Source organism: Bradyrhizobium icense, assembly GCF_001693385.1.
Taxonomy (GTDB): Bacteria; Pseudomonadota; Alphaproteobacteria; order Rhizobiales; family Xanthobacteraceae; genus Bradyrhizobium; species Bradyrhizobium icense.
In genome coordinates, this window is record NZ_CP016428.1 from 392,970 (window position 1) to 503,057 (window position 110,088).

Annotated in this window: 108 protein-coding genes, 1 tRNA gene and 3 pseudogenes (1 of these 112 cut by a window edge); 50 read left to right on the forward strand and 62 right to left on the reverse strand. The window is 63.4% G+C overall.

Annotation, left to right across the window (positions count from 1 at the left end):
* On the reverse strand, positions 1-780 hold the 5' portion of the coding sequence (locus LMTR13_RS01885; RefSeq protein WP_065732337.1) for an acyl-CoA dehydrogenase family protein. The gene continues 288 nt to the left of window position 1, outside the view; only the first 780 of its 1,068 coding nucleotides appear in the window; its start codon is at positions 778-780; the stop codon falls past the left edge of the window.
* A 276-nt stretch (positions 781-1,056) separates the two neighbouring features.
* Between LMTR13_RS01885 and LMTR13_RS01890 the strand changes: the two genes are divergently transcribed.
* A complete protein-coding gene (locus tag LMTR13_RS01890) occupies positions 1,057-1,839 on the forward strand; it encodes an SDR family NAD(P)-dependent oxidoreductase (RefSeq protein WP_065726442.1) in 783 nt (260 codons plus the stop codon).
* 85 nt (positions 1,840-1,924) lie between these two features.
* On the opposite strand, the gene LMTR13_RS01895 is transcribed toward LMTR13_RS01890, so the two are convergent.
* Entirely contained in the window at positions 1,925-2,203 is a 279-nt protein-coding gene (locus LMTR13_RS01895; RefSeq protein WP_065726443.1) for a GlsB/YeaQ/YmgE family stress response membrane protein, read from the reverse strand.
* A gap of 131 nt (positions 2,204-2,334) precedes the next feature.
* Positions 2,335-2,910, reverse strand: coding sequence for a YidB family protein (locus LMTR13_RS01900; protein WP_065726444.1), 576 nt, complete (start codon positions 2,908-2,910; stop codon positions 2,335-2,337).
* Between the two features lie 136 nt (positions 2,911-3,046).
* Here LMTR13_RS01900 and LMTR13_RS01905 point away from each other — a divergent pair, with 136 nt between their 5' ends.
* Complete coding sequence (locus LMTR13_RS01905) at positions 3,047-4,054, forward strand: 2-dehydropantoate 2-reductase (RefSeq protein ID WP_065726445.1); 1,008 nt, start codon at positions 3,047-3,049, stop codon at positions 4,052-4,054.
* 59 nt (positions 4,055-4,113) lie between these two features.
* Positions 4,114-4,314 (forward strand): hypothetical protein, encoded by a 201-nt coding sequence (locus LMTR13_RS01910; RefSeq protein WP_065726446.1) that lies wholly within the window; start codon positions 4,114-4,116, stop codon positions 4,312-4,314.
* 165 nt (positions 4,315-4,479) lie between these two features.
* Here LMTR13_RS01910 and LMTR13_RS01915 read toward each other — a convergent pair whose 3' ends face one another.
* Both LMTR13_RS01915 and LMTR13_RS01920 read right to left on the reverse strand, forming a co-directional pair.
* Positions 4,480-5,124, reverse strand: coding sequence for a hypothetical protein (locus tag LMTR13_RS01915; RefSeq protein ID WP_065726447.1), 645 nt, complete (start codon positions 5,122-5,124; stop codon positions 4,480-4,482).
* 267 nt (positions 5,125-5,391) lie between these two features.
* Positions 5,392-6,348 carry a helix-turn-helix domain-containing protein gene (locus LMTR13_RS01920; protein ID WP_065726448.1) on the reverse strand — a complete coding sequence of 319 codons (957 nt, stop codon included), beginning with the start codon at positions 6,346-6,348 and terminating at the stop codon, positions 5,392-5,394.
* A 278-nt stretch (positions 6,349-6,626) separates the two neighbouring features.
* Here LMTR13_RS01920 and LMTR13_RS01925 point away from each other — a divergent pair, with 278 nt between their 5' ends.
* The 3 genes from LMTR13_RS01925 to LMTR13_RS01935 are packed head-to-tail and all read left to right on the forward strand — an operon-like array spanning position 6,627 to position 8,682.
* Positions 6,627-7,265, forward strand: coding sequence for an RraA family protein (locus LMTR13_RS01925; RefSeq protein WP_065726449.1), 639 nt, complete (start codon positions 6,627-6,629; stop codon positions 7,263-7,265).
* A gap of 30 nt (positions 7,266-7,295) precedes the next feature.
* Positions 7,296-7,664, forward strand: a complete 369-nt coding sequence (locus tag LMTR13_RS01930) for a dimethylsulfonioproprionate lyase family protein (RefSeq protein ID WP_065726450.1) — start codon at positions 7,296-7,298, stop codon at positions 7,662-7,664.
* Between the two features lie 58 nt (positions 7,665-7,722).
* Positions 7,723-8,682: a Bug family tripartite tricarboxylate transporter substrate binding protein gene (locus LMTR13_RS01935; protein ID WP_065726451.1), complete on the forward strand. Its 960-nt coding sequence runs from the start codon at positions 7,723-7,725 to the stop codon at positions 8,680-8,682.
* A 100-nt stretch (positions 8,683-8,782) separates the two neighbouring features.
* On the opposite strand, the gene LMTR13_RS01940 is transcribed toward LMTR13_RS01935, so the two are convergent.
* A complete protein-coding gene (locus LMTR13_RS01940) occupies positions 8,783-9,328 on the reverse strand; it encodes a PRC-barrel domain-containing protein (protein WP_065726452.1) in 546 nt (181 codons plus the stop codon).
* A gap of 458 nt (positions 9,329-9,786) precedes the next feature.
* Between LMTR13_RS01940 and LMTR13_RS01945 the strand changes: the two genes are divergently transcribed.
* Positions 9,787-9,863 (forward strand) — tRNA-Arg (locus tag LMTR13_RS01945).
* Positions 9,864-9,865: 2 nt separating this feature from the next.
* Positions 9,866-10,813: a 1-phosphofructokinase family hexose kinase gene (locus LMTR13_RS01950; RefSeq protein ID WP_065726453.1), complete on the forward strand. Its 948-nt coding sequence runs from the start codon at positions 9,866-9,868 to the stop codon at positions 10,811-10,813.
* A 15-nt stretch (positions 10,814-10,828) separates the two neighbouring features.
* Here LMTR13_RS01950 and LMTR13_RS01955 read toward each other — a convergent pair whose 3' ends face one another.
* Complete coding sequence (locus LMTR13_RS01955) at positions 10,829-11,791, reverse strand: alpha/beta hydrolase (RefSeq protein ID WP_065726454.1); 963 nt, start codon at positions 11,789-11,791, stop codon at positions 10,829-10,831.
* A 238-nt stretch (positions 11,792-12,029) separates the two neighbouring features.
* On the opposite strand from LMTR13_RS01955, the gene LMTR13_RS01960 reads away from it, so the two are divergent.
* On the forward strand, positions 12,030-12,272 hold the full coding sequence (locus LMTR13_RS01960; protein ID WP_065726455.1) for a hypothetical protein: 243 nt from the start codon (positions 12,030-12,032) through the stop codon (positions 12,270-12,272).
* A gap of 75 nt (positions 12,273-12,347) precedes the next feature.
* Here the strand turns inward: LMTR13_RS01960 and LMTR13_RS01965 are convergent, their stop codons facing one another.
* Positions 12,348-14,195, reverse strand: coding sequence for a di-heme-cytochrome C peroxidase (locus LMTR13_RS01965; protein ID WP_065726456.1), 1,848 nt, complete (start codon positions 14,193-14,195; stop codon positions 12,348-12,350).
* 243 nt (positions 14,196-14,438) lie between these two features.
* Here LMTR13_RS01965 and LMTR13_RS01970 point away from each other — a divergent pair, with 243 nt between their 5' ends.
* Together LMTR13_RS01970 and LMTR13_RS01975 are read left to right on the forward strand one after the other, a co-directional pair.
* On the forward strand, positions 14,439-15,122 hold the full coding sequence (locus tag LMTR13_RS01970; RefSeq protein ID WP_065726457.1) for an alpha/beta hydrolase family protein: 684 nt from the start codon (positions 14,439-14,441) through the stop codon (positions 15,120-15,122).
* Between the two features lie 171 nt (positions 15,123-15,293).
* Positions 15,294-16,028: an aspartate/glutamate racemase family protein gene (locus LMTR13_RS01975; protein ID WP_065726458.1), complete on the forward strand. Its 735-nt coding sequence runs from the start codon at positions 15,294-15,296 to the stop codon at positions 16,026-16,028.
* On the opposite strand, the gene LMTR13_RS01980 is transcribed toward LMTR13_RS01975, so the two are convergent.
* Positions 16,020-16,802, reverse strand: coding sequence for an SDR family oxidoreductase (locus tag LMTR13_RS01980; RefSeq protein WP_065726459.1), 783 nt, complete (start codon positions 16,800-16,802; stop codon positions 16,020-16,022). The two genes, LMTR13_RS01975 and LMTR13_RS01980, sit on opposite strands and share 9 nt — an antisense overlap.
* Before the next feature lie 23 nt (positions 16,803-16,825).
* On the reverse strand, positions 16,826-17,800 hold the full coding sequence (locus LMTR13_RS01985) for a ketopantoate reductase family protein (protein ID WP_065726460.1): 975 nt from the start codon (positions 17,798-17,800) through the stop codon (positions 16,826-16,828).
* Positions 17,801-17,967: 167 nt separating this feature from the next.
* Between LMTR13_RS01985 and LMTR13_RS01990 the strand changes: the two genes are divergently transcribed.
* From LMTR13_RS01990 to LMTR13_RS02015, 6 genes are all read left to right on the forward strand, one after another.
* Positions 17,968-18,765, forward strand: coding sequence for an enoyl-CoA hydratase-related protein (locus tag LMTR13_RS01990; RefSeq protein WP_065726461.1), 798 nt, complete (start codon positions 17,968-17,970; stop codon positions 18,763-18,765).
* On the forward strand, positions 18,766-19,572 hold the full coding sequence (locus LMTR13_RS01995; protein WP_065726462.1) for an aspartate dehydrogenase: 807 nt from the start codon (positions 18,766-18,768) through the stop codon (positions 19,570-19,572). It begins immediately after the preceding gene.
* 76 nt (positions 19,573-19,648) lie between these two features.
* Positions 19,649-21,013: an FAD-dependent oxidoreductase gene (locus LMTR13_RS02000; protein WP_065726463.1), complete on the forward strand. Its 1,365-nt coding sequence runs from the start codon at positions 19,649-19,651 to the stop codon at positions 21,011-21,013.
* Between the two features lie 191 nt (positions 21,014-21,204).
* Positions 21,205-22,209: an ABC transporter substrate-binding protein gene (locus LMTR13_RS02005; protein ID WP_065726464.1), complete on the forward strand. Its 1,005-nt coding sequence runs from the start codon at positions 21,205-21,207 to the stop codon at positions 22,207-22,209.
* A gap of 130 nt (positions 22,210-22,339) precedes the next feature.
* Positions 22,340-23,113, forward strand: coding sequence for an ABC transporter ATP-binding protein (locus LMTR13_RS02010; RefSeq protein ID WP_065726465.1), 774 nt, complete (start codon positions 22,340-22,342; stop codon positions 23,111-23,113).
* The gene (locus tag LMTR13_RS02015) at positions 23,106-23,930 is read left to right on the forward strand and encodes an ABC transporter permease (protein WP_065726466.1); all 825 of its coding nucleotides are present in this window, start codon (positions 23,106-23,108) and stop codon (positions 23,928-23,930) included. Before LMTR13_RS02010 ends, LMTR13_RS02015 begins: the two co-directional genes overlap by 8 nt.
* Before the next feature lie 132 nt (positions 23,931-24,062).
* Here LMTR13_RS02015 and gtdA read toward each other — a convergent pair whose 3' ends face one another.
* The gene (gtdA, locus tag LMTR13_RS02020) at positions 24,063-25,103 is read right to left on the reverse strand and encodes a gentisate 1,2-dioxygenase (RefSeq protein WP_065726467.1); all 1,041 of its coding nucleotides are present in this window, start codon (positions 25,101-25,103) and stop codon (positions 24,063-24,065) included.
* Positions 25,104-25,210: 107 nt separating this feature from the next.
* On the opposite strand from gtdA, the gene maiA reads away from it, so the two are divergent.
* Positions 25,211-25,843: a maleylacetoacetate isomerase gene (maiA, locus tag LMTR13_RS02025; RefSeq protein ID WP_065726468.1), complete on the forward strand. Its 633-nt coding sequence runs from the start codon at positions 25,211-25,213 to the stop codon at positions 25,841-25,843.
* On the forward strand, positions 25,833-26,342 hold the full coding sequence (locus LMTR13_RS02030; RefSeq protein WP_065726469.1) for a MarR family winged helix-turn-helix transcriptional regulator: 510 nt from the start codon (positions 25,833-25,835) through the stop codon (positions 26,340-26,342). The genes maiA and LMTR13_RS02030 overlap by 11 nt, the downstream gene beginning before the upstream one ends.
* A gap of 178 nt (positions 26,343-26,520) precedes the next feature.
* Here LMTR13_RS02030 and LMTR13_RS02035 read toward each other — a convergent pair whose 3' ends face one another.
* The 3 genes and pseudogenes from LMTR13_RS02035 to LMTR13_RS02045 form a co-directional block, all read right to left on the reverse strand.
* Complete coding sequence (locus tag LMTR13_RS02035; protein WP_065726470.1) at positions 26,521-28,131, reverse strand: benzoate-CoA ligase family protein; 1,611 nt, start codon at positions 28,129-28,131, stop codon at positions 26,521-26,523.
* Complete coding sequence (locus tag LMTR13_RS02040) at positions 28,128-29,267, reverse strand: FAD-dependent monooxygenase (protein ID WP_065726471.1); 1,140 nt, start codon at positions 29,265-29,267, stop codon at positions 28,128-28,130. The genes LMTR13_RS02035 and LMTR13_RS02040 overlap by 4 nt, the downstream gene beginning before the upstream one ends.
* Before the next feature lie 216 nt (positions 29,268-29,483).
* A pseudogene (locus tag LMTR13_RS02045) lies at positions 29,484-29,692 on the reverse strand (hypothetical protein).
* 235 nt (positions 29,693-29,927) lie between these two features.
* Between LMTR13_RS02045 and LMTR13_RS02050 the strand changes: the two are divergent.
* On the forward strand, positions 29,928-30,287 hold the full coding sequence (locus LMTR13_RS02050) for a hypothetical protein (protein ID WP_065732338.1): 360 nt from the start codon (positions 29,928-29,930) through the stop codon (positions 30,285-30,287).
* A gap of 40 nt (positions 30,288-30,327) precedes the next feature.
* On the opposite strand, the gene LMTR13_RS02055 is transcribed toward LMTR13_RS02050, so the two are convergent.
* Complete coding sequence (locus LMTR13_RS02055) at positions 30,328-30,861, reverse strand: hypothetical protein (protein ID WP_065732339.1); 534 nt, start codon at positions 30,859-30,861, stop codon at positions 30,328-30,330.
* A 299-nt stretch (positions 30,862-31,160) separates the two neighbouring features.
* Here LMTR13_RS02055 and LMTR13_RS02060 point away from each other — a divergent pair, with 299 nt between their 5' ends.
* Together LMTR13_RS02060 and LMTR13_RS02065 are read left to right on the forward strand one after the other, a co-directional pair.
* On the forward strand, positions 31,161-32,267 hold the full coding sequence (locus LMTR13_RS02060; RefSeq protein WP_236843261.1) for an efflux RND transporter periplasmic adaptor subunit: 1,107 nt from the start codon (positions 31,161-31,163) through the stop codon (positions 32,265-32,267).
* A 9-nt stretch (positions 32,268-32,276) separates the two neighbouring features.
* Entirely contained in the window at positions 32,277-35,450 is a 3,174-nt protein-coding gene (locus LMTR13_RS02065) for an efflux RND transporter permease subunit (protein WP_065726473.1), read from the forward strand.
* Positions 35,451-35,616: 166 nt separating this feature from the next.
* On the opposite strand, the gene LMTR13_RS02070 is transcribed toward LMTR13_RS02065, so the two are convergent.
* From LMTR13_RS02070 to LMTR13_RS02080, 3 genes are all read right to left on the reverse strand, one after another.
* The gene (locus LMTR13_RS02070) at positions 35,617-36,618 is read right to left on the reverse strand and encodes an NADP-dependent oxidoreductase (protein WP_065726474.1); all 1,002 of its coding nucleotides are present in this window, start codon (positions 36,616-36,618) and stop codon (positions 35,617-35,619) included.
* A gap of 91 nt (positions 36,619-36,709) precedes the next feature.
* Positions 36,710-38,026, reverse strand: a complete 1,317-nt coding sequence (locus LMTR13_RS02075) for a bifunctional folylpolyglutamate synthase/dihydrofolate synthase (RefSeq protein WP_065726475.1) — start codon at positions 38,024-38,026, stop codon at positions 36,710-36,712.
* Positions 38,026-39,024 (reverse strand): hypothetical protein, encoded by a 999-nt coding sequence (locus LMTR13_RS02080; protein ID WP_065726476.1) that lies wholly within the window; start codon positions 39,022-39,024, stop codon positions 38,026-38,028. The genes LMTR13_RS02075 and LMTR13_RS02080 overlap by 1 nt, the downstream gene beginning before the upstream one ends.
* 289 nt (positions 39,025-39,313) lie before the next feature.
* Here LMTR13_RS02080 and LMTR13_RS02085 point away from each other — a divergent pair, with 289 nt between their 5' ends.
* The 3 genes from LMTR13_RS02085 to LMTR13_RS02095 all read left to right on the forward strand — a co-directional run bounded on the left by LMTR13_RS02085 (position 39,314) and on the right by LMTR13_RS02095 (position 43,007).
* Positions 39,314-40,087 (forward strand): ferredoxin--NADP reductase, encoded by a 774-nt coding sequence (locus LMTR13_RS02085; protein WP_065726477.1) that lies wholly within the window; start codon positions 39,314-39,316, stop codon positions 40,085-40,087.
* Positions 40,088-40,329: 242 nt separating this feature from the next.
* Positions 40,330-41,202: a patatin-like phospholipase family protein gene (locus LMTR13_RS02090; protein ID WP_236843262.1), complete on the forward strand. Its 873-nt coding sequence runs from the start codon at positions 40,330-40,332 to the stop codon at positions 41,200-41,202.
* 173 nt (positions 41,203-41,375) lie between these two features.
* Positions 41,376-43,007, forward strand: a complete 1,632-nt coding sequence (locus LMTR13_RS02095) for an FMN-binding glutamate synthase family protein (protein ID WP_065726478.1) — start codon at positions 41,376-41,378, stop codon at positions 43,005-43,007.
* Positions 43,008-43,130: 123 nt separating this feature from the next.
* On the opposite strand, the gene LMTR13_RS02100 is transcribed toward LMTR13_RS02095, so the two are convergent.
* Both LMTR13_RS02100 and LMTR13_RS02105 read right to left on the reverse strand, forming a co-directional pair.
* Positions 43,131-43,481 (reverse strand): DUF3147 family protein, encoded by a 351-nt coding sequence (locus LMTR13_RS02100; RefSeq protein ID WP_065726479.1) that lies wholly within the window; start codon positions 43,479-43,481, stop codon positions 43,131-43,133.
* 18 nt (positions 43,482-43,499) lie between these two features.
* On the reverse strand, positions 43,500-45,413 hold the full coding sequence (locus LMTR13_RS02105; protein ID WP_065732341.1) for a carbohydrate porin: 1,914 nt from the start codon (positions 45,411-45,413) through the stop codon (positions 43,500-43,502).
* Between the two features lie 103 nt (positions 45,414-45,516).
* On the opposite strand from LMTR13_RS02105, the gene LMTR13_RS40185 reads away from it, so the two are divergent.
* Positions 45,517-45,687 carry a hypothetical protein gene (locus LMTR13_RS40185; RefSeq protein WP_156795390.1) on the forward strand — a complete coding sequence of 57 codons (171 nt, stop codon included), beginning with the start codon at positions 45,517-45,519 and terminating at the stop codon, positions 45,685-45,687.
* A gap of 308 nt (positions 45,688-45,995) precedes the next feature.
* Here the strand turns inward: LMTR13_RS40185 and LMTR13_RS02110 are convergent, their stop codons facing one another.
* A complete protein-coding gene (locus LMTR13_RS02110) occupies positions 45,996-46,250 on the reverse strand; it encodes a hypothetical protein (protein WP_065732342.1) in 255 nt (84 codons plus the stop codon).
* A gap of 152 nt (positions 46,251-46,402) precedes the next feature.
* Positions 46,403-47,212, reverse strand: a complete 810-nt coding sequence (locus tag LMTR13_RS02115) for a creatininase family protein (protein ID WP_065726480.1) — start codon at positions 47,210-47,212, stop codon at positions 46,403-46,405.
* A 147-nt stretch (positions 47,213-47,359) separates the two neighbouring features.
* Here LMTR13_RS02115 and LMTR13_RS02120 point away from each other — a divergent pair.
* From LMTR13_RS02120 to LMTR13_RS02150, 7 genes and pseudogenes are all read left to right on the forward strand, one after another.
* A pseudogene (locus LMTR13_RS02120) lies at positions 47,360-48,378 on the forward strand (ABC transporter substrate-binding protein).
* 6 nt (positions 48,379-48,384) lie between these two features.
* Positions 48,385-49,197 (forward strand): ABC transporter ATP-binding protein, encoded by an 813-nt coding sequence (locus tag LMTR13_RS02125; protein WP_065726481.1) that lies wholly within the window; start codon positions 48,385-48,387, stop codon positions 49,195-49,197.
* A complete protein-coding gene (locus tag LMTR13_RS02130; RefSeq protein WP_065726482.1) occupies positions 49,194-49,982 on the forward strand; it encodes an ABC transporter permease in 789 nt (262 codons plus the stop codon). The genes LMTR13_RS02125 and LMTR13_RS02130 overlap by 4 nt, the downstream gene beginning before the upstream one ends.
* Complete coding sequence (locus LMTR13_RS02135; protein WP_065726483.1) at positions 49,982-50,971, forward strand: 2-hydroxyacid dehydrogenase; 990 nt, start codon at positions 49,982-49,984, stop codon at positions 50,969-50,971. Before LMTR13_RS02130 ends, LMTR13_RS02135 begins: the two co-directional genes overlap by 1 nt.
* Complete coding sequence (locus tag LMTR13_RS02140) at positions 50,971-51,672, forward strand: AprI/Inh family metalloprotease inhibitor (protein ID WP_065726484.1); 702 nt, start codon at positions 50,971-50,973, stop codon at positions 51,670-51,672. Before LMTR13_RS02135 ends, LMTR13_RS02140 begins: the two co-directional genes overlap by 1 nt.
* 126 nt (positions 51,673-51,798) lie before the next feature.
* Entirely contained in the window at positions 51,799-52,197 is a 399-nt protein-coding gene (locus tag LMTR13_RS02145; protein ID WP_065732343.1) for a YciI family protein, read from the forward strand.
* A gap of 31 nt (positions 52,198-52,228) precedes the next feature.
* Complete coding sequence (locus LMTR13_RS02150) at positions 52,229-53,506, forward strand: RNA polymerase sigma factor (protein ID WP_065726485.1); 1,278 nt, start codon at positions 52,229-52,231, stop codon at positions 53,504-53,506.
* Positions 53,507-53,508: 2 nt separating this feature from the next.
* Here LMTR13_RS02150 and LMTR13_RS02155 read toward each other — a convergent pair whose 3' ends face one another.
* Positions 53,509-53,820, reverse strand: coding sequence for a putative quinol monooxygenase (locus LMTR13_RS02155; RefSeq protein WP_083219402.1), 312 nt, complete (start codon positions 53,818-53,820; stop codon positions 53,509-53,511).
* A gap of 176 nt (positions 53,821-53,996) precedes the next feature.
* On the opposite strand from LMTR13_RS02155, the gene LMTR13_RS02160 reads away from it, so the two are divergent.
* Entirely contained in the window at positions 53,997-54,374 is a 378-nt protein-coding gene (locus LMTR13_RS02160; RefSeq protein ID WP_065726486.1) for a hypothetical protein, read from the forward strand.
* 12 nt (positions 54,375-54,386) lie between these two features.
* Here the strand turns inward: LMTR13_RS02160 and LMTR13_RS02165 are convergent, their stop codons facing one another.
* The gene (locus tag LMTR13_RS02165) at positions 54,387-54,995 is read right to left on the reverse strand and encodes a TetR/AcrR family transcriptional regulator (RefSeq protein WP_065726487.1); all 609 of its coding nucleotides are present in this window, start codon (positions 54,993-54,995) and stop codon (positions 54,387-54,389) included.
* Between the two features lie 119 nt (positions 54,996-55,114).
* On the opposite strand from LMTR13_RS02165, the gene LMTR13_RS02170 reads away from it, so the two are divergent.
* On the forward strand, positions 55,115-55,585 hold the full coding sequence (locus tag LMTR13_RS02170; RefSeq protein WP_065726488.1) for an ester cyclase: 471 nt from the start codon (positions 55,115-55,117) through the stop codon (positions 55,583-55,585).
* A gap of 29 nt (positions 55,586-55,614) precedes the next feature.
* Positions 55,615-56,109, forward strand: coding sequence for a DUF3237 domain-containing protein (locus LMTR13_RS02175; protein WP_065732345.1), 495 nt, complete (start codon positions 55,615-55,617; stop codon positions 56,107-56,109).
* 11 nt (positions 56,110-56,120) lie between these two features.
* On the opposite strand, the gene LMTR13_RS02180 is transcribed toward LMTR13_RS02175, so the two are convergent.
* The 15 genes from LMTR13_RS02180 to LMTR13_RS02245 all read right to left on the reverse strand — a co-directional run bounded on the left by LMTR13_RS02180 (position 56,121) and on the right by LMTR13_RS02245 (position 71,381).
* Positions 56,121-56,804, reverse strand: coding sequence for a DUF6064 family protein (locus tag LMTR13_RS02180; RefSeq protein WP_065726489.1), 684 nt, complete (start codon positions 56,802-56,804; stop codon positions 56,121-56,123).
* Positions 56,804-57,721: an aldo/keto reductase gene (locus tag LMTR13_RS02185; RefSeq protein ID WP_065732346.1), complete on the reverse strand. Its 918-nt coding sequence runs from the start codon at positions 57,719-57,721 to the stop codon at positions 56,804-56,806. The genes LMTR13_RS02180 and LMTR13_RS02185 overlap by 1 nt, the downstream gene beginning before the upstream one ends.
* Positions 57,722-58,035: 314 nt before the next feature.
* Entirely contained in the window at positions 58,036-58,938 is a 903-nt protein-coding gene (locus LMTR13_RS02190; protein ID WP_065726490.1) for an ABC transporter permease, read from the reverse strand.
* Between the two features lie 22 nt (positions 58,939-58,960).
* Positions 58,961-59,932 carry an ABC transporter permease gene (locus LMTR13_RS02195; protein ID WP_065726491.1) on the reverse strand — a complete coding sequence of 324 codons (972 nt, stop codon included), beginning with the start codon at positions 59,930-59,932 and terminating at the stop codon, positions 58,961-58,963.
* Between the two features lie 110 nt (positions 59,933-60,042).
* Entirely contained in the window at positions 60,043-61,656 is a 1,614-nt protein-coding gene (locus LMTR13_RS02200) for an ABC transporter substrate-binding protein (protein WP_083218615.1), read from the reverse strand.
* 90 nt (positions 61,657-61,746) lie between these two features.
* Complete coding sequence (locus LMTR13_RS02205; RefSeq protein WP_236843532.1) at positions 61,747-62,688, reverse strand: ABC transporter ATP-binding protein; 942 nt, start codon at positions 62,686-62,688, stop codon at positions 61,747-61,749.
* 152 nt (positions 62,689-62,840) lie between these two features.
* Positions 62,841-63,908 (reverse strand): ABC transporter ATP-binding protein, encoded by a 1,068-nt coding sequence (locus LMTR13_RS02210; protein WP_156795391.1) that lies wholly within the window; start codon positions 63,906-63,908, stop codon positions 62,841-62,843.
* Between the two features lie 250 nt (positions 63,909-64,158).
* Positions 64,159-65,613 (reverse strand): GntP family permease, encoded by a 1,455-nt coding sequence (locus LMTR13_RS02215; protein WP_065732350.1) that lies wholly within the window; start codon positions 65,611-65,613, stop codon positions 64,159-64,161.
* 14 nt (positions 65,614-65,627) lie between these two features.
* Positions 65,628-66,656 carry a patatin-like phospholipase family protein gene (locus LMTR13_RS02220; protein ID WP_065726492.1) on the reverse strand — a complete coding sequence of 343 codons (1,029 nt, stop codon included), beginning with the start codon at positions 66,654-66,656 and terminating at the stop codon, positions 65,628-65,630.
* A gap of 39 nt (positions 66,657-66,695) precedes the next feature.
* Positions 66,696-66,926 carry a LapA family protein gene (locus LMTR13_RS02225; RefSeq protein WP_065732351.1) on the reverse strand — a complete coding sequence of 77 codons (231 nt, stop codon included), beginning with the start codon at positions 66,924-66,926 and terminating at the stop codon, positions 66,696-66,698.
* Positions 66,927-66,984: 58 nt separating this feature from the next.
* A complete protein-coding gene (locus LMTR13_RS02230; protein WP_065726493.1) occupies positions 66,985-67,560 on the reverse strand; it encodes an HdeD family acid-resistance protein in 576 nt (191 codons plus the stop codon).
* Positions 67,561-68,053: 493 nt separating this feature from the next.
* A complete protein-coding gene (locus LMTR13_RS41485; protein WP_197520984.1) occupies positions 68,054-68,221 on the reverse strand; it encodes a hypothetical protein in 168 nt (55 codons plus the stop codon).
* A 115-nt stretch (positions 68,222-68,336) separates the two neighbouring features.
* Complete coding sequence (gene radC, locus LMTR13_RS02235) at positions 68,337-69,050, reverse strand: RadC family protein (RefSeq protein WP_065726494.1); 714 nt, start codon at positions 69,048-69,050, stop codon at positions 68,337-68,339.
* 79 nt (positions 69,051-69,129) lie between these two features.
* Entirely contained in the window at positions 69,130-69,954 is an 825-nt protein-coding gene (map, locus tag LMTR13_RS02240) for a type I methionyl aminopeptidase (protein WP_065726495.1), read from the reverse strand.
* A 116-nt stretch (positions 69,955-70,070) separates the two neighbouring features.
* Positions 70,071-71,381 carry a mechanosensitive ion channel family protein gene (locus LMTR13_RS02245; RefSeq protein WP_065726496.1) on the reverse strand — a complete coding sequence of 437 codons (1,311 nt, stop codon included), beginning with the start codon at positions 71,379-71,381 and terminating at the stop codon, positions 70,071-70,073.
* A 226-nt stretch (positions 71,382-71,607) separates the two neighbouring features.
* Here LMTR13_RS02245 and LMTR13_RS02250 point away from each other — a divergent pair, with 226 nt between their 5' ends.
* Positions 71,608-73,401, forward strand: coding sequence for a potassium/proton antiporter (locus LMTR13_RS02250; protein WP_065726497.1), 1,794 nt, complete (start codon positions 71,608-71,610; stop codon positions 73,399-73,401).
* 58 nt (positions 73,402-73,459) lie between these two features.
* On the opposite strand, the gene LMTR13_RS02255 is transcribed toward LMTR13_RS02250, so the two are convergent.
* Positions 73,460-73,687, reverse strand: a complete 228-nt coding sequence (locus LMTR13_RS02255; RefSeq protein WP_065726498.1) for a dodecin — start codon at positions 73,685-73,687, stop codon at positions 73,460-73,462.
* Between the two features lie 188 nt (positions 73,688-73,875).
* A complete protein-coding gene (locus tag LMTR13_RS38610) occupies positions 73,876-74,166 on the reverse strand; it encodes a hypothetical protein (RefSeq protein WP_083218619.1) in 291 nt (96 codons plus the stop codon).
* 275 nt (positions 74,167-74,441) lie between these two features.
* Here LMTR13_RS38610 and LMTR13_RS02265 point away from each other — a divergent pair, with 275 nt between their 5' ends.
* The 3 genes from LMTR13_RS02265 to ilvD all read left to right on the forward strand — a co-directional run bounded on the left by LMTR13_RS02265 (position 74,442) and on the right by ilvD (position 78,776).
* Entirely contained in the window at positions 74,442-75,371 is a 930-nt protein-coding gene (locus tag LMTR13_RS02265; RefSeq protein WP_065726500.1) for a glycine reductase, read from the forward strand.
* A 232-nt stretch (positions 75,372-75,603) separates the two neighbouring features.
* The gene (locus LMTR13_RS02270; protein WP_065726501.1) at positions 75,604-76,797 is read left to right on the forward strand and encodes a CaiB/BaiF CoA transferase family protein; all 1,194 of its coding nucleotides are present in this window, start codon (positions 75,604-75,606) and stop codon (positions 76,795-76,797) included.
* A 134-nt stretch (positions 76,798-76,931) separates the two neighbouring features.
* The gene (gene ilvD / locus LMTR13_RS02275) at positions 76,932-78,776 is read left to right on the forward strand and encodes a dihydroxy-acid dehydratase (protein ID WP_065726502.1); all 1,845 of its coding nucleotides are present in this window, start codon (positions 76,932-76,934) and stop codon (positions 78,774-78,776) included.
* A 3-nt stretch (positions 78,777-78,779) separates the two neighbouring features.
* Here the strand turns inward: ilvD and modC are convergent, their stop codons facing one another.
* The 5 genes from modC to mepA form a co-directional block, all read right to left on the reverse strand.
* Positions 78,780-79,439, reverse strand: a complete 660-nt coding sequence (modC, locus tag LMTR13_RS02280) for a molybdenum ABC transporter ATP-binding protein (protein ID WP_065732352.1) — start codon at positions 79,437-79,439, stop codon at positions 78,780-78,782.
* Positions 79,440-79,441: 2 nt separating this feature from the next.
* On the reverse strand, positions 79,442-80,137 hold the full coding sequence (gene modB, locus LMTR13_RS02285; RefSeq protein ID WP_065726503.1) for a molybdate ABC transporter permease subunit: 696 nt from the start codon (positions 80,135-80,137) through the stop codon (positions 79,442-79,444).
* Positions 80,137-80,919 carry a molybdate ABC transporter substrate-binding protein gene (modA, locus tag LMTR13_RS02290; protein ID WP_065732353.1) on the reverse strand — a complete coding sequence of 261 codons (783 nt, stop codon included), beginning with the start codon at positions 80,917-80,919 and terminating at the stop codon, positions 80,137-80,139. The genes modB and modA overlap by 1 nt, the downstream gene beginning before the upstream one ends.
* Before the next feature lie 213 nt (positions 80,920-81,132).
* A complete protein-coding gene (locus tag LMTR13_RS02295) occupies positions 81,133-81,657 on the reverse strand; it encodes a Spy/CpxP family protein refolding chaperone (protein ID WP_065726504.1) in 525 nt (174 codons plus the stop codon).
* Positions 81,654-82,634: a penicillin-insensitive murein endopeptidase gene (mepA, locus tag LMTR13_RS02300; RefSeq protein WP_065726505.1), complete on the reverse strand. Its 981-nt coding sequence runs from the start codon at positions 82,632-82,634 to the stop codon at positions 81,654-81,656. The genes LMTR13_RS02295 and mepA overlap by 4 nt, the downstream gene beginning before the upstream one ends.
* Positions 82,635-83,099: 465 nt before the next feature.
* Here mepA and LMTR13_RS02305 point away from each other — a divergent pair, with 465 nt between their 5' ends.
* Positions 83,100-85,307 carry a putative bifunctional diguanylate cyclase/phosphodiesterase gene (locus tag LMTR13_RS02305; protein ID WP_083218621.1) on the forward strand — a complete coding sequence of 736 codons (2,208 nt, stop codon included), beginning with the start codon at positions 83,100-83,102 and terminating at the stop codon, positions 85,305-85,307.
* A 168-nt stretch (positions 85,308-85,475) separates the two neighbouring features.
* Here the strand turns inward: LMTR13_RS02305 and LMTR13_RS02310 are convergent, their stop codons facing one another.
* The 4 genes from LMTR13_RS02310 to lepA all read right to left on the reverse strand — a co-directional run bounded on the left by LMTR13_RS02310 (position 85,476) and on the right by lepA (position 90,876).
* The gene (locus LMTR13_RS02310; protein WP_083218623.1) at positions 85,476-85,952 is read right to left on the reverse strand and encodes a DUF1801 domain-containing protein; all 477 of its coding nucleotides are present in this window, start codon (positions 85,950-85,952) and stop codon (positions 85,476-85,478) included.
* Between the two features lie 156 nt (positions 85,953-86,108).
* Positions 86,109-87,281 (reverse strand): acyl-CoA dehydrogenase family protein, encoded by a 1,173-nt coding sequence (locus LMTR13_RS02315; RefSeq protein WP_065732356.1) that lies wholly within the window; start codon positions 87,279-87,281, stop codon positions 86,109-86,111.
* A gap of 41 nt (positions 87,282-87,322) precedes the next feature.
* Entirely contained in the window at positions 87,323-88,558 is a 1,236-nt protein-coding gene (locus LMTR13_RS02320; RefSeq protein ID WP_065726506.1) for an MFS transporter, read from the reverse strand.
* Between the two features lie 506 nt (positions 88,559-89,064).
* Positions 89,065-90,876, reverse strand: a complete 1,812-nt coding sequence (gene lepA / locus LMTR13_RS02325) for a translation elongation factor 4 (RefSeq protein WP_028350981.1) — start codon at positions 90,874-90,876, stop codon at positions 89,065-89,067.
* 159 nt (positions 90,877-91,035) lie between these two features.
* Between lepA and LMTR13_RS02330 the strand changes: the two genes are divergently transcribed.
* From LMTR13_RS02330 to LMTR13_RS02345, 4 genes are all read left to right on the forward strand, one after another.
* Positions 91,036-92,394 (forward strand): caspase family protein, encoded by a 1,359-nt coding sequence (locus tag LMTR13_RS02330; protein WP_065726507.1) that lies wholly within the window; start codon positions 91,036-91,038, stop codon positions 92,392-92,394.
* A 120-nt stretch (positions 92,395-92,514) separates the two neighbouring features.
* Positions 92,515-93,162 carry a M15 family metallopeptidase gene (locus LMTR13_RS42105; protein ID WP_236843263.1) on the forward strand — a complete coding sequence of 216 codons (648 nt, stop codon included), beginning with the start codon at positions 92,515-92,517 and terminating at the stop codon, positions 93,160-93,162.
* A 71-nt stretch (positions 93,163-93,233) separates the two neighbouring features.
* Positions 93,234-94,832, forward strand: a complete 1,599-nt coding sequence (locus LMTR13_RS02340) for a glycosyltransferase family 39 protein (protein WP_065732358.1) — start codon at positions 93,234-93,236, stop codon at positions 94,830-94,832.
* Between the two features lie 34 nt (positions 94,833-94,866).
* On the forward strand, positions 94,867-95,664 hold the full coding sequence (locus LMTR13_RS02345) for an SDR family NAD(P)-dependent oxidoreductase (protein ID WP_065726508.1): 798 nt from the start codon (positions 94,867-94,869) through the stop codon (positions 95,662-95,664).
* 48 nt (positions 95,665-95,712) lie between these two features.
* Here LMTR13_RS02345 and LMTR13_RS02350 read toward each other — a convergent pair whose 3' ends face one another.
* From LMTR13_RS02350 to LMTR13_RS02370, 5 genes are all read right to left on the reverse strand, one after another.
* Positions 95,713-96,039: an HPr family phosphocarrier protein gene (locus LMTR13_RS02350; RefSeq protein WP_065726509.1), complete on the reverse strand. Its 327-nt coding sequence runs from the start codon at positions 96,037-96,039 to the stop codon at positions 95,713-95,715.
* The gene (locus tag LMTR13_RS02355; RefSeq protein WP_024339151.1) at positions 96,036-96,437 is read right to left on the reverse strand and encodes a PTS sugar transporter subunit IIA; all 402 of its coding nucleotides are present in this window, start codon (positions 96,435-96,437) and stop codon (positions 96,036-96,038) included. Before LMTR13_RS02355 ends, LMTR13_RS02350 begins: the two co-directional genes overlap by 4 nt.
* A gap of 132 nt (positions 96,438-96,569) precedes the next feature.
* Positions 96,570-97,091: an HPr kinase/phosphorylase gene (locus tag LMTR13_RS02360; protein WP_065726510.1), complete on the reverse strand. Its 522-nt coding sequence runs from the start codon at positions 97,089-97,091 to the stop codon at positions 96,570-96,572.
* On the reverse strand, positions 97,088-98,905 hold the full coding sequence (locus LMTR13_RS02365; RefSeq protein ID WP_065726511.1) for a sensor histidine kinase: 1,818 nt from the start codon (positions 98,903-98,905) through the stop codon (positions 97,088-97,090). The genes LMTR13_RS02360 and LMTR13_RS02365 overlap by 4 nt, the downstream gene beginning before the upstream one ends.
* Before the next feature lie 99 nt (positions 98,906-99,004).
* Positions 99,005-99,706, reverse strand: a complete 702-nt coding sequence (locus LMTR13_RS02370; RefSeq protein WP_027541437.1) for a response regulator transcription factor — start codon at positions 99,704-99,706, stop codon at positions 99,005-99,007.
* 219 nt (positions 99,707-99,925) lie between these two features.
* On the opposite strand from LMTR13_RS02370, the gene LMTR13_RS02375 reads away from it, so the two are divergent.
* Together LMTR13_RS02375 and LMTR13_RS40195 are read left to right on the forward strand one after the other, a co-directional pair.
* The gene (locus tag LMTR13_RS02375; RefSeq protein WP_065726512.1) at positions 99,926-100,660 is read left to right on the forward strand and encodes a HugZ family pyridoxamine 5'-phosphate oxidase; all 735 of its coding nucleotides are present in this window, start codon (positions 99,926-99,928) and stop codon (positions 100,658-100,660) included.
* Positions 100,661-100,763: 103 nt separating this feature from the next.
* Positions 100,764-101,062 (forward strand): annotated as a pseudogene (locus LMTR13_RS40195) (CHAT domain-containing protein); the annotation flags it as partial.
* Between the two features lie 43 nt (positions 101,063-101,105).
* On the opposite strand, the gene LMTR13_RS40200 reads toward LMTR13_RS40195, so the two are convergent.
* On the reverse strand, positions 101,106-101,273 hold the full coding sequence (locus LMTR13_RS40200) for a hypothetical protein (RefSeq protein WP_156795392.1): 168 nt from the start codon (positions 101,271-101,273) through the stop codon (positions 101,106-101,108).
* 116 nt (positions 101,274-101,389) lie between these two features.
* On the opposite strand from LMTR13_RS40200, the gene LMTR13_RS02380 reads away from it, so the two are divergent.
* Positions 101,390-103,006: a phosphoenolpyruvate carboxykinase gene (locus LMTR13_RS02380; RefSeq protein ID WP_065726513.1), complete on the forward strand. Its 1,617-nt coding sequence runs from the start codon at positions 101,390-101,392 to the stop codon at positions 103,004-103,006.
* A 100-nt stretch (positions 103,007-103,106) separates the two neighbouring features.
* Here the strand turns inward: LMTR13_RS02380 and LMTR13_RS02385 are convergent, their stop codons facing one another.
* Positions 103,107-103,418 carry an ArsR/SmtB family transcription factor gene (locus tag LMTR13_RS02385; RefSeq protein WP_065726514.1) on the reverse strand — a complete coding sequence of 104 codons (312 nt, stop codon included), beginning with the start codon at positions 103,416-103,418 and terminating at the stop codon, positions 103,107-103,109.
* A 104-nt stretch (positions 103,419-103,522) separates the two neighbouring features.
* Here LMTR13_RS02385 and LMTR13_RS02390 point away from each other — a divergent pair, with 104 nt between their 5' ends.
* A complete protein-coding gene (locus tag LMTR13_RS02390; protein ID WP_065726515.1) occupies positions 103,523-104,431 on the forward strand; it encodes an MBL fold metallo-hydrolase in 909 nt (302 codons plus the stop codon).
* Between the two features lie 42 nt (positions 104,432-104,473).
* Here LMTR13_RS02390 and rocF read toward each other — a convergent pair whose 3' ends face one another.
* From rocF to LMTR13_RS02410, 4 genes are all read right to left on the reverse strand, one after another.
* On the reverse strand, positions 104,474-105,442 hold the full coding sequence (rocF, locus tag LMTR13_RS02395) for an arginase (protein WP_065726516.1): 969 nt from the start codon (positions 105,440-105,442) through the stop codon (positions 104,474-104,476).
* A 116-nt stretch (positions 105,443-105,558) separates the two neighbouring features.
* Positions 105,559-106,377, reverse strand: coding sequence for an acyl-CoA thioesterase (locus LMTR13_RS02400; protein WP_065726517.1), 819 nt, complete (start codon positions 106,375-106,377; stop codon positions 105,559-105,561).
* Between the two features lie 9 nt (positions 106,378-106,386).
* Positions 106,387-106,728: a hypothetical protein gene (locus LMTR13_RS02405; protein ID WP_065732359.1), complete on the reverse strand. Its 342-nt coding sequence runs from the start codon at positions 106,726-106,728 to the stop codon at positions 106,387-106,389.
* Between the two features lie 94 nt (positions 106,729-106,822).
* The gene (locus tag LMTR13_RS02410; protein WP_418219826.1) at positions 106,823-109,351 is read right to left on the reverse strand and encodes a glycogen/starch/alpha-glucan phosphorylase; all 2,529 of its coding nucleotides are present in this window, start codon (positions 109,349-109,351) and stop codon (positions 106,823-106,825) included.
* A 242-nt stretch (positions 109,352-109,593) separates the two neighbouring features.
* Between LMTR13_RS02410 and LMTR13_RS02415 the strand changes: the two genes are divergently transcribed.
* Positions 109,594-109,824, forward strand: coding sequence for a hypothetical protein (locus LMTR13_RS02415; RefSeq protein ID WP_065732361.1), 231 nt, complete (start codon positions 109,594-109,596; stop codon positions 109,822-109,824).
* Positions 109,825-109,844: 20 nt separating this feature from the next.
* Here the strand turns inward: LMTR13_RS02415 and LMTR13_RS02420 are convergent, their stop codons facing one another.
* Positions 109,845-110,078 carry a hypothetical protein gene (locus LMTR13_RS02420; RefSeq protein ID WP_156795393.1) on the reverse strand — a complete coding sequence of 78 codons (234 nt, stop codon included), beginning with the start codon at positions 110,076-110,078 and terminating at the stop codon, positions 109,845-109,847.
* Between the last annotated feature and the right edge of the window lie 10 nt (positions 110,079-110,088).

The following is a 110,088-nucleotide window of genomic DNA, read 5'->3' on the forward strand; positions in this document are numbered from 1 at the left end:
CGAGGTGGCTGCTGCCAGCGCCGCTGCCGACTCGCCGGCGAGCCGCGCCAGATTGTGCTGCACCGCCTGGAATTTCGAGATCTTCTTCTCGAACGCGACGCGCTCGTTGGAATAGCGCACGGAGATTTCCAGCATCGATTCCAGCGCGCCGGCAATCTGCAGGGAGCGCGTGACGCCGCCCATCAGCATCAGCCGCGTCTGGTCGAAACCGGCGGGCGCGGGCTTGATCGCAATCGGCTGCACCTTGTCGAGCGTCACGATGTCAGAAGGATCGCCGCCGAGACTGAGCCCGCTCTCGATCCGGCATTTGCCGGTATCGACCAGCGCGATGGAGCAATCACCCTTCGCATCGCTGGCGAGCACCGCGAGGTGTTTTGCAACCTTGGCAAACGGCACGCCGCGCGCCCTGCCTGACAGGCTGCCATCGGCATTGACGGTAATCCGGTCTTTCGGGCTCGCGGGCACTACCGTCATCTCGTCGCCGGGCGAGGCGATTTTGGCCTGCGCCAACAGCCAGCCGGCCAGCATGGTTTCCGCCAGCGGCACCGCGACCGCAAAGCGCCCGGCCGCGCTCAACACGCTGAAACCTTCGGCGAGAGAAGCGCCCGAACCGCCGCAATCTTCGCCCACCCAGGCGAGCGGCAGGCCGGCGTCGCTCAGTGCCTGCCAGAGCGGGGCTTTCCACTCGCCCTTCTCGTCGCGATTGATGGTCTGGGCGTCGGCGAGATCGGCGAAGATTTTCTCCGCGGTCTCGGCAACGATGTTCTCACTCTCCGCCACAGCGTTCCCCGATTTGAAATTGGCATGCCAATCCCAAACTGAAACTGCCGGGTCGGCTGCGATCTTTTCTTGCGCTTTATGATGGGCAAAAGCCATAGCCGTGACAAGCGCTGTCCGCAGGGCGGCCTGCGACGGCGGCATGATGAATCGGGACCAAGAATAAATTCCGCTGAGCGGATTTCCGCAAGGTTGCACGGCATGGGCCGCACGATATGGTAGCCCCGACTTACCAACGGGCGGTTCGAAACCAGCCAATAAGCAACAAAGGAAATGCGGATGTCGAAGGATGGTTTGTGCGCGATTGTAACCGGTTCTGCCTCCGGCCTGGGAGCGGCGACCGCGGCCATTCTGGCAAAGGGCGGCGCGCGCATCGTCGTCAACTATTCCAACAGCAAGGCGGAGGCGGAAGCCACCGCCGATCTCTGCCGCAGCGCCGGCGCCGAAGTCGTGGTGGTGCAGGGCGACGTGTCGCGCGATGAAGACTGCAGGAAGATCGCCGCCGCTGCGGTGCCGTGGGGAAGGCTCGACGTGCTGGTCAACAATGCCGGCACCACCAAGCACGTGCCGCACCACGACCTCGACGGGCTTTCGGCCGAGGATTTTCAGCGCATCTACGCCGTCAACACGATCGGCCCGTTCCAGATGATCCGCGCGGCGCGCGCGCTGCTCGAAGCGGGCGCCAAAGCTTCCGGCCAACCGTCCGCCGTGGTCAACGTGTCGTCGGTCGCCGGCATTTCCGGCGGCGGCTCGTCCGTCGCCTACGCCGCAAGCAAGGGCGCGCTCAACACCATGACGCAATCGCTGGCGCGTGCGCTGGCGCCGCTGATCCGCGTCAACACGGTATGTCCCGGCTATATCGATACGCCCTGGTTCACCAAGGGCCGCGGCGAGGCCGGCGCGAAAGCGGTGCGCGACGCCGTGGTGGCGAAGGTGCCGCTAAAGGTCGCCTCGACGGCGGAAGACATCGCGCAGCTCGTCTGCTTCCTCGCCTCGCCGGCGTCGAGCAACATGACCGGCGAATATGTGCGGATGGATGCGGGGATGCATCTGGTGTTGTGACGAGAATTGTAGGGTGGGCAAAGCGAAGCGTGCCCACCAGTGATGGTGGGCAGGGCGCATGCGCCTTTGCCCACCCTACGGCTTCTCACCTGTTCCCCGGATCCGAGATCACGCCGCGCGCTACCAGCCGGTTCCAGATGAACAGCACCACCAGCGCGCCGATCGTGGCGGTGATGAAGCCGGCGCCCTGATCGGGGCTGTAATGGCCGATTGCCTGGCCGACGAAGGTCGCCAGGAACGCGCCGGCGATGCCGAGCACCGTGGTCAGGATGAAGCCGGTCGGGTTGTTCTGGCCCGGCGAAAGGATGCGCGCGATGATGCCGGCGACGAAGCCGACGACGATGATCCAGATAATGCCGCCCATTTCCGTCCCCTTTCCAATGTGTCGATGGTGAAGCGGCGCGGCGCTATCGAGCGTCGCGTTAGATTCTTGTTTGACGCGTTTTCTTCACGCGAACCGGTATCCACTTCGCTGGAAAACGCTATCGTGCGGCATCAGAACCGTTCCGATATCTCGTTCTCGTTCGGCAGTCGTCCGTCCGGCGTCAGATGATTGACGACGTCGGGCAGATACTGGCTGAGACCTTGCAGCAAATCGTCGCGCGACAGGCCGCTTTGCGCCGATAGCTGTTCGATGTCGTCGGCGCCGAGCGCATTGCCGAGATCGCCGGGAGAGATCTGCTTGTTGGGGCCGTTGCCGACCCAGGAGTCGGCCTGATCGCCAAGGCCGTTCTGTTGCAACTGCTTCATGAGGTCGCCGAGGCCGCCGCTCAGGATTGTGCCGGCCGCGCCTCCCGCGAGCAGTCCGCCCAATCCGCCCTTGAGCATGTCGCTGAGTCCGCCGCCCATGCCGCCACCGGGCATGCCGGCGTTCACATTGCCCGGCGCGGGCGCCGGCTGCGGTGCCGAGCCGGTCTGGTTGCCGCTGAAATGCTTGATGCCTTTCCAGGCCAGCAGCGCCAGGATCGCCATGGTCAAGGGCGACATTCCGCCACTCTCGGATTGGGAGCTGGGGCGGCTCGGGCCGCGCGGCCCGTTCATCATGCCGTTGAGGACGTCGAGTAAACCCATGGTTGTCTCCTCTGCGTAGCCCCGCGTGAAACATAACGGTGGCACATGACGGTTACAAGGCGCGAGCGCGCGCCTGCGATAGGCACCGTCCGCACGCTCTGCTATTCGAAGCCGGGTGCAACGCGAAAGGTGACAAATGGTTTCGCGCCAAACGATCGGTATCGCAGGCGCCGGCAGCATCGGCTGCTTCGTCGGCGGCATGCTGGCAGCAGCCGGCCGCCGCGTGGCGCTCTTGGCGCGTCCGCGCGTGATCGCCGAGATCGAAGCAGACGGCCTGCGGCCGACGAGTTTTGATGGTTTTGACCAGGCCATCACGCGCGATCGGCTCGTATTGTCGGAAAATCCTTCCGTTTTTGCGGATGCCGGCGTGGTGCTGGTCACGGTCAAGAGCGCGGATACCGCTGCGATGGCCGAAATCATTGCCAAGCACGCACCGCCGGATGTTGTCGTCGTCAGCCTGCAGAATGGCGTCGGCAATGCCGCCGTGCTCCGCAACCGCCTGCCGGGGCGGCGCGTGCTCGGCGGCATGGTGCCGTTCAACGTGATGGCGCTGGGCGAGGGGCGATTTCATCGCGCGACCTCGGGCGACATCGTCATCGAGCAGGACGAGGCGAATACTGCCGAGAAGCTATCGGTGCCGGGACTGACGATGCGGCCGACCGGCAACATCGACGGGGTGCAATGGGGCAAGCTGCTGCTCAATCTCAACAACGCGCTCAACGCCCTGGCCGATCTGCCGCTGCGCAAGCAACTCGCGCGACGCTCTTGGCGGCAGTTGTTCGCTGACCAACTCGCCGAAGCTCTCGCGGCGATCAAGGCCGAGGGCATCAAGCCGGTCTCGCCGACGCCGATTCCGGCAGCGTGGATGCCGACGCTGTTGCGCCTGCCGGACCCGATCTTCGAGGCGTTGCTGGGGCGGACGATGAAGATCGATCCCGAGGCGCGCTCGTCGATGTGGGAAGATCTGCAGCGCGGCCGCCGCACCGAGATCGACTATCTGCAGGGCGTCATCACCGAAATTGCCGAGCGCCGCGGGCTCGAGGCGCCGCTGTCGCGCCGGATCGCGGAATTGATCCGGCAGGCCGAGCGCGAGGCCAGGGGCTCGCCCCGCCTGACACCGGAGCAGATCCGCTCCCGAAATTGATTTGCCTTGGCGTCGGTCCGGCGCGACTTTCGTTCAGGTGAGCCGATGGGAGAAGCGACATGAAACGAACGGGCCTCGCGCTGGTAGCGGTTGCCGTCCTAATTTTCTGGGCGTCATTGCTGCCCGCTTATGCCGTACCGCCGACGGCGACGCCGTCGCCGGGCTATGACGCGCGGCTGCAGGAGCAGCGGGCGGCGTCGCGCGCGGTCGTCGCACCGGTCGTCAAGCCGCGCCGCGGCAAGAAGGCGCGCATGCATTGATGCCGATGTTGCCGCGTGAGCACGCCGCTCCCCCACGTCGTCCCTGCGAACCGCAGGGACTCATGGCCACCGAATGCAGTTGTCCTGAGATGACGTCTGCCGTTTCGCCTTATGGATAGATCACGCGGTATGGGTCCCTGCTTTTCGCAGGGACGACAGAGGGATCTAGCCCTTCTTCTGCTTGGCCGCCGGCGGCTGCTGTTGCGGATTGAACAGCCGTTTCAGTTCGTTGATGCTCTCCGAGAGCCGCGGCCATTCACACGAGAATTGGTTTTTGGCGCACTGGGCCGCCCTGATGCGTGCGGCCTGCTTGACCGGGCTCGCCACCGGTATCGGCACTTTTTCGGTTTCGACCGGCGGAGGGGCCTGCTCGGTGCGCAGCGAGGCCTGTTGGATGCCTTGCTGCATGTCCTGCGCTGGCGGTAGCTCCGGCTGCTGCTGCTTGGCCGCCATCGCCGCGGCGATGTGGTTGCGCCGCTCGCGCTCGAGATAGGCGGTATATTGCTCGTCGATCTTCTTCTGCTCTTCCGGCGTCGGGTTGGGACCTGCGATGTCGAACGTCCGGTCCTGCATGAAATCGTAATAGGTGTAGCCGCCACCGGGCTTGCGGCGGCCGGCGAATTTCGCGTTGCACTCAGCAAGCTTCGCCGTCTTTTCTTCCTTGGTCTTCGCCTGCTCGGCCACATCGGCGCAGGATTCGAAATCGTACGGCGCACTGCGCCACCACTGCGCATCCGAAGCCACCGGCGCGAGCACGAACAGCCCTCCGATCGTGGCAACAACAAGTGAAGATGCACGTGAGGCGATCACGGACGGTCCGCTCCAGTCGAATTCTCTAGGGAACTTTGATTGAGTCGATTGTCATCATTTTGGCAGCGCTGTCACGCCGAAACTGCACGATGTTCCCGCTCGCGTTGTGACCTTATCCCGCTGATGTGACCGATGGAACACAGTGCTAGGCCATTAGAAATCTTGAAGAAATTCAACAGCGAAGCAAGTTCCCGCAGACGATGCTGTAGCGATTCTAAGTGCACCATTTGAAGGCGAGCGGATAAGCACGCCACATTGTGGCAAGAATCAGTCAGCGCCTCTTGCGCGCGCCAGCGTGCGCGACGCCGTTTCATGGAACGTCGCACGATAGAGTCTCGCAAATTCGCCCATGTGATGGAAGCCGTTGGCTCGGGCGCACGACGTCACGGTGATGGCGTCGGACCCCTTCACGAGCTGCGCGCGCGCCGACCAAAGCTGCTTGAGGCGCAGATAGCGATGCAGGCTCATGCCGCGGACGCTCGCCACCGCCGTGCCCAACGTCCTGACCGACACGCCGCATTGTTCGGCGAGGTCGGCGCTGTAGATCGCCGAGGCGGCATGAAAGGCGACATACTCGTCGATCATGCGAACGAGGCGGCAATAGCCCGTGCTTGCAGTCTTGCCCGCCACTTCCGGCGTTCTGCTGCTGCGGAACATCTCGTCGATGGCGAGCAGCAGGCCTTCCTGGAGGGCAAGCGCCGAACGAGGCTCCTGCACCAATTCCGGTCTGGCGGAAGCCGTCTGCAAAATACCCGTCGTGACGGATCTGACCGTTGCAAGAGCGTCGGGGTCCGGCATGAACGGGCATAGCCGGTCCGGCGCATCGAACCACTGCCGATCCCGCAGGCCGGCGCCAAGGGTGACGATCGCGTGCAGCGATCCGCGGGGTTCGACGAACTGCAAATCCACATTGCCGCGCATGCCGATAAAGGTCGGCCGGTTCACGGACAGGCCGTTGACCGAGACGTCGTAGTCTTCCTCGATCTGGAAGATGACGACGCCATGCGCGGCGCGGTAGCTGACGTCGACGATACGCGGAAACGAACGGAGCAACGTGATCTGGCAGCAGGGCAACTGCACCGCCGCGCGCGCGGTATGGAAGTTCGCAAGATTCAGCGGGACGCTGCGCGCGTCCGCGACAAATTCGACCGGCCGGAAGGCGTCGATGTCGGAAAACCGGACGATCGAAAGGGCCGGCGAGGGGGCAAGCTTCTGGAACAGCATTGTAAGACAACTTGGCGGCGCGAATCTTCGCAGCCAGCGTCGGCCGGTCTGGTTAAGGCCGCATTAAGAAGTGTGGCCGAGGCGAAGATTTCGACAGCGCCGACGTGATGTGCGGGCTCCCCGGGCGAGCCGCGCCGGACCCATCGAAATCCATTATACCAGCTCAAGCGGAATGCTAATTGTTTTGCGCCAACCCAAGCCATCATGTGCCGGCTCATCCGGAACCCTCGCGTCGGGCGGGCCGGAGCCGCAAGAGGAAGCAAGAGGAAACAGTCTCTATGACCATCACCACGGCCATGACGAGCGTGCCGAAGCCTGCGCCTGAAGTGATCGAGGCGTTCAGGAACGCGCCGACCTCGATCATCAGCGACAACCTTGCCCGGCTGCCGGGCGCGGTGGGCCTGCGCCCGTTTCATCGCGCCGGCCGGCTGGTCGGAGCTGCTTTCACGGTGCGCACGCGGCCCGGCGACAATCTTGCGATCCACCGGGCGCTGGAACTGGTCGGGCCGGGCGACGTGATCGTGGTCGACGGCGGCGGTGACGAGACGAGGGCGCTGGTCGGCGAGATCATGAAGAATATCGCCGAATACCGCGGCGCCGCGGGGTACGTGATCGATGGCGCCATCCGCGACGTCGCGGCCTTCGCGGCTTCCGACTTTCCCTGCTTTGCCCGCGCGGCGATCCACCGCGGCCCGTACAAGAGCGGGCCCGGCGAGATCAACGTGCCGGTTTGCATTGGCGGCTCGGTGATTTCTCCCGGCGACATCGTGGTGGGCGACGAGGACGGCGTGGTATCGTTCCCTGCTGCTGTGGCCGGCACCTTGCTCGAGGCGGTCCGCGCCCAGATCGCGCGCGAGGAAGACACCCTGATCGCGATTCGCGAGGGCCGCTACCAAGGCAGCTACGGCAAATCTTGATGGGGCGCGACAGCGCGCTTGGGAGGAACGATGAGTCAGAAGGAAGAATTCCACAACCTCGACAACCCGGATGACGGCCTGTTTCGCGAACTCGCCGCCGGCGTCACCACACGCATCTTTTCGGGCGAGCACGCCATGCTGTCGGTCGTGGCGCTGGCGCCGCATTCGCAAGGCACGCTGCACCATCACCCCGAAGAACAATGGGGCGTGCTGCTTGAAGGCTCGGCGATCCGGGTTCAAGGCGATGAGGAAATTCCGGTCAAGAAGGGCGATTTCTGGCGCACGCCGGGAAACGTGCCGCACACGATGCGGGCTGGACCCGAAGGCGCCCGCGTGCTTGACATCTTCAGCCCGCCGCGCCCCGAATACAAAAAGGCCGGATCCGGCTTCGGCACTTAAATGAAGCCTGCGAACAAAAACAAAAAATATCGCAGGCGTTAATGGGAGGAGAGTTCTGGTGAAGATTACAAGACGAAATTTGCTTGCGGCGACAGCCGCGTTCGCAGTGACGCCGGCGCTGGCGCAGCAGACCAAGAACATGACGCTGGTGGTGCCGTTTCCTCCGGGAGGATCGACCGACGCGCTGGCGCGGCTGTTGCAGTCTCACCTGCAGACCAGGCTCGGCCGGACCGTGCTGGTGGAGAACAAATCCGGCGCGGCCGGCTCGCTCGGCGCCGTGCAGGTCGCCAAGAGCGCGCCTGACGGCGCGACGTTTCTGGTGACGTTCGATTCGCACGCGGTGATTCCGGCCATTCTTGAAAAGCCGGGGCTGGACGTCATGCAGGACCTGGTGCCGGTATTCCTGGTCGGCACGGCGCCTTATGTCATCGCCGCGAACGCCGAGCGGCCGTACAAGACGTTTGCCGATGTGGTCGCGGCCTGCAAGGCAACGCCCGGCGCCGTGAAATACGCCTCCGTCGGTATCGGCACCCTCGGCCATCTGGCGATGACGGTGCTGGGCAAGAAGGCCGGCGTCGAGATCACGCATGTGCCCTACCGCGGCGGCGGTCCGGCCATGAACGACGTGCTCGGCGGCCATGTCGATCTCATCGTTGGATCGGCGGCGCTGGTGACGGCGCAGCTCGGCACCAACATGCTGCGTCCCATCCTGCAACTGGGCCGCGAGCGGCTGCCCGTGCTGAAGGATACGCAGACCGCGATCGAAGCGGGCTTTCCGGATTTCGAGACGCTGGCCTGGTGGGGTGTTTTCGCGCCGAAGGGAACGCCGGAAGATGCCGTCGCCGGCATGGCGAAATCGGCGAAGGAGATTCTGAGCGAGCCGGCAGTTGCGGCGCAGTTGCGCGATACGCAAAACATGTCGCTGCTGCTCGCCGGCAGCAAGGAGTTCTCGACGTTCTTCGCCAAGCAGGTGAGCATCTGGGGGCAGGTGGTCCGCGAGAACAACATCAAGGCGTAGCGGGTGAGCGACGCGCATCCGCGACACGGGATTTACTTCTTCATCCGCTCATGAAAAAGGCCCCACCAAGGGGGCCTTAATCATCAAGCGTGGGAACGCCTTAGTTGTAGTCTGAATATTTGAACTGCGGCATCGCCTTGAGCTGATCCTTGGTGCCGCTCATCACGGCATGATCGGGCATCCAGTCGTTCGCATCGGCGCTGCGCGGGGTCGGCGCAGTGGTGCTCGTGGCCGCACCGGTCGTGGTCTCGCGTTGGGTGCCTGTAGTGTCGCGCGTGGTCGCTCCGGGCGCCGTCGAGCTGGTGCGGACCGGCTCCTCGACGAATTTGAGCTTGTCCATGGAAACGGCGATGTCATGTTCGCCCATTCCGAGGAAGCCGCCGACGCCGATCACCACGGCATTGACCTTGCCGTCCTTGTCCAGGATCAGCTCGTTGACCTCGCCGAGCTTTTCATTGGCGTCATTATAGACGTCGAGGCCCATGAGCTTGGACGCGCGCCAATTGCCCTTGAGCATCATCTTGTCCTGCGAGCCGGCCGTCGTTGCTGCGGGGGCGGCGGGCTGAGCCGTCTGCGCGGTCTGCGCATAGGCGGGAGCACTGAATATGGCGGCGCTCAAGAGAGCCGCGGCTAAAAGTTTCTGCATTTCTGTCCTCCTCGAAAGTCGATCGATGTCCCTAGAACAGAACGCCTGCGCGAATGTTCCTCTGGATCCGGGAGAACTTTCGGAATGACGCAGCCATACGGCGGCATAAAGCGGGCCGGCAAAACCAAGCGCGCCATGGCGGAACCTGTACGCTTGGATTCGGAAACATGTTCGCGTTGTCCGCGTTGAAATGACAGCTCATGCCGGTGGCAACCGGCCGCAACGGGGAATGATGGACGCAGCTATTTTGCCGGTTTCTTGCTGCGACACCAACGCATCGGTACGCACTGATATCTAACCCGTTCCCGGTATGAGCGCTCTCGTATGCCGCTCTGTCCGAACCGCTCGACCAACCAAGCGGGTAACACGGTCTGCATTTCGCGCTTCGGAGGGCTGGCGATGCCAAGCTTGCTTTGCTATGAAGCATCCCAAGCACCTGCCTTGCCATGCAGGTCCGCGGTCCCGTAGCTCAGCCGGATAGAGCGACGGTTTCCTAAACCGTAGGTCGGAAGTTCGAGTCTTCCCGGGATCGCCAGCATGTCCAGCACCTCAGACATCGTGACGGTCACTCCGAATCCGGCGGTCGATCTCTCGACTGCGGTCGACAGGATCGTGCCGGTGGCCAAGCTGCGCGGCCGATCGCAGCGGCGCGATCCCGGCGGCGGCGGAATTAACGTCGCGCGGGTCATCAAGCGGCTCGGCGGCGATGCCCGCGCAATCTATCCCGTCGGCGGAGCGATCGGAAACTTGCTGCGCCAGCTACTCGACGAAGAGGGGATTACCAGCCACACCTGGACGATTGCGGGCGAGACGCGGGAGGATTTTTTCGTCGATGAAATCAGTGCGGGCAAGCAATACCGGTTCATTCTTCCCGGCCCACGGCTCGACGAAACCGAGTGGAAGCAATGCCTGAAGCTGATCGCGGAAATCGAGCCTTTTCCCCGCTTCCTGGTCGCAAGCGGCAGCCTGCCCGATGGCGTTCCCGATGACTTCTATGCGCAGATCGCGAGGATCGCAAAGCAGCGCGGCGCAAGGATGGTGCTGGACACCTCGGGGCCGGCGCTCGCCGCAGCGGCGGCTGAGGGCGTCGACCTCATCAAGCCGAACCTGCGGGAGATGCGCGAACTGACCGGAAGCGAACCGTCGGACGCCTACGCGTGGGAAGTCGCTGCGAGGGAGCTCGTCGAAAAGGGCAAAGCGACCATCGTCGCATTGACGATGGGCCATCTTGGCGCGGCGCTTGTCACGCGCGACGAAGTCCTGCGGGCGCCGCCGATTCCGATTACGCCGCGGAGCGCGGTCGGAGCCGGCGACAGCTTTCTGGCGGCCTTGGTCTGGCGGCTCGCTTCAGGTGCATCTCGCCCGGACGCTTTCCGTCTTGCGGTCGCTGCCGGCGCCGCGACGCTGCTCCATCCCGGGACCGAGCTGTGCCGGCCGGAGGACGTCGCGCGCCTTGCCGGTCAGGTAACGATCGAAACGGTATGATCGCGAAACGTCTGGCTAAGCGCCCTTCTCGAGCAGCGCCTTGAAATCCGCCCGCGCGCGTTGCGCTTCGCGCCTGGCGGTCTCGGAGGCCTCGCCGAGGCCGAAATAGCCGTGGATCAGGCCGAGGCCGTCGTAATAGCTGGTCGGCACGCCGGCCGCCTTGAGCGTGTCGGCGTAGGCCTTGCCTTCGTCACGAAGCGGATCGAACCATGCGGTACAAACGATGGCCGGTGCCACGCCGGCAAGGTCTTTGGCGCGGAGCGGCGAGACGCGCCAGTCGGTGCCGTGCGTTTTGTCTTCGAGGTAATGGCCGCAAAACCACTCCATGGTGGCGCGGGTGAGGAAATAGCCTTCGGCGTTCTCGGCGCGCGAGGGGAATCGGGCGTTCTCCATCGCGTCCGCGAAATTTCCGGCGACGTCGGTGACGGGATAGACCAGCAATTGCGCTGCCAGCCCGATGCCGGCCTCGCGGCAGGCGATTGCCGTGGTGGCCGCCAGATTGCCGCCCGCGCTGTCACCGGCGACACCGACGCGCGCGGCATCGCCGCCGAATTCGGCGATGCGGGCGATGACGTCCTGCGTGGCCGTGAAGGCATCCTCGAAGGCGCCGGGAAACCGCACCTCTGGCGGCCGGCGGTAATCGACCGAGACGACGACGGCGCCGGTTTCGATCGCGAGCCAGCGCGCCTGCCGGTCATGGGTCTCGAGATCGCCGGCGACCCAGCCGCCGCCGTGAAAGAACACGACCGTCGGCGATTTGTCGTTCGAGTTCCGGTAGGCCCGCGCGGCGAGGAATCCGGTGGCGCCTTTCACCTTGATGTCTTCCGTGCTCATCACCGGGGGCGGAGGAACCGCCGCGCGCGAGGCCGCCAATGCGCGGAGCGCATCGCGCGCGCTGTGCGGCGTCATCGTCGCGGGGTCGCGCAGCGGCAGCAGCGGAATGATCTGGGCGACGACGGGATCGAGCGGTGGAATCATGTGGGGGCCTCGCGCGGAACGGGACGGCAGCATAGGTAACGCGCGCGGCCGCTGCAATTGCGGCGTTTTCCAGGGCAGGCCGGGCCTGCATCCTTCAACTGACAATGATTCCTTCAAGCCGATATGCGGGCGGCGTCGATAGAATCGCGGTCCGTTTACTTCTGGTTATCCCTAACCGAGTGCGAGCGGGGAACGGCCGGGCGCACCGATCATTACTCCTTCCAGAGGGAGTGGTGCGATGGATCAAATTGCCGGAATAGATCGGGCGCTCGACGAAATGCTGGTGCAACTCGGCGGGATGGTGCTCAAACTGTCCAGCCCGGAAGTGACGCGGACCGCCGACGAGCGGCGCGCGCTGGCGTGCTCGGTCAACCAATATTCGCTGTGCGCGGCGCGCTCGGCTGATCCGCGCGTGCACCAACTCAGGGCCGAGCTTGAGGAAACAATCAAGCCGCATTTGCGGCTGGTGGCCAGCCGTTAAGGCCAGCGGTTCGGTTCCGACGCTGCGAGGCCGGTGCCGGTGACGACGGCGTTCGAATAATTCAGCTCTGATGACTCAGAGCGTCTTGAGGTATTCGATCAGCGCCTTTCGATCGTCGGCGGACAACTCCGGTCCGATGACGCCCTTGATTTCCTTGTTCTTGTTGTAGTCCTTCCTGAACTCGTGCCCCCGGTTCGAGTTACCGCGAATCGAGGTATCGAATTCGAACCCGTTGGTGATCGGGTCGGTCTTGTAACCGAGCTTCACGGGGTCGTATTCGCGGCTGCCGAGATAGAATTTGGCAGGCCGTTTCTCCGGGTCGCCAAGCAGATCGTCGATGGTCGGCACCGAGCCGTTGTGCAGATAGGGCGGCGTCGCCCAGACGCCGTTCAGCGGACGAACCTTGTAGGCCAGTTCGCCCCGGAGTTCGTTCGGCATGTAGCCATCCATCCGTTTCCGCTCCGGGACGCTCACGGGCGGCTTTTGCTGATCGAAGATGGTGTTGACGGTCTTCTCGACGAGTTCGCCGAGTGCGAACGCAAAACTGCTGCTCTTGATTCCGAGATGGTCGGGAACCGCGACGGTGCGGGCCAGCATGTCCGCCGCCTGCGCGGGATCGGTTCCGATATGGGAGATCGGAACATTCTCGACCTTGAGGATCGCCTCGTCGGCCTCGTTCTTGGTCCACCAGTCCTTGTTGTTGAAATCGTAGAACGCCTCGCTCGTCACCGGCGGCCGGTGGCACTCCTGGCAATGGGTCTTGTAGAGCTCTGCGCCCCTGCCGGCCAGCTTCTGGTCGATCGGCGGCAGGATGTCGGCCGGCCATTTCGGGGATTGCAGGCCCGAGAATTTGTCCTTCGCGTTCGGCGGATTCTTGCCCTTGATCATCTGCTCCATCGCGTGGAGCGACTTCAGGTCGACGCTCGATTTGTACAGACCCTTTGACGGCTCGGTCAGGTTGAGCTCGGCCGACACGCCGAGCGCTTCGCCGGCATTGCGTACCATCGGCTGCATGATCGAGCCGTTGTACTGCACCCAGTCGAACCACGGCGTGTTCCAGATCCTGGGAAAATGCACCGGCGCAGAGGAGCCGGCATAGTTCTCCGGCTTTTTCAGGCCGATCGAAAACACCTGGTTGCCGATCCGGTTGAGCGCATCGAGCCGCCCGTATCCTTCCACGATGCTCTGCGAGGCGACGCGCTCTTCGAGATTCTTGACCTGCTTGTACTGGGCAAGGACCTGGTCGAGCTGGTTCTTCAGCGTCTCGCGGTCGTCGACGCTGGAGTCCGGACCCAGGATGCGCTCGGCGAACCGATCGAACCGCCCGGGCCAGTAGCGCGTCAGCAGAAGCGAGATGCCCATACCCTGCTTCATCGCGAAGAGGTTGGTGAGCGCCGATCCGCCGTCGATGACGACAGCGGTGTCCTTGTAGGTGAAGCTGCCGGTGTGGCAGGCCGCGCAGGTCAGGCCGATGCCGGTCATGTCCTGCTTGTTGCGCGGGTTCTTCCACGGTGCGCCGGTCGGGTCGAGCATCGGGCCGCCTTTCGCGAATCCGATCGGAAGCGCCTCCTTGCCGGGGATGATGGTGTCGGCAATGAAACCGTAGCGGTCGAGATAGGCGGGGTCGCTGAAGAGGCCGACGTTGGTGAACGGCAGCCACGAAATCGTCGGCTGCTCCAGCGCCCTGAACCATTCATAGGGAAAGCCGAAGGTCCGCGTTCCCTGATCGGCGTGATAGAACCAGCTCAGCTTTTCCTTGGCGACGCCCTGATCGAGCCAGACGGTTTTCTTTGGCGTGGGATGCTCCACGATCTTGACGTGAAGATCCTGCCAGAGCTTGGCGATGTCGTCCTTGAAGGCCGCGTAGCCGATGCCGACGACCGCCAGCGCGATCACAATTTTCGCAATCCTTTTGCCCCGCATGGCCTGCCCCTCGTTAAAACTGCGCCGGTGGCGCGCAATATCGGTCTGTTATCAAAAAACGCCGCAAGGCGAATCACCCTCGGCGTGCGGTTGAATATGATGCAATCCTATAGTGGCGCCACAGGCCTGTCCATAAATCCAAATCCTTTGAGGCCGCGCGATGGGGTCCTCGGCCGGTCATCTCGCGCCGGGCGTTTTCCAGTATAGAGTCTCCATCATGCAGAAACGTGTCGGACAGATCACATGACGGCAGAAGCGGCAGAACGCTTGCGAATTGAGATCCGCCCCGGCGAGGCGGTTTCAGGGCTATTGCTGCAGCCGCCACAGGCGCGCGCGTGTTACGTGTTTGCGCACGGGGCCGGTGCGGGCATGACACACAAGTCGATGGAGACGGTTGCCACAGGCCTTGCCGAGCGCGGCATTGCGACGCTGCGCTATCAGTTTCCCTATATGGAGAAAGGCGGCAAGCGGCCCGATCCACCCGCGGTCGCACACGCAACGGTGCGAGCGGCCGTGGCGGAAGCCGGGCGGCGCTTTCCCTCGCTGCCGCTGGTCGCGGGCGGCCGATCGTTCGGTGGGCGGATGACCTCGCAGGCACAGGCGCTCTCGCCGTTGCCGGGCGTTCGCGGATTGGTGTTTCTCGGTTTTCCCCTGCATCCGGCCGGAAAGCCGTCCAGCGAGCGGGCCAGGCATCTCACAGACGTCACAATCCCGATGCTGTTCTTGCAGGGCACGCGCGACGCGCTGGCCGAGATGAGCCTGCTCGAGCCTGTCGTCAAGAGCCTGGGTTCGCGCGCGACGCTGCATTTGCTCGATGGCGCCGATCATTCTTTCCATGTGCTGAAGAGTTCGGGGAGGAATGATCGCGAAGTGATGGACGAGGCGCTGGATGCGTTTGCGGCATGGGTTGATGGGACTATCGGCTAAGCTCTCGAAGTCGTCCCTGCGAACGCCGGGACCCATAACCACGGGCGAGCGTGGTTGAGGAAAGCCGTTTCCCCTTGTGCCTCTTCCGCAGGCCGCGGTGTATGGGTCCCTGCTTTCCGCAGGGACGACGGATATAGTTGCGCTTGACGCTTTCCGAACTACGATGCATCCATGACAAAAATCCTGATCGTCAATCCGAATACGACTGCCTCGATGACCGACACGATCGGCGCCGCGGCCCGCGCCGTTGCCGCAGCAGGCACCGAAATATCAGCCGTCACGTCGACGATGGGGCCGGTCTCGATCGAAGGCTACTACGACGAGGCCTTTGCCGTGCCCGGGCTGATCCAGGCGTTGATGAACGCGCCGGATGCCGACGCTGGCATCATCGCCTGTTTCGACGACACCGGGCTCGACGCGGCGCGATCGGTGGCGCGCTTTCCGGTGGTCGGCATTTGCGAGGCGGCGCTGGTGACGGCTGGCCAGATTGCAAAACGCATCGCTATCGTCACCACGCTGCCGCGCTCGATCGTGCCGCTCGAAGAGCTGGTGCGCCGCTATGGTTTTGCGGAGAGGGTCCAGGTCACGGCCTGCGACGTCGCGGTGCTCGATCTCGAGAAGCCCGGCTCCGGCGCGGAAGCGAAGCTTGAAGCCGAGATTGCCCGCGCGCTCGACAAGGGCGCAGAGGCGGTCGTGCTCGGCTGTGCGGGCATGGCCGATCTGCCGCAAAAACTGTCGCGGAAATTCGGCGTCCCCGTCGTCGATGGCGTGGCGGCAGCGGTGAAGCAGGCCGAGGCACTGGCCGGCCTGAAGCTGACGACGTCCCGGCGCGGTTCGTATGCGTCGCCGGGCGCGAAACGATACGATGGCTTATTGGCGCCATTCGCTCCGAAGTCGTTAGATTGATTGCGGCCCGCCGTAGATCTTGTCGCGTAGTCGCCGCATGCCGGCGAGCCAGCGATCGCGGTTGGAGGCCTTGCGCTGCATGTATTCGGCGACCTGCGGGTGCGACAGGATGAGAAAACGTTCTTCTTCCATCGCCTCGATCACCATCCGCGCCACGTCCGGCGGCTGCAGCACGCCATCCACTCTCGCCGCGCTCGGGCCCGGCGTCGTCATGCCGGTTTGCACCGATTGCGGGCAGAGCACGGAGACGCGGATGCCGCGGTCGCCATACTGAATGGCGAGATGTTCGGCGAGCGCCACCGCGGCGTTCTTGGTCACGCCGTACGGCATCGAGTTCAGCGACGCCAGCAGGCCCGCCGCGGACGCGGTGTTGAGGAGATAGCCGGAGCCGCGCGCGAGCATGCCGGGCACCAGCGCGCGTGCCGCGAACACATGGCTCATGACATGGACGCGCCAGCTCACCTCCCAGTCGGCATCGGAGGCGGTCTCCTGACCCTTGCGCGAGAGGCCGGCGTTGGAAAAGAACACGTCAACGGGGCCGTATTTGTCTTCAGCCGCGGCGATCAGTGCCTTGATGTCTTCCTCCAGTCCGACATCGGCCGTGATCGGCAGCCCGTCGATGTCGCCCGCGACCTTGGCAAGCTTCTCGCGCGAGGTTTTGAGGTCGGCGACGACGACGCCGCGCGCGCCGGCTTCCGCGTAGGCACGCGCCACCGCCTCGCCGATGCCGCTCGCCGCTCCCGTGACGACGCAGACCTTGCCCTTGACATGCATGATGCGGTTCCTCCTGCTTGTTCTCAGGTCTTGTAGAGCCCCTTGTCGCGCGCCTGTCGGATGGCGAACGCGGCCATCATGTCGAGCATCGGTGTCGAAAGTCCGGCGGCGCGGGCGAAGGCGGCGGGCGCGCGGACCAGCACGTCGATCTCCATGGCGCGGCCGCGTTCGTAATCCTGCAGGATCGACGGCTTGTGGTCCGGCGCGGGGCCGGAGCGCGTCACCCGTTTGACTTGCGGGAAACAGCTTTGCGCCACGCTGTTGGCCTCATCGAGCAGGCGCGGCACGATGTCGGCGAGATCAGGATCGTCGCGTATGGCGCGCGCGGTCTGCCCGGTCAGCAAACACAGTACCGACATCGACATGTTGGTCAGCAATTTTGACCAGATCGTCGCCCTGATCTGCGTGACCTCGGGCGAGTCGATCGAAGCTTCGTTCAGCGCTACACGGAGCTTCGCGACGCGCTCGCTGGCGCGGTCGTCGCACTCGCCGATCAGCAGCCGGTTTCGCTCGGGCGAGAGATTTGCGACCACGCCCGGTTCAACGACTTCGTTGGACGAGAACACCACGCCGCCAACGATGCGCTGCTTGGGGATTGCCGCGCGCAGGCGTCCGCCGGGATCGAGGAACGCCAGATCCGGCACCGGCGGATGTTTTGGAGGAAGCCCGATATCGTACCACCAGGGAATGCCGTTCTGCGCGAACACCACGGCGGTGTCGTCGCCGAGCAGCGGCGGCAGCCCAGAGGCGAGGCTCGTGAGGCCTGTCGCCTTCAGCGTGCAAATGATGGCGTCCTGTTGCCCCAGCGCGGCCGGATCGCTCGAAGCTCTTACCTTCGCCTTGAACTCGTCATTTCCAACCCGCAGCGCCAGCCCGTTGGCTTTCACGGCATCCAGATGCGCACCTCGCATGATGCAGGAAACATCATGTCCAGCCAGTGCGAGACGCACTGCAAAATGGCTACCGACGGCGCCCGCACCGAAAATGCAAATCCGCATGGAGTGTATATCCTGCTGAAGGGATCGCCCGAAGCTTCAGTTTCCACAGACCCGCCACCGTATGCAACCGGTGACGCGGTTTGCATCACTGCTATGGCGAAAAGGGATGGATCACCTTCCGTTGTCTCGGCATAGTGCCGCCGGAAACGAATACGAGAGGGTCGCCGATGAGCGCCAATCCGGTTTTGTGGAGTCTCGACGAACGTGGCGTCGCTACCGTCACGCTGAACCGCCCCGAGGTGAACAACGCCTATGACGCGGGCCTGATCGGCGGCGTGCTCGCGGCGATGGACGACCTCGGCAAGAAGCAAAACCTTCGCCTCGTCGTGCTGAAGGGGAACGGCAAGCATTTCCAGGCTGGCGCCGACCTGAAATGGATCAACGGCGTCCGGCCGAAATCCGCCGAAGAGAACGAAGCGGTGTCGCGCGCGACGTTCGAGGCCGTGCAGCGGCTGAATACGCTGCCGATCCCGACGGTGGCGCTGGTGCAGGGCGGCTGCTTCGGCGGCGGCACCGGCGTGATCTCGGCCTGCGATGTCGTGATCGCCGCCGACAATGCGCTGTTCTCGATCACCGAAGTCCGCTGGGGCCTGACGGCTGCGATCATCATCCCGCAACTCTGCGACGCCATCGGCGTCCGCCAGGTCCGCCGCTATGCACTGACCGGGGAACGTTTCGGCGCGGAGGAGGCGCGGCGTATCGGGCTGGTGCACGAGGTGGTGCCGCTGGCCGAGCTGGAATCGGCCGGCGACAAGGCGGTCGAGCAACTGCTTGCCAACGGCCCCGAGGCGCTGACGGAAACCAAGCGGCTGGCGATGGAGAACTCGTTCGGCGGCATGAGCGTCGACGACGAAGCTTACACGCGGCTGGTGAAAATGCACTCGGCACGGCGGCAGACGGCGGAGGCATCCGAGGGGCTGGCGTCATTTGCGGAGAAGCGGGCGGCGAATTGGGGAGCGGGATAAGTGTCTACCAAACGCATCGCCATTGCCGGACTGGGCGAGATCGGCCGAACCGTGGCACGCAAGCTGGCGCAGGGGCTGCCGGGCCTAACTCTTGCGGCGATTGCGACGAGGGATCGTGCGAAAGCGAAAGCATGGCTCGATCGTGAGGGTATTTCCTGTCCGCTGGTTTCGCTCGATGAGCTGCCTGGCCATGCCGACCTCGTCGTCGAATGTGCGCCCGCCGCGATCCTCGATCAGATCTGCCGGCCGATGCTCACCGCCGGCAAGCAGGTGATGGTACTGAGCGCCAGCGCGCTGTTGCCGCGTCCCGATCTCGTCGATCTGGCGCGGGCGCATGGTGGTCAGATCATTGTGCCGACCGGCGCGCTGATCGGTTTCGATGCGGTTTCGGCGGCCGCCGAAGGCACCATCCATTCGGTGCAGATGATGACGCGCAAGCCGCCCGGAGGCCTCGCCGGCGCGCCTTATCTCGTCGAGAATGGAATCTCCATGGATGGACTGGCATCGGCGCTATGTGTGTTCAAGGGCTCGGCGCGCGATGCGGCTGCCGCCTTTCCCGCCAATGTCAACGTGGTGGCGGCGTTGTCGCTGGCCGGGATCGGGCCCGATCGCACGACGATCGAAATCTGGGCCGATCCGGCGGTGACGCGGAACTGCCATCAGATCAGGGTCGAATCCGATTCGGCTTCGTTCACGATGTCGATCGAAAACATCCCCTCGGAAAATCCGAAGACGGGCCGCATCACCGCGCTCTCGGTGATCGCGGCGTTGCGCAAGCTCACCTCGGCGCTGCAGGTCGGAACTTGAGCCGTCCCGCGCGCCGCGCTAGCTAAATGCTGTAAGGGAGGGGTCAGCCTCCAGCTATCGATCTGGGAAGTTGCGCGTGCCTGCCAAAACCATCACTGAACCCGCCCGCAAGATCCCGCTCTATGGCGAGTACGAGGTCGCCGTCCTCGGTGGTGGGCCCGCCGGCATCGCGGCCGCCGTGGCTGCGGCGCGCGCGGGCCGCCGCACGCTCCTGATCGAGCGCTATGGGTTTCTCGGCGGCATGGGCACGGCCGCCGGCGTGACCAATTTCTGCGGGCTGCATGCCAATGTTCATGGCGAGATGCGTCGGGTGGTGCAGGGGATTGCGTCCGAGTTGCTGGCGCGGATCGACAGGCTCGATGGGCTCAACGCGCCGCATCTGATCCTCGGCAAGATTCTCGCGCAAGCCTATGACACCGCGGCCTACAAGATCGCGGCCGACGATCTATTGGCGGCGCACAAGGTCGATGTCCTCTTTCACGCACTTGGCGCCGGCATCGTGATGGAAGACGAGAAGCGCATCCATGCGCTGATGGTCGAGACCAAAGCGGGCCGCCAGGCGGTGCGCGCCGGCATCTTCATCGACTGCTCCGGCGACGGCGACCTCGCGGCCTGGGCGGGCGCACCGTTCGAAGTCGGCGACAATGCCGGCAGCATGCTCTATCCCTCGATGATGCTCCGTCTCAACGGCATCGATCCCGCAAAGGCTGGCGAGGCGTGGCGGACGATTCCGGCGCTGATGGAAAAGGCCGAAGCCGCGGGCACGCATCGCTTTCCGCGCAAGTCCGCGATCGTGCGGCCGCAGCGCTCCGGCATCGAGTGGCGGGTCAACTTTACCCAGCTCGCGCGCGAGGACGGCACGGCGATCAGCGGCATCGATCCTGATCAGATGACGCGCGGCGAGATCGAGGGACGGCGGCAGGCGGTGCAGGCGTTCGAATTCCTGCGCACCGTGCCCGGCTTCGAAAAATCCTACATCGTCGACCTGCCGCCGCAGCTCGGCATCCGCGAGACGCGTCGTGTGGTCGGCGGCTATATGCTGTCGGGTGAGGATGTGCTCGGCTGCGCGTTGTTTGACGATTCCATCGGCGTCAATGGCTGGCCGATGGAGCAGCACGTCGCCGGCGACGTCGTGTTCAAGTTCCCGCCGATCCCGGAATCGCGCGGCTTTAACGAATTGCCTTATCGCATGCTGGTGCCCGAGAGCGTAGACAATCTCCTGATGGCCGGACGCTGTGCCTCGATGACCCATGAGGGCCAGTCGGCGGCGCGGGTATCCGGCGCCTGCTTTGCGATGGGGGAGGCGGCGGGGCTTGCAGCAGCGTTGGCACTGTCGGGCAACACGATTCCGCGCGACATTGCCGTTGAAAAGTTGCAACAGATGCTAAAACAACAGGGCGCGTTCATCGGGCGGGATCAACCCGTGCCCGAAGGATTGTAAAGCCGTGCACTCCGGAGGATGAATGTGTTTATGTCGTCCCCGCGAACGTGGGGACCCATACGCCGCGGCCTTGCTTTGGGCACTTGGGTAGACGGCTTTTGCCATTACCAAGCCCTGTGGTTATGGGTCCCTGCGTTCGCAGGGACGACGCACGTGGATAGCGTGAGAAAAGCAGGATACGGAGGAAATGGATGAAGAAGTTTGCGCGGCTTGCGTTGGCGGGCTTGCTGGTGATGGTGGCGAGCGGGACAGCGCGGGCCGATGATGCGCTGAAGGCGAAAATCGGCGTGCTGCGGCTGTCGTCATCGGCGCCGGTGTTCATCGCGCAGGACAAGGGCTATTTCCGCGAGGCCGGGCTCGACATCGAGCTGAAATTCTTCGATGCGGCGCAGCCGATCGCGGTGGCGACCACCTCGGGCGACGTCGATTTTGGTATCACGGCTTTCACCGCCGGGCTCTATAATCTCGCCGGCAAGGGCACGCTGAAGGTGATCGGCGGCATGAGCCGCGAGAAGGCCGGCTATCCCCTGATCGGCTATTTCGCCAGCAACAACGCCTATGCGGCGGGGTTGAAGACGCCGAAGGATCTCGCCGGCAAGCGGATCGCGGTGACGCAGGTCGGTTCCAGCTTTCACTATTCGCTGGGACTGCTCGCCGACAAATACGGTTTCAAGCTCGCGGACACAAAGGTGATGCCGCTGCAGTCGCTGTCGAATGCCGCCGCGGCACTGAAGGGTGAAACCGTCGATGCGGCCTTGCTGCCGATCTCGACGGCGCGGGCCCTGGTGGATTCCGGTGGCGCCAAATTCCTCGGCTGGGTCGGGGATGAGACGCCGTGGCAACTCGGCGCGGTGTTCGCTTCGCCGAAGACGCTTGCCAACAAGGCGCTGGTGACGAAGCTGCTGGGCGCGCTGGCGCGTGCCGACCGCGAATATCACGATGTGATCCTGGCTTCCGTGAAGGACGGCAAGGCCGAGATCAACGACAAGACGAAGCCGCTGCTCGAGATTATTGCGAAATACACCAATCTGCCGGTCGCGCAGGTGGTCGGCAATTGCGCTTATATCGACCCGGACGGCAAGCTCGACGTCAAGAATGTCGATAATCAGATCGCGTGGCTGCAGGCGCAAGGCTTTGTCGACAAAGGGTTTGGTGCGGATGCGATCATCGCGAAGGAATATGTGAAGGCGGATTGAAGAGAGTTGCGCCAGTGCCGTCATTGCGAGCGAAGTAACGAAGCAATCCATGCCTCAGTACGGGGATAGATGGATTGCTTCGTTGCTTCGCTCCTCGCAATGACGGGTCTGGCATCGAACTAGGAACCACATGGACCTGATCGCCGATCATATCAGTCACCGCTTCGGCGGCCTCGACGTGCTCGATGACGTATCCTTCACCGTCGCCTCCGGCGAGGTGGTGGCGATCGTCGGGCCCTCCGGCTGCGGCAAGAGCACGCTGCTGTCGATCCTGGGCGGGCTGTTGCGGCCGAGTGAAGGTCAGGCAGAGCTGCGTGGCGCGCCGCCGGCCGATAGCCTCAATCCGCTGACCTTCGTGTTCCAGGATTTTGCGCTGCTGCCGTGGTGCACGGTGGAAGCGAACGTCGAATTCCCGTTGATCAACACCGCGCTCAATGCCGCCGCGCGCCGCGCCGTCGTCGATGACGCGTTGCGACGCACCGGCCTGTCGGATTTTCGTGGCGCCTATCCAAAGCAATTGTCCGGCGGCATGCGCCAGCGCGTCGGCATCGCGCGTGCGCTTGCGGTGCGGCCGGCGATTCTTCTGATGGACGAGCCGCTGTCGGCGCTGGACTCGCAGACCCGCGAATTGCTGATGGAGGATTTTGTCCGCCTGCTCGCCGACGGCGCGATGGGTGCGGTCTACGTCACGCATAATCTGGAAGAGGCGGTGCGACTTGCCGACCGCGTGGTGGTGCTGTCGCGCCGGCCCGGCCGCGTCCGCGAGGTCGTGACCATCCCCATGACGCGTGCTGAACGCGGCGGCGTCGAGGCCCGCGGCAAATTGCTGACGTTGCAGAACCAGTTGTGGTCGCTGATCCGCGAGGAGGCGATCGACGCCGAGCGCGAGGTGCAACATGCTTGAGCGCGCGCCGCAGGATACCCAACAGGACGGGAGCGTTTCGCGGCCGGTCGCCTTCCGCGGCGCGGGTTTTATGCCGGGCGGTGGCCGCGCTTCCGGTTGGATCGCGCTGGTGCTGGTGATCGCGTTGTGGCAGTTCGCCGGCAGCGCCGGCTGGGTCAATCCGCTGTTCCTGCCGGCGCCGTCGGCGATTGCGGTCGCGATCTACAAGCTCGCCATCAGTGGCGCGCTCTGGCAGCATGTCTCGGCATCGGTCGTTCGCATCGGATCAGGCTGGCTGATCGGCACCGTGGCCGGCGTCATCGTCGGTTTTGCAATCGGCCTCTCGACGCTGGCGCGCGGTGTCGGCATTACCTTTATTTCCGCGCTGTTTCCGATTCCAAAGATCGCGCTGCTGCCGCTCCTGATCCTCTGGCTCGGAATCGGCGAGGAGCCGAAGATCGCGACCATCGCGTTAGGGGTGTTCTTCTCCACCGCGATCTCGGTCTATAGCGGCGTCGACGCGGTGCCGCGCAACCTGATCCGGATGGCGCAGAGTTTCAACGTGCCGTTCCACGCCATCGTCCGCCGCGTGATCTGGCCGGGCGCGCTGCCCTCGATCCTTGCGGGATTCCGTATCACGGCATCGGTGGCGCTGCTTTTGGTGGTGAGCGCGGAAATGATCGGCGCACAGTTCGGCATCGGCGCCTTCGTGCTGCAGGCCGGCAATCTCATGCAGACCGATCAGCTCCTCGCCGGCGTCGTGATCCTTTCGCTGTTCGGGCTGGCAGTGGGCAAGGCGATCAACGTGCTGGAAGCGCGGTTGCTGCACTGGCGGTGAGAGCTGTCGTCCCTGCGGAACGCAGGGACCCATACCGCGTGATCTCTCAATGTGACGACGTAGCAGACGCTTTTCGTAACAACGAAAACCGGTGGTTATGGGTCCCTGCGTTCGCAGGGACGGACAGCGCCCTCACGCATTGCCGCGGTCTTCGCGGAACAGGTCGAGCTTCTGCTGCACCGGGCGATCCGAAAAACTGAACAGCACCGAGTCGGTATCCGCCTCGTGCGTGACCCAGTGCCAACTCGGCACCACGAACAGGTCGCGCGCGCCCCATTCGAACGTCTGGTCGCCGATCCGGGTGCGGCCCTTGCCTTCGATCGCGGCGAACACGGTGGCGTCGGTCGAGCGGTAGCGCGCGGTCTTGAACCCCCTCGGCAATAGCTGGATGAAGGTACCGATCGTCGGCATCGCGAAATCGCCGGTCTCCGGATTGGAGAATTTCAGTTTCAGCCCGTGGCAGGCGTCCCATTCGTCGCGTGCCTTGGCCTGCTCCAGCGCCTCGCGGCTGTAATGATAGGGATAGTTGAAGATCGGCGAGGTCTTGGATTTGCGCTTCTCGTCGACGGGCAGCAGATTGTGGCCGTAGCGCGCAAAGCTGTCGCCGGCAGGTTTGGAGATCTTCTGCTGGTCCTCGTTTGCCCCTTCAGCAAACGAAGCATCGAAGAACTGCACCATCGGAATGTCGAGGCCGTCGAGCCAGAACATCGGCTCGGAGGTTTCGTTGGAATGATCGTGCCAGGTCATCGACGGCGTGATAATGAAATCGCCGGGCTCCATCGCGGTGCGCTCGCCGTCGACGGTGGTATGCGCGCCTTTGCCTTCGAGCACAAACCGCAGGGCCGACTGGCTGTGCCGGTGGGCCGGGGCGACGTCGCCCGGGACCACCATCTGCACGCCGGCAAACAGCGAGGTCGTGACTTTGGACTGGCCGCGCAGGCCCGGATTTTCCAGCACCAGCACCCGCCGCTCGGCTTCCTTGGCGGTGATCAGCTTGCCGGCCTCGGTCATGTAGTCGCGGATCGAATCGAACTTCCAGAGATGCGGCCGGCAGGCGCTGCGTGGCTCCGGCGTAACGAGATCGCCCAGCACGTTCCACAGCGCGGAGAGATTGTCGCCGTCGATCTTCTTGTAGAACGCCTCGCGTTCCGGCGTCTTCTGCACGGCTTCCATGGCAAGCCTCCCGTCATTCTTTATCGTAGATTGACAGTATACTTACAATATCGGTAGCGTCAATGTGGTAAACCCGAACAGGCCAGAAAAGAATCAGGGAGGTTCCGATGAAGCTGCATGGCTATTTCCGCAGCAGCGCCGCATATCGGGTCAGGATAGCGCTCAATCTGAAGGGGCTCACGGCAGAGCACCTGCCGCATCACCTTCGCAAGGGCGAACAGATTGCGCCGGACTATCTCGCGCTCAACCCGCAGGGGCTGGTGCCGACACTGGAGGGCAACGATGGTTCGGTGCTGACCCAGTCGCTGGCCATCATCGAATGGCTGGACGAGACCCATCCCAACCCGCCGCTCCTGCCAGGGGATCCGCTACGCCGTGCCAAAGTGCGTGCGTTTGCGCTGGCGATCGCCTGCGACATTCATCCGGTGCAGAATTTGAAGGTGCTGGCCCGGCTGCGCCAGCTCGGCCTGCCGGAAGAGAAGGTGACGGACTGGGCGGCCTGGGCCAACCGCGAAGGCCTTGCAGCCTGCGAGACCCTGATCAAGGGCGAGAAGGGGCCGTTCTGTTTTGGTGACGCGCAGACGATTGCTGATCTCTGCCTGGTGCCGCAACTTGCCAATGCGCGGCGCTTCGGCGTCGACGTATCAGGCTTTCCCCGCTTGCTCGAGGCGGAAGCCGCGGCAAAGCAAATGAAGGCGTTCGCTGATGCCGCGCCGGACAGGCAGCCCGATGCCGAGTAAACCTTCACCGATCACGATGGACGCGGTCTACACCGCGCCCGGCTATCTGTTCCGGCGGATGCAGCAGATCGCGGTCTCGATCTTCGTCGAGGAGTGCAGCGCGTTCGACCTGACGCCGGTGCAATATGCGGCGCTGGTCGCGATTCACACCCATCCGGGCATCGACGCGACGCGGCTGTCGGCGGTGATCGCGTTCGACCGCTCGACCCTCGGCAACGTCATCGAGCGGCTGGAGAGCAAGGCGTTGATCGAGCGCAAGCCCTCGCGCGAGGACAAGCGGGTCAAGCTGCTCTATCTCTCGAAATCGGGCGCGGCCGTGCTGCGCGACATCATGCCGTCGGTAGAGCGCGCGCAGGTCAGGATGCTGCAGCCGCTGAAACCGGCGGACCGCAAGACGCTGCTGGCATTGCTGACGCAACTCGTCGATCTCAACAACGAAGCCTCGCGCGTGCCGTTGCGTGCCGAAGATGCGCTGGAGCATCTGGGAAAGACGGGGTGAGGGGCACGTTAGGGATCGAGTGGCAGCGCCAAAAAGCTTCGCTGTCGTCCCGGCCTTGAGCTGGGACCCATAACCACAAACATTAGAATTAGGCAGGCTGGGGCTACACCGTAAGGCCACAACTGACACCCGTGATTATGGTCCCTGCTTTCCGCAGGGACGACCTCTTGCGGATGCGCTAGATCTTCATCAACGCCTGCCGGTCGATTTTGCCGGTGCCGGTCTTCGGCAGTTCCTCGATGAACCTGATCTCGCGCGGATACTTGTAAGGCAATAGCTTTGCCTTGACGTAATCCTGCAGCGTCTTCGTTGCATCGCTGGCATCGAACTCGCCCTTGTTCATCACCACCACCGCCTTCAGCGTCATGCGCCGGTCAGGCAGTTCAGCCGCGAACACGGCGCATTCCCTGATGTCGGGATGCTCGGCAAGGCAGAGCTCGACCTCGAGCGGGTAGACCCATTGGCCGGAAATCTTGACCAGGTCGTCGGCGCGACCTCGGAAGAAATGAAAACCGTCGGCATCGCGCATGAACCGGTCGCCGGTGTAGATCCAGCCGCCCTCGCGAATGGTCTCGGCGGACTTGTCCGGCCGGTTCCAGTACAGCGGCGTATTGGAATCGCCGCGGACCCACAAAATGCCCTCTTCGTTATCGCCGACTTCGCGGCCTTCCTTGTCCCTGAGCAGGATTTCGTAGCCGGGCACGCGCAGGCCTGCGGCGCCAAGCTTTTTCCGGTCAGGCCGGTTGGAGAGATAGATGTGCAGGACTTCCGTTGAGCCGAGCCCTTCGATGATTTCGAGGCCGGTCAGCGTCTTCCAGCCGTTGAACACTTCCGCCGACAGCACTTCGGCGGCCGACAGCGCCATCCGCAGCGATGAGAAATCGGTAGCGGCTGCGCCCTCGGCCTTGGTCAGCGAGGTATAGAGCGTCGGCAATCCGTAGAACACGGTCGGACGGTATTCTTCGATCGCTGCGAAGATCGCGGCCGGCTTTGGCTGGCCGGGCAGCAATAGCGTCGCCGCGCCGACCGAGAACGGGAAGGTGATGGCGTTGCCGAAGCCGTAGGCGAAGAAAATCTTCGGCACCGAGAAGCAGATGTCGTCGGGCCCGAGCTTGAGCACGTGGCGCGCGAAGGCGTGCTCGCTATAGGCCATGTCGTGCTGCAGATGCACGATGCCTTTGGGGCGGCCGGTCGAGCCGGATGAGTACATCCAGAACGCCATCTCGTCGCGATGGGTGTCGGTTTCCGTCAGATCGGTGGCGAAGCCTTGCAGCCATTTTTCCGCGTCGACCGTGTTCGGCACGGCGTGTTCGCCCGCAACGCCATTGACCACAATGAGGGTTTGCAACGGCGTGTCCTTGCAGGCCTCGGCGTTGAACCGCGAGGTAAACTCGGCCTCCGCGACCGCTACCGATGCGCCGGCGTCCGAGAGATAGAACTGCAGCAGCTCCGGCGGCGTCAGCGTGTTGATCAACAGCGGCACGAAGCCTGAGCGCACCGCGCCGAAAAATGCCGCTGGATAGGCCGGTGTGTCATCGAGGAACATCAGGATGCGGTCGCCGCGCTTCAAGCCCAGCGACTGAAAGCCGTGGCCCCATTGCGCGGCCTCGGCGCAGAGCTCGGCATAGGTGCGTGTGCCGCCGGGCCCGGTCAGCGCCAGCCGGTCGCCGCGACCGGCCGCGAGATTATCGAACAGGATGCGGCTCGCGTTATAGCGATCCGGGATCGCAAAGCCGATCTCGCGCGCGCCGGGATTGTCGCGGGGGACCAAATCTGAAATCGTTGTCATGCTTGGCTCCCGATCTTCTTCGCCGTTTCGTAGCGCGCCATGAACTGCGGCGACATCGAGCGCAGCCGCGCATCGGCGATCCGCCCGGAGCGGGTGATGTAGCTGTAGGCAAAATCCATCAGGTCGAGCTTCATGTGTTCGGGGAAGTGTTCGTACCAGTCGGCGCTGGTGCGCGCGGCCGTCACCAGCTTCTGCACGATCGGCTTGCGTTCGGCCTGGTAGCGGGCGAGGCCTGCGGAAATCGCCGTCTCCGCCTCCAGCGCTTTGGTCAACGCGATTGCATCTTCGATCGCGAGCCGGGTGCCCGAGCCGATCGAGAAATGCGCGGTATGAAGAGCGTCGCCGATCAGCACCATGTTCTGGTGCGACCAGTTCTCGTTCCAGATCCAGGGGAAATTGCGCCACACCGATTTGTTCGACACCAGCGGATGGCCGTCGAGGGTGTCGGCAAAAATCTCCTCGCAGATCGCCTGCGACTCTTCGATGGTCTTGTGCTCGAAGCCATAGGCCTGCCAGGTCGCCGCGTCGCATTCGACGAGGAACGTGCTCATGGCGGGTGAATAGCGGTAGTGATGCGCGTTGAAGAAACCCAGGTCGGTCTTCACGAAGGTCTGCGACAGCGTGGCAAAACGTTTGCTGGTGCCGTACCACGCGAATTTGTTGGTCGAGTGCGAAACCGAGGCGCCGAATTCCTTCTCGAAGCCGCGGCGCACCAGCGAGTTCAGCCCGTCGGCGGCGACGATCAGGTCGTATCCGCCGAGTTCGTCGATCGACTGGATCGTGGTACCGTATCGCGCCGCCACGCCGGCCGCTCGGACGCGCTGCTGCAGGATGGTGAGTAGTTCGAGCCGGCCGATCGAGGAGAAGCCGACGCCGTCGAGCTCAACGCTCTCACCACGCAAATTGAGCGTGATGTTCTTCCAGCTCTCCATCCGCGGCGTGATGGCGTCCACCGTTTCAGGATCGTCGGCGCGCAAAAATTCCAGCGCCTGTTCCGAGAACACCACGCCAAACCCCCAGGTCGCGCCTTCGGGGTTCTGTTCGAACAGATCGATATGCGCGTCCGGATGACGCCGCTTCCAGAGATAGGCGAAATAGAGGCCGCCGGGGCCTCCGCCGATGACGGCGATGCGCACGTCTTTTCCTCCCAATTGACAGTATACTTACTAATTGAGCGGAGACTAATCCTTGCCGGAAGTTTGCGCTAGGGAAAAATGGTGAGGTAGCCCGGCCTGGGCCCCGGCCCCGATCGCGTCAGGACCGGCGCCCTTGGCCGGTTCGGCCCGCCGGTTCTGTCCGCGAACGATTGTCCGCTCTGCGGCAGTTCCGGCTTGACCAGGCCTTCGATGTGCTCAGGTGCAGCGGCGAACCTTGGCACCGTTCACCACACGGTTCTGCAAACCACGGCCGGCTTGCGCACGACAACCGCGCCGCGCGCTCCGGCGCAGCCGGCGCGATAGACGCCCTTGGCGCATACCGCGGCGTTGGCTTCGGTTGACTTAAAGGTCGTGGTGGCGCCGAAGGCCAAAAGGGCGGACGCAATGATCAGGAAGTAACGCATGTTGGTCTCCCGGACTGGTTGATGCTCTCGTCCTGAAAGTCTCTTTTGAAAGTTTTCTTCGCAAGGTTCTGCGGATGCTTCCGCGTCGGCTTTGTGTGCCGATCTCGTTTCGGTTGCCGGCCCGATCGTCGAGACGAGTGTCCGCGGGTCGGGCTGGCCGGCCTTCTTGCTTCCCGATCGCGGACCCGCTGTAGTGAAGCTCCTCATCGCCGCAAGGAAAACCCAAGGAGAACTCATGGCGCAGGTCAGAGCCAAATGGCTGGCGTACTATTCCGAACATGTCGAGCCGGTCTCCAAGGAACTATTTTCTCACGTCGAGAAGATGATCATCGGAACGTTGATCGTATCCGCCGGCGCCCATGTCTCGAGCAACGAGCCGGCGGTCGTCCTGTTCGGCTATCTGCGGCATGGTCTCGTCGGCCGCGGCGTCATGTTGTTCGGTGTTATTCTCCTGCTGCTGAACTTCCTCGATGGCCTTTACAAGCTCGCCAAGCTCAATTGGCACGTCGCTTACCAAATCCTGATGACGATCCTCTATGTCGCGCTGTCGGTCCGGCTGATTCAGCTTATCCTCGCCTTTCGCGGCGGTGAGTGACCGGCGATCTCCGATATGGAAGACCGCCGCAGATGCGCGACTATCGTGCCGCGAACTGGGACAGCACGTCCTTGCAGGCCGGCGAAAGCTGCGCGGCATTGGTCGCAAGGCACTGCACGATCCTGCCGCCGCCGGCGGGCACGCCGCCGCAAATCGTGCGGACGTCGGCGCCGCAGGCCGAGCGCAGCACGAACAGTTCTTCACGGGGCCGCATCGGCCGCAGCACGATCGCGGCCGGAGCCGCTGCCGGCGCTGCGGCCGCAGCAGTTCCTGCCGCCGGAGCTGCACCTGTTGCGGGCGCTGCCGCTGCTGCCCCACCGCCGCTGGCAGCGGCGATGGCCTTCTCGCAACCGGCAGAGAGTTTCCCCTTGTTCTTTTCCAGGCATTGCAGCGCCGCCTCGCCGCCCGGCGGCACGCTGGAGCAATGCGCGATGTAATCGGAGCCGCACTGCGATTTGATCGCGTCGCGTTGCGCCTGGCTCGGCGCTTGCGCAAACGCCGGTGCTGCAAGTGTGAATATCGCGGCCGCGAGCAACGGCCCATACGCTCTCGCGTGCATCAACGCGTTGATCATTTGAATAAATCCTTTTGTTGTCGCCGGAAGTCGCCGCTTCAACCGAAATCTGAAAATCTTGAAAACGCCTGCAGAAAAATCGGGATGCATCATTTTCGCTTTCCAGTTCCGCTGCAAGCGGATTGTTGCTATTTTCATGGGATGGCGGAAAGCCGATTTCTGAATAAAGCCTTTTCCAGAACAGAACCTATTGGGGCACTAAAATGAAGGCTTTGCGTTCGCCGGCACGCTCGGGATCATACGGCACCGCCGCACAGAGAGGCGCCGCTGCCTGCCGTGCAGCTTTCGCAATCGCGGCGATGGCTATCTTAAGTGCCTGCGAACAAAATACTTTTGTTCCGCCTCCGCCGCCGAAGGTCGAAGTCGCGGTGCCGGTGCAGCGGCCCTTCACGCGCTATCTGGAAGCGACCGGCAACACGACGGCGATCAAGAATGTCGATCTGGTCGCGCGTGTGCAGGGCTTTCTGCAATCGATCAACTACAAGGACGGCGCCTTCGTGAAGGAGGGCACATCCCTGTTCACGATCGAGCCCGATACCTACAAGCTGAAGCTCGAACAGGCGCAGGCGGCGGAAACCGGCGCGCAGGCATCGCTGCGACAGGCAGAGGCGGACTTCAAGCGCCAGCAGGAATTGGTCCAGCGACAAGCCGTTTCGCAGGCCACGCTGGATACTTCCACTTCTAACCGCGACAACGCGCAGGCCAACCTGCTGCAGGCGCAGGTCAATACCAAGATTGCAGCGGTCAATTACGGTTATACCAATGTAGTCGCGCCGTTCGACGGTGTCGTCAGCGCCCATCTCGTCTCTATAGGCGAACTGGTCGGCGCGTCGTCGCCGACGCAGCTCGCCACCATCGTGGCGCTCGACCCGATCTACGTGAATTTCAACGTCAACGAACAGGACGTGCTGCGGATCCGTGAGGAAGCCCGCCGGCGCGGCATGACGCCTGACGATATCAGGCAGTTACCGGTCGAGGTCGGATTGCAGACCGAGACCGGCTTTCCGCACAAGGGCAAGCTCGACTATGCTGCCACGACGCTGAACCAGTCGACCGGTACCCTTCCGGTGCGTGGCGTGCTGCCCAACGCAGACCGCGCGCTGCTGCCGGGATTCTTCGTCCGGGTCCGCGTGCCAGTGGATCAGGTGCAGAACGCGCTGTTCGTGCCTGACGTCGCGCTCGGCAGCGATCAGGCCGGACGCTACGTGCTGGTCGTGAACGGCGAAAATGTCGTCGAGCAGCGCAAGGTGCGCGTCGGCCCGCTGGACGGTGAGCTGCGCGTTATCGAGGAAGGCCTGAAGCCCGACGACCGCGTGATCACCACCGGGCTGTTGCGCGCGATCCCCGGCCAGAAGGTCGATCCGCAACTGAAAATAGTCGAAGCGCAGCCGGCGTCGGCCAGGTAGGAGCCGGCCATGATCTCAAAATTTTTCATCGAGCGGCCGGTTCTTTCCAACGTCATCGCGATCCTGATGATCCTGATCGGCGGCGTCAGCCTGTTCCGGCTTGCGGTCGCGCAATACCCGGATGTCGTGCCGCCCACGGTGCAGGTCACCACCCGCTATCCCGGCGCCAGCGCCAAAACCGTGATCGACACGGTGGCGCTGCCGATCGAGCAGCAGGTCAATGGCGTCGAGGATATGCTCTACATGCAGTCCTACAGCGGCGCCGACGGCTCCTATTCGCTGACGGTGACTTTCAAGATCGGCACCGATCTCAACTTCGCGCAGGTGCTGGTGCAGAACCGGGTGTCGAGCGCGCTGTCGCAACTGCCGCAATCGGTGCAGAACCAGGGCGTCACTGTGCAGAAGAGGTCGACGGCGATCCTGCTGTTCGTGACGTTGACGTCGCCGAAAGCGACCTACGACAGTCTGTTCCTGAGCAATTTCGCCACGATCAACATTCGCGACGAGCTCTCGCGCCTGCCCGGCGTCGGCAACGTCACCGTGTTCGGCGCCGGCCAGTATTCGATGCGGGTCTGGCTCGATCCGAACAAGCTGCAGGCGCGCAACCTGATGCCGCAGGACGTGATTTCGGCGATCCAGCAACAGAGCCAGCAGGTCACCGCGGGCCAGGTCGGCGCGCCACCGGCGCCTGCAGGGCAGGCTTTCCAGTACACGCTGAACGTCAGCGGGCGGCTCGACGACACCAGCGAGTTCGAGAACGTGATCGTCAAGACCGGCAACAGCGGCGATGTCACCCGTGTGCGTGACGTCGGCTGGGTGGAGCTGGGCGCCCAGACCTACAGCCAGATGTTCTCGCTCAACAACAAGCCGGCCACCGGCATCGGCGTGTTCCAGTCGCCGGGCGCCAACGCGCTCGAAGTCGAGCAGGCGGTTCAGAGAAAAATGGCGGAGTTGGCGAAGGGATTTCCGCAGGACATCAAGTACGACACGCCGTTCGACACCACCAAGTTCGTCTCCGAATCGATCAATGAGGTCTACAAGACGCTGGTCGAGGCCGGCTTGCTCGTGCTGATCGTGATCCTGATCTTCCTGCAGGACTGGCGCGCCATGCTGGTGCCGGCGACGACGGTGCCGGTGACCATCATCGGTGCGTTCGCGGCGATGGCGGCGCTCGGTTTCACGGTCAACATCTCGACGCTGTTTGCGATCGTACTGGCGATCGGCATCGTGGTCGACGACGCCATCGTCGTGGTCGAAGGCGCGGCCCATAATATCGAGAAGGGAATGTCCGGCCATGACGCCGCGATCAGCGCGATGGACGCGCTGTTTGCGCCGATCATCGGCATTACGCTGGTGCTGATCTCGGTATTCTTGCCCTCTGCGTTCCTGCCGGGACTGACCGGGCGGATGTACGCGCAGTTCGCGCTGGTCATTGCCGCCACCGCGCTGCTCAGCGCCATTAATGCGGCGACGCTGAAGCCGACGCAGTGCGCGTTGTGGCTACGCCGGCCGGCGCCCCCGGAGCAGCGCAACTTTTTCTATCGCGGCTTCAATAGGGTCTATAACCGGCTCGATGCCTGGTATGGCCGGCTGATCGGCCGGCTGGTCGCGCACAGCAACATATCTGTCATCTGCGCGTTGATCCTGATCGCAATCGGTGGTTACGGCCTGTCGCGGGTGCCGACCGGCTTTATCCCGATCGAGGACCAGGGCTATCTGCTGGTGGCCGTGCAACTGCCCGACGGCGCGTCGCTGGATCGAACCCAGCGCGTGCTAACGCGGGTCAGCGACATCAGTGGAAAGACCGCGGGCGTCGAGCAGGTGATCACCATCGCCGGCATTTCCGCGCTCGACAATTCCTCCAGCCTCGCCAATGCGGGCGTGGCCTATCTGATCCTGAAGGAGTGGAGCGCGCGCGGCGAAGGCGAGGACCTGCGATCGCTGTTCGTCGGCCTGAACGAGAAGCTGTCCGTCATCGAGGAGGCGCGGATCCTGGTGGTGCCGCCGCCGCCGATCCAGGGCATCGGCAATGCCGCCGGCTTTGCGATGCAGGTGCAGCTCCGCGACGGCAATTCCGATTTCAGCAAGCTGCAAGCGATTACCGGGGCCGTCGTTTCCAATGCGTCGACGCAGAGCGCGCTGCAGCGGGTCAGTTCGCCTTTCCGCTCGATGGTGCCGCAGTTCGACGTCGAGGTGGACCGGGTCAAGGCCCAGACCATGCATGTCACGACCGACCAGGTGTTCTCGACATTGTCGTCCTACATGGGGTCGAGCTACGTCAACCAGTTCAACAAGTTCGGCCGCACCTTCCAGGTCTACACGCAGGGCGATGCGCAATTCCGGCTGACGCCGCGCGACATCGAAAGGCTGACGGTGCGCAACAGCCAGGGCGACATGATCCCGCTCGGCGCGGTGGCGAAGATCACGCCGGCGGTCGGACCGTCGTTGATCAGCCTGTACAATCTCTATCCATCGGCAACCGTCATCGGGCTGCCGGCCACGGGTTACAGCTCCGGCCAGTCGATGAATCTGATGGAGGAGATCGCCGCCAAGACGCTGCCGGCGGGCACCGGCTTCGAGTGGACTGCGATGTCGTATCAGGAGAAGGTCGTCGGCGGGCAGATTTACTGGGCATTCGGCCTGGCACTGCTCTTAGTGTATCTCGTTCTGGCCGGGCAATATGAGAGCTGGTACGCGCCGGCCTCGGTCATTCTCGCGGTACCGCTGTCACTGCTCGGGCCGATGCTGGTTCTGAGCGGGCTAAGAATCGAGAACAACCTCTATACCCAGATCGGGATCATCCTCTTGATCGCGCTGTCGGCCAAGAACGCGATCCTGATCGTCGAGGTGGCGCTCGAACTCCACGTGCGCAACCGCAAGCCCTTGTTGGAATCCGCCGTCGAGGCAGCGCGCGCCCGCTTCCGTCCGATCCTGATGACGTCGTTCGCGTTCATCCTCGGCGTCGTGCCGCTGGTGCTCGCCACCGGCGCAGGAGCTAATGCGCGGAGGTCGATCGGCATCACCGTGTTTTCGGGCATGCTGGCGTCAACGTGCCTGGCGGTGCTGTTCGTGCCGACGTTCTTCGTCGTGATCCAGCGGTTCGAGAACTGGCTGAAGGAGCGGAAGGCGAAGAAGGCGGGCGGCGTGCAGGCGGCGCCACAAACGACGGGTGCGGGGCACTAGCGACGTCGTCCCGGCCAAGCGAAGCGCGAGCCGGGACCCATCATCACCGCATGTGGTTTGGCGACGAGCTGGAACTCCAGCTCGCTATAACCATGAAAGCATAACCATGAAAGCCTGTGGTTATGGGTCCCTGCGTTCGCAGGGACGACAGTTGATAGAACCAGGCCTACACCCTCACCATCCGCTTGCCGCGGTTCTCGCCGGCGAGCAAACCGATCAATGCCTTCGGCGTGTTCTCGATTCCCTCGATCACGTCCTCCTGCACCTTCAATTTGCCTGATGCGACCCAGGACTGCAGGTCGGCGAGCGCTGTGGCGCTCTGGTCCATGAAATCCATCACGATGAAGCCCTGCATGACGAGGCGCTTCACCACGAGCAGACCGGGCACGCCGCGCGGGCCGTGGGCCGACGGCACGCCGTCATATTGCGAGATCGCGCCGCAGCAGGCGATGCGGCCGCGGTTGTTCATCAGCGCAAGGCAGGCTTCGAGGATTTCGCCGCCGACATTGTCGAAGTACACGTCGATGCCCTTCGGTGCAGCGGCGCGCAGCGCCTTGAAGGTGGCGCCGTCCTTGTAATCGACGGCGGCGTCGAAGCCGAGCTCGGAAGTCAGCCACTTGCATTTCTCCTTGCCGCCGGCGATCCCGATGACGTTGCAACCCTTGATCTTGGCGATCTGCCCGACGATCGATCCGACGGAGCCGGCGGCAGCCGACACGACGACGGTTTCACCTTCCTTCGGCCTGCCGACATGCAACAGACCGAAATAGGCGGTGAGGCCGGCAATGCCATAGACGCTGAGCAGATGCGTCATGGGCTCCATCTTCGGCATCTTGTTCAGATGCTTTGCCGGCACGGCTGCATAGTCCTGCCAACCGGTGTCGCCGAACACGAGATCGCCTGGCGCGAGGCTTGGAGCCTTCGAGGCGATGACCTCCGCGATGCTGCCGCCGGCCATCACCGTGTTGGCTTCGACGGCGGCGCGATAGGTGGCGCCGTGCATCCACGCGCGGTTAGCGGCATCCAGCGAGATATAGCGCGTCCGCACCAGCGCCTCGCCATCCTTCGGCTCGGGAATGCTCCCGTTGACCATCTTGAAGTGCTCAAGTCCCAGCTTGCCGGTCGGTTTCTCGATCAGCAGAATCTGACGGTTGACGGTGTCGCTCATGACGTTCTCTCCCCTCGGTGTCGCATTCTGGCGCTCTTCGGATATGCTGATCGCAGACAAGCCGTTCGACTGCACGGATTGTGCGCCAGGTTCAGAAAAACTCCAAATCTTCCGCGTGGCCACCCTTTGCGACGGTCGCATATTCGATCGCCAGGAATAATCCGCCTGCGACGTATACTTTTCGCTTCTGCGCCCGAGCCATCTCCTGCGAGAGCCGCACCGCATCCGCGATTGTCGCGGCGACATGAACGTTCGCTTCGGGATTGCCGAGCCGCGCTGTCGCAGCGATGGCTTGCGCGTCGGCGCCCTTGTGATGCGCTGCCGTGCAGATGATGGTGTCAAATGAGGGCGCCAGCCCGCCGACGATCTGCTCGGCCTTTTTGTCGCGTGAGGCGCCGGTGACGAGAATCCAATCGTCGGCCCCATGGATTGCCGTGAGGCTCGCCAGGGATTGCCGGATGCCGTCCGGCGTGTGGCCGACGTCGATCACGGTGAGCGGGGCTTGCTGAATGATCTCGAGGCGGCCGGGCCATCGCGCGTCCCGCAGGCCAGAACGGATGGCGGCTTCGACCCGCTCGGGAGACTTGCGCGGCTGCTCGCGTTGCAGCCAGAGCAGGAACAGCGTTGTTGCGATGGCGGCGTTGTTGAACTGAAACGCGCCGGGCAGGCCCAACTGGATGCGGCGAAAATCATGATAGCCGAACTGGAAATCGACATGCTGCCCCGACGCGGATTGGGCCTCGTTGTCGACACTGATCTCGTCGCGGACGAACAGCGGGGTGCAGCCGCGCCAGCGGTTATACTCGACGAGATGCCGTCGCAGGTCGCGGCAGTTCTCACCATAGATAATCGTGCCGCCGGCGGCGCAGGCGTCGCTCTTGTCGGACGCGATCAGTTCGAGCGAGTTTCCGAGCAGTTCGATATGCTCGTAATCGACCGAAGTGACGCAGGTCTCGCGCGCGCCGATCAGGCGGACCGGATCGTAGCGTCCGCCGATGCCGGCTTCGAACACCGCGAAATCGCATTGGCTCTTCTGGAAGTGCAAGCAGGCGAGCGCGAACAGCGCCTCGAAAGCACCGAATTGTTCACCGCGGCGGCTCGATACGTCGGCGATCATGGCCTCGACCTGACGCTTTAGACGGGCGAGCGAGTCATCGTCGATTTCGACGTCGTCGACCTGTATCCGTTCGTTGAAACGAAACAGATGCGGCGACGCGAAGAGACCCGTGCGCAAACCGTAAGCGCGGCCGATTCGAGCGCACATCGCCGCGGTGCTGCCCTTGCCATTCGAGCCGGTCACCACCACCGATATGCGCCGCAACCGTGCGCGATCGACGGCCAGCATGTCCAACAGGTCCGCCATCCGCGCGAGGCAGATGCCATCGCCATATTTCGGCAGATCGAACACTACAGCAACCCCATGGCGGTGAAGGTGTGATGCCAGATTTTCAGGATCAAGTCGCCGCGATCGGAATCTTCCAATAGCCGGATTGACGGGTTGGAATTGACCTCGATGACTTGCATGGAATCAGGCTGGCCAGCGATATCGACGAACATGTCGATGGCAGCGACGCGAAGTCCGATCGCGCGCGCAGCCTGCCTCGCCAGCGTGACGGCCTGTTCGGACGGTGCGTCCACCAACGCCATCGTGCCGCCGGCGCTCAGATTCATGCGTCCGGGGATCTCGCGGCGTTCTCCCTTCGCCGGCACGGCATCGAGCGATGGATCGCCGGTCGGCAGTGAAGCGGGTGACAGCCCGCGGGCACGCAGGGCATCGTTGTGGGCGGCAAGCAGTGCACGCATGGTGTGCACGCCGTCGCCTGCGATCGACGGCGGATATTTTCGCGCGCAATAGAGCGCGTCATCGTCGAGCAGGAAGACGCGATACTCTGTGCCATCAATGATCGGCTGGATCAGGACCGCGTCGTAATATTTCGCCACGTCACCGAGATGGCGAACGAGCGCCGCTTCGCCGTGAACGGCTTGCGCGAAATCGCCGCGCGACCCCGTGAGCGGCTTGACGAAGGCCGATCCACCCAATGCCTTGAAGCATGCAATCGCGTCGCTGCGCTCATGGCCCGCCGGGCGATGGGCGCGGTGGCGGTCGTGCAGGAAGAAATATTCACCCGCGAGAGCCGGCACGCCGGCGTTTCGCAGAATCTTGCTTGCGAAATGTTTGTCGGACGCCAGCGTCGAAGCGGTGGCGTTGTTCTGCGGATACCAGGAGCAGCGGCCGGAGCCGAAATGGACCAGCCTGTCGCGCGAAGCGACGCTGAAGATCAACCCCGATCCGCCGTCGAGGTCGCGAAACGCCAGTCCGAATTCGGCGCAGGCAAATTCCGCATAGACCGCCTGGTCCGGATAGAAGCCTGGTTTTCCCTTTCGAAACTCAGTTGGGCTTCGCATGCGATCTCTTTTGAAACGTTCTTAATTCTACGTAGTCTTTTATTGCCAGATCGGCGCCGAATTCAGCAAGTTAATTGCGCGAGAAAGCATTAACGAAGCCGATCGAACCTTTTTGCAAAATGGACCGACAGCCATTCCGAGTTCTCAATTGTGCTGCAGGTCATATTGACTATGTGTCTCCTGTGCGCAAATGAAGCGCCAAATTGCCGATGATTTCGCTGATTTTTGGCACTTCGAGGCCCGAAGACCGAAACGTTCTACACCGAGACGTCAGGAAAAATGAAAACACATGAGCGCGTTCTATAGAGAGAAGGTTCTTTCCGTTCGCCACTGGACCGATACGCTTTTCAGCTTCCGGGCCACCCGCGATTCCGGTTTCCGCTTCCAGAACGGCCAGTTCGCGATGATCGGCCTCGAAGTCGAGGGCCGGCCGCTACTGCGCGCCTACAGCATGGCGAGCGCCAATCACGAGGAAGAACTCGAATTCTTCTCCATCAAGGTCGCGGACGGGCCGCTGACCTCGAAACTGCAAAAGATCCGCGAAGGCGACGAGATTCTGGTCGGCCGCAAGGCGACCGGCACGCTGATCACCGACAATCTGATTCCGGGCAAGCGCCTGCTGCTGCTCTCGACCGGCACGGGACTGGCGCCGTTCGCCAGCCTGATCAAGGATCCCGACGTCTATGAGCGGTTCGAGACCATCGTGCTCGTGCACGGTTGCCGTCAGGTTTCCGAACTTGCTTACGGTGAAGAACTGGTCGCCAAGCTGCGCGACGACGAGCTGTTCGGGCCGCTGTTGTCGGAGAAGCTCCTGTATTATCCGACCGTGACCCGCGAGCCGTTCCGCAATCGCGGCCGTATCACCGACCTGATCTCATCCGAGCAGTTGTTCAACGACATCCATCAGTCGCCGCTCGATATCGAGACCGATCGCATCATGATGTGCGGCAGCCCGGCCATGCTGGAAGAGCTGAAGCAGATGTTCGAATCCGGCGGCTTCATCGAAGGCAGCGGCAACACGCCCGGCCATTTCGTGATCGAAAAAGCGTTCGTCGAGCGCTGATTCCATCGCAGCCTTGTCCATTGTCGTCCCGGCCTTGAGCCGGGACCCGGCCACCAATGCATGTAATGAGCCGCGTTGGGACCGCCCCCGACACGACGATTGGCGTTTGTGGTTATGGATCCGCGTTCGCAGGGACGACGTCTGATACATCGTCGTTCGCGGCCCAGTAGCCCGCCCCGGTCCCCCGCTGCTATGATTGCTCCCGAACGTCTCGCGGCGTGCGACGATGAAGGAGTGTGTGCGTGCCGGTGCGTGATGAAATTGGTCCCGGGAAGACCGCCTTCGTGTTCGCAGGCGGTGGCAGCTTCGGCGCCATTCAGGTCGGCATGCTGCATTCGCTTGCCGCCCACGGTGTCGCCGCCGACATGGTGGTCGGCTGCAGCGTCGGGGCACTGAACGGCGCATTCTACGCCGGCGATCCCACGCTTGATGGCGTGCATCGGCTCGCCGCCATCTGGCGCGGGCTGCAGCGGCACGACGTCTTTCCGATGAGCTGGCGGACGGTGCTGGGCTTTCTGTGGCGCCGCGATTTCCTGATTCCGCACGACGGCATCCGCCGGCTGATCGACGATCACATCAGCTATCGCAATCTCGAGGAGGCGAAGCTGCCGGTCCATATCGTTGCGACCGACATCATCTCCGGCGACAGCGTGGTGCTGTCGGAAGGCTCCACCGCAGAAGCGATCGTGGCCTCGACCGCAATTCCGGGCGCTTTCTCGCCGATCCGCTACAAGGACAGCTATCTCGCGGACGGCGCGATCTCCAGCAACACGCCGATCCAGGTCGCGGTGAAGAAGGGTGCAAAGCGCCTTATCATTCTGCCGACCGGGCATGCCTGTGCGAACCAGGCGCCGCCGGTCGGCGCCGTTGCCAACGCGCTGCATGCGCTGACGCTCCTGATCGCGCGGCAACTGGTCAGCGAGCTCGAAACGCTGGCGCCCGATATCGAGTATTTCGTGGTGCCGCCGCTATGCCCGCTGGTGGGCTCGCCCTATGATTTCTCGCGAACCGCCGATCATATCGACCGCGCGATTCTCTCCACCGACGCGTGGCTGGCCCAGCACGGCCTGCAGCAGGGCAGGATTCCGCATGAGATGCGGTTGCACAGCCACTGAGGAGCCGCCGACTCGCGTCGCGCTGCACTGCAAAAGCGGGTCGACCAAACCCGCAAATATTTCCGCCACGCGTTGTCACATCGGCGATTGTCGGCCCGTATATCGTATGGGCTTGCCGCATCGGTTGGACTAAGCTGCCGGCCGGCAAGAATAATTTGGGGTGAGAGGGTTCCATGGAAACGCTGCTGCTTCCGTTCTCGCCACGCTACATCGTGCTGACGATCTGCGCCGTCGTAACCGCCTTGCTGATCGGCATCGGGATTTTCGACCAGAACCTCAAGGTATGGGAGTTGCTGCTGGTGCCGATTGCGGTCTTCGGCGCGCTCACCTTGCTCGGCATCCGCGACCTCCTGCAAAAGAATCACGCGGTTTTGCGCAACTATCCGATCTCAGCGCATATTCGTTTCCTGCTCGAGGAAATCCGCCCGGAGATGCGGCAATACTTCTTCGAGAGCGAAAAGGACGGCATGCCGTTCTCCCGCGATACCCGCGCTCTGGTTTATCAGCGCGCCAAGATGCAGCTCGACAAGCGGCCGTTCGGCACCCAGGAGGACGTCTATCGCGAGGGTTACGAATGGATGCATCATTCGGTGGCGCCGAAGGCCCGTGGCGCCGCGGAATTCCGCGTCACCGTCGGCGGCCCGGATTGCACCAAATCGTATTCGGCATCGGTCTTCAACATCTCGGCGATGAGTTTCGGCGCGCTCAGCCCCAACGCCGTGCGCGCGTTGAACATTGGCGCCAAGAAGGGCGGCTTCGCGCATGACACCGGCGAGGGCGGCGTCAGTCCCTATCATCGCGAAAACGGCGGCGATCTCATCTGGGAGATCGGTTCCGGCTATTTCGGCTGCCGCAACCGCGATGGCTCGTTCAACCCGGAGGAATTCGCCCGCGTCGCGGCCGACGACCAGATCAAGATGGTCGAACTCAAGATCAGCCAGGGCGCCAAGCCCGGACATGGCGGTGTGCTGCCGGCAGCCAAGGTGTCGGAGGAGATCGCCAAGATCAGGGGCGTCGCAATGGGCGAGGATTGCATTTCGCCGGCCACTCACGGCGCGTTCTCGACACCACTGCAGATGATGGCATTCATCGGCGAGATGCGCAGGCTGTCGGGTGGCAAGCCGGCCGGATTCAAGATGTGTATCGGCCACCCCTGGGAATTCCTGGCGATCTGCAAGGCGATGCTGGAGACCGGCATCTATCCGGACTTCATCGTCGTCGACGGCAATGAAGGTGGCACCGGCGCGGCGCCGTTGGAGTTCATGGATCATCTGGGCATGCCGATGCGCGAGGGCGTCAGTTTCGTCCACAACGCGTTGATCGGCATCAATGCGCGCGACCGCATCAAGATCGGCGCCGCCGGCAAGATCGCGACCGCCTTCGACATGGCACGTGCCATGGCAATCGGCGCCGATTGGTGCAATTCGGCGCGCGGATTCATGTTCGCGCTGGGCTGCATCCAGTCCTTGAGCTGCCACACCGATCGCTGTCCGACCGGCGTGTCCACGCAGGATCCTACCCGCGCCCGCGCGCTGGTGGTGCCACTCAAGACCGAGCGGGTCTACATGTACCATCACGCCACCCTGCATGCGCTGTCGGAGCTTCTCGCCGCCGCCGGCCTCGACCACCCGAAGCAGCTCCGGCCAATCCACTTCTCGAAGCGAACGTCGAGCACAGAGGTCATGTCATTCGCGAAACTCTATCCGTCGCTGCGTCCGGGCGAATTGATCGAAGGCACGCAGGATCCGCGATTCCGCGATGCATGGGCGATGGCGCGCGCAGATTCGTTCCAGGCGGCGGGATAAAATCCCAGCGGTCTTCCCGCCGCGCCTCCGCGGCGCTGGGATTGGCGCGCGATACGCTGTTGGCTCTCTTCTATCGCCTGGTCGGCGCGGAGGAAGGGAGCGCGGCCGGGAGAATTCGCAGTCTCAAAGGCGAATGCCGAATTTGGAGAGCATCCAGGCGGTGAGGAAGTAAAGGGCAATCGTCACCGCGCAGCCGGCGGCGAGGCTGGGCCAGAAGCCCACGCCCGCCCTGAGCAGCGCCGGCAATATCAGGAACAGCGGTAGCGACGGCAGCACGAACCAGAAGGTCGATTCAGCGACACCGGCAATGCGTTCTGCATCGCCGGTGTCGTGCCAGAGCCACAGGAAGCTCAGCAGCGAAAGCAGCGGCAGCGACACGATGAGCGCAGCGAATGCCGGGCTTCGCTTGGCGATTTCCGACACCGCCGCGATGATGATGCCGGACAGGGCGCATTTGATCACGAAATAGAGCATGGGGTGCCTCAAGGGGCACTAGAACTCTCCGTGCAGCCTGCCGGAGAACACATGGACCGGGCCGCGATCGGCATTGTAGGCGGGATTGGTGACGAACTGGTAGTCCGCCGTCAGCGTGATCTGCTTGGTGAGCGCGAAAGCGTAATAGGTTTCGAGGATGCGTTCCTTGCGGTAATTGAGCTGGCCGTCGCCGATCAGCGGGCCGAGCCCGTCGGCGGCGAGGAAGTCGCGATGATCGCGCGACAGCGCGTTGATCGCGCCGGCGATTCCGATCGTGTCGTCGGGCCTGCCCCATGCGGTGCCCCTGATCGAGGTGCCGAGCGAGAGCGAGGCGTCGATGTCGGTGAACGACATGATCTCGGTCTTGCCGTCGTTCCAGCTCCAGCGGCCGAACAGGCCGATATCCTCCGTGATCGACTGCTCGACGTTGACGACGTAGCCGTATTTGGGGCGGCCCGTGCGCGTCAGCGAGATGTCCATATTGAGCGCTGGATCGTTCAGCGTCTCACGATAGCTGCCGGAATTGGCGCTGCTCACCCAGCCGATGGTGCGCAGCTTGCCGGGGCGTGAGAACAGCGAATAACGCGTCTCCAGTTCGACCACGTACTGGCCGCGCCGGAAGACCTGGGTGTCGAAATTGTTGGAATTGGAAACCGCGCCCATCATGAAGTAGCCGCCGCGCAACGCCCATTGCTTCTGGTTGAGTTCGGCGGTCACGCCGTAGGTCAGGCCGAGCCTGTCGGCGGCATAGTCGAAGGCACCGGGTGCCCAGATCGACCAGTTCATGAAATCACGGCGGGTGTCCTTGGCGTAGGAATTACCGTCAAAGACGTCGCCGACCGAGAACTTGCCGGCCTGCAGCGTCAACCTGTTGACGTCGACCTTGCCGGCAAGCTGCTGCTGCGCGCTGGCAAGCTCCTCCTGCTCGCCGCCGAAGCCGAAAGTCTGGCGCACGAACAGCCGCGAAGTGTTGTAGTGCGGATAGGGGAAGTTCGATTTCTGCGCCTCGCCACTGCTGAATCCGGCCAGGCCGACCGTATCGCTCAGGCCGAAGCCCTGCAGCAGTTCGGGATTGTAGTAGACCTCGCCGCCTTCCCAGAGCCGGGCGTTCAGAAACAGGCTGTTGCTCCAGGTCGCCTGTGCCTGTCGTGCGGGCGTCAGGCTGTTGGTGCCGGTGTAGGGCGCGCGGAAGGCCGGATAGCCCTGGCCGAGATAGGTGCTCTGTCCATGGATTTCCCAGCGGTCGGATTCGGTATCGGTCAGCTCGGTCTTCGGTGACCAGCTTCTCGATCCAGGCCAGTCGACCTTGCGGTTGAGGCCGATGCGGATTTGTTGGACGTCGAGCGTTGAATTGTACTGCGCCCCCGAGCGGAAGCGGACATCTGCTTTGCCGAACTGCGCATAGAGATATTCAAGCCGTACGCTCCAGTGCGGCGCGAATGCGTATTCCAGTCCAGCGCCCGCAGCCCAGCCCGGGCGGACGTTGATATGCTTCTCCTCGACGTCGACGCCGGCTGGCGTATTGAGAAATCGTTCGCCGGCGAAGGTGAAACCTGCGGTGGCGTAGGCCAGCCACGGCCCGCTTGTATAGCCAACGCGGCCGCGCATCGTGCCAAAATAGTCCCAGCGCTCTTCGAGATCAGAGCGCGCCGTCGCGAACTTGGCGACGACGTGATTGGACGGAAGATAGTTCGGAAAGGTCAGGTCGGCCTCGATGCCGAACAACAGGCCTGAGGAGTGGCGATAATTATAGCCTGCCTGCACGCCGCCGATCAGGCCGCTGACGACGCTGCTGGTCGTGGCGACGGTGGGATCGGCCAGCGTCGCGAACGACGAGCCACGGTGATAGCCGGTATGGCCGCCGATATAGAAGCCGCTCCAGTCGAACGCGGGCCGGAAATAGGGCGCCTTCAGCGGCATGTCGGCTGCCATCGCCGGGCTGCCAAGCGCCAGCGCGCCGAATGCTGCGCCGGCCAACGCATGTTCAAGGGGTCGGCGGTTGCGGTTCACAGTGCGGACGTTCTCGGTGCGACCCATGCTGTCGCTACTCGCCATCACGGCAGATTCGAATGCCTGCCGCCACCCAATTGAAGTCATGAACCCCGTCGCCCCCGATCGAATTCCCACGGTTCTTCCCGGTCAGCGCCAGATTGCCATTGCGAGTAATTCGCAACAGCAAGACGAGCGCGGAATAGCTGCGGTTTGATGACACCGTCGCGTGACGTGGTTGCAACATGGGCCGTTGGCGGCGCCGGTGCGGCCAGCGTTCGGACAGATCGCTGACACGTATTCGGAGACATGGCCGACACATTGCCTCGGGCCGCGGATCAGGAGGTTCACCCTCTCCCAAAAAGGTGACCCGCCCGGGGGGACTACCGGGCGGGTCGGGTTCGGCACGGGGGTGGATGAGGCGCCCGTGCCGGACGCAAATCCACGAGAAGCGTTTTCAGGGTCTGAAGCGGTTTGCTTGCAAAGAAATCGTTTCTCAAACCGCAACCAAGTCAGCCGCAGAAATCAGTAAGCGCAGGTCCGGACGCGGCCGATGTAATTGCCGAAAGCGTCGAACTGGCGAACCCAGCCGCAGCGGCGATAGCCGTCGTAGTAGTAGTGAGGACCCGAAGCTGCGATCGTGGTGCCGACGATGGCGGCGCCAACGAGGCCGGCTCCGAAACCCCAGTGCAGCGGCTTGGCCTGAGCCTGTGTGGCCATGCCGCCGGTAACGGCAAGGGTAGCGAGCGCGAGAGCGGCGAACTTGGTCTTGATCGACATGGAAGTCTCCATCCTGTGTTGAGCGGCCGTTGTGGTCCGCATGCCCAGTTGGACGGAGCGCCTTGGAGAGCGGTTCGAAAAGGCGTCTGGAAATATGGTTTCGTCGTTTATTTCTTCGATATTTCAGGTAGTTAGGAGAGTAAATCGCGATTCTATGCTTTACGAAGAAATAATTCCGGGTCGAATTTGTCGACGTCGTCGAGCAGTTCGCAGAATGCGCGCGCGCCGTGATCGAGCAGTCGCTCGCCCTTCTCCGCGGAGGCTTTGGTGGCGTCGCCGACCGCGCCGCTTTCGTGCAGGTCCTGCGCCTGCCACGCGAAGGGGACCGGCCGGTGCGCCGAGAGCCAACGGAACTTCTTCTCCATCGCAATGCTGGCGGGACGAAAATCAGCGATGGCTTCGTTGCGAACGGTGTGCGGATAGCGCGCCAGCATGATCGAGGTCTCGACCGCGCCGCCATGAATGCCGTGACGGAGCTCTTCCGCGGAAAACAATCCATCCGGCGCGCCGAAGCGCGACCAGCTCGTGGTGACCGCGAGAAGCCCGTGATGCGCGCGCAGATCCTGCGCGACCAGCGACATCGCCGCGCTGTTGCCGCCATGGCTCGTTACGATCACCAGCTTGCGGATGCCGGCTTGCGCAACGCGCTCGCCGATCGCCATCCACTCCTTCAATGCGACCTCGGTCGGCAGCGTCAGCGTGCCCGGATAGTCGATGTGCTCGGTGGAAATACCGACCGGCTGCAGCGGCAGAAAGGTGACGGGCAGCGCGACGGGCAACAGCTCGTGCACCCGCGCCAGATAGGCCTCGCCGATCAGGACGTCGGTTTCCAGCGGCAGATGCGGGCCGTGCTGTTCGGTCGCCGCCAGCGGCAGCACCGCGATCCAGCGCGCGGCGTCTGCGCTGGCGATGTCGGGCCAGTGGATCTTGGTCCAGTCGCGGGGCGGAACAGTTGAGGCCATCGAGCGAAGCGTTTCTTTGGATGAATTTGCAGGGTAGTTTGTTAGACAGTCGGGGGGACTGATCCGGTCGCTGGATCAAACCCTCGGAGACGTTGTCAACGTCCATAGCCTCCCATCATGGGCCAGAACGATCGACGGAGTCCAACCATGAACCCGGCCTTTTTGCTGCGAGCGTTAACCGCAGGTCTTCTGGCGCTGGCCGCAGGACTGATGCCGGCGCGCGCCGAGACCCTCGACAAGGTGTCGTTCGGAACCAACTGGGTGGCGGAGGCCGAGCATGGCGGCTTCTTCCAGGCGGTTGCCGACGGCACCTACAAGAAGTACGGCCTCGACGTTACCATCGTTCCCGGCGGGCCCAACACCAACAACCGCATCCTGCTGACCGCCGGCAAGCTCGACTTCTTCATGAGCGCGAACACGCTGCAATCGTTCGACGCGGTCGCCAATAACGTGCCGCTGATTGCGGTCGCCGCGATCTTCCAGAAGGATCCGCAGGTATTCCTCACCCATCCGGAAACCAGGATTGCAAAACTTGAAGATCTCAAGCCGCTGACGTTGCTGGTGTCCAAGGAAGGTGTCGCGAGCTATTTTCAGTGGCTGAAGTCCGAATATGGGTTCAGCGAGAGCAAGGTAAAACCCTACACCTTCAATCCGCAGCCTTTTATCGTGAACAAGCAGAGCGCGATGCAGGGCTATGTCACCTCCGAGCCCTACGCGGTCGAGAAGGCCGCAGGCTTCAAGCCCGGGGTGATCCTGCTCGCCGATCACGGCTTCAACGCCTATTCGACGCTGATCGAGACGCGCCGCGAGATCGTCGACAAGAAGCCGGATCTCGTGCAGCGCTTCGTCGACGCCTCCGTCATCGGCTGGTACAATTATCTCTACGGCGATAATTCAGCCGGCACGTGATGATCAAGAAGATGAATCCGGAAATGACCGACGAACTGCTGAGTTACTCCGTCGCCAAGATGAAGGAGTACGGCATCGTCGATTCCGGCGATACCTTGCGCGACGGCATCGGCGCCATGACCGACGCTCGCGTTGCGAGCTTCTTCGACAAGATGGTGCGAGCCGGCGTGGTTCGCCGCGATATCGATTATCGCCAAGCCTACACGCTGCGCTTCGTCAACAAGGCCGTCGGCCTCGATCTGCGGCCGAAGAACTGACGCACGATGGCCGAGCCCGCTTTGTCGGAGACGGATAGCGATGCGGCAGGCTTTGCAGTGCGTCTGCGCGCGGTAAGCAAGACCTATGACAACGGCGTGACCGCGCTCGGGCCGCTCGATCTCGATGTCGCAAAGGGCGACTTCGTCTCGCTGCTCGGGCCTTCCGGCTGCGGAAAATCCACCGCGCTCCGGTTGATCGCGGGGCTCGGCGCGCCGAGCGCAGGCACCGTGAACGTTTCCCATCGCGCCACCAAAATGGATGGGCGCCATCCCATCGGTTTTGTGTTTCAGGAGCCCACGCTGATGCCGTGGGCGAGCGTGCGCGATAACGTTCGCCTGCCGCTGAAGCTCGCGCACGCGGCGCCGGCCGAGGCCGACCGGCGCATCGAGGAGGCGCTGGCGCAGGTCGGCCTTGCTGAATTTGCGGATGCATACCCTCGCGAATTGTCGGGCGGCATGAAGATGCGGGTCTCGCTGGCGCGCGCGCTCGTCACCGATCCGGACATTCTGCTGCTGGACGAGCCGTTCGCGGCGCTCGACGAGATCACGCGTTTTCGGCTCAACAACGACCTGCTGGCGCTGTGGCGCAAGCTGCACAAGACCGTCATTTTCGTCACCCATTCGGTGTTCGAGTCGGTCTATCTGTCGCAGCGGGTGATCGTGCTGACGGCGCGTCCCGGGCGCATCCGCGCCGAGTTTCGCATCGCGACGGCGGAGCCGCGTGGGGAGGAGTTTCGTACCTCGGCCGACTATGCCGGCTATTGCCGCGAGGTCTCGAAAGCGCTGACACCTTCCTATTCCGGGCAGCGCAGCGCATGAGTTCCCTGCAGAACATCGGCCGCATGCTGCTTCCCGCTGCCGTGCTCGCGGCGGGCCTGGCGTTGTGGGAATTCGTCGTCCGCGTCAACGACATCCAGCCCTATGTGCTGCCGAGCCCGACGACCGTGTTTCAGACGCTCGTCAGCGACTGGCCGGTGCTGTCGGAATCGCTGGGCGTCACCTTGCTCACCACGCTGCAGGGTTTCATCGCCGCAGCCGTTGGCGGCGTCGCGCTGGCGCTAGTGTTCAACCAGTCGAAATGGCTGGAATATTCGCTGTTTCCCTATGCGGTGATCCTGCAGGTCACGCCGGTGATCGCAATTGCGCCGTTATTGCTGATCTATCTGCCGCAGCAGACCGCGGTCATTGTCTGCGCCTGGATCGTCGCCTTCTTTCCGGTTCTGTCCAACACCACGCTCGGGCTGAATTCGGTCGACCGCAATCTGGCCGGGCTGTTTCAGCTATACGGCGCGTCACGGCTGCAGACGCTGCGGTTCCTGAAATTGCCGGCGGCGTTGCCGCATATTCTCGGCGGATTGCGGATCGCCGGCGGCCTGTCGCTGATCGGCGCCGTGGTCGCGGAAATCGCGGCGGGCACGGCAGGCGCCGGCTCCGGCCTTGCCTTCCGGATCGCCGAGTCCGGTTATCGCCTCAACATTCCCCGAATGTTCGCGGCGTTGTTGTTGCTGTCGGTGGCCGGGATTGTCATCTATGGGCTGCTGGCGCTAGTTTCGCATCTGGTACTACGGCGCTGGCATGAGAGCGCGCTTGGAAAGGAAAATTGATGGCTGCCGCGAATATTTCGTCCGAGAAGATCGATCTGTTGATCTACGGACCTGTCAGGCCGATCCTGGAAAACGGTTTTTCGGATCAGTTCGTCCTGCATAGGGCGGAGAGCCGTGCCGACCTCGAGCGCTTGACATCAGATACGGTCGAAAAGATCCGCGGCATGGCGGTGACCTATCACACGGTGCCGGCGGACGCGAAGGCGCTGTCGCAGTTTGCTAAGCTTGAAATCGTCGCGAGCTTCGGCGTCGGCTACGACCACGTCGACTCGGCTTACGCGCGTGAGCACAATATCGTCGTCACCAACACGCCCGATGTGCTGACCGAAGAAGTCGCCGACGTCGCGATGGGGCTCCTGATCGCGACCTTGCGCGAATTCGTCAAGGCCGACCGCTATCTGCGCTCCGGCCTGTGGCAGGCCCAGAACTATCCCTTGAGCGCCGGTTCGCTCCGCGACCGCAAGATCGGGATCGTGGGCATGGGCCGCATCGGGCAGGCGATCGGTCGGCGGTTGGAGGCCTCCCGCGTTCCCGTGTCCTATCACTCGCGCAATCCGTCGTCCGCCGTCTCCTACAAGCACTATCCCGATCTGATGGAAATGGCGAAGGAGGTCGACACGCTGATCGTGATCGTGCCCGGCGGCGCCTCGACCGCCAAGATGATCAATGCCGACGTGTTGAAGGCGCTTGGGCCGCGGGGCGTTTTGATCAACGTGGCGCGCGGCTCCGTCGTCGACGAACCGGCGCTGGTCGCGGCGCTGAAATCCGGCACTATTCTTGCGGCCGGGCTCGACGTCTTCGCCAACGAGCCGAACGTGCCGGACGAGCTGAAGGCCATGCAGAATGTCGTGCTGTTGCCACATATCGGCTCAGCTTCGGTGGTAACACGCAACGCCATGGATCAGCTTGTCGTCGACAATCTGAAAAACTGGTTTGCCGGCAACGCGCCCTTGACGCCCGTTCCGGAAACCCCGGTGAAGGGACGCTGATGTCGCTTGCGCGTTCGGGCATCGCTGCGGCAGCGCTGACGGCGCTGCTTGCGCCTGCGCCGCAAGTTGCGGCGCAGGATGCCGCGGCGCTGAAGAAGGAAATGGTCGGGCAGTGGGAGCTTGCGACCACCGAACGCAGCAAGACGTGTGTCATCATGATGAAGGGCGATGCGACGCCGCAAGGGCTCAAGCTCGAGCTTGAGCCCGGCTGTGCCAAGGCATTGCCGTTCACGAAGGACATCACGTCCTGGAACATCAAGGGGCTGGATATCGTGCGGCTGCAGGATGCGGCAGGCCAGCCGGTAATCGACTTCACCGAAGTCGAGAGCGGCATTTTCGAAGGCCTGCGGAGCGGCGAGGGGGTCTATATCCTGCAGAACCTCGCTGCCGCCCGCTCGCTCGCCAAGTCGATGGACCAGATGATCGGGGACTGGTCGATGGTCCGCGGCAACGGCCAGACGGTCTGCGGCCTGACGCTGACCAATACCGAGGCGACCGGGGATAATTTCCAGGTGTTCCTGAAGCCGAAATGCGATCCGGCCGTTGTCGCGTTCGCGCCGAACCAGTGGCGGCTGGAGCGCGGACAGATGATCCTGATGTCGGCCAAAGGCGAAAGCTGGCAGTTCGAGGCCGACGATAATGCGCAGTGGCGGCGGGTGCCCGATACCGCCGATCCCCTGATCATGCTCCGGGGACAATAGGCGGTATCCCGGGGGCCGGATTTTTTTACAAGCGCATGTCGATCCGGCCGCGGCCGGATCGTCGTTCCCTGTAGCGAGACGGAATGGCCGGCCTGATGCCGCCAGCTCGCAGCACAGGAGTTGTTCATGCGCTTCATGTCCATCGTCACTTCCCCGCAACCGATGAAGGCCCCGACGCCCGCCCTGATGGAAGCGATGGGCAAGCTTGCCGAACGCGAAATCAAGGCCGGCCGGATGATCGACATGGGCGGGCTGACCCCGTTGCAGCAGGGGGCGCAGGTCAGAATCGAAGGCGGCAAGCTGAGGGTCACCGACGGCCCGTTCGTGGAGGCCAAGGAAGTGATCGGTGGCTACGCCATCTTCGAGTTCCGCGACAAGGCGGAAGCGCTCGCCATGGCCAAGGAGTTCATGCAGCTTCATCTCGACCACATGCCCGGCTGGGAAGGTACCTGCGAGCTGCGCGCCATGGCCGGCCACGGCCTGGAAACGACCTGCGGCGACGTCGAATCCCCCGCGCACGCCTGATGGCGCGGCGTAGCCGATCTGGTCGGCGGCGATGACGGCCGCCGACGTCCATCGCACCATCCTGGCGGTCTGGCGCATCGAACAGCCGCGCCTGATCACCGGGCTGTCGCGAATGCTGCGCGACGTTCCGTTGGCGGAGGATCTGACCCAGGAAGCGCTGGTCGCGGCGCTGGAGCATTGGCCCGTCAGCGGCGTCCCGGACAAGCCTGGGGCATGGCTGATGGCGCTGGCCAAACGCCGTGCGCTGGATCATCTGCGCCGCCGCAGCATGCTCGCGCGCAAGCATGAGATGCTGACGCGCGAGCTGGAGCAGGAGCAACTGGCGATGCCGAATCCGGACGCCGCACTCGATGACGATATCGGTGACGAGCTGCTGCGGTTGATCTTCACCGCCTGCCATCCGAGGTTGTCGCGCGAGGCCCGCGCGGCGCTGGCGCTCCGGATGATCTGCGGTCTGACCACGGAAGAGATCGCGCGCGCCTTCCTGCAGCCGGAGGCAACTATTGCCCAGCGCATCGTGCGCGCCAAGCGGACGCTGTCGGAATCCGGACTCGCCTACGAAACGCCACGCGGCGAGCAGCTTTCGGAACGGATCGCCTCGGTGCTGGAGGTCGTCTATCTCATCTTCAACGAAGGCTATACGGCCGCCCGCGGCGATGAATGGTTGCGGCCGCAGCTCTGCAACGACGCGCTGCGCATGGGCCGCGTGCTGACGCTGGTCGCGCCGCAGGAAGCCGAAGCCCACGGCCTGCTCGCACTGATGGAGCTGAATGCTTCGCGCACCGCGGCACGCACCGACGCGGCCGGCGATCCGATCCTCCTGATGGACCAGAACCGCGCGCTGTGGGACCGGCTTCAGATCCGCCGTGGGTTGCTGGCGCTGGTGCGGGCCTGCGAACTCGGCGGCGGGCGCGGCTTCTACACGCTGCAGGCCGCGATCGTTGCCTGTCACGCCAGAGCCGCCACGCCCGACGAAACGGAGTGGCCGCGTATCGCCGAACTCTACGCCAAATTGGGCGCGCTGGTGCGCTCGCCGATCATCGAACTCAACCGCGCCGTGGCGATCGGTATGGCCGAAGGGCCGGCGGCTGCGCTTGCGATCGTAGACGGATTGGCCGGCGAGCCCGCGCTGAAGAACTACCATCTCCTGCCAAGCGTCCGCGGCGACCTGCTCCGCAGGCTCGGCCGCGTTGCGGAAGCCCGCGCCGCGTTCGATCTCGCATCAACGCTTGCGACCAACAGGCGCGAACGCGAATTGTTGCGGCGGCGGGCCGCTGAGACGAGCAGTGGCGCGCCGGAGCCGTCCTGACGTCAGATGAACCGGAACTGCGACCGCTCGCGCCTGGCGAGTTTCGGAATCGCTTGCCCGAGAATGATGTTCTTGAAGTGGTCGGTCTGCTGATGCTCGGCAAAGGCCGCCTCGCCCGCGAATACCTCGTAAAAGAAGAACTCCCGCGGCTTTGCGATGTTCTGGTGAATCTGGAACTCTCTGACACCGGGCTCGCGCTGCGCCTGCGGCAGAAAATCCTTCAGAAGGTCCGCGACGATACCTTCTTCGCCCGAATTGACTTCCCAGAACGCAGTGACGACCAGGTTCTGGTTTGCGTTGTTTGTGGCAGCCATGGTGTTCTCCTGTGAAGCATTCAGCACGTTGCTCGTTTGAGCGGCGATGCGGATCACAATGGCTGATCTCTCGACAAGAATGCTTCGATGCTGGCCGAATGATGATGTCAATGTCGAAGCTGGAACCAGCTTGGCGCTGCGCGCGTTTCCGGTGATCACCTGCCTGGAGCAGCCTCATGGCCAAAAGGACCGTGCTCGCCATCGGTATCGAGCCTTCCCTGGTTGACTTCAGCGCCTTTCCGGGGCTCACGGCCGAACTCGTGACGAGCTATATTGGAGCTCAGCTCGAGCAGCTTCGCGCGATGGGCTATGAAGCCGATAGCTGCCTGATCGATCTCGGCGACACCGCCGAAGCCGTCGCGGCGGCGGCGCTGGGCGCAAAGCATTACGATTGCGTGGTGATCGGCGCCGGGCTGCGCGAGCCGCGAGAGCGGCTGCACTTGTTCGAGCGGATCATCAATCTGGTTCACCTCGCCGCGCCGCAAACGCGCATCTGCTTCAACACCACGCCGGCCGACACCGTCGAGGCGGTGCAACGATGGGTCGCGCCGTGAGCGCGCTTGCGCTCAAGCCGTGCGGAAGGCGCCGAGCAGGCTGCCGATGATCTTTTGCCCGCGGGCGCGGAGCCTCTTCGGATTCTCTGCCGCCGGCAGCAACATCGCCACCTCGCAGATCATCGCATCGATCATCCGGCTCAGGAGCTCGATGTCTTCGAAATCGAGCTCGCCCTGACGCTTCAGCGCGTTGAGCGTCGCGGTGAGCAGGGCCATCGGATAGGCTTCCTCGATCTCCCGGTAGCGCGCATTGCCGAGCACGGCGGGCGCTTCCTGGATGACGATCCGCGCGTAGGCCGGTTCGAGGCAGGCGTCGAGATAGGCCTCGATGCCCTCGGTCAGGCGGTCCCAGACCTTGCGCTGCGTCTTCGCCCGCGCCTCGATCTTCGCGGCGGCCTCGATCTGCAGGGCGACCACCACAGCGTCGAACAGCGCCTTCTTGTCCTCGAAGTGGTGATAGAAGGCGCCCCGGGTCACGCGCGCGGCGCGCGAGATCGCCTCGATCCCCGCCGCCTGATAGCCCTCGCTCGCGAAAATGTCCCGGCCGGCCGAAAGCAGCGCGTGCCTCGTGGCCTCCGTGTATTCCTCGCGGCGGGTTCGTTCGCGTCCAGCTTCCTGCATGCCCCGACATACCACTTGACGCTTTTGAGCATATCAACATATAACATACAGACGGTATGTTAAAAACGTTTGGTATGATCCGTGTTGTGCCGCCCGGTTAATGATTGGGAGGAGAGGTCATGAACAGCGATCGAATGTTCGAACTGGCGCAGGCACTGGCGGTCGCAAAGAGCCGCCAGGACGTGCCGGCAGCGTTGAAGGTCCTCCATGACGACATGGTGCTGGAAACTCCGGCTTTCGGCACCAGCGCCTCTGGCCTTGCCGAGAACGAGAAAGTGCTGACGCGGTTCTTCGCTTCGTTCCCGGATTACAATGTCGTCCTGCAGGGCCATGCCGCCAACGACGAGACGCTCGTCTGCTGGGGCCGCGTGCAGATGACCATGACCGGCGACCGTTTCGGCGTGGTGCCGAACGGCAGGCGCGCTGATCTTCCCGTGTTCATCCAGTTTGCGTTCAAGGGCGACTGGATCGTCCACGAGCGATTCTTCTTCGACCTCGCCGAACTCTGCGCCCAGTCGGGCGTCTCGACCGACGCGGTACGCCGCAAGATCTTTGGCGATGCCGGTGTCCGGCAGCTCGCCGCCGAATGATGTCCTCACGCGAACCCGGACTCCAGACAATGACAGTAGATCCACGCGTCAAACCCGTCGCCGCGATCAGGACGGCACCCTTGTTCGACATTGTCGTCGATCTCAATCCCAGGCTGAACATCGGCGACGGTCCGCTTGGCCGCCGCATCCTGTTCGGCGCGGCCGGCGGAAGCTTCGAAGGCCCCAGGCTCCGCGGCGAGGTGGTCCCCGGCGGCGGCGACTGGGCATTGTTCCGCACCGACGGCGCCATGTCGCTTGACGTCCGCCTGACCTTGCGCACGCATGACGGCGCGCTGGTGCACATGACCTACGGCGGCCGCTGGATCACGCCGCCCGAATTGCGGTCAGAAATGGCTGATCCGGCGAAACGGCATCAGGTCGACCCGTCGCGCTATTACTTCCGCACCAACCCGCTGTTCGAAACCGGGGCGGAACAATATGCCTGGATGAACGACATCGTCTGCGTCGGCTCGGGCTATCTGGTCGAGGGCGGGATCGCCTACAACGTCTCCCAGATCGTCTGACGCATGTGCCTTCACGCGGCTGGAAGCGATCCGCGCTGACGGATGATCGTCCAGATCAAGGCCATAGCGGTAAGCGCCACGGCGGCATAGGGAGCCCAGGCTTGCGGCTCTCCCATCGTCCCGAGTGTCATGCCGCTCAGGAGGCACCAGAGAACGGGGATTGGCAGCAGCCATGGCAAAAGCCTGCCGCGGGCGAGGAGCAGAACGCCGAGCGTCGCAATCGCCGTCGGATCCGGCGCGATGCCAAAGACCTCGGACGAGGCCCAGCCGCGTCCCTGCAGCGGCGCAAGCAGCGGCTGTCCGGCAATTCCGAAGGCGAGGATGAGATATCCGATCCAATCGGCAGGCCGGCGCCGTTCGAAGGCGAGGGCGTCGAGCAGGAACGCGAGGAGGAGCAATACGCCTTCAACGAAAAAAGCTGGCGCAACATAGACGGCAGCCCAGTTGATCGCCGCGTAGCGATTCCACAGGAACGACCACCCGACGAAGGTCCAGAGGACCGCAAGAATGAGCGCGATCCAGCGTGCGAAGATCGCCGGCCGCCGCGCGATCAGCAGGACGATGAGGAGGCCTCCGGCAAGCGTCACTACGTGCAGAGGCCAGAGTGCCGCATTGTTCGTTTCGAACATGCGCCAGTAGACGCGCGGCGAAAACAGCAGGAAATCCTCCGCGCGATAGGTCCACCATTCCGACATCAAAGCGCCTGCACGTGGGCCGAGATGCGCTGCCGCATCGCCGGATCAGGCATCTGTCCGGCGGCGGCCGAGAGGTTTTCCTTCACATGGTCGACGCGGGTGGTCGCCGGAATTGCGACGGTGACGGCAGGGTGAGACAGGATGAATTTCAGCATGAGCTGGGCCCAGCTCGACACCCCGAGTTCGGCCGCCCACTCTGGCAGCGGCTTGTTCTTGAGGCGCTGGGTCAGCTCGCCCTGCCGGAATGGCCGGTTGACGATCACGGCAATGCCGCGCTCTGTGGCCAGCGGCAAGAGCCGCGCCTCCGCCTCGCGATCGACGACATTGTAGGAGAGTTGCACGAAATCGATGGGCTCGTTTCGCATGATCTGTTCGACAAGATCATGACGGCGGCCTTCGGACGTGGTGATTCCAACGTAACGCAGCGTACCGGCGGCTTTCATCTGGAAGAGCGTCTGCAGATGCGGCTTCCAGGCGAGCAGATTGTGGACCTGAACGAGGTCGAACTTCGGCACGCCCCAGAAGCGGCGCGACTGCTCGATCTGGGCTGGACCTGCCGTCGCCGAGGACGTCCAGACCTTTTCGGCCGAGAATAGCGCAGGCGGCCGCCCGAGTTTTTGAAGGCCGTAGCCGACCACCGGTTGCGACGAGCCATACATCGGGGAGGAATCGATCATGCGGCCGCCCGCCTCGAAGAAGGCGGCCATGACACCAGCGCATTCGTCCCTGAGCTGCCGATCATTGCCGACGTTGAAGGTGATCCAGGTCCCCAGTCCGACGACCGGCATCTCCTCGCGGGTCGAGGGTATGGGACGGCGGACGGGTTGGCCTTGCTGGGCATGTAGCGCGCCCGGCAAATGCGCGGCAGCGGCCGTCGCCAAGGAGGCTTGCAGGAACGTTCGGCGTGTCGTCCGCATCCAGTGCTCCATCATGGCGGCGGGAAAGTCCCGCGCAAAAGGCGCAGAGTAACGGAACGCCGCCGCCAGCTTTGCAATACAAATTGCAGATTAAGGCACTGGATCAAATATGTAGTCGCGCACCGTGCTCAATCTACGATGAACCGCTAACGTCGCGGGATGAACTGCAGTCCTCTCAAACCTGCGTGACCGTTCTTGCCGACGGATGTGGTCGTGGACGGAAATGCCGAGCGGGCGATAAGGCAATTCCCAAGCTTGGCGGCAAGCCTGCGAAGAACGCGCGCTCCGTAAACAGTAGGCGCGCTGCCTGCCGTTTACAGGGATCGCAGCCTGGGATCGAACTCGTCGCGTAGCGCATCGCCGAATAGGCTGAATCCGAACACCGCGAGACTGATGGCGATGCCGGGGAAGATGGCTATCCAGGGAGCGCTCTCGGCGTATTCCTCGGCGCCGCCCTGAAGCATCAGGCCCCATGCCGGCGTCGGCTCCTGCACGCCGAGACCGAGATAGGAAAGCGATGCTTCGAGCAAGATTGCCTGACCCACGAAGGCGGTGATCATGATGAGAAACGGCGCCATTACATTCGGAACCATGTGCCGCAGAATGATGCGGGTATGGCTGAATCCGTTGGCGCGGGCGGCGTCGATGTAGGGGAGTTCGCGGATCGCAAGCGCACTGGAACGAACCACGCGGGCGCAGCGCGGAATGAAGGGTATGGTGATCGCGATGATCACGTTCTGCGCCCCTGTCCCGAAGATTGCGATCACGGCGAGCGCCATGATGATCAGCGGGAACGCCATGAATATATCGATGATGCGCTGGAGGATCAGATCGATCTTGCCGCCGAAATAGGCGCTCGCTACCCCGAGCACCAGGCCGAAGGTGGCGCCGACGAACGACGACGCAAATCCGACGAGCAGCGCGGTACGTGCCCCGTAGACGATGCGCGAGAACACGTCGCGTCCGTATTGATCCGTGCCGAGCCAGTTCTCGAGACTCGGTGGCTCGTGCATGCGATCGAATGCGTTGGCGACCGGGTTGTACGGGGCGATGAAATCGGCAAGCGCCGCCACCAGCACCATGACGATGATGACTACGCCGCCGGCGGCGCCCAGTGGATTGCGGCGTGCGAATCGACTGATCGCCGAAAGCCTGCTCGGTGCCTTCCGCTCATCCGTCAGCTCGACCCTCGTCTGTAGATCGGTCGCGATAGTCATACAACGCCTCTGATTCCAGCCATCATTTGTACCGAATCCGCGGGTCCAGCCACGCATAGATGATGTCCACCACAAAGTTGGTGACGACGAATATCGCAGCCACCAACATGACCAGCGCCTGGGTCATCGTGTAATCGTGATTGGTCACGGAAGCGACAAACAGCTTGCCGAGCCCGTTGAGGTTGAACACCTGCTCGGTGACCACCAGGCCGCCCATCAGGAACGCGAATTCAATGCCGATGATCGTCACCACCGGCAGCAGTGCGTTTCCGAGCGCGTGGCGCCGGATGATAAGCTTCTGGACGAGCCCCTTGGCGCGCGCCGTGCGGACGTAATCCTCGCGCAGCACTTCGAGCAGCGCCGAACGCGTCATACGTGTCGCAACAGCGGAATAGCGATAGCCGGTCGCCAGGGCCGGGAAGATGGTCATGCTCAGGTTGTACAAGGGGTCGACCCAGAGCGGCACATATTTGATCGGCGGCATCCAGGGACTTCCGAACAGCGATTTGCTGGTGATCAGCAGGCCGAGGATGATCAGGACGCCGAGCCAGAAGGAAGGCATCGCGATTCCGGCGATGCTGAAGGCGCGCACTACGTAGTCGATCCAGGTGTTCTGCTTGACGGCGGAGATCGTGCCGAGCGGAATGGCCAGCATGATGGCGGTAAGCGTGGCCATGATCGCGATCTGCAGAGAAAGTTCGAAGCGCAGCGCGACCTCTTCCACGATCGGGCGTCCGGTCCACATCGACTTGCCGAAATCGAATCGGACGAAACCCCAGATGAAATCCAGGAACTGAACTACATAGGAGCGATCAAGGCCCAGCTCGGCGTGGCAGAGTTCGATCGCCTTGGGATCGACGTATCCGGCCCCACCCGCCATGCGCAGCACGCAGACGTCGCCCGGCACCAGCCGCAACAGGAGGAACACGAGCAGCGCGGCGCCGAGCAGCGTCGGGATCATCAACAGGAGTCGCTTGAGGATGTACTGGTACATGATCGCTGCTTCAGCACTTTCGCTCGCGGTGTCGCCGCGGTTTCCCGTTCACCGCCTTGCTCTGGCAGGCGCCCTGGAAACCGCTGCTGTCGTCAACCGCCGCCGGGCGGTTACTTGTCGAGCCATACGTTGGCGAGATCCTGATTGAGGTAGTGGCTGGGACTGATCTTCCAGCCCTTCACGTAGGACCGGTGCGGAATGATCCGGTTCCACCAGAGCGTGACGAACGAGTGCGCCTGCTCGTCAAGCACGCGCTTCTCGAACTGCCGCATCAGCTTGCGCTGCTCGGCCTCCTCGGGAGCACGGTTCATTGCCTCGAAGATCTTGTCGAGGTCGCGATCGGTGTACCCGCCATAGCTCTCGTTGCCGATGTCCGTCGACAGGAACTTGCCGATGTCGAGCAGCGGATTGACGACCGACTGGCAGTTGAAGTCCATCGTCACGTCGAATTCCTGTGACCTGAGCCGCGCGTAGAACGGGCCTGTCGGCTCCATTTTCTGCTCGACCGTCACGCCGATCTGCCGCCACTGGTCGATGAGCCAAGTGCCCACGATCGTATATGGCTGGTCGATGGCGCGGTTGGACAACACAAACTTCAAGTCCGAAACTCCGGCCTCCTGTAGCAACCGCTTGGCCTCGGCACGCGACTTGTTGATGTCCGGCCAAAAGCCAGGGATCTGTTCGAGGTCCGCCTTTGTCGCCGCCAGCGGGTGACCCGGGAACACGACACCACCGACCGCCTTCACGATGGCGATGCGCGAAAGGCTCTCCGATCCGCCCCAGCGGTCGACCGCCAGCGTGAGCGCGCGGCGAACGCGGACGTCGTCGAACGGCTTCTTCTTGTGGTTGGGAGTGAACAGGAGCACGCAGTTCCAGTCGCTCTCCTGGACCGTGATGTCCTTGCCGAGTGCGTCGACGAGGTCGTCGCGGCTCTTCGGCGGGAAGCCGCGGAACTCGATTGCGGCTCGGTCACCGCGGATCGCTTGCACGCGCACCGCCTGCTTACTGGAGAAGATCGCCTCGAAGCCGTCGAGATAGGGCTGCCCGGAAACGTGGTAGTCCTTGTTGCGCTCGCCGCGCACGGAGGCGCCTGCCTCTCTTCCCGCGAACTTGAAGGGCCCTGACCCCATGACATTCTTCTCGTACCAGCGGATGTCCTGGTCGAGCTTTGCCTTCGAGTAGATGAAGTTGTAGGGCGTCGCCAGCGCCGGGATGAAGGCGCCCGATGGATATTTGAGTTTGAACACCACCGTGTGGTCGTCCGGCGCGCTCACGCTGTCGACCATGACGAAATAGGCCACGCGCGCGCTGGTCGTGCCCTCCGGTGGGAAGATGATCTTATTGTAAGATGCGACGACGTCCTGCGCCGTCAATGGCGTTCCATCGTGGAATTTCACGCCCTGCTTGATCTTGAATGTGTAGGTCCTGCCCCCGTCGCTCGGAGTTGGCATTTCCGTGCACAGGTCGCACACGAAGTCCGTCGGTGAGGACGGATTTTCCGGATTGACCTTGATGAGCAGGCTATAGAACGGCGCAAAAGGATGGATCAGCGCGAACGTCGTCTCGCGGTGACCGTCCCAGCTCGGTGGCTCGTCGGGCACCACAAAGTTCAGCGTCCCGCCTTTTTTAGGCGCAGCCTGACCTGGAGCTCCGGAGAAGCCGATGGCAACGGCCGCGCTGACCGCCATGATCGACGCGGCTCTGAGATATTTCGAAAGGTTCATGATCTTTCTCCCTCTGGAACATATTCCTCCTGGTTTTTATGGGCGGGGTTTTACGCCCCTGGCCGGTCGCCCTTCTTACGGGGCTTTTATTCAAATTACGGAACAAGCCACCCAATGCCCGGGCCGCAGTTCCCTGAACTCCGGGATATCCTTCGCACAGCTGTCGACCGCAAGCGGGCAGCGCGGATGAAACACGCATCCCTTCGGCGGATTCATCGGACTCGGCACTTCGCCTCTCACGATCCGATGGGCGCGCGCCCTCTCCAAGTCGGGATCCGGCACCGGCACGGCGGCGAGAAGCGCCTGAGTATAGGGATGCAGAGGATTGCCATACAATTCGTCGCAATCCGCCAGTTCGACGATCTTGCCGAGATACATGACTGCGACGCGATGACATAGGTGGCGAACGACGCTGAGGTCGTGCGCGATGAACAGATAAGTCAGTCCGAACTGCTCTCGCAGATCCTCCAGCAAATTGATGATCTGCGCCTGAATCGATACATCCAAGGCCGAGATCGCCTCGTCGCAGATGATGAATTCCGGACGCACCGATAGGGCGCGTGCGATGCCGACGCGCTGGCGCTGGCCGCCGCTCATCTCGTGTGGGTAGCGGTCGGCAAACTTGGGATCCAGGCCACACAGGCGGAGCAATTCCGTGACCCGCGCATCGCGCGCTGCCTTGTTCGGCTCGGTCCCGTGCACCTTCATCGGCTCGGAGATGATCTCCCCGATCTTCATGCGCGGATTGAGGGAGCTGTAAGGATCCTGGAAGATGACCTGGATCTTCTGCCGCAGGGCCCGCATCGATTTCTGATCGAGATCGACCAGATTCTTGCCGTCGAACAGGATCTCGCCTCCGGTCGGATGCTCGAGTCGCAGGATGCACCGACCAGTGGTGGTCTTGCCGCAACCCGACTCGCCGACCAATCCGAGCGTCTCTCCTTTGCGGATGCTGAGGTTGATTCCGTCGACAGCCTTCACGCGAGCGACCTCTTTGGAGAAGAGAGCGCCCTCAGTCACCGGAAAGTGCATTTTCAGGTTGCGAATCGTGACCAACTCCGGCGCCAGGGCGACACGCCGTTCCGATTGGCGCCTATGCTCGAGCGCGACGTCCGGCACGACGGTCGCTACCTGTGCCGCCGCTTCGGCGCTCCGCCGTACCGCACCGGTTGGTTCCATGGGGGTCATGACGACCTCGCCATCGATCGGGCTACGTTGTCCGCCTCAAAGCATGCCGCGAGATGATCGCCGCCATCGATCCGCTCCAAGGGAGGCGACTGAGTCGTGCAGCGCGCAATCGCAAAGCCGCAGCGCGGATGGAACGAGCAGCCGGCGCCGAGGCGCGAAAGGTCGGGCGGCTGTCCCTCCACCGGATCGAGCCGAGCCCGGCGCGGCTGATCCATGCGCGGTACCGAACGCAGCAGTGCCAGCGTGTATGGATGGTGGGGATGGTGATAGATGTCGTGCGCGGTTCCACTCTCGATGATCCTGCCCGCGTACATGACATTGACCCTGTCAGCATAGCGCGCGACGATGCCAAGATTGTGGGTGATGATGATCAGCGCCACGCCCAGGCGCTGCGTCAGATCCTTCATCAGCTCGAGAATCTGCGCCTGAACGGTCACGTCGAGCGCCGTTGTCGGTTCGTCGGCGATGATCAGCTTGGGCTCGCAGCACAAGGCCATGGCGATCATCACGCGTTGGCGCATGCCGCCGCTGAAGTGATGCGGATACTGCCTCAGTCGACGCTCCGGATCCGATATCCCCACCATGCCCAACAGCTCGATCGCACGCGCGACCGCTTGGTCCCGGGTCATGTCGAGGTGCTGCTCCATGGTCTCGGTGAGCTGTCTCCCGATCGTCAGTACCGGATTGAGCGAAGTCATCGGCTCCTGAAACACCATGGCAATGTCTTTGCCTCGGACCTCTCGGATTTCCTCATCGCTCAGCTTGAGAAGGTCTCTGTCCCGGAAGCGAATGCTGCCGCCAATGATACGGCCGGGCGGATCGGCGACCAGCCGCAGGATCGAGAGCGCGCTGACGGACTTGCCGCATCCAGACTCGCCAACGATAGCTATCGTCTCGCCCTGATTGACATCAAAGCTGATACCGTCGACAGCCTTGACCACACCGGCCGCCGAGAAGAAGTAGGTTTGCAAACTGTCTATCTTGAGAAGCCTGGACACCTCGCGCCTCTCGTCATCGGTACTGTACAGATGGCCTTTCGGCCGCTTGACCTGACCCGCCTCCATTTGCGTCTTGATCTTTCGAGTCTCTCGGTCGCAAGTCAAACCCAATCCTGCGGTACTGCGACAATTTAGACTAAGGTCTTGAATGCATCGGCCCGGCTGGCGGCCAGCCGCCATGCATCCTGGGCGTCTACGACATCCCGGTTGAGAATTGTTGCATTTGCGAACGGTCAACCCGGGAGCGAGGGCGTCGGATCGCCGGAGGGGTGGTTGTGCACCAGTTTACCCCGAGACGGCAGGCCGCGCCGATGGCTCAGAACGATCCCGCCACCGAGCCGAGCGCGATGACGGCAACGAGGGCGATGAGTGCGCCGACGATGCCGACGATGACGATGTCGCGATAGCTGTCCCGGTGCGTCGATCCGCAGACGGCGAGCAGCGTGACGACCGCGCCGTTGTGCGGCAGGCTGTCTAGCGTACCCGAACTGATCACCGCCACGCGATGCAGCAGCCCGGGATCGAGTCCGATCTCCGTCGCGCGCGTCATATACGTCGCCCCGAGTGCGTCGAGCGCAATGGTCAGCCCGCCCGATGCCGACCCCGTGAGCGCGGCGAGCACGTTGGTCGCCACCGCGAGCGAGACCAGCGGCCCGCCGCCGATGCCGAGCACGGTATCGCGCACGACATCGAAGGCGGGCATTGCCGCCACCACGGCGCCGAAGCCGACCAGGCTCGCAACGCTCAGGGCCGGCAGTACGGCGGCGTTGGCGCCGGCGTCCATGGTTGCACGCAGGGCCGGCAATCGCCGATGGCTGACGGCGAGAACCGTCACGATCGCACAGGCGAGGGCTGTGATCACCGCCCATACGCCGCCGACGGCTGCGAGCGACGTCTCGCCCCAGCGAGCTTCGGCGAGAAAGCGGGTGTCCAGCGCCGGCAGGATGAGCAGCGCCATCGCGAGATTGACGATAATCACCACAATGAGCGGAAGTGCGGCGAGTGCAACCGACGGCGGAGCGTCGGTCACCGCACCGTGCACGATCTCCGCAGGATCGAACTCCCGCGCCGTGGTGGCGCGTTCGCGCAGCTTTTCGTCGGTGGCAAGACGGGCGGAAGGCATCGGCACGCCGTCGCCGAAGCCTTCGCCGTTTCTTTTTGAGTTGGCCACTTCGCGGTTGAGCCACCACAGGCCGAAACCCAGCATGATCAACGATGCCAGAATGCCAAGGCCGGGCGCGGCGAATGGCGTGGTGCCGAAGAACGGCATCGGGATCGCGTTCTGGATCGATGGCGTGCCGGGCAGCGCCGACATGGTGAAGGTGGAGGTGCCGAGCACAATCGCCGCCGGCATCAGTCGTCGCGGGATGCCGGCGTTGCGAAACAGCTCATGCGCCATCGGCGCGAGCACGAAAAAGGCAACAAACAGACTGACGCCGCCATATGTGACGAGCGCTCCGGCAAGCACCACCGCGAGCACAGCCCGCCGCGTACCCAGCCGCTGCGTCATGAAGTCCGCGATCGCGGCGACAGAGCCGCTGTCTTCCATCAGTTTGCCGAACAGGGCGCCGAGCAGAAACAGCGAAAAGAACTGGGCCAGAAAGCCTGCCGCGCTGACCATGAAGGTCTGGGTCCAGTGAGCCAGCAGCGGCTCACGGGAAAACAGCGCGGCAACCAGCGCGGCGAGCGGCGCGAGCAGCAGCACGCTCCAGCCCCGATAGGCGAACAATATCAGCAGGCCAAGGCCGATCAGGATGCCGAGAAGTCCCAACAGGGTCATCGCCCTCAGCACTCCGCAAGCAGTGCATCGAGATCGGCGGTGGAGCGCCGGCCGAGGTCGCCAGCATGCGCCTTGAGGAATGCGTCGGCGCTCCTGCGTCCTTCTTCCTTGAGCAGCGAAACGAACTCCCATTCAGCGTTGAGTTTGGATGATGCGCCGAATTCCGTGAGTGCGTCGGTCATGATCCGGTGCGTGCGCATTCCGGCCCAGCGCGCGCCCTCGCCATGTCCGGGGTCCGCCACCTGGCGCAGTAGCGCGATCATGCGCAATTCCTTCATTAGCGGCGAGTTGAAGGAGATTTCGTTGAGGCGGTTGAGAATTTCGTTCGCCGTACGCGGAGGTTTCGGTCGTTCGCGCGGATTGATCTGCACCAGGATGGTGTCGTGAGCGTCGCTTTCGCGCACCAGCGGCGTGAGGGTCGGATTGCCGGCATAGCCGCCATCCCAAAAGGGTTCGCCGTCGATCTCGATCGCCTGGAACATGGTCGGCAGACAAGCCGAGGCAAGCAGGACGTCGGCCGTGATCTCCGCATTGCGGAAGATGCGGCCGCGGCCGGTGCGCACATTGGTCGCGGTGACGAACAGCCTGATTGATGCCCGGGCCAGTCGCTCGAAATCGATGCTTTCGGCGAGGATGGCACGCAGCGGGTTGAGGCCGAGCGGATTGAGATCATAAGGCGAAAGCACACGGGCCATCAGGTCCATGGCGACATAGGCGGGTGACGTGTCGAGCGTCCAGCGGCCCATCAGCCGGTCGAGCGGCGAGCGCTGCAGCGGGCTGAACGCGGCAGCGCGCGACACGCCTCGCCAAAAGGCCGCGAGCGCCGCCCGCGCGCCATCGGCGCCGCCTTGCGTCCACCCGTCGGCCACCAGGGCTGCATTCATTGCGCCCGCCGACGTGCCGGAGATTGCCTCGATCCGCAGCCACGGCTCCTCGATCAGACGGTCGAGCACGCCCCAGGTGAAGGCGCCGTGGGAGCCGCCGCCCTGCAAAGCAAGGTCCACCAGAACGGGTTCGCGCGCTGTTTCGTCCATCGTCACCCTCGCCAGTCGGAAGATGAAACGACACTCAATTCAGGACGCCCCGATCCTTCCTCTCGACCCTTCGTAAGATCGCCGCAGTAGTGCGAACAGACTGCCGCCCGTCGCCGCGCCCAGCAGGTAGGCGACGGCGACCAGCACAGCGAGCGGCACGCGGGCATTCAGGCCGAGGAAGGACATGGTGACGACCTCGAGGTTCTGCAGCGCGAAGATGATGGTCGCCGCGGCGAACAGAATGATGACGGCGAGGTAGATCCAGCGCATGGGCGCCTCCCTTTCGTCGATCAAGAGACTGCGCCACGCGCAGCCCGCCAACCACACCTCAGCGAGCGCGGCGCAGGCCGAAGCCGAGCCCGATCCAACCAGCGCCGGCCATGATGAGATCGATAGCGAGGAACAGGCCGAGAATATAGAGACTCGAAACCGGCCAGCGCACCAGGATCAGTACGCCGAGCAGAAGCGTGATCACGCCGGATAGCGCGACCCAGATCCAGGGCATTTCTCGTTTCATGCTGAAGGCCAGCACGATCCGCATGATGCCCGAGACCACCAGCGATGCGCCGAGAACGAGGGTTAGCAGCACTGCGGCAAGCAGGGGATTCTGGAACGTGACGAAGCCGGCGATGATGTAGAGCACGCCAAGCAGAACCCAGAGCAGGAATTTGCCCCAGCTCTTGATCTGGAAGGCGCTAAACACCTCTGCGACGCCGGCGATGATCATCATCAGGCCGACCACGAGGACGCTGACGACGGTGGCCATTGCGACGCTGCCGAGCGCGATAAACCCGGCGAGCAGATAGACGACGCCGAGTGCGAAGATCCACCCCCACTTGGCGCGTAGCGGTGCCGTATCCGAACCGGCCTGAGGGGTCTTTACGGTGTCTGAGGTGCTGGTCATGACGGTCCTCCGATGCGAAAACCTATCCGACGTTAGTTTGTCGGCCCCTCGACGCTAGAGCGCGCGACGAGGGGACGCTCGACAGGTGGATACTAGCGCAACTGCGCGTTGCGATCACCTGATTTCGATATCATCGGTCGTGATTTCGCCGTGCGAGGTCCTGCCGTGGCACGATGCCGGTCGCCTCGTTGGCGATAGACGATTATCGAGCGGTAGCAATACGCTACATCAGCTTCAGCCCTTCAGGCCCACATGCCCGTTCTGCAGACGATGATGTGGTCATGCATGGAAATGCCGAGGGGGGCGGCGATCTGCACGATCGCTTTGGCTGCAAGCCGGCGGACGGCTGACCTGCAATTTGCCTATCTGGGGCAAACATCCACTCCATTTGGCCCGGTGCTGATTTGTTTCAGCGGCTTTGTGCCATCGCATCCCGGCCAATAAAAGCACGATGGCGGCGGTTCGACCGTGCCATCGCGCTTTAGTCGCCGAATCAATCGAACAGCACCTTGGTTCGCGCCTCGCTGCGGGCCAATCCGTCGATTTCAGCAAGCGCCATCGCGCCCCTCAGTTCCTCAAGCCAGTCGAGCAATTTGTCGACCAGGTGCCCCGGGCTCATCGAAAGAGCCGCGTCCCCTATCCGTCCTGCTAGCTGATTCATCATCGATCCCCTCTCATCGAGAATGAGCCACGCCCTCTCATCCGATGAGCCACTCTCTCACGCGTTCGCCAAAGCGCGAAGCGTAGAGTTAATAGATGGTAAATGCACGCGACAGCTAGATCAGCCGCATCCCCTTCAGGCTCGTGTGACCGTTCTTGCCGACGATGATGTGGTCGTGCACGGAAATGCCGAGCGGGGTGGCGATCTGGATGATGGCCTTGGTCATGTGTATGTCGGCTTGCGACGGCGTCGGATCGCCGCTCGGATGATTGTGCACTAGAATCAGCGCAGTCGCTGACAGTTCGAGCGCGCGTTTGATCACCTCGCGGGGATAGACCGGCGTGTGGTCGACGGTGCCGGTCTGCTGCACCTCGTCGGCGATCAGTTGATTGCGCTTGTCGAGGAACAGCAGGCGGAACTGCTCCTTGTCGGCGAACGCCATGCCGCTCCGGCAATACTCGATCACGTCGTTCCAGGAGGAGAGCGCAATCTTGCGCTTGATCTCGCCTTTCGCGATCCGGCTCGCGGCGGCGGCGAGCAGCTTGATCTGGTTGATCGAGGCCTCGCCGATGCCGTCGACCTCGCGCAGGCGCGCCACCGGCGCGTGAATGACCTCGGCGAACGAGCCGAATTTCTTCAGCAGCGCTTTCGCCAGCGGCTTGGTGTCGCGCCGGGGCAGGGCCGGAAACAGCGCCATCTCGAGCAGCTCATAGTCGCTCAGCGCCTCAGGCCCCGCGCCGTAAAACCGCTCGCGCAGCCGCTCGCGATGGCCGTGGTAGTGCGGCGTCTCTGCGGGTTGATCGGGCTTGTCGCTGGTCTTGGCAGGCATTAGCAGGGAGCATGCCGTCCCGGAAAAGTTTTGCAATCACGAATTGCAGGTGGGAGACGGCGAAAATGCCGTCCGCCGGTCAGGTCGTCGCCAGCGGCTTCTCGCCGTTGCGCTCTGACAGCGTAAAAATTTCGACGCCGGTCGCAGTGACGCCGACCGAATGCTCGAACTGCGCCGAAAGCGAGCGGTCGCGGGTCACCGCGGTCCAGCCGTCGGACAGGATCTTCACATGCGGCTTGCCGAGATTGATCATCGGCTCGATGGTGAAGAACATGCCGGGCTTGAGCATCACGCCTTCGCCGGGACGGCCGATATGGATGATGTTGGGCTCGTCGTGGAACATGCGCCCGAGGCCATGGCCGCAGAAATCGCGCACCACGCTCATGCCCTGCGGCTCGACAAAACTCTGGATGGCATGGCCGATGTCGCCGGTGGTGGCGCCGGGCTTCACTGCGGCGATGCCGCGCATCATCGCCTCATAGGTGACCTCGATCAGCCGCTCGGCCTTGCGGGCGATCGGAGCAATCACATACATCCGGCTGGAATCGCCGTACCAGCCGTCGACGATGAAGGTGACGTCGATATTGACGATGTCGCCTTCCTTCAGCGCGCGATCGCCCGGCATGCCGTGGCAGACCACGTGATTGATCGAGGTGCAGGTCGAGTAGCGGTAGCCGCGATACATCAGCGTCGCCGGATAGGCGCCATGGCTGAAGGCGAAGTCGCGCACGAACTCGTCGATCCGCGACGTCGGGACGCCGGCGGTGACGACGTCGGTGAGCTCGTCGAGGCATTTGGCTACCAGCGCACCGGCCTTGCGCATGCCGGCGAAGCCGCTGGCGCCATGCAGCTTGATCTGGCCGGTTTTTCGCAAGGAGGTGTCGGTGGCTTCGATATAGCTCATGGGCGGGTCATGCTCGGAAACGGGAAAAAGGGCTGATTTTGAATGCCTAATCTAATGATCCAACCGGTCAGTGCAAGCCGAGGTTGGGCCACGGCGCAGCTTTAAAAGGCTTGCATCTAGCCGGAAACTTCCACCACGGGCTCGACCGGCAGCGCGCCGCCGCGGACGCGGATTTCGCGGACCGGATAGGGAACACGGATCCCCTCCCGCTTGAACGCGTCCCACAGCGCCAGCATCACCTCGCTCTTGACGCTGTCGAGGCCGTCAGGATCGGGCAGCCAGAAGGTCAGCGAGAACTTCATCCCGGCTTCGGCGAATTCGGTCAGGATGCAGTTCGGGGGCTTGTTCTTGATGGCGCGCGGCACGGCGCCGGCAATGTCGATGGCCAGCTTGCATACCGCCCGCGGATCGGCGTCGTAGTTGGTGCTGAACAGCACCTTCACCAGCGTGTTCTTGTCGGTATAGGTCCAGTTCACGACCTTCTGCGTCACCAGATCCTCATTCGGGATCAGGAACTCGCGGCCGTCGCCGGCGGCAACCGAGATGTAGCGCGTCTTCATCGTGCTGATGCGCCCGGTGTTGTCGCCGATCGTGACGAGATCGCCCGGCTTCACCGACTTGTCGACCAAGAGGATGATGCCGCTGATGAAGTTGGCGACGATCTTCTGCAGGCCGAGGCCGATACCGACACCGGCCGCGCCGGTGAACACCGCGAGCGCCGCGAGGTTGATGCCGACCGCGCTCAGGGCAACCGCGACGGCGAATGCCATCAGCGTGAACCGGACGATCTTGACCAGCAGCACCTGGATCGATGGAGTCAGGTCGCCGGACCGGGTGATGCGGCCTTCCACGAAATTGCTGGCGATGTTGGTCAGCCACAACGCCACGATCAGGAGCGCGCCAAGCTTGATCAGCAGCAGCGGCGTCAGCCTGAGATCGCCGAGCACGATCGAGACCGAGTCGAGCGCCTCGACCACCGGCTCGAGCTGGCCCAGGATGCTCAGGGCCACCACCAGCCAGGCCGATATCGACACCAGCCGCACCACGAAGGTATTCCGGATCACCGAGGTGATGAGGTTGATGACCAGCCACGCGAAGGCGAGCTTGGCGGCAACCGCCAGCAGATAGCTGCGGCTCGGCCAGGTCGACGCGATCATGACCCCGCGCGTCAGCGTCATCAGGAGCGCGAACACTGCCGTGGCCGTGCTGCCGACCAGCACGCGGACGAACAGCCGGAAAGGCGCCGGCCATCCCATCGCAACGGACGAAACGTCTATCCTGGAGCGCACGGCGGCGGCGCCGGCCCAGGCGATGCCTGCGGCCGTCAGGATCAGTCCCAGTTGCAGATAAAACCAGGGCGAGGTGACCTCGGCGCCGACCGAGCGCGCGGCGCTGTGCAGGATCTCGATGATCTCTTTCAAATCCATCGGAAAATCTCGTTCGAGGCCACCACGGCCTCATCAGGCAAAGTTGATTCGCAAGGTGCAGGCAGATTCCCACAAGCGGAGTGCGGATGCCATTGACAGGACGGTCGCGGGAGCAAGTTAGGCCCGTAAATCGGAGGCATTGCCGCTATCGCAGAAATGGGTTGGCGATCAAGTGTGGCAACGATAAGGATGCAATTGCAAGTATTTGCAACGATATCGGAGGTTCATGACTTCTCTCGACTCGGTCAGTATCGCCATCTTTCTGGGTGCCGTTCTGGTGATGGCGGGCATCCTTTCCAGCCTGCTTGCGCTGCGCTTCGGGGCGCCGCTGCTGCTGGTGTTCCTGCTGATCGGCATGCTGGCGGGCGATGCGGGGCCGGGCCAGCTCAGCTTCAACGACGTTCGCACGACCTATCTGGTCGGCTCGGTGGCGCTGGCGCTGATCCTGTTCGACGGTGGGCTACGCACCAAGTTTCAGAGCATTCGCACGGTGCTTGCGCCATCGATGGTGTTGGCGACCATCGGCGTATTGCTCACCGCGCTGATTACCGCGCCCGTCGCCAAATACGTGCTCGACCTGAACTGGACCGAGTCGCTGCTGGTCGGCGCGGTGGTGGCGTCGACCGATGCCGCCGCGGTATTTCTGCTCGTCCACACGCAGGGCCTGCGCCTCCGCCCGCGAGTCGGGGCTACGCTGGAAGCGGAATCCGGCACCAACGATCCGATCGCGATCTTCCTCACCTTGATGCTGGTCGAATTCATTTCCATCGGTCAAAGCTCGGCCGGACATGTCGTATTCGAACTCGCCCGCGAAGGTCTGCTCGGCGCTTTCGTCGGCGTGATCGGCGGCCGCCTGGTGGTGTTGGCGCTCAACCGCATGGCGCTGCCGCAGGGCCTGCATGCACCCTTCGTCACCACGGCCGCACTGGTGATTTTTGGCGTGGCGCAGATCGCGCATGCCTCGGGCTTTCTTGCGGTCTATCTCGCCGGCATCGTCGTCGGCAACCGGCCGACGCGGGCGCATAATTCGGTGATCACTTTTCTCGACGCCGCGACCTGGCTGGCGCAGATCGTGATGTTTGTCCTGCTCGGACTCCTCTCGTCGCCGCAGCGTTTGATGGACAGCGTCGGTCCGGCCGTGATCGTGGCGCTGGCGCTGATGCTGCTAGCGCGCCCGATCGCGGTGTTGCTGTGCCTCGTACCGTTCCGGTTCAACTGGCGGGAAAAGATATTCATCGCCTGGACCGGCCTGCGTGGCGCGGTCGCGATCTTTCTCGCCTCGATCCCGATGCTGGTCGGATTGCCAAAAGCCTATCTCTATTTCGACGTCGCCTTTGTCGTCGTCATCATCTCGCTCTTGCTGCAGGGCTGGACACTGGCGCCGGCGGCGCGCTGGCTGCACGTGGCGCTGCCACGCGTCGATCGCGGGCCGCGGCGTGTCGAGCTCGATCTGCCGGGCCAGCTCGAGCAGCAACTGGTCGGCTATCCGGTACGGGCGAAGAGCCTGTATTTCCGCCGTGGCCTCACGCCATCCTGGTCGAAGCCGACGCTCGTCATCCGGGACGAGCGGATTCTCTCGCCTGCCGAGGCCGATCCGATCGAAGCCGGTGACTACGTCTATCTGCTGGCACCGCCGGAAAAAGCCGAGGCGCTGGATCGCTTCTTTGTCGACATGCCGCCGAGCACGGCGCCCGACCCGCATCTGCTCGGCGATTTCATCGTGTCGGGCGAGCACACGCTGGGTGAGCTGGCGGAGGTCTATGGCGTCGCCATCAGCGAGGATCAGGCCAAGCTGACGCTGTCGGATTATTTCGATATTCATCTCGATCACGCGCCGAAAGAAGGCGCGGATCTGGCGCTGGATCCCATCGTCCTTGTCGCGCGCAATATCAGTGGCGGCCGCGTCAACGTGGTTGGCCTGCGGCTGCCGGAAGATGAGGAGGAGGGCGTGCCCCTGACGCGTGGGCAGGCCTTCAAGCGCAAGCTTGCGGAGATCTGGTCGTCGGTGGCGGGGGTCTGATTCCGTCGGCGCCGCTCCTCCGAGTCCGCTACCGCTGGTGCCGCCACTTCGCCTGGAGTTACTCCTCCAACGTAAATCCAACGCGCAAGGTGACCTGGTAGTGGCGAACAGCCCCGTTTTCGATGTGGCCTCGGGTCTGCACGACTTCGAACCATTTCAATTCGCGAATGGTCTTTGATGCGCGGGTGATGGCGTTCTGAATGGCATCCTCGATGCTTTTTTCGGACGATCCGGCGAGATCCAGAATCTTGTAAACGTGATCCGTCGTTCCAGCGGTATGCGGCATTGCTAACCTCCGTTGCGGCGATTGGTGCCTGCTTCCTCCTGTTCAAAGTTCTGACAGGAGCGTGTCCATTCTGAACGAGTTCTCAAGCTCTTCAGTTCCATCGAAAGCCGCCGGCTGAGGGAGCGATTCAACGAACGAAAAGGCCCCAGCCGTCGGCTGAGGCCTTCCCGTCCATGTGCTATGCGCCCTCAGTAGATGTAGGGAGCGCAGACGTACACGGTGCGCGGACCATATTTGGTGAAGACGGTCCTGTAGCAGCTCCCGCCGACATAGAAGGACTTTCCAAAGTGACCGTGGCCCCAGTGACCATGACCATGGTGACCGTGGCCATGATGACCATGGCCGTGATGACCATGGCCGTGATGACCGTGGCCATGGCCGTGATGGCCACCATGCTTGCCGCCGGCGAACGCCGGTGCGACCGCAGCCGCGGTCATGGCAATGGCGGCGACGGCAGCGAGGGTAATCTTACGAAACATTCCTGTTCTCCGCTCCAGGCGTGATTGCCTGCTATGCATTTGAGACGCGCCCGGTACGGAGAAAGTTCGAGGGATTTTTATGAATGCGCGTTCACGTGTGACCTACAGCACGCAGCCAGCATTCGATGCCATCCAGCCTTTGGCCACGCGATCAGGAAGCGCGATCCTGCGCAGGTCTGATGCAATATCCGCAGTTGAGGAATGAACGGAGTATCAGTAGCCTGCGGGACAAGGCTGCTTCACGGCCGCACGGTGGAAACGCAGGAGACACAACAATGTCCGGCCCCTCTGACGACCAGCTCGGCTTTGCGCCCGATCATGATTCTGCCGTTCCCTATATGCAGCGGACCCGCGACTACTACGCGGCGATCGGTTACACCACGCCCTACCGCTGGGCGCATTATGTCGACGCGCCGTTCCAGCCGCTGAAGAAGCCGCTGGCGCAATCGCGCGTCACCATCGTCACCACGGCCGCCCAATACGATCCCATCAAGGGCGACCAGGGACCGGGCGCGGCGTACAACGGCAGCGCCAAGTTCTACCAGGTCTATGACGGCGACACCTCGAAGCAGCACGATTTGCGCATCTCGCATATCGGCTACGACCGCAAGCACACCTCGGCAACCGACAGCGGCACGTGGTTTCCGTTGCCGCAGCTTCTGAAAGCCAAGGCCTCGGGCCGCGTCGGCGAGGTCGCGCCGCGCTTCTTCGGCGCGCCGACCAATCGCAGCCACCGCGTCACCATCGACGTCGACGCGCCCGACATTCTCGCTCGCTGCCTCGCCGATCAGGTGGACGCCGCCGTGATCGTGCCGAACTGCCCGGTGTGCCACCAGACGTCTGCTCTGGTGGCTCGCCACCTCGAAGCCAACGGCATCGCCACCGTCGTCATGGGTTGCGCCAAGGATATCGTCGAGTATGCGGCCGCGCCGCGCTTCCTGTTTTCGGATTTCCCGCTCGGCAATTCCGCCGGCAAGCCGCATGATTTGGAGTCGCAGGCGCTGACGCTCGAACTGGCGCTGCGGCTACTCGAATCGGCGCCGGGCGCGCGCACCACGATGCAGTCGCCGCTGCGCTGGAGCGAGGATGCTTCCTGGAAACTCGATTACAACAACATCTCGCAGATGAGCCCGGAAGAACTGGCGCGGCGCCGCGCCGAGTTCGACAAGCAGAAGGAAATCGCGCGCGGCAACCGGGCGGCCTGATCGTTCACCCTCCCCTGAAGGGGGAGGGTCGACACGCATCGCGAGATGCGTGGCGGAGTGGGGTGACGGTCTCTCCACGTCCAACGGTGCCCGAGTGGAGAGATCACCCCACCCCGCCTCACATTTCGCTGCGCTCCATGTGAGCCGACCCTCCCCCTCCAGGGGAGGGTGCACTTCACGGCCATTCTCTCCCACAAAGGGAGAGGGAAAGAAAAAGCAGGAGGACGTCCCTTTGACCCGACCGTTCGAAGGCGTGAAGATTCTCGACTTCACGCAGGTGCTGGCTGGTCCCTATGCGAGCTACCAACTCGCGCTGCTCGGGGCCGACGTCATCAAGGTGGAGCGGCGCGAGGGCGAGGATATGCGGCGCACGCCGCTGAGCCGCGAATGGGCCGAGCGGGGGCTGGCGCCGGGCTGGCAGGCGATCAACGGCAACAAGCGCAGCCTCACCCTCGATCTCTCGAGACCGGAGGCGATCGCCATCGTCAAGCAGCTCGCTGCGCAGGCCGACGTCGTGATGGAGAATTTCCGTCCCGGCGTGATGGACAAGCTCGGCATCGGCTATGCCGCACTGTCTGAGATCAATCCGCGGCTGATCTATTGCGCCATTTCGGGCTTCGGACAGACCGGGCCGGAACGGCTGGGCGCCGGCTATGACGGCAAGATCCAGGCGCTGTCGGGCATCATGTCGATCACCGGCCATCCCGAGACCGGGCCGACACGGGCCGGCTTTGCGGTCTGCGACGTGCTGTCGGGCGCGACCGCAGCCTTCGGCGTGTCGAGTGCGCTGTTCCAGCGCAGCCATACCGGCAAGGGTCAGTTGGTCGACGTCTCGATGCTCGAGGCGACGCTGGCGTTCCTGTCAGGACAGGTCGCGGACTACTCGGTTGCCGGCCACCGCCAGCAGCTTTCCGGCAATCAGGCCGTGAGCCGAAGGCCGACCGCCAACCTGTTCAAGGCCGGCGACGGCTATCTGCTGCTCGCCGTCAACAGCGAGAAGCAATACCGCGCCTTGATGACCGCGCTCGGCCGCGCCGATGCGCTGGACGACCCGCGCTTCGTCGACTGGTTTGCCCGGCAAGAGAATGAGCCGGCGCTACGGGCCATCATCGAGGAGGCGCTATCGAAGAAGGACCCGCGCGAGTGGGAAAAGCTCCTGGAAGCCGCAGGCGCGCCCTGCGCCAGCATCTGGAAGATCGAGGAGGTGATCGACCACCCGCAGATAGCCGCGCGCGGCGCCATTCAGGAGATCGATACGCCCTATGGCCGCCTGCGCTTTGCCGGCAGCGGCTTTCAGCTCGCCCATGGCGGCGGGAGGCTCGACCGCATGGCGCCCGCGCTCGGCGCCCACACCGAGGAGGTGCTGGCCTCGCTGGGCTATGACGCAAAGGCGATCGCGGAACTGCGCGCGCGCGAGGTCGTCTAGCGGTAGCGGGGCAGGGGCGTCTGGTCCCTGTCCCGTTTTGGACATGCCAGCGCATAACGACCCTGCACCAAGCCGCTTTGAGCGGCAGCGCTTACCGTCTAAAAGACGCCTTTCCCGATCCAAAAGGATAGACCATGCCCGCCTACCGCTCCCGAACCACGACCCACGGCCGTAACATGGCGGGCGCCCGCGGCCTCTGGCGCGCCACCGGCATGAAGAACGAGGATTTTGGCAAGCCGATCATTGCCGTGGTCAATTCGTTCACCCAGTTCGTGCCAGGCCACGTCCACCTGAAGGATCTCGGCCAGCTCGTCGCGCGCGAGATCGAGAAGGCCGGCGGCGTCGCCAAGGAGTTCAACACCATCGCGGTCGACGACGGCATCGCGATGGGCCATGACGGCATGCTCTACAGCCTGCCCTCGCGCGAAATCATCGCCGACAGCGTCGAGTACATGGTCAACGCGCATTGCGCCGACGCGATGGTCTGCATCTCCAACTGCGACAAGATCACGCCCGGCATGCTGATGGCGGCGCTGCGCATCAACATCCCGACCGTGTTCGTCTCCGGCGGCCCGATGGAATCCGGCAAGGTCAACCTCAAGGGCAAGGTCCGCGCGGTCGACCTGATCGACGCCATGGTCGCCGCGGCCGATACCAGCGTCAGCGACGCGGATGTCGAAACGATCGAGCGCTCGGCGTGCCCGACCTGCGGCTCGTGCTCTGGCATGTTCACCGCCAATTCGATGAACTGCCTCACCGAGGCGCTGGGCTTGGCGCTGCCGGGTAACGGCTCGGTGCTGGCGACGCATGCCGACCGCAGGGGCCTGTTCGTCGAGGCCGGCCACCTGATCGTCGATCTGGCGCGGCGCTATTACGAGCAGGATGACGAGACCGCGCTGCCGCGCACGATCGCGAACTTCAAGGCGTTCGAGAACGCCATGACGCTCGACATCGCCATGGGCGGCTCGACCAATACCGTGCTGCATCTGCTGGCCGCGGCCTACGAAGGCAAGGTACCGTTCACGATGCAGGATATCGACCGCTTGTCACGGCGCGTGCCTGTTCTCTGCAAGGTGGCGCCGTCGGTGGCGGACGTGCATCTGGAAGATGTTCATCGTGCCGGCGGTATCATGGCTATCCTCGGCGAACTCGATCGCGCCGGGCTGCTCAACCACGGCCTGCCGATGGTTCACTCCAAGACGCTGGAAGACGCGCTGAGCCGCTGGGATATCAAGCAGACCAGGAGCGAAAGCGTCCGCAAGTTCTTCACGGCGGCGCCAGGCAACGTGCCGACGCAGGTCGCGTTCAGCCAGGAGCGCCGGTTCGAGGAACTCGATACCGATCGCGCCACCGGCTGCATCCGCGACGCCGCGCACGCTTTCTCCAAGGATGGCGGCCTCGCGGTGCTGTCGGGCAATCTGGCGCTCGACGGCTGTATCGTGAAGACCGCCGGCGTCGACGAGAGCATTTTGAAGTTCGAAGGACCGGCGCGGATTTTCGAAAGCCAGGACGCGGCGGTCGAAGGCATTCTGGGCGGCAAGATCAGGGCCGGCGACGTCGTCGTGGTCCGCTATGAGGGGCCGCGCGGCGGCCCCGGCATGCAGGAGATGCTGTATCCGACCAGCTATCTGAAATCGAAGGGGCTCGGAAAGGTCTGCGCGCTGATCACCGACGGCCGCTTCTCCGGCGGCTCCTCGGGCCTCTCGATCGGACACATCTCGCCGGAAGCCGCCGAAGGCGGCCTGATCGGCCTCGTCGAAGACGGCGACCTGATCAAGATCGACATCCCCGCACGTTCGATCAGCCTCGCAGTCGATGACGCAACGCTGGCAAAGCGCCGCGAGGCCATGCTGGCCCGCGGCGCGGACGCCTGGAAGCCTGCCAAGAAGCGCAGCCGCAATGTGACGATGGCGCTGAAGGCCTACGCGGCCCTGACGACGAGCGCCGCCCGCGGCGCGGTGCGAATTGTGCCGGAGTGAGTGCTACGTCAGCACCTTGACGCCGCCGAGTGCGGTCACGCGGCCGCGCTTGAGCATCACGATCTGTGTCGCGAGCTGACGCAGCTCGGCTGCGTCGTGGCTGACATAGACCATGGGAATGCCTTCGTCGCGCAGCCGCACCAGGTAGGGCAGGATTTCCTCCTTGCGGCCTTCGTCGAGCGATCCCAGCGGCTCGTCCAGCAGCAACAGCCGCGGCTTCGACAGCAGCGCGCGGCCGAGCGCGACGCGCTGGCGCTCGCCGCCGGAGAGTTTTCCGGGTCGGCGGTCGAGCAGATGGCCGATATCGAGCAGGTCGGTGATGCGCGTGAGCTGTGCGGGATCTTCTGCCAGCTTGTTCATGCGCCGGCCGTAATCGAGGTTTTGCCGGACGTCGAGATGTGGAAACAGCCGGGCGTCCTGAAACACGTAGCCGATCCGGCGCCGGTGCGGCGGCACGTGGACACCCCTAGCAGTGTCATCCAGCGTCTCTTCATCGAGCGCGATAACGCCGCGGTCGGGCCGCAAGAGCCCTGCGATCATGTTGATCAGCGAGGTCTTGCCGGCACCGGATGCGCCGAACAGGCCAGTAACGCGGCCCTGGCTTTCGAAGGAAGCCTCAAGCGAGAATTCGCCGAGCTGTTTGGTGACGTCGACGCGCAGCATGGTCAGTTCCCGTGAAGGCGTTTCGTCGCGCGCCGCGCGAACCATTCGGACGCGATCAGGGCACCCATCGCGATCACGATGGAAATCAGTACCAGCCGTCCCGCCGCGGCATCGCCATCCGGCGTCTGGATCAGCGAATAGATCGCCGACGAAATGGTCTGGGTCTCGCCGGGAATGTTGGAGACGAAGGTGATGGTGGCGCCGAACTCGCCGATCGCCTTGGCGAAGCCGAGCACCATGCCGGCCAGCACGCCCGGCAACGCCAGCGGCAGGGTTACCGTCGCAAACACCCGCCAGGGCGCGGCGCCGAGCGTGCCTGCGGCCTGCTCGAGGCGACGGTCGACGGCCTCGATCGAGAGCCGGATCGGCCGCACCAGCAGCGGAAACGACATGATGCCGCAGGCAAGCGCGGCGCCGGTCCAGCGAAACGCGAACACGATGCCAAGGTTGTCGGCGAGCCACGCCCCGACCAGGCCACGGCGGCCGAAGGTCAGCAGCAACAAATATCCGGTGGCGACCGGTGGCAGCACCAGCGGCAAATGGACCAGGGCGTCGAGGACCGACTTGCCCCAGAACTCACGCCGCGCCAGCAGCCATGCCAACGCGATGCCGAACGGCGTCGCCACCAGTGTTGCGATGATGGCCACCCGCAGCGACAGCAGGATGGCGGTCCATTCGGCCGGCGAGATATCGAACATCAGGTTGACGGGCTGACGAGGAATTTGAAGCCGTGTTTTTCAAAAATGGTCTTCGCGGCGGTCGAGCGCAGGAAGGCGAGATAATTGGACGCTTCCGGCTTTGCGGTCGTCGTCGCCGCTACCGGATAGATGACCGCGGGATGGGAATCGGCCGGTAAGGTGCCGACGATTTTTACGCCAGGCTCGACCTTGGCGTCGGTCGAATAGACGATGCCGAGCGCCGCCTCGCCGCGCGCCACCAGCGTCAGCGCGGCGCGAACGTCAACGGCCATCGCGAATTTCGGCTCGGCCGCCTGCCAAGCGCCGAGCTTCTCCAGCGCCGCCTTGGCGTATTTGCCGGCGGGAACGGATTTCACGTCGCCGGTGGCGATCCGGCCGTCGCCGGCGAGTTTTGCAAGATCGAAGCCGGGGCCGATGTTCACATTGTCGATTTTCGAATCCTTCGGTGCGATCAGCACGATGCTGTTGCCGAGCAAATTGATCCTGCTCGGTTCGCTGATGGTTTTCTTTCCGATTGCGTAGTCCATCCAGTCGGTATCGGCGGAGATGAATATGTCGGCCGGTGCGCCCTGTTCGATCTGTCGGGCGAGCGCAGAACTGGCGGCATAGCTGACCGTGATCTTGTCTCCCGCTTCCGCGGCATAGGCGGCGTCGATCTCGTCGAGCGCATTCTTCATCGAGGCCGCGGCGAAGATGGTCAGTGATTTTTGCTGCGCGGCGGGCGAGGGGATGGCTGCCAGTGACACGGCAAAGGCCAGGAAAAGGCCGGTAAGACGATTCATCGGGCGCTCCATGCGTGACTGCGCGCTGCGGTTGCCGCGCGCAAGACAGGCGTTGGCTGGGTGAGGCGACCGTCGGAAGCGCCGTTCCGGTATTCCCCGAAAGACTTACGGCCGATCGGGATATCGCCAGCCCTGACAATAGTCAGGATGGGAAAGGAGGTAAAGGCGGCTGCACCGCTCTGCAAGGTGCAGCCGGGCCAGCTTGCAGGACCGTTAATGGCGATGGTGTCGCTTGTGCCCGCCGCTGCCGTAACCCCGCAACTCCGTATACTTGGTCATCTGCGACGGGGTCAAAATGCTGCCGGTCGACAAATGATATTTCAGATGGGTCTCGCGCAGCATTCCCTGCGTGGCGGCAACGGCCGCGGTGGACGTCTTCAGGCTTTCGGGCGTGACGGTGCGGGTGGCAAACTGCTTGTCCAGTTCGGCTTCCTGCTCGATCAGCCTGGCGCCGAGCGGCATCGCTTCGGCCTTCATGGAATCGAACAGACGCTGCATGCTGGCGCGTTGCTCGGCGGAGAGTTCGAGCTTGTCGGCAAGCTCAAGTACGTGCAACGGCCCCGGATAGCCGTTCAGTTCGGCCGCGAGCGCCAGGCCCATTCCTCGGCCGGCGCCAAGATCAGAAATCTGCTGCTCCGATAGCGCCTTGATCGGGCGCGTCTGCATGCCTGCATAAGGGGTCTGTGCGTGCGCGCTGGTGACGAAAGCGATCGATGCAATCAGGGGCCAAATCTTCATCGTCGTTCTCCGGTGGGTCTGCTTGACACTTCGTGTTTGGTATCCGGCGCGCTCAGCACCGTCTTGCAGGCCGGCGGCAGCGCCGCCATTGTCAGCGGCGGCTTCGGCTTCGGCGGCACTTTCGGCGGCTTCGGGTGCAGCACCGCATCGCTGAACCAGTAGGCAAGATCGCCGGCGCTGCAGCCTTCGCCTTCGTTCGGTTCGGGCTGGCTTTCGCATTCGCTGGCGCCGGGCGGGCATTTGATGCGGATGTGGAAGTGATAGTCGTGGCCGTACATCGGCCGCACCTTCTGGAGCCACTGGCGATCGCCCTTGGCTTCGCGGCACAGCGCCTTCTTGATCGCGGCATTGACGAAGATGCGCTGCACGCTCGGCTCTCGCGCGGCGGCGCGGATCACCGCGAGATGTGTCGGCGTCCAGGTCTGCGGATCGATATCGAGCCGGTCGCTGCGCACCATCATCACCGCCGACATTTCCTCGCGCTCGTTGCGCGACAATTGCCGGTTCGGCATCGGCGTCAGCCAGATGTCGGCGTCGAGCCCCACCTGATGGCTGGCATGACCGGTAAGCATCGGCCCGCCGCGCGGCTGCGACATGTCGCCGACGAGTATGCCTGGCCAGCCCGCATCCCTGTGCGCTCTGGCGGCAAGCCGTTTGACCAGCGCGACCAGATCGGGATGGCCCCAGTAACGATTGCGCGATAGCCGCATCACCTGCCAATTGTCGCCGTTGATCGGCAGCCCTTCGGCGCCAGAGATGCAGCCATGAGCGTAAAACCCGTGCACGCGCGTCGGCATCGCCGCGGGCAGCACCTTGCGGCCGAACAGCTCCTTGGCGGCGATGGTGGGATCATTGGGGTTGGCCAGCGGCGGCAGCGGTTTTGGATGGACCGTGCCCTTGTCCTGCGCCCATGCGCTCGCGGCACAGGCGGCGGCTAGCATGGCTATGAGGGGGATCAGAAAAAGGCGGGGGTTCATCGCACCAGTAGGTTCATCGGATCTCGGTTCCCACAATCTTAGCATGAAATCGGCAAGAGAGGACAGGCGCCACAAGGGCAATTGCGTGGCACACTCCAGTGCAACAGCCTGCCGTACCGGAAGCGCAAGCTGCGGCGACTTCCCTATGCTGAACGGGCGTTGCGTTGCGGTCGCATTAACCGCGCGATAACCCTCTCGGGCCATTGACGGACATTTCTGCGCACGCGCGGCGTTTCGCGCATTCCTTGTGCACCCGCCGCGCGAGAAGCTGTGCCCCGGCGGTCACGCGTCGATTCGTCCCATGTATCGGCGGTCCGCAGCGAGCCTGCACACGCAAAGCGTGTGCGTGCTTTTTTGTCGGGCGGCGCATGAGGGCGCGCGACAGCAGTTTCTGCGATAAGAGATACCTTTTTTTCAGAGACTTATCTGAAAACTTTGCACGCAGAGTGCGAGTAGAGCGTGGTAATGCCGAAGAAGAAGCCAAGAGCTGCCAGGAAGCCGAAACAGTCGATTGTCCGTTTCGCTGGCCGGCCCGCAAAGCCCGCTGCCAAGCTGTCTGCCAGCCGTCGGCCCGCGATCGGCGAGGTCGTGCGCAAGCGCGCCGAGGTCGAAGCCGCGCTTGCGGAGGCGCGCAAATCGCACGAGCGCTTGCGTGAGGCGATCGATATACTGCCGCAGGGGATCGTGTTTCTCGACGCCGAAGGCCGTTACATTCTCTGGAACAAGAAATATGCGGAGATGTACACCCGCAGTTCGGACCTGTTCAGGCCGGGCGTGCGGCTGGAGGATACGATCCGCGTCGGCGTCGCGCGGGGCGACTACCCGGAGGCGATCGGGCGCGAGGAGGAATGGATCTCAACGCGGCTCGAGAAGCTGTTCCAGCCGGGTGAGCGGCATGAGCAACGGCTTGCCGACGGACGTGTCATCCTGATCGATGAACGCCTGACCGGGGATGGCGGCATCATCGGACTGCGCGTCGACATCACCGAACTGAAGCAGCGCGAGGCTTCGTTCCGGCTGCTGTTCGACAGCAATCCGGTTCCGATGATCGTTTGCGCGCTGAGTGACGAACGAGTTCTCGCCGTCAACGACGCTGCAATCCAGCACTATGGTTATAGCCGCGGCGAGTTCGAGAAGCTCACCATCCGCAACCTGCAGGCCTTCGACGTCGAGCCGCCATGGGCCGGCGAACACGCCGGAGACGAGCGCGCGGCCCGCGCCTGGAAGCATGTCAGGGCCGACGGCGCGCTGATCGATCTGGCGATCTATTCGCGACAGCTCGTTTACGGCGACCGTCCTGCGGTCCTGCTCGCGCTGATGGACAGCACCGAACGCAAGCGCGCCGAGGCGCGGCTGACGTTCATGGCCCAGCATGACGGCCTGACCGGGCTACCGAACCGCAATCTGCTGCGCCAGCAGATGGACGAGATCCTGCTGCGCACCCGCCGCAGCGCCGAAAAGGTGGCGGTGCTCGTGCTCGGCCTCGATCATTTCAAGGCGGTCAACGATACGCTCGGCCACGGCATCGGCGACAAGCTGCTGCGCGGCGTCGCCAAGCGATTGCGGTCGATGCTGCGCAAGGATGATGCGTTGGCCCGGCTCGACTCCGACGAATTCGCGGTCATCCAGAGCGGGGTGACGCGACCCGAGGACGCGATATTCATGGCGAGGCGCCTGTTGGACGCGATCGCTGACCCCTATCTTCTGGACGGGCATTCGGTCGTCATCGGCGCCAGCATCGGTATTGCGATGTCGCCCGGCGACGGCGATGAATCCGAGAAGCTCTTGAAGAACGCCGACCTCGCGTTGTCGCGCGCCAAGAACGATTCCCGCGGCACGTTCTCGTTCTTCGAGGCGGGTATGGACGCGCGCGCCCAGACGCGCCGCAAGATCGAAACCGAGCTGCGCGAGGCCGTGCACAGCGATGCGCTGCGGCCCTATTACCAGCCGCTGGTCGATCTTGCGAGCGGACGCATCACCGGCTTCGAAGCGCTGGTGCGTTGGCCGCATCCCGAGCGCGGCATGATCTCGCCCGCCGAGTTCATCCCCGTTGCGGAGGAGACCGGCCTGATCAACGCCGTCGGCGGTTTGATGCTGCGCCGCGCCTGCGCGGATGCCGCGCAATGGCCCGACGACGTCCGCGTCGCCGTCAATCTGTCGCCGCTGCAGTTCCGTGTCGGCAATCTGTTGTCGCTGGTCGTGGAAACACTGAGGCAGTCGGGTCTGCCGGCGAAACGCCTGGAACTCGAGATTACCGAGACGCTGCTCTTGGAAAAGAGCAGCGAGGTTCTTGCGACCTTGCATGCGCTGCGCGCGCTCGGCGTTCGTATCTCGATGGATGATTTCGGCACCGGCTATTCCAGCCTGAGCTACCTGCGCAGCTTTCCGTTCGACAAGATCAAGATCGACCAGTCCTTCGTGCGCGACCTCGCTGCCAATCCCGACGCACAGGCGATCGTGCGTTCGATCATCAGCCTCGGCAAGGGCCTCGGCGTCACGATCACGGCGGAAGGCGTCGAGACCGAGGCCGAGGTAAACTGCCTGCGCAACGAGGGATGCCACGAGGGGCAGGGTTTCCTGTTCAGCCGTGCGCGGCCCAATGCGGAGATCGTCAGCCTGTTGAAGACGCAAGGCAACTGGAGTGCGCCGGCAGGTGCGGCGCTGGTGGCGTGATTTGCCGTCATTCCGCGATGGTCCGAAGGACCAGACCTCAGATGCGCAATTGCGCATCGGGGAATCTCGGGATTCTCAGGGGCGCAATTGCGCACCATAGTTCGATGCTTCGCATCGCTCCGGAATGACGAGGCTTAGGTCGCTTTGCGCTCGTAATGACGGTGGAGGCTACTTCACGCGTTCCGCCTTCCGCTTCCTCACATGATACGTCAGTGCCAGCGCCACGCAGTGGCGCAGCGCGGCTTCGGGCAGTTTGTCACCGACGTCGAGCAGAATGCTGCGGTTGCCGCCGTAGCGCAGTTCCGGATAGAGCTCGCGAAAGGTCTCGACCAGATCGGTCTGGCAGTGGAAATAGACCGCATAGCGGCCGACCTCCGCCTTCACCTGGTCGATCCGGATCGTGCTGCCGCTCTTGCTCTCGGTCGTGAGATAGCTCGGCTGCCCCCATTTCAGCGTCTCTTCCAGCGGCCCGACGCCTTCGGTAGCCCTTGCGGTATCGAAGATCAGCCGGCGCAGCGCCAGCAGTTTAGCTCGGACCGGATTGGGATAGGCCTCGAATACGGCTTCCACCGCAGCGTCCCGGGCGGCAGCGCTCGGCCGTTTGGCGATGCGCTTTACAGCTCGCTTCCGTGCCGCCTTCTTCATTGCAATGTCAGCGCATCCTGCCAGCTTCTGTTGGAGAACCTAGAGCAGGACGCGAGGCCGCGGAAGCGAAAACGAAGCGCTTATGTCACGTGGTCTTGCGCGCGCCTGATCGGCGTTCCGGCGGGGTCCTTTGCGTGCCGGTCGGGGCTGGCCGCTTCATCGCGTCGTCGGCGGTGCGTTGAGATCGCCCGCCAGGATCGCCCGGCCGGCATCCTCGTAATGGGCGTCACGGCCCTGGATCTGCTGCGCGATCGCGTGCATGTCGCGAAAGCGGCGCTCGAACTTGTTGGCATTGAATACGGCCGTCGCGCCCGTCATGTGGTAGGCGGTATCAACCACGGCGGCCGATTGATGGATGGTCCATGTCGAAGCGATGCGCAGCGCCACGCGGTGGGCTTCGGTGATAACAGCGCCTTGCGACAGGTCACGCCACACATCCGCTGCAGTGGCATAGAGATAGGCGCGGGTGGCGCGCAATTGTGCTTCGGTGCGCCCGATCAGCCCCTGCACGGCGTTGTTGTCGCGCATCGCCTTTGACGCTTGCGGTGTCTTGCCCCGGGCGAGATCGATTGCCGCATCGAGCGTGGCGCGGGCGACGCCGAGCGAGGTCGCCGCAAAGCCCATGCCGAAAACCATGTTGGTGGAGAGCTTGTACAGTGGGCCGCTCTCGCGCAGCGCCGCCGGATCGTCGCGAAGCGCTGCGAACTTTTCCGGGATGAACAGATTGTCGACCGAATAGGAATCGGTGCCGGTGCCGCGAAGGCCGATCACGTCCCAGACGTCGTGCATCGTGGCGCTGGTCGCCGGAAACAGGATGGTCCGAATTTCCGGCGACCCGTCCGGCTTGCGCCGCGCTGTGCCGTCGGCTTCGACGACCCGGACATGGGCGCCGAGCCAGCTTGCCTGCCGCGAGCCGGATGCAAAATCCCAGCGCGCGCTGGCCTTGTAGCCGCCGGGAACCGCCTGCACTTCGTGGTTGATCGCGCCCCATGCCAGAATGCCGGGTGCAACGTTGAAGATTTCGTTGGCAGCATCGGGATCGAGATAGGCCGCGGTCATGGCGCAGACGCTGCACTGGCCGAGGCACCACGCGGTCGAGGCGTCGGCCTTGGCGACTTCCTCCTGCATCTGCATGAAAGTTTCAAGCGGCGCCTCGGCGCCGCCAAAACGCTTCGGCAGCAGCGCGCGGTAGAGCCCGTTCTCGATCAGCGCCTGTGTCACCGCGGACGTCAGCCGCCGCGTCCGTTCGATCTCGTCGGCCTCGCGCGCGATCAGTGGCGCCATCGCCCGCGCGCTTTCCACGAGGTCAGTGCCGGGCCGCCTGTTCATGCGCTTCCTCGCGTTCTTTTCTTTGGTGATGCTTTCGGTATTCACGCCGCCGCGCGACCGACGTTGAGCGACGCCTCCGGCGGTCGCTTGGCGGACGGGAAACTCAAGGCCACGGCGACGGCGGCCATACCGATGGCGAAGGAGCCGACATAGAGCCAGTTGTAGGCGCGGAAGGCGTCGAACAGCCATCCGCCGGCGAGCGGTCCCAGCGCCATGCCGAGGCTGGCGAATGCGGAGACGGCGCCGAACATGCTGCCCATGATGCGCACACCGAAATATTCGCGCACCAGCACGGCGTACAGCGGCATCACCCCGCCATAGGCGAGGCCGAAGACAACCGACAGCGCATAGAATTCGCCGAGCTGGCCGACCGCGAGATAGGTGGCGATCGCCAAGGCCTGCACGAACAGGCCGCCGACCAGGACGTGCTTGGCGCCGAAGCGATCGGCCAGCACGCCGAGCAGCAGGCGGCCGCCGAGGCCGGAGAAGCCGGCGAGGCTGTAGACGGTGACTGCGGTCAGCGGCGCGATGCCGCAGATCATGGCGTAGCTCACCAGGTGGAAGATCGGCCCCGAATGCGCCGCGCAGCAGGCGAAATGCGCGGATGCCAGGATGATGAATTGCGGCGTTCGCAGCGCTTGCGCGACCGTCCACTGCCCTTCAGGCGCGCCGGTCCCATTGGCGGCAGCAGGCGTCGACGGCTCCGGCGGCCGCCGCACCAGCAATGAGGCCGGGATCAACAGCGCCAGGGCGACGATGCCGATCACCAGCATCGCCGTTCGCCAGTCATATGACGTGATCAGCCAGCTTGCGAATGGCGCAACCGTCAGCGGCGAAACGCCCATGCCGGCCGAAACCAGGGCCACCGCGAGACTGCGCCGATGTTCGATCCAGGCGCTTGCTACGGCGACCATCGGCGCGTAGAAACTGCCTGCTGCAATCCCGATCAGGACGCCGAAAGCCAACTGGAATTGCCACAGGCTGGTGGCCTGGCTCGCGCCGATCAGCCCGGCGCCAAGCAATAGCGTGCCTGACAATACGACGATGCGGGTGCCGAACCGGTCGGACAACGTGCCCCAGAAAAATGCAGCCAGCCCCATCGCGAGAAAGTCGATCGTTGCCGCCGCCGAAACCCCGCTGCGCGACCAGCCCATCGTCTCCGAAATCGGCTGCAGGAAGACGGCCAGCGACAGCATCGACCCGAACGCAACGCACGTCATCAGCGCGCCTACGGCGACGACGACCCAGCCGTAGGAGAGCCCGGCGGACTTGCCCATATGTTTCCCCGCTCTTATTGTAATTGTAACCTGAGCGGGAAGATGGTGGCCTATTCGCGGCGCTAGAGCAAGTTGAGCGGCGTTTGTGACGCCGCAGCACACAGCAGCGAAAGTCCAGGAATCTGGCGTCTCATCTCGTTCAGACGGTCCGAAACGAAGGAGCCAGCTCAGCGCTCAGCTATCCACCTTTAGCGCGGCGATAAACGCTTCCTGCGGGATGTCGACCTTGCCGAACTGCCGCATCTTGCCTTCTTCTCCAGAAGCGCGCGTGAGGCTGGATTTCGCTGGTTCGGATGAATTTGGCAAGCACCCCACCGATCGCACGCGCTGCGATGATGGCGTCGTGCCGCTGATTTGCCCGACGTGTCAAATGGTTTCGCAAGATGCATCAGGCTGCACGCCGGCAGTCGTCGGCTACTTTGCATGGGGTTGTTTTCGATATTTTTGTTGTCCGGTCACGGAAGCAGACCGAATCTGTTCATGCTCTGGTGGTCTGAGCATTCGCCTCAGCTATCCACCTTCAACGCCGCGATGAACGCTTCCTGCGGGATGTCGACCTTGCCGAACTGCCGCATCTTCTTCTTGCCTTCCTTCTGCTTCTCCAGAAGCTTGCGCTTGCGCGTGATGTCGCCGCCGTAGCATTTGGCGGTGACGTCCTTGCGCAGCGCGCGGACGGTTTCGCGGGCGATCACCTTGCCGCCGATCGCGGCCTGGATCGGGATCTGGAACATGTGCGGCGGAATCAGTTCCTTCATCTTCTCGACCATGGCGCGGCCGCGGCCCTCGGCGCGGGTCCGGTGCACCAGCATCGACAGCGCATCGACCGGCTCGCCGTTGACGAGGATCTGCATCTTGACGAGGTCGGCGACCTTGTAGTCGGTCAGATGATAGTCGAACGAGGCGTAGCCCTTCGACACCGATTTCAGGCGATCGTAGAAATCGAACACGACTTCGTTGAGCGGCAAATCGTATTTCACCATCGCGCGGGAGCCGACGTAAGTGAGCTCCTTCTGCGAGCCGCGGCGGTCCTGGCACAGTTTTAGCACGCTGCCGAGATATTCGTCCGGCGTGAGGATCGTGGCCTCGATCCACGGCTCTTCGATGTCGGCGATCTTGACGACATCGGGCATGTCGACCGGGTTGTGGATCTCGATCTCCTGCCCATCGGTCAGGTGCATCTTGTAGATCACGCTCGGCGCCGTCGCGATCAGGTTGAGATCGAACTCGCGCGACAGCCGCTCCTGAATAATTTCCAGGTGCAACAGCCCGAGGAAGCCACAGCGGAAACCGAAGCCGAGCGCGGCCGAAGTTTCCATTTCGTACGAGAAGCTAGCATCGTTGAGCCGCAATTTGCCCATCGCCGCGCGCAGCGTCTCGAAATCGTTGGCGTCGACCGGGAACAAGCCGCAGAACACCACCGGGATCGCCGGCTTGAAGCCCGGCAGCATCTCGGTGATCGGCTTCTTGTCGTCGGTAATGGTGTCGCCCACGCGCGTATCGGCGACTTCCTTGATCGCCGCAGTGATGAAGCCGATCTCGCCGGGGCCGAGCTCGTCGACCTGCTCCATCTTCGGCGTGAAGAACCCGACGCGCTCGACATCATAGGCCGCGTTGGTGCCCATCATGCGGATGCGCTGGCCCTTTTTCATCGTGCCGTCGACGACGCGAATGAGCACGACGACGCCGAGATAGACGTCGTACCAGCTATCGACCAACAGCGCCTTCAGCGTTGCGCCGCGGTCGCCCTTGGGCGGTGGCAGGCGGGTGACGATAGCTTCCAGCACGTCGGGAACGCCGAGGCCGGTCTTGGCCGAGATCATCACGGCGTCCGAGGCATCGATCCCGATCACATCCTCGATCTGCTGCTTGACCTTGTCCGGTTCGGCCGCGGGCAGGTCGACCTTGTTGAGGACCGGCACGATCTCGTGATTGTTGTCGAGCGCCTGGTAGACGTTGGCGAGCGTCTGCGCCTCCACGCCCTGGCTGGCGTCGACCACCAAGAGCGATCCCTCGCAGGCTGCCAGCGACCGCGAGACCTCGTAGGCGAAGTCGACATGGCCGGGCGTGTCCATCAAATTGAAGATGTAATCCTTGCCGTCCTTGGCGCGGTAGTTCAGCCGCACCGTCTGCGCCTTGATGGTGATGCCGCGCTCGCGCTCGATGTCCATGGAATCGAGCACCTGTTCCTTGCCCGCCATTTCGCGGTCCGACAGCCCGCCCGTCATCTGGATCAGGCGGTCGGCCAGCGTCGATTTACCATGGTCGATATGGGCGACGATGGAGAAGTTGCGGATGTTGGAAATAGGCGCGGTTGTCATGGGCGCGGGATAGCATTCGCCTCCCCGTGCGGCAACCATCTTGCTGTATTTAAGGGGGTGTGAAGGCAAGTCAGCGGGGCTTTCCCGTGGGCCTGTAGTGATCGATTTCCGGGCATCCTTCTGCTAGGAATCGACGTCATCGAAAACCTGGAACTGACGATGCGCTGGATCACTCTCGCTACCGGGCTGCTCGCCGTGCTTTTCATCTCGCCGGCGGTTGCCGAAAGGCGCGTGGCGCTCGTCGTCGGCAATTCGGCCTATCAGAACGTGTCGCGGCTGCAGAATCCGAAGAGCGACGCGCTGCTGGTGGCGGACACGCTGAAACGGCTGGGGTTCACCCTGGTCGGCGGACAGGCCCAGGTGGAGCTGGACAAGGCAGGCTTCGACAGCGCCGTCCAGCGCTTCGGCAGCCAGTCTATCGGTGCGGACGTCGCCTTGTTCTACTACGCAGGCCACGGCATCCAGGTCCGCGGAACGAATTATCTGGTCCCGATCTCGGCGAATCCTGCGCGCGAGGCTGACGTCGATTTCCAGATGGTCGATGTCAATCTGGTGCTTCGTCAGATGGAAGGGGCGGGAACGCGGCTCAATATCGTGATTCTCGACGCCTGCAGGAACAATCCGTTCGGCGGGCGCGGGCTTCGTGCTGCCGACGGTGGCCTCGCCCAACTCCGCGCACCCGAAGGTACCCTGCTGTCCTACGCGACCCAGCCGGGCAATGTCGCGCTGGATGGCGATGACGGGCATAGCCCCTACACGCGAGCGCTGGTCGAGACGATGCAAAGACCCGGGCTCGATATATTACAGACCTTCAATCAGGTCGGCCTGGTCGTCAAACGCGCCACCGGCAGCGCGCAACAGCCCTGGGTATCGACCTCCCCGATCGATGGGGCCTTCTACTTCTCCGGCAACGCGCCCGGGCAGGTCGCGACGGCTGACCCGCAGTCAACGGTGCTGCCGCCGACATCAAACGTGCTCACGCCCGCGCCGCCGGTTGCGCGGACGCAATCGGATTTCATCTTCCCGGACTCCGACAGCCGTCTACTGTCAGAGAGTGACCTCAGGACGCTCAGCAAGGACGATCTGCGGATCGCCCGCAATGAAATCTTTGCCCGGCGCGGCCGCTACTTCAATGCGCCCGACCTGACCGCGCGATTTAGCAAGTTCGCCTGGTACGCGCCGCGCACATGGGATCCAGACCTCAACGCGGTCGAGCGTGCGAACGTCGCGTTGTTGGATCGGTTCGAGTCCGGCGCCGCGGCGGCGGCGAGCGGCTTCATCTTTCCCGATTCCGACCGCCGGCTGTTGACGCCGGGCGAAGTGCAGCGATTGTCCAAGGACGACCTTCGGATCGCGCGCAACGAGATCTTTGCCCGCAGAGGCCGCTTTTTCGAATCCGCCGACCTCAAGACTCGCTTCGAGCGGTTTTCCTGGTACGCACCGAACACCTGGAATCCAAAGCTCAATGCGATCGAGCAGGCGAATGTCGCGCTGATCGAGCAAGTCGGGAAGCGCTGAATGGCCACGCGGTGGGCGGCTTGTGCCTTTACCGTTCTAGCGCTCATGCCAGCGCTGGCGCATGGCGAAAGCAGAGGAGAACTGCTGGATCGCCTCGTTCGCGCCTATCCCGACGCCTTGTTGAAGCACGACGGCAAGACGATTACCTGGCGCGACGGCACCGTCATGCCCGCAGACGACGGCGTCGCCGAGAAGCCGTTCGAGGAGCTGTTACGCAATGCGTCCATTCTCGATCAGATGCGGCTGACATATCCCAAGGGGGTTTCAGCGCCGCCGGCTGTCAACGTCGACCCCGGACGATTCCGGAATGAGGCCTTCTTCAAGAAAATGTATGGCGACTGCAATGGCGGCGAGGTCAAACGCAATCTCGTGACGATTATCTGGTTGCCCCGGTCATGGGGTAAACCGGTCCAGGTGACGCGAGTCAATGGCGTGGCCGAGCGCCTCAAGCAGGTGTCCGCGGAGATCGATGCGCTCGATCCTGCGGTGCGCGCAGCCGCATTTCCGATCGCGGGTGTCCTGGCGTGCCGTCCCGTCGCCGACACCGGCAAAATGAGCATGCACGGCTATGCCGCCGCCATCGACTTGAACCTGAAATACTCGGACTACTGGTTGTGGGCGGGTAAAGGAAAAACCATTCCCTACAAGAACCGAATGCCGCAGCAGATCGTCGACATCTTCGAGCGCCACGGATTCATCTGGGGTGGCAAGTGGTATCACTACGACACCATGCACTTTGAGTATCGTCCGGAACTGCTGGGCAGATGAATCCGGTCACCTAATTCCTCGTTCACACCAAGCTGATTCCACTCGAGGCGAAAACACGCTAGGCAATGGCCATGTCGACTGCATCCATTTCGCCCACGGCCGCGCGCTTAAGGCGCATTCCCACGATTCAGCGGCTGGCGGCGTGGCTGGCCTCACGCGCCAGTGATCCCAAAGCCGGCCTGTGGCTGGTGACCGGCTTTGCCGTGGTCCACGCCGCGCTGTGGACGCTGATCCTGGTCAATCTGAAGACCGGGCAGGACGTCCATATGGACGTCGCGGAGGCCTTCGCCTGGGGACAGAAGTTCCTGCTCGGCTATGGCAAGCACCCGCCGCTGTCCGGATGGGTCGCCGGCGTCTGGTTCATGCTGTTTCCGGTCACGGACTGGGCGACCTATGCACTGGCAATGGCGACGCTCGGCTGCTCCCTCGTGATCTGCTGGCTGTTGGCGCTGCGCGTGGTCGATCGCCGCCGCGCGTTCTTCGTCGTGGTGATGCTCGCGCTCTATCCGATCTTCAACTTCAAGGGCTTCAAGTACAATCCGGACCTGTTGCAGCTCGTCACGCTGCCGCTCGTCGTGCTGGCCTATCTCGACGCGTTCGAGAAGCGCAGCCTCAAATCGGGCGTGTGGCTAGGCCTCGCCGGTGCGCTGGCGCTGATGACCAAATACTGGGCCGTAACGATGATAGGGGCAGTCGGGCTTGCGGCGCTGATCCATCCGGCACGTCTGCAGTTCCTGCGCTCGCCGGCGCCGTGGGTCGCGATTGCCACGCTTGCGGTGGCGATGCTTCCCCACGTGATGTGGCTGAAGCAGGTCGATTTCGTCCCGTTCACCTATGCCGGCGATACTTACTCCCTCACCGACCGCGCCATGATCAACGATCTCGCGCTGGGCTATGTCTTGCATAATCTCGCGCTGCTGGCCGTGCCGGTGGTGCTCGGCGCGATCGCACTTATGTGGCGGCCGTTCCGCTTGATGCCGTTTCCGCCCCTGGCGCGCGGCGCCAATATCGGCGTGAACATGTCGCAGGCGCTCAATGTCTGGATCGTCCAGGCGGTAGTGGCGATCGGTCCGCCGCTGGGTGCGCTGATATTCCACATCTACATCAAAACCGACTGGGGCATCCCGCTGTTCTTCCTGATGCCGCTCGCGCTGGTCGCGATCCCTGCGGTGCGGATCCGGAACATCGCGCTCTTGAACCTGACCACGACCTGGCTGGTGATTTCGCTCGTCGTGCTGGCGATATCGCCGAGGATCGTCGCCTACGAACTGGGTGAGAAGCGCACCGCAGGCGCGACCTTCCGGGCGCGTTCCGAACTCGCCCGCGAACTGACCGAAGCGTGGCACACGCGGTTTTATTCGCGCTGGCCGGTGGTCGCCGCCTATACCGATACCGGCCAGCCCGTCACCTTCTACAGCCCAGATCATCCGGCGCCGCTGACGCCGGACGAGCCGTGGTCGTCGGGCCTGACCTCGCTCGAGGAGGCGAAGCGATCCGGCTTCATCGGCATCTGCGAAACCGGCCACTGGAAGCTGGAACAATGCGAGGCGTGGATGAAGGTCCATGCGGCCAATGCCGAGCGCATCGTGATGACCACGCGGCGATTCTTCTTAGGGATGCCCGGCCCCGCGACGGCCTGGAACATCTACATCGTGCCGCCGGCCAAATAGCAGCGGGCAAAAAAGAAAATCGAAGGGGTAACGCATGGATCTCGACCTGACGGACAAGACGGCGCTGGTCACCGGCTCGACGCGCGGCATCGGGCTCGCGACCGCCATCGGGCTTGCGCAAATGGGCGCGGAAGTGATCGTCAACGGCCGCGAGCAGGCGGCGGTCGGCGAGGCCATCGCAAAAGTCCAACAGGCGGCGCCGTCGGCCAAGGTGCATGCCGCGGCGTTCGATCTCGGTAATGCCGCGGGCTGTGCCGCGCTGGTGGCGCAATTCCCTGAAGTCGACATCCTCGTCAACAATCTCGGTATCTACGAACCGAAGGGATTTTTCGAGATCGAGGATTCCGATTGGTCGAGGATGTTCGAAGTCAACGTCATGAGCGGGGTGCGGCTGACGCGGCACTACCTGAAGCGGATGCTTGATGACAAGGACTGGGGCCGGGTCGTGTTCGTCTCCAGCGAATCCGGCGTCTTCATTCCGAAGGAGATGGTGCATTACGGCTTCTCGAAATCGGCCCAGCTCGTCATTGCGCGCGGCGCGGCCGAGACGACCAAGGGTACCAACGTCACCGTCAATTCGGTGATGCCCGGCCCGACCTGGGTCGAGATGGCGCCGGTCCGCCTGGCCGCGCGCGCGAAAGCTGCGGGCACGACCGTCGACGACCTCGTCTCGCGCACCTTCAGCGAACGCCGCCCGGCGTCGCTCTTGCAGCGCTACGCCGCGCCGGAGGAGATCGCCAATCTGATCTGCTACGTCTGCTCAAAAGCCTCCAGCGCCACCAACGGCGCCGCGCTGCGCGCCGACGGCGGGATCGTGACGAACCCGTTTTGAGCTTCCAGGCTTCATCCTGAGGATCGCCATGGAGGGTTGGTAGGCGCCTCACACACCCTCTTCGTTGAACTTGTCCGCAACCAGCGCTGCGATCGCGTCGACCGCTTGCTGCGCCTCGGGCCCAACAGCGGAGACCGTAACCGAAGTTCCCGGGCCCGCTGCCAGCATCATCAACCCCATGATCGAGGTTCCGCCCACGGTCTCGCTGCCGCGCGTCACCCAGACCTCGGCGTTGAAGCGCTCGACCATCTGGACGAATTTTGCCGATGCCCGCGCATGCAGGCCGCGCTTGTTGATGATCTGAAGTTCCCGCGAAATCGCGCCCGCGGGCACGCTCGGCCCGAGTTCCTTTTCGGGCGAGGCCTCGTCGCTCATTTGCCGGCGAGCACGCGGCTGGCGATGGTGACGTATTTGCGGCCGGCTTCCTGGGCCATGGCGATGGCGTCAGGAAGCGAGCGCTCTTCGCGCACCTTGGCAAGCTTGACCAGCATGGGAAGATTGATGCCTGCGAGCACTTCCACCTTCGGGCGGCTCATGCAGGAAATCGCGAGGTTGGAGGGCGTGCCGCCGAACATGTCGGTAAGAATGGCGACACCATCGCCGCTGTCGACGCGATTCACCGCTTCGATGATATCGCTTCGACACAGATCGGAGTCATCTTCGGCTCCAATCGTGATGGCTTCTATTTGTTTTTGCGGACCCATGACATGTTCGAGCGCCGCCTTGAACTCGTCGGCAAGGCGCCCATGGGTCACAAGCACTAGACCAATCATCGGAAACTCCTCGCGGGTGCTTTTTGGTGCACCGCACGAACGCGCCACTTTGACCATCCAGAGGCCCCGCGCAAGAGGGCATCTTGGCTATTGTTCCGGAATTTGCCGGTAAGGAGTGAGGCCTGCGCCGGTTTATTCGGTGGCGATATTGGGGCTTATATGGTTACCAATCCCCTTCGAACAATCATCCAAAGGTTGGACGGAACCTGAACCGGCGGTTGTCATCAGCGCGGCTGCAATCAGTGGGAGGGGGGCGTAACCGGCTCCAATGGGAATTCTCGGTAATAAAATACCGTTCAGGCGGATGAACAGGGCTTCCGGCGACGGCATCCGCTCGGCATCGTTGGCCGCGAGGTCGGCGACGAGGCCCACCGTCGCCTCCCCAACAAAGTCACAATGACGGATGCCGAGTCCCCGGACCTCGATCAGGCCGCCCAATTCTCGCGCCGGGCGGACTAACAATTGTCCGGCCACTGTGTCGAGATGGACACGGTCATCGCCGACCAAAATGGCCTGCGGAAGCTGTCCCGCGCGTCCGGCGAGAATCAGATCGAAGGCTAGCCGCGACTTCCCGGAGCCCGACGGCCCGCGGATCAGCACGGCACGATCGCCCACCAGCACGGCGGAGGCGTGCACGGTGGCGCCCGCCGTCATGGCGCGGGCAGCCTGACCACGAACCGCGCACCCGCTACCGCCGGCCTGCCATCGGCGTCGGCGGGACCATGGCGGTTTTCCGCCCATATCCGCCCGTTATGCGCTTCGATGATCTGCTTGGAGATCGATAGCCCGAGGCCCGAGTTCTGGCCAAAGCCCTGATGCGGCCGGTCGGTGTAGAAGCGCTCGAAGATGCGTTCCAGCGCATCCTCGCCGATGCCCGGCCCGTCGTCATCGACGATGATTTCGATCTCTGAGCGCGCGCGGCGGCAGGTGACGCGCACCTTGCCGCCGGGGTCGGAGAAGGATTGCGCATTGGACAACAGGTTGGAGATCACCTGCCCGAGCCGGGAATCGTGGCCCGGGACCGAGAAGGTATCGGTGGCGCCGCGGCCCTCGAAGCGCGCCTCGACGGCGACGTCGTGACCGAGCCGGGTTTCGTTGGCGACCGAGGTCAGCGTCGTCAAGAGCCGGCGCAGATCGACCGGGGCCATGTCCTGGCGCTGCAATTCGGCATCGAGGCGGCTGGCGTCTGAAATATCCGAGATCAGCCGGTCCAGCCGCTTGACGTCATGCTCGATCACCTCGAGCAAGCGCCCGCGGCTGGTGTCGTTGCGCGCCAAAGGCAGCGTTTCCACCGCCGACCGCAGCGAGGTCAGCGGGTTCTTCAATTCGTGGGCGACGTCGGCGGCGAACATCTCGATCGCCTCGATGCGGCTGTAGAGCGCATTCGTCATGTCGCGCAGCGCGCCGGAGAGATGGCCGATCTCGTCGCGGCGGCGGGTGAAATCGGGAATCTCGACGCGGGTCTGGATGCGCCGGCGGACGCGCTCGGCGCCGTCGGCGAGCCGCCGCACCGGACCCGCGATCGTGCTCGCCAGCAGCAGCGACAGCACGATCATGACCGCCGACGCGACGCCGCCGACCTTCAGGATCGCCAGCCGCTCGGCGGTCACCATCTGGTCGATGTCGTCGCCCTGGGTCGAGAGCATCAGCGCACCGTGCACGGCACGGAAGCGCTGCACCGGCACGGCGACCGAGACGATCACCTCCCCGCGGTCGTTGACGCGCACCATGCTGCTTTTGACGCCGTCGAGCGCCTGCACGATTTCCTGATAGCCCTTGCCGTTTTCGGGGCCGAGCTCGCGATAGAGCGGCAGGTCGCCGCGGTTGAGCCAGGTGCGAATCGAGATCGTGGCGCGCTCGACAAAGCCCGGCTTCTCCGTCGAAGGCGGCGGCAGTTCGAATCGCATCACGTCGCCGCGGCCATAGAGACTGCGGCTGTCGAGGATCATGCCGCCGTCGCCGCCATAGATGCGGGCGCGGGTCTTGGTCGGCGAGATCAGCCGCCGCAGCACCGGCGCGACCCGCTCCGGATTGATCGGAAAATCGAGGCCTGCGGATTCGTCCGGCGCGCCGTAGCTTTCGCCGGGCTTCAGATCGAGCAGGCGGTCCGGATCGATGGTGATGGTGTTGGTTTCGACGGTAGCGGAGGCGGCAATCGCGCCGGCGATGATTTCGGCCTGCACCAGAAGGCTCTGCGCCCGCGCATCGATCAGGCCGGCGCGGAATTGCGAGAGATAGAGAATGCTCGCCACCAGCGCGACGAGGCCCGCCAGATTGAGCGAGACGATCCGGCGCGTGAGGCTGGAGAAGGAGAGCGCAAAGAAGAATTGCCCGGCCCTGCGCAGCCAGCCGAGCGGCCGCCACCAGCCCTTCTCGCCCGCATTATCCTCGGCAACACGTTCCCGATCGAGGAGCTCCAAAGCATCCTCGTGGTTCAGGCTGGGATCGGGCTGCGTTCGATCTAGCAATGGCTGAACTGCCGGTTGTGATGCGCCGATTTCTAGCTCTACGCTTTTACGCGGAACGGGCGGACGTGTCAGTTACCACTTCCGCTCGGAAAACGCAGATCAGGCTTCCTTGAAGCGATAGCCGACGCCGTACAGCGTCTCGATCATCTCGAAATCATCGTCGACCACCTTGAACTTCTTGCGCAGCCGCTTGATGTGGCTGTCGATGGTGCGGTCGTCGACATAGACCTGGTCGTCATAGGCCGCGTCCATCAGCGCGTTGCGGCTCTTCACCACACCGGGCCGCGTGGCTAGCGCCTGCAGGATCAGGAACTCCGTGACGGTCAGCGTCACCGGCTCGTTCTTCCAGGTGCAGGTGTGACGCTCCGGGTCCATCCGCAACAGGCCGCGGTCCAGTGCGCGCGCATCCGGCTCCTTCGGCACGGCGGTCGGATCCTTGGGCTGGCCGCGGCGAAGCACGGCCTTGACGCGCTCGACCAACAGGCGCTGCGAGAACGGCTTGCGGATGAAATCGTCGGCGCCCATCTTGAGGCCGAACAATTCGTCGATCTCTTCATCCTTGGAGGTCAAAAAGATCACCGGCAAATCGGACTTCTGCCGCAGCCGGCGCAGTGTTTCCATGCCGTCCATGCGCGGCATCTTGATATCGAGGATCGCGAGGTCCGGCGGCGAGGTGCGGAAGCCATCGAGCGCCGAGGCACCATCCGTGTAGGTCATGATGCGATAGCCTTCGGCTTCGAGCGCGATCGACACGGAAGTAAGAATGTTGCGGTCATCATCGACCAGGGCGATTGTGGGCATGAGCCTCTGCTTTCGAATAAGAGAGTGGCTTAAACGGCGGGCACTTGAACCAGACGCCGCATAAATGGGCTTCGTACACGGTCAACGAGCAATGCAAGCTGGGCTGAAGTGTGACCGAGTTCCGCAAAACGCTCCCAAGGAGACGCGAGGCCCCCCATATAGCACCCTGACCAGATGAGAAAAGGCCCTTTTTTGCAATAAGATGGCCGGAAAGGTACCATGCAGCCGACGGTAGATTTTGATGCTTCCAAACTTGCCCGATCGCTGCTGCGGCGGTGTCGGCAAGGCGCGCTGGCCACGCTTATGCCCGAAAGCGGCGATCCCTATTGCTCGCTGGTGAACGTCGCCAGCCATGCCGACGCTTCCCCGATCCTGTTGATTTCGCGGCTCGCGCTGCATACGAAGAACATCCTCGCCGACGGCAGGATATCGCTGATGCTGGATGAGCGTGCCGCCGGCGATCCCCTGGAGGGCGCGCGGATCATGCTGGCGGGACGGGCCGAGGAGGCCAAGGGCGAGCAGGCTAAAATCCTGCGCCGGCGCTATCTCAACGCTCATCCATCCGCGGAAGCGTTTGTGGATTTCAAGGATTTCTCGTTCTTCCGGGTCGTCCCGTCAGGCCTCCATCTGGTCGCCGGTTTCGGCCGCATCATCGACCTCAAGCCCGCGCAATTTCTGACCGAGATCGGCGATGCCGCCGATCTGCTGGAGGCCGAGCAGGGCGCCGTCGAGCACATGAACGAGGATCATCGCGAGGCGATGAACCTCTACGCGACCAGACTTCTGGGCGCCGAGTCTGACGATTGGCGCTGCACCGGCTGCGACCCCGACGGCATGGACATGCAGGCCGGCTCCGCGACATTGCGGCTGGATTTCCCGGAACGCGTCACCAGCGCCATAGCGCTGCGCAAGATGCTGGTGCGGCTGGCGGGCGAGGCGCGGGCGAAGGCGTAACGCCTGCGACTTAATCAAGCCCGCGCGCAAAGGTGACCAGCGAAAGCCTGCATGAAATCCCGCGACTGATTGATCGTTTCAGTGTGTATCAAGCTGTCGCGCGCAACTGCCCGATACCGCGGACGAGCTCAACACGATTGCGAAAAACCTCGGTGTCGCGGCTTCCGACATTCACCTCGGCGAAGACGCCAGTGAACTCACGCTCAAGCGCATGCCGCTCGCCGATTACGGCATCGCCCATTTCGCCACCCACGGTTTCGTCGCCGACGACGTAAAGGGCTTGCCGAACCGTTGCTGGTGCTCAGCATTCCCAGGCAGTCGATCGAAATCGACGATGGCCTTATCGCCGCGAGCGAGGTGGCGCAATTGAAGCTCAATGCCGATTGGATGGTACTGTCCGCGCGGTCACAAGCCTGTCGGGGAGGGCGCCGCGCACTGTAATTCCTCATTGTGCGATGCAGCAGCCTTCGACCGAGCCGGCACGCGGCGGATGGTCGCGCAACCACGAGGTCAAAACAGCGGAAAGCAGTGCAGCAAGCGATTGATGCAAATCAGCCTTCCGCGCTGGAATAAACCAAATCACGTGGATCGGCTTGGCAAGCTCGGCGTTCATCAGTATTAGGTCGCCGCACCGACGCCGGAAGGCTATATTCAGGGTTCACCGCGACAGAACGCGTCAAGCGGCATGCGCGCGAGTTCAGTAACGCGGGTTCGAGGAGGATTTTCTTCGTGCAAGAGACGGGTCTACGCAACGGTGCCTTCGGTGCCGACAAATTCGGCTTAAAAAATCTCAAGACGGTGCATTGGAATCTCGGTGCGCCGCAGCTCTATCAATATTCACTCACGGCCGGCGAGGCCGTGTTGTCGGCCGACGGCGCGCTCTGCGCGGACACCGGCGAATTCACCGGCCGCAGCCCCAAGGACAAGTTCACGGTCCGTGATGCGACCACCGACAAGAACATGTGGTGGGCCGGCAACCAGTCGATCACCTCGGAGCAGTTCGCCGCGCTCTATGCCGACTTCCTCAAGCATGCCGAAGGCATGACGCTGTTCGCGCAGGATCTTTACGGCGGCGCAGATCCGAGCTTCCAGATCAAGACGCGGGTCTTCACCGAACTTGCCTGGCACTCGCTGTTCATCCGCACGCTCTTGATCCGCCCCGAGGCTTCGGTGCTGCGCGATTTCGTGCCTGAACTCACCATCATCTCGCTGCCGAGCTTCCGCGCCGACCCCAAACGTCACGGTGTGCGCTCGGAGAACGTCGTCGCGATCGATTTCGCCCGCAAGATCGTCCTGATCGGCGGGTCTTATTATGCCGGCGAGATGAAGAAGTCGGTCTTCACCACACTGAACTATTACCTGCCCGCCAAGGGCGTGCTGCCGATGCACTGCTCGGCCAACGTCGGCCCCAAGGGCGACACAGCGATTTTCTTCGGCCTGTCCGGCACCGGCAAGACCACGCTGTCGGCCGATCCCAATCGCACGCTGATCGGCGACGACGAGCATGGCTGGGGTAACGACGGCGTCTTCAACTTCGAAGGCGGTTGCTACGCCAAGTGCATCAAGCTGTCGAAGGACGCCGAGCCGCAGATCTTTGCCGCCAGCAGCCGCTTCGGCGCCGTGCTGGAGAACGTCGTGCTCGACGAAGATACCCGCGTGCCTGATTTCGACGACGGCTCGAAGACCGAAAACACTCGTTCGGCCTATCCGCTCGATTTCATCCCGAACGCTTCGCGCACCGGCCGTGCCGGCCAGCCGAAGAACGTCGTGATGCTGGCCGCCGATGCGTTCGGCGTATTGCCGCCGATCGCAAAGCTCTCGCCAGCGCAGGCGATGTATCACTTCCTGTCCGGCTACACCGCCAAGGTCGCTGGCACCGAGCGCGGTCTCGGCAATGAGCCGCAGCCGGAGTTCTCCACCTGCTTCGGCTCGCCGTTCCTGCCGCTCGATCCGTCCGTCTACGGCAACATGCTGCGCGAGCTGATCGCCAGGCACAATGTCGATTGCTGGCTGGTCAACACCGGCTGGACCGGCGGCAAATACGGCGTGGGCAGCCGGATGCCGATCAAGGTGACGCGTGCGCTGCTGACGGCGGCGCTCGATGGCAGTCTGCGTAATGTCGAATTCCGCACCGACAAGTATTTCGGTTTCGCGGTGCCGACCGCGCTGCCGGGTGTTCCCAACGAGATCCTCAATCCGGTCAACACCTGGAAGGACAAGGCCGAGTTCGACAAGACTGCGCGTAGCCTAGTCGGTATGTTCCAGAAGAACTTTGCCAAGTTCGAAGCCCAGGTCGACGCCGAAGTCCGCGCCGCGGCGCCGGACCTCAAGCTCGCGGCGGAGTAGGGCTCAAGCCAGATGGACTGGTTGAAAAGGGCGGCTCGTCGGGCCGCCCTTTTTGCTTGGCGGGCGGAATATGGGGAAGTGACATGGTCGATCTTGCAGGTCAGGTTGCAGGCATTGCGCGGCAGAACAGTCGGTGCAGTTCCGCGATCAATTGCGCGATCCGAGGATCCGCGACGCGATACCAGAGGGTCTGACCGTTACGGCGAAAGCTCACGATGTCGTCGTCGCGCATCTTCGCCAGATGCTGGGACAGCGCCGACTGGCTGAGACCGACCGCCTCGACCAGCGCACCGACCGTCATCTCGCCGGTTTCCACCAGCTTGCAGAGGATCATCAGCCGCCGCTCGTTGCCGAGCGTGCGCAGGATATTGGCGACCGCCGGGGCGTTGGCCTCGAAGTCCCTGATTTCCATCGCTGACGGGGTCGTCACGGGTTTCTCTGTACATTAGAGGTTGCTATATTAGAGATAGTTAATATAATTGTCAATAGAAGTTCCTCTTCAGGGAGTTCGTACCAATGCCCCATTCAGCCCAGTCAACCGCGCCCGTCATCCGGGCGTTCTTCGATGAACCCACCAATACCATTAGCTATCTGGTTGCCGACCCGGTGACCCGCCGCGCGGCGGTGATCGATCCCGTGCTTGATTTCGACCCACGCGACGGCACCGTCGACATCCGTTCGGTCGAAACCATTCTGGCTGCGGCCAACGAAGAAAAGCTGACCATCGAGTGGGTGCTGGAGACCCATGCGCATGCCGACCATTTGTCGGGCGCGCCCTATATCAAGTCGAAAACCGGCGCACGGATCGGCATCGGCGATCACATCAAGGATGTGCAGCGAATCTTCCGGCCCGTCTTCAATGCGCTAGACCTGCGGACGGACGGGAGCGATTTCGATCGCCTGTTCACCGACGGCGAGACATTTGGCATCGGCGAACTCACCGTCGAGGTTCTGCATACGCCGGGCCACACGCCGGCTGATCTGTCCTACAAGATTGGCGACGCCGTGTTCGTCGGCGATACATTGTTCATGCCTGATTATGGCACCGCACGTGCCGATTTCCCTGGCGGCGATGCACATCAGCTCTATCGTTCGATCCAGCGGCTGCTGAGTCTCCCCGACGACACGCGCCTGTTCATGTGCCACGACTACAAGGCGCCAGGCCGCGATGACTACGCCTGGGAGACCACGGTGCGCGGGCAGCGCGAGAACAACGTCCATCTTCGCGGCGGTGTCACCGAAGCTGTGTTCGTCGCCATGCGGCAGGCGCGCGATGCAACATTGTCTGCGCCGACACTGCTGTTGCCTTCCATCCAGGTGAATATCCGCGCGGGCCGGTTTCCCAAAGCGGAAAGCAATGGCGTGCATTACCTGCTGTTGCCGGTGCGTGCCCGGGCCGGTGCCGAGGCGGCGATCTTTTCGTAAGGCAAGGTCTTACGTCACCTAGCGGATTTGCGCGCGCCTGGTCTAGCTTTTACCGGGCAACATCGCATTGCTCGGCGTCCGCCGATCGGTGATCTGCAGGCCGAACAGGCTGCCGATCAGCTCGACCGCGACGCGCGCGGTGCGTCCGCGTTCGTCGAGAAACGGGTTGAGCTCGACGACGTCGACCGAGCGCACCAGTTCGGAATCGTGCAGCAACTCCATGATCAGATGCGCCTCGCGATAGGTTGCGCCGCCCGGCACCGTGGTACCGACACCGGGAGCGACGGTCGGATCGAGAAAATCCACATCGAAAGAGACATGCAGCACGCCGTTACGTGCCCGCACGCGCTCGATCACCTTGCGGATCAGGACGCCGACGCCGAACTCGTCGATCACGCGCATGTCGGCGATCGCGACGCGGCGTTCGAACACCAGCTTCTTCTCTTCAGGATCGATCGAGCGGATGCCGAACAGGTCGAGCTGGTCGGGGCCGATCGAGGCGCGGGGTGCGCCGCCAAGCAGATCGTCGAGGCCGGGCTCGCCGCACAGGAACGCCGCCGACATGCCGTGCATGTTGCCGGTTTCCGTGGTCTGCGGCGTGTTGTAGTCGGCATGGGCATCGACCCAGAGCACGAACAGCGGCCGACCCTGTTCCTGCCAGTAGCGCGCGACGCCGTTCACCGATCCCATCGAAAGCGAATGATCGCCACCCATGAAGATTGGAATGGCGCCGGAACGCGCCAGCGCATAGGAGCGTTCGCTGAGCGCGCGGATCCATGTCTTGATCACGTCGTAATATTTGGCGTTTGCCGGCGGCGGGCCCTCGGCGGGCCCGATGTCGGGCTTCGCCATGTTGCCGTGGTCCTCGACGGCAAAGCCGAGCTGATCGAGGATGCGGCCGATGCCCGCGGTGCGCAGCGCGTCCGGTCCCATCAAGGTGCCGAGTTGCGAGGCCCCGATCTCGATGGGGACCCCGAGCAGGGCGATGCGGGGAGCATTGGCGTCGGACATGAGCCGGGGCCTCCGGAGAATCGTAGGATGGGCAAAGCGTAGCGTGCCCACCGGCCAGGATCGCGAGCGGATAGATGGTGGGCGCGGTGCTGCGCACCTTTGCCCACCCTACGCCATCACGCCTTGAAATAAGCGATTTGCGTCGTGGTTGCGAGCAGGCGTCCCGAGGGCGACCACAATTCGCCGTGCTGGTCGCCATAACTCCTGTGGAAAATCCGGGCGTCGGCCGCCGCCAGCACGTGGGTGATGTCCTCGGCCGCGAGTTCCTCTGCGGCGGCGTGGAAATATGTGGTGATCGACACCGTGCCGAACGGCACGAGTTCCCGGCGCGCCAGAAACACCCGGCCGAAGAACGCATCCGACATCGACGTCAGCGACAGCATGTCGATCGTGCGCGGCACGCGATCGCCGATCCACTGCTTGGAATAGGCGACGATCGGTGGATTGGCAGGCGAGCCGTAGAAACTCGGCTCGCCCTCGACGAAGCGGAAATCATACTGGTGCGTCCAGGTCATCGGCGTGTTCGGAAACGAGCGTGCCTGCTCGAACGGCGCGGCGCCCGGAAACTTCGCCTGCTGGTGCGACCAGGACGGGCGGCGCTCGGCGAACACGGCGGTCGCCAACGTCGCGACCTCGCCGCCGCCCTGCGTCATCTCCACGCACCAATGCTGGCTCGAACGGTTGGCCTTGACCAGACGGACGTCGAGATCGAAGCCGCCTTCGGCGATCGGCGCGCAGAAATTCACCGTGAGCGACAACGGATCGCCAGCACGCTGCGGATGCTCCAGCAGCGCGCGCAGGATGGTGGCGGCCGTGCAGCCGCCGAACGGGCCGACAAAGGCCCAGTAGTCGGGACTGGTTTTGCCCTGCCAGCAGCTATCGCCGGCGGTGACCCGGGTGGCGTCGTCGAAGAGGTGTGAGGCTTTGGTGAGCATAATGATCCATCAAATATTTATAGGCGTCCCGTTCCAAAGCCGAAATTCAATTGTTTCTTCGGCCTGACCGTATTTTCTGCAATCCCGGTGGGCTTCCTCAGGATCGTCCGTGACCCAGACATCTGTCAGTTCGCCCGAAATCCGCGTCAAAGCAATCACACTGACGTTGCCGATCAAATCAGCGAGGAAGCGTTCGACGGCAGGGACCTCTTCCAGCCCCGACAATGTTGCGAGAATGCTTCCATGCGTGTGCCAGGGAAATCCGTCAAAGCCTATCGTCCAATCCCCATCGGAGCAGGTAACCAGAAATTTCAGTTGCCCATCTGGACTGACATACTCACCGATTGGCACGTTTATCTCCGGCCTTTGTACTGCCTGCATGCAGTAGCATTGCTGGCGTCGCGAATTCAATGACGCCAGAGGTAATGCATTCCCGCCCGCCGGATTACCGCGTTGCCCCGCGCTGCGCCCCTGCTTCCGACACCGGCGCAGCCGCACGAACCGGCACGTTCCAGATATCCTCGGCATACTCGCGGATGGTACGGTCGGAGGAGAACCATGGCATCCGCGCCACGTTGAGGATCGAGGCGCGGGTCCAGGCCGGCACCACCTGCCAGCGCGCATCGATGCTGCGCTGCGCCGCGTAGTAGGAATCGAAATCGGCCGAGACCATGTAGTGGTCGAGATAGCGCAGCGCGTGGCCGATCGAGGCAAAGCGGGCGCGATCGTCGGGCGAGAACGCGCCGCTCTCGATTGCGGTGATGGCTCGCGCCAGCCGCGGCGAGCGGCTGATCACGTCGGTCGCATCCAGGCCTTGCTTGCGCCGGACCATGACGTCGCCGGCCTCCATGCCGAAGATCGCGATGTTTTCGGCGCCGACATGGTCGCGGATTTCGATATTGGCGCCATCCAGCGTGCCGATCGTCAGCGCGCCGTTGAGCGCCAGCTTCATGTTGCCGGTGCCGGAGGCCTCCATGCCGGCGGTCGAAATCTGTTCGGACAAATCGGCGGCCGGAATGATCACTTCGGCGAGGCTGACATTGTAGTCGGCGAGAAAGACGACCTTCAGCCTTCCTGCGACATCAGGGTCGTTGTTGACGACTTCGGCGACATCGTTGATCAGCTTGATGATCAGCTTGGCGTAGCGATAGCTCGCCGCCGCCTTGCCGGCGAAGATCTTTACCCGCGGCACCCAGTCGCGCTGCGGCTCGTCCTTGATCGCCTGGTACAGCGCGACGGTCTCGACGACGTTGAGCAATTGCCGCTTGTACTCGTGGATGCGCTTGATCTGGATGTCGAACAATGCCGACGGATCGATCTTGACGCCAAGGCGCTCGTTGATGAGCCGCGCCAGCGCCAGCTTGTTGTGATGCTTGACCTCGCGAAAACGCTGCTGGAACGCGTTGTCACTGGCGCGGGCCTCGAGGCGCTGGAACAGCGAGAAGTCGTCGAGCACGGCCTCGCCGCAGACCTCGCGCAGAAGCCCGGTCAGCTTCGGGTTGGCCAGCATCAACCAGCGGCGGAAGGTGATGCCATTGGTCTTGTTGGTGATGCGGCCGGGATAGAGATGATTGAGATCGTGGAACACGGTCTCTTTCATCAGGTCGGAGTGCATCGCCGACACGCCGTTGATGCGGTGCGAGCCGACGAAGGCGAGCTGTCCCATCCGCACGCGGCGTCCGGATTTCTCGTCGATCAGCGACACCGACGCGCGATATTCGATGTCGCCCGGACAACGCTGATCAGCCAGCGCCAGATGCGCGGCATTGATGCGGTAGATGATTTCGAGATGCCGCGGCAGCAGCCGCTCGAACAGTTCGACCGGCCAGGTCTCCAGCGCTTCCGGCAGCAGCGTATGGTTGGTGTAGGACAGCGTCGCCACCGTGATTTTCCACGCCTCATCCCAGCGGAAATTGTGCAGATCGACCAGGATGCGCATCAGTTCGGTGACGGCGAGGCTCGGATGGGTGTCGTTGAGCTGCACCGCGACCTTCGACGCGAGACTGCGCAACTGCCCGTCGGAGGCGAGGTGGCGCTTGACCAGATCCTGCAGCGAGGCCGAGACGAAGAAATACTCCTGGCGCAGCCGCAGTTCGCGCCCCGCAGGGCTCTCGTCGTTCGGGTAGAGGAATTTGCAGATCGATTCCGCACGCGCTTCCTCAGCGACGGCGCCGAGGTAGTCGCCGGTGTTGAAGACGTCGAGCCGCAACGGGTCGGGCGAGCGCGCCGACCACAGCCGCAGCGCGTTGACGTGCTGGCCGCGCCAGCCGACGATCGGCGTGTCGTAGGCGACGGCTTGCACGGTTTCCGCCGGCCGCCACGTCGCGCGGTCACGCCCGCGGTCGTCGACGTGATCGACAAAGCCGCCGAAGTGAACGTGGTAGACCACCTCCGACCGCAGGAATTCCCAGGGGTTGCCGAAGCTCAGCCATTCATCCGGATATTCCTGCTGCCAGCCATGCGAAATGATCTGGCGGAACAGGCCGAAATCGTAGCGGATGCCGTAGCCGATAGCGGGGATGGCCAGCGTCGCCATGCTCTCCATGAAGCATGCCGCCAGCCGCCCGAGACCGCCATTGCCGAGCGCCGCATCCGGCTCGCATTTGCGCAAATCATCCAGGCCGACGCCGAGATCGCCGAGCGCCGCCTCGAACACCGGCAGGAGACCCATATTATTCAGCGCGTCGGTGAACAGGCGGCCGATCAGGAATTCGAGCGAGAGGTAATAGACCCGCTTGCTGCCGGCATCGTAGCTCTCCTTTTCGGCCGTCAGCCAGCGGTGCACGATGCGGTCGCGCAGCGCCAGCGCCGCGGCCTTGTACCAGTCGCGCCTCGTCGCCATGCCGGCATCCTTGCCGATCGCAAGCCGCAGCTTGGCGAGGATCGCGCCCTTGATTTCGGCAAGCGCGAGCTCGTCGATCGGCTGGTCAGGTGCCGGATAGTTCCCTGGGATTTGTTCCTGCAACACGTCGATCCCTGCTGTGAGACTCGCAACATAGGCGTCTTGTCCGGCAATCGAAACGCCGGAGAACGCCGGAGTATGTTTGTGCACTGCGCTGGTATGAATTTATGCAAGGACCGGGCCGATTTCGCGGCACCGGTGCGCCGGCTTTGGTGTTATAATTCGATACCAAAGTACAGGGATCGCTGGGGCTTGGTGGGTAGATGCCGATTCGGGTCAAGGAATCGCGTGCCAGCAAAACGGGGAGGCCTGTCATGAGATTGACGATCGAGATCGCTGCCACCGCGCTATTGATGGTCTGCATCAGCGCCACGAGCGCGGCCTTTGCCGCGGGCAAGACCGGCAGAAGTGCCGATGGGCTGAGCTGCCCGTTCAGCGTCGCAAAGGGCGCTTCGCCCGCAGCGCGCTGCGCCGCGATCAAGCGGCAATGCGGCGGAAAGTTCTACGCCAATTATTGCGGCGACAAGATGCTGTCAGCGATGTGAGGGGCGAGGTCCGCGACCGTTTACATCAGGACGCCGTTCCAGCCTTCGCCTTCCTCTGCGAGCCCGGGGTAGCGCAGATAGAGCTTTTGCAGCAGTTCAAAATGCAGGCCGGACGATATTTCGTCGAGCGGCGACGACAGCATGGCTCGATCGTGACTGTCGAGCGTGGAGACAATTGCATTGGCGCGATCGATCGCGTCGGCTGCTTCAAGCAATAGTGACCGTATCTGGGCAATCCGAGCTTCGTCCATCATTCTCGACCCT

What these genes read in the sequence shown, in the direction of transcription:
- LMTR13_RS01890 (WP_065726442.1), top strand. Translation starts at nt 1,057, where the DNA reads ATGTCGAAGGATGGTTTGTGCGCGATTGTAACCGGTTCTGCCTCCGGC.
- LMTR13_RS01895 (WP_065726443.1), bottom strand. Translation starts at nt 2,203, where the DNA reads ATGGGCGGCATTATCTGGATCATCGTCGTCGGCTTCGTCGCCGGCATC.
- LMTR13_RS01900 (WP_065726444.1), bottom strand. Translation starts at nt 2,910, where the DNA reads ATGGGTTTACTCGACGTCCTCAACGGCATGATGAACGGGCCGCGCGGC.
- LMTR13_RS01905 (WP_065726445.1), top strand. Translation starts at nt 3,047, where the DNA reads ATGGTTTCGCGCCAAACGATCGGTATCGCAGGCGCCGGCAGCATCGGC.
- LMTR13_RS01910 (WP_065726446.1), top strand. Translation starts at nt 4,114, where the DNA reads ATGAAACGAACGGGCCTCGCGCTGGTAGCGGTTGCCGTCCTAATTTTC.
- LMTR13_RS01920 (WP_065726448.1), bottom strand. Translation starts at nt 6,348, where the DNA reads ATGCTGTTCCAGAAGCTTGCCCCCTCGCCGGCCCTTTCGATCGTCCGG.
- LMTR13_RS01925 (WP_065726449.1), top strand. Translation starts at nt 6,627, where the DNA reads ATGACCATCACCACGGCCATGACGAGCGTGCCGAAGCCTGCGCCTGAA.
- LMTR13_RS01930 (WP_065726450.1), top strand. Translation starts at nt 7,296, where the DNA reads ATGAGTCAGAAGGAAGAATTCCACAACCTCGACAACCCGGATGACGGC.
- LMTR13_RS01940 (WP_065726452.1), bottom strand. Translation starts at nt 9,328, where the DNA reads ATGCAGAAACTTTTAGCCGCGGCTCTCTTGAGCGCCGCCATATTCAGT.
- LMTR13_RS01950 (WP_065726453.1), top strand. Translation starts at nt 9,866, where the DNA reads ATGTCCAGCACCTCAGACATCGTGACGGTCACTCCGAATCCGGCGGTC.
- LMTR13_RS01955 (WP_065726454.1), bottom strand. Translation starts at nt 11,791, where the DNA reads ATGATTCCACCGCTCGATCCCGTCGTCGCCCAGATCATTCCGCTGCTG.
- LMTR13_RS01960 (WP_065726455.1), top strand. Translation starts at nt 12,030, where the DNA reads ATGGATCAAATTGCCGGAATAGATCGGGCGCTCGACGAAATGCTGGTG.
- LMTR13_RS01965 (WP_065726456.1), bottom strand. Translation starts at nt 14,195, where the DNA reads ATGCGGGGCAAAAGGATTGCGAAAATTGTGATCGCGCTGGCGGTCGTC.
- LMTR13_RS01970 (WP_065726457.1), top strand. Translation starts at nt 14,439, where the DNA reads ATGACGGCAGAAGCGGCAGAACGCTTGCGAATTGAGATCCGCCCCGGC.
- LMTR13_RS01975 (WP_065726458.1), top strand. Translation starts at nt 15,294, where the DNA reads ATGACAAAAATCCTGATCGTCAATCCGAATACGACTGCCTCGATGACC.
- LMTR13_RS01980 (WP_065726459.1), bottom strand. Translation starts at nt 16,802, where the DNA reads ATGCATGTCAAGGGCAAGGTCTGCGTCGTCACGGGAGCGGCGAGCGGC.
- LMTR13_RS01985 (WP_065726460.1), bottom strand. Translation starts at nt 17,800, where the DNA reads ATGCGGATTTGCATTTTCGGTGCGGGCGCCGTCGGTAGCCATTTTGCA.
- LMTR13_RS01990 (WP_065726461.1), top strand. Translation starts at nt 17,968, where the DNA reads ATGAGCGCCAATCCGGTTTTGTGGAGTCTCGACGAACGTGGCGTCGCT.
- LMTR13_RS02005 (WP_065726464.1), top strand. Translation starts at nt 21,205, where the DNA reads ATGAAGAAGTTTGCGCGGCTTGCGTTGGCGGGCTTGCTGGTGATGGTG.
- LMTR13_RS02010 (WP_065726465.1), top strand. Translation starts at nt 22,340, where the DNA reads ATGGACCTGATCGCCGATCATATCAGTCACCGCTTCGGCGGCCTCGAC.
- LMTR13_RS02015 (WP_065726466.1), top strand. Translation starts at nt 23,106, where the DNA reads ATGCTTGAGCGCGCGCCGCAGGATACCCAACAGGACGGGAGCGTTTCG.
- gtdA (WP_065726467.1), bottom strand. Translation starts at nt 25,103, where the DNA reads ATGGAAGCCGTGCAGAAGACGCCGGAACGCGAGGCGTTCTACAAGAAG.
- maiA (WP_065726468.1), top strand. Translation starts at nt 25,211, where the DNA reads ATGAAGCTGCATGGCTATTTCCGCAGCAGCGCCGCATATCGGGTCAGG.
- LMTR13_RS02030 (WP_065726469.1), top strand. Translation starts at nt 25,833, where the DNA reads ATGCCGAGTAAACCTTCACCGATCACGATGGACGCGGTCTACACCGCG.
- LMTR13_RS02035 (WP_065726470.1), bottom strand. Translation starts at nt 28,131, where the DNA reads ATGACAACGATTTCAGATTTGGTCCCCCGCGACAATCCCGGCGCGCGC.
- LMTR13_RS02050 (WP_065732338.1), top strand. Translation starts at nt 29,928, where the DNA reads ATGGCGCAGGTCAGAGCCAAATGGCTGGCGTACTATTCCGAACATGTC.
- LMTR13_RS02055 (WP_065732339.1), bottom strand. Translation starts at nt 30,861, where the DNA reads ATGATCAACGCGTTGATGCACGCGAGAGCGTATGGGCCGTTGCTCGCG.
- LMTR13_RS02060 (WP_236843261.1), top strand. Translation starts at nt 31,161, where the DNA reads ATGGCTATCTTAAGTGCCTGCGAACAAAATACTTTTGTTCCGCCTCCG.
- LMTR13_RS02065 (WP_065726473.1), top strand. Translation starts at nt 32,277, where the DNA reads ATGATCTCAAAATTTTTCATCGAGCGGCCGGTTCTTTCCAACGTCATC.
- LMTR13_RS02070 (WP_065726474.1), bottom strand. Translation starts at nt 36,618, where the DNA reads ATGAGCGACACCGTCAACCGTCAGATTCTGCTGATCGAGAAACCGACC.
- LMTR13_RS02080 (WP_065726476.1), bottom strand. Translation starts at nt 39,024, where the DNA reads ATGCGAAGCCCAACTGAGTTTCGAAAGGGAAAACCAGGCTTCTATCCG.
- LMTR13_RS02085 (WP_065726477.1), top strand. Translation starts at nt 39,314, where the DNA reads ATGAGCGCGTTCTATAGAGAGAAGGTTCTTTCCGTTCGCCACTGGACC.
- LMTR13_RS02095 (WP_065726478.1), top strand. Translation starts at nt 41,376, where the DNA reads ATGGAAACGCTGCTGCTTCCGTTCTCGCCACGCTACATCGTGCTGACG.
- LMTR13_RS02100 (WP_065726479.1), bottom strand. Translation starts at nt 43,481, where the DNA reads ATGCTCTATTTCGTGATCAAATGCGCCCTGTCCGGCATCATCATCGCG.
- LMTR13_RS02105 (WP_065732341.1), bottom strand. Translation starts at nt 45,413, where the DNA reads ATGGCAGCCGACATGCCGCTGAAGGCGCCCTATTTCCGGCCCGCGTTC.
- LMTR13_RS40185 (WP_156795390.1), top strand. Translation starts at nt 45,517, where the DNA reads ATGCTGTCGCTACTCGCCATCACGGCAGATTCGAATGCCTGCCGCCAC.
- LMTR13_RS02110 (WP_065732342.1), bottom strand. Translation starts at nt 46,250, where the DNA reads ATGTCGATCAAGACCAAGTTCGCCGCTCTCGCGCTCGCTACCCTTGCC.
- LMTR13_RS02115 (WP_065726480.1), bottom strand. Translation starts at nt 47,212, where the DNA reads ATGGCCTCAACTGTTCCGCCCCGCGACTGGACCAAGATCCACTGGCCC.
- LMTR13_RS02125 (WP_065726481.1), top strand. Translation starts at nt 48,385, where the DNA reads ATGGCCGAGCCCGCTTTGTCGGAGACGGATAGCGATGCGGCAGGCTTT.
- LMTR13_RS02130 (WP_065726482.1), top strand. Translation starts at nt 49,194, where the DNA reads ATGAGTTCCCTGCAGAACATCGGCCGCATGCTGCTTCCCGCTGCCGTG.
- LMTR13_RS02135 (WP_065726483.1), top strand. Translation starts at nt 49,982, where the DNA reads ATGGCTGCCGCGAATATTTCGTCCGAGAAGATCGATCTGTTGATCTAC.
- LMTR13_RS02140 (WP_065726484.1), top strand. Translation starts at nt 50,971, where the DNA reads ATGTCGCTTGCGCGTTCGGGCATCGCTGCGGCAGCGCTGACGGCGCTG.
- LMTR13_RS02145 (WP_065732343.1), top strand. Translation starts at nt 51,799, where the DNA reads ATGCGCTTCATGTCCATCGTCACTTCCCCGCAACCGATGAAGGCCCCG.
- LMTR13_RS02150 (WP_065726485.1), top strand. Translation starts at nt 52,229, where the DNA reads ATGACGGCCGCCGACGTCCATCGCACCATCCTGGCGGTCTGGCGCATC.
- LMTR13_RS02155 (WP_083219402.1), bottom strand. Translation starts at nt 53,820, where the DNA reads ATGGCTGCCACAAACAACGCAAACCAGAACCTGGTCGTCACTGCGTTC.
- LMTR13_RS02160 (WP_065726486.1), top strand. Translation starts at nt 53,997, where the DNA reads ATGGCCAAAAGGACCGTGCTCGCCATCGGTATCGAGCCTTCCCTGGTT.
- LMTR13_RS02165 (WP_065726487.1), bottom strand. Translation starts at nt 54,995, where the DNA reads ATGCAGGAAGCTGGACGCGAACGAACCCGCCGCGAGGAATACACGGAG.
- LMTR13_RS02170 (WP_065726488.1), top strand. Translation starts at nt 55,115, where the DNA reads ATGAACAGCGATCGAATGTTCGAACTGGCGCAGGCACTGGCGGTCGCA.
- LMTR13_RS02175 (WP_065732345.1), top strand. Translation starts at nt 55,615, where the DNA reads ATGACAGTAGATCCACGCGTCAAACCCGTCGCCGCGATCAGGACGGCA.
- LMTR13_RS02180 (WP_065726489.1), bottom strand. Translation starts at nt 56,804, where the DNA reads ATGTCGGAATGGTGGACCTATCGCGCGGAGGATTTCCTGCTGTTTTCG.
- LMTR13_RS02185 (WP_065732346.1), bottom strand. Translation starts at nt 57,721, where the DNA reads ATGCGGACGACACGCCGAACGTTCCTGCAAGCCTCCTTGGCGACGGCC.
- LMTR13_RS02190 (WP_065726490.1), bottom strand. Translation starts at nt 58,938, where the DNA reads ATGACTATCGCGACCGATCTACAGACGAGGGTCGAGCTGACGGATGAG.
- LMTR13_RS02195 (WP_065726491.1), bottom strand. Translation starts at nt 59,932, where the DNA reads ATGTACCAGTACATCCTCAAGCGACTCCTGTTGATGATCCCGACGCTG.
- LMTR13_RS02200 (WP_083218615.1), bottom strand. Translation starts at nt 61,656, where the DNA reads ATGAACCTTTCGAAATATCTCAGAGCCGCGTCGATCATGGCGGTCAGC.
- LMTR13_RS02205 (WP_236843532.1), bottom strand. Translation starts at nt 62,688, where the DNA reads ATGCACTTTCCGGTGACTGAGGGCGCTCTCTTCTCCAAAGAGGTCGCT.
- LMTR13_RS02210 (WP_156795391.1), bottom strand. Translation starts at nt 63,908, where the DNA reads ATGGAGGCGGGTCAGGTCAAGCGGCCGAAAGGCCATCTGTACAGTACC.
- LMTR13_RS02220 (WP_065726492.1), bottom strand. Translation starts at nt 66,656, where the DNA reads ATGGACGAAACAGCGCGCGAACCCGTTCTGGTGGACCTTGCTTTGCAG.
- LMTR13_RS02225 (WP_065732351.1), bottom strand. Translation starts at nt 66,926, where the DNA reads ATGCGCTGGATCTACCTCGCCGTCATCATTCTGTTCGCCGCGGCGACC.
- LMTR13_RS02230 (WP_065726493.1), bottom strand. Translation starts at nt 67,560, where the DNA reads ATGACCAGCACCTCAGACACCGTAAAGACCCCTCAGGCCGGTTCGGAT.
- LMTR13_RS41485 (WP_197520984.1), bottom strand. Translation starts at nt 68,221, where the DNA reads ATGAATCAGCTAGCAGGACGGATAGGGGACGCGGCTCTTTCGATGAGC.
- radC (WP_065726494.1), bottom strand. Translation starts at nt 69,050, where the DNA reads ATGCCTGCCAAGACCAGCGACAAGCCCGATCAACCCGCAGAGACGCCG.
- map (WP_065726495.1), bottom strand. Translation starts at nt 69,954, where the DNA reads ATGAGCTATATCGAAGCCACCGACACCTCCTTGCGAAAAACCGGCCAG.
- LMTR13_RS02245 (WP_065726496.1), bottom strand. Translation starts at nt 71,381, where the DNA reads ATGGATTTGAAAGAGATCATCGAGATCCTGCACAGCGCCGCGCGCTCG.
- LMTR13_RS02250 (WP_065726497.1), top strand. Translation starts at nt 71,608, where the DNA reads ATGACTTCTCTCGACTCGGTCAGTATCGCCATCTTTCTGGGTGCCGTT.
- LMTR13_RS02255 (WP_065726498.1), bottom strand. Translation starts at nt 73,687, where the DNA reads ATGCCGCATACCGCTGGAACGACGGATCACGTTTACAAGATTCTGGAT.
- LMTR13_RS38610 (WP_083218619.1), bottom strand. Translation starts at nt 74,166, where the DNA reads ATGTTTCGTAAGATTACCCTCGCTGCCGTCGCCGCCATTGCCATGACC.
- LMTR13_RS02265 (WP_065726500.1), top strand. Translation starts at nt 74,442, where the DNA reads ATGTCCGGCCCCTCTGACGACCAGCTCGGCTTTGCGCCCGATCATGAT.
- ilvD (WP_065726502.1), top strand. Translation starts at nt 76,932, where the DNA reads ATGCCCGCCTACCGCTCCCGAACCACGACCCACGGCCGTAACATGGCG.
- modC (WP_065732352.1), bottom strand. Translation starts at nt 79,439, where the DNA reads ATGCTGCGCGTCGACGTCACCAAACAGCTCGGCGAATTCTCGCTTGAG.
- modB (WP_065726503.1), bottom strand. Translation starts at nt 80,137, where the DNA reads ATGTTCGATATCTCGCCGGCCGAATGGACCGCCATCCTGCTGTCGCTG.
- modA (WP_065732353.1), bottom strand. Translation starts at nt 80,919, where the DNA reads ATGAATCGTCTTACCGGCCTTTTCCTGGCCTTTGCCGTGTCACTGGCA.
- LMTR13_RS02295 (WP_065726504.1), bottom strand. Translation starts at nt 81,657, where the DNA reads ATGAAGATTTGGCCCCTGATTGCATCGATCGCTTTCGTCACCAGCGCG.
- mepA (WP_065726505.1), bottom strand. Translation starts at nt 82,634, where the DNA reads ATGAACCCCCGCCTTTTTCTGATCCCCCTCATAGCCATGCTAGCCGCC.
- LMTR13_RS02305 (WP_083218621.1), top strand. Translation starts at nt 83,100, where the DNA reads ATGCCGAAGAAGAAGCCAAGAGCTGCCAGGAAGCCGAAACAGTCGATT.
- LMTR13_RS02310 (WP_083218623.1), bottom strand. Translation starts at nt 85,952, where the DNA reads ATGAAGAAGGCGGCACGGAAGCGAGCTGTAAAGCGCATCGCCAAACGG.
- LMTR13_RS02315 (WP_065732356.1), bottom strand. Translation starts at nt 87,281, where the DNA reads ATGAACAGGCGGCCCGGCACTGACCTCGTGGAAAGCGCGCGGGCGATG.
- LMTR13_RS02320 (WP_065726506.1), bottom strand. Translation starts at nt 88,558, where the DNA reads ATGGGCAAGTCCGCCGGGCTCTCCTACGGCTGGGTCGTCGTCGCCGTA.
- lepA (WP_028350981.1), bottom strand. Translation starts at nt 90,876, where the DNA reads ATGACAACCGCGCCTATTTCCAACATCCGCAACTTCTCCATCGTCGCC.
- LMTR13_RS02330 (WP_065726507.1), top strand. Translation starts at nt 91,036, where the DNA reads ATGCGCTGGATCACTCTCGCTACCGGGCTGCTCGCCGTGCTTTTCATC.
- LMTR13_RS02340 (WP_065732358.1), top strand. Translation starts at nt 93,234, where the DNA reads ATGTCGACTGCATCCATTTCGCCCACGGCCGCGCGCTTAAGGCGCATT.
- LMTR13_RS02345 (WP_065726508.1), top strand. Translation starts at nt 94,867, where the DNA reads ATGGATCTCGACCTGACGGACAAGACGGCGCTGGTCACCGGCTCGACG.
- LMTR13_RS02350 (WP_065726509.1), bottom strand. Translation starts at nt 96,039, where the DNA reads ATGAGCGACGAGGCCTCGCCCGAAAAGGAACTCGGGCCGAGCGTGCCC.
- LMTR13_RS02355 (WP_024339151.1), bottom strand. Translation starts at nt 96,437, where the DNA reads ATGATTGGTCTAGTGCTTGTGACCCATGGGCGCCTTGCCGACGAGTTC.
- LMTR13_RS02360 (WP_065726510.1), bottom strand. Translation starts at nt 97,091, where the DNA reads ATGACGGCGGGCGCCACCGTGCACGCCTCCGCCGTGCTGGTGGGCGAT.
- LMTR13_RS02370 (WP_027541437.1), bottom strand. Translation starts at nt 99,706, where the DNA reads ATGCCCACAATCGCCCTGGTCGATGATGACCGCAACATTCTTACTTCC.
- LMTR13_RS02375 (WP_065726512.1), top strand. Translation starts at nt 99,926, where the DNA reads ATGCAGCCGACGGTAGATTTTGATGCTTCCAAACTTGCCCGATCGCTG.
- LMTR13_RS40200 (WP_156795392.1), bottom strand. Translation starts at nt 101,273, where the DNA reads ATGAACGCCGAGCTTGCCAAGCCGATCCACGTGATTTGGTTTATTCCA.
- LMTR13_RS02385 (WP_065726514.1), bottom strand. Translation starts at nt 103,418, where the DNA reads ATGGAAATCAGGGACTTCGAGGCCAACGCCCCGGCGGTCGCCAATATC.
- LMTR13_RS02390 (WP_065726515.1), top strand. Translation starts at nt 103,523, where the DNA reads ATGCCCCATTCAGCCCAGTCAACCGCGCCCGTCATCCGGGCGTTCTTC.
- rocF (WP_065726516.1), bottom strand. Translation starts at nt 105,442, where the DNA reads ATGTCCGACGCCAATGCTCCCCGCATCGCCCTGCTCGGGGTCCCCATC.
- LMTR13_RS02400 (WP_065726517.1), bottom strand. Translation starts at nt 106,377, where the DNA reads ATGCTCACCAAAGCCTCACACCTCTTCGACGACGCCACCCGGGTCACC.
- LMTR13_RS02415 (WP_065732361.1), top strand. Translation starts at nt 109,594, where the DNA reads ATGAGATTGACGATCGAGATCGCTGCCACCGCGCTATTGATGGTCTGC.
- LMTR13_RS02420 (WP_156795393.1), bottom strand. Translation starts at nt 110,078, where the DNA reads ATGATGGACGAAGCTCGGATTGCCCAGATACGGTCACTATTGCTTGAA.